This window comes from Bacillus sp. AM1(2019) (genome assembly GCF_009906915.1).
In the GTDB taxonomy this organism is placed as follows: domain Bacteria; phylum Bacillota; class Bacilli; order Bacillales; family Bacillaceae; genus Bacillus; species Bacillus velezensis.
This window is the reverse complement of record NZ_CP047644.1, coordinates 3,628,826-3,744,168: the sequence shown is the minus strand read 5'-3', so window position 1 is coordinate 3,744,168 and position 115,343 is coordinate 3,628,826. Positions and strand designations below refer to the sequence as shown.

Annotated in this window: 111 protein-coding genes and 4 pseudogenes (1 of these 115 cut by a window edge); 80 read left to right on the top strand and 35 right to left on the bottom strand. The window is 44.9% G+C overall.

What is annotated here, in order from left to right; genetic code table 11:
* Positions 1-128 precede the first annotated feature (128 nt).
* Positions 129-554 (top strand): 3-hydroxyacyl-ACP dehydratase FabZ, encoded by a 426-nt coding sequence (gene fabZ, locus GNE05_RS18560; RefSeq protein WP_003151242.1) that lies wholly within the window; start codon positions 129-131, stop codon positions 552-554.
* A gap of 55 nt (positions 555-609) precedes the next feature.
* Positions 610-1,005, top strand: coding sequence for a large conductance mechanosensitive channel protein MscL (mscL, locus tag GNE05_RS18555; protein ID WP_003151243.1), 396 nt, complete (start codon positions 610-612; stop codon positions 1,003-1,005).
* Positions 1,006-1,050: 45 nt separating this feature from the next.
* Here mscL and GNE05_RS18550 read toward each other — a convergent pair whose 3' ends face one another.
* Positions 1,051-1,461: a YwpF-like family protein gene (locus tag GNE05_RS18550; protein ID WP_044802928.1), complete on the bottom strand. Its 411-nt coding sequence runs from the start codon at positions 1,459-1,461 to the stop codon at positions 1,051-1,053.
* Positions 1,462-1,633: 172 nt separating this feature from the next.
* Here GNE05_RS18550 and GNE05_RS18545 point away from each other — a divergent pair, with 172 nt between their 5' ends.
* The 4 genes from GNE05_RS18545 to GNE05_RS18530 all read left to right on the top strand — a co-directional run bounded on the left by GNE05_RS18545 (position 1,634) and on the right by GNE05_RS18530 (position 4,273).
* Positions 1,634-1,987 (top strand): hypothetical protein, encoded by a 354-nt coding sequence (locus GNE05_RS18545; RefSeq protein WP_003151247.1) that lies wholly within the window; start codon positions 1,634-1,636, stop codon positions 1,985-1,987.
* Between the two features lie 97 nt (positions 1,988-2,084).
* Positions 2,085-2,426, top strand: coding sequence for a single-stranded DNA-binding protein (locus GNE05_RS18540; RefSeq protein ID WP_003151249.1), 342 nt, complete (start codon positions 2,085-2,087; stop codon positions 2,424-2,426).
* Between the two features lie 210 nt (positions 2,427-2,636).
* A complete protein-coding gene (locus tag GNE05_RS18535; RefSeq protein WP_003151250.1) occupies positions 2,637-3,419 on the top strand; it encodes a transcriptional regulator GlcR in 783 nt (260 codons plus the stop codon).
* Complete coding sequence (locus GNE05_RS18530; protein WP_014419072.1) at positions 3,416-4,273, top strand: Cof-type HAD-IIB family hydrolase; 858 nt, start codon at positions 3,416-3,418, stop codon at positions 4,271-4,273. Before GNE05_RS18535 ends, GNE05_RS18530 begins: the two co-directional genes overlap by 4 nt.
* 112 nt (positions 4,274-4,385) lie before the next feature.
* Here the strand turns inward: GNE05_RS18530 and GNE05_RS18525 are convergent, their stop codons facing one another.
* Positions 4,386-7,160, bottom strand: a complete 2,775-nt coding sequence (locus GNE05_RS18525; RefSeq protein ID WP_160183077.1) for a DEAD/DEAH box helicase — start codon at positions 7,158-7,160, stop codon at positions 4,386-4,388.
* A complete protein-coding gene (locus GNE05_RS18520) occupies positions 7,147-8,757 on the bottom strand; it encodes an SWIM zinc finger family protein (RefSeq protein WP_015418391.1) in 1,611 nt (536 codons plus the stop codon). The genes GNE05_RS18525 and GNE05_RS18520 overlap by 14 nt, the downstream gene beginning before the upstream one ends.
* Positions 8,758-8,960: 203 nt before the next feature.
* On the opposite strand from GNE05_RS18520, the gene GNE05_RS18515 reads away from it, so the two are divergent.
* From GNE05_RS18515 to GNE05_RS18430, 17 genes and pseudogenes are all read left to right on the top strand, one after another.
* Positions 8,961-9,104, top strand: a complete 144-nt coding sequence (locus GNE05_RS18515; protein WP_003151259.1) for a YwzD family small protein — start codon at positions 8,961-8,963, stop codon at positions 9,102-9,104.
* Positions 9,105-9,318: 214 nt separating this feature from the next.
* Positions 9,319-10,065, top strand: a complete 747-nt coding sequence (locus GNE05_RS18510; RefSeq protein ID WP_151140098.1) for a protein-tyrosine kinase activator TkmA — start codon at positions 9,319-9,321, stop codon at positions 10,063-10,065.
* Positions 10,052-10,741: a CpsD/CapB family tyrosine-protein kinase gene (locus GNE05_RS18505; RefSeq protein ID WP_015418389.1), complete on the top strand. Its 690-nt coding sequence runs from the start codon at positions 10,052-10,054 to the stop codon at positions 10,739-10,741. The genes GNE05_RS18510 and GNE05_RS18505 overlap by 14 nt, the downstream gene beginning before the upstream one ends.
* A gap of 45 nt (positions 10,742-10,786) precedes the next feature.
* Positions 10,787-11,551 (top strand): tyrosine-protein phosphatase, encoded by a 765-nt coding sequence (locus GNE05_RS18500; RefSeq protein ID WP_095060241.1) that lies wholly within the window; start codon positions 10,787-10,789, stop codon positions 11,549-11,551.
* 200 nt (positions 11,552-11,751) lie between these two features.
* Positions 11,752-13,077 carry a UDP-glucose dehydrogenase family protein gene (locus GNE05_RS18495; RefSeq protein WP_022553902.1) on the top strand — a complete coding sequence of 442 codons (1,326 nt, stop codon included), beginning with the start codon at positions 11,752-11,754 and terminating at the stop codon, positions 13,075-13,077.
* A gap of 63 nt (positions 13,078-13,140) precedes the next feature.
* Positions 13,141-13,929, top strand: coding sequence for a YwqG family protein (locus GNE05_RS18490; RefSeq protein WP_160183076.1), 789 nt, complete (start codon positions 13,141-13,143; stop codon positions 13,927-13,929).
* A gap of 280 nt (positions 13,930-14,209) precedes the next feature.
* Positions 14,210-14,644, top strand: a complete 435-nt coding sequence (locus GNE05_RS18485; protein WP_014419065.1) for a coiled-coil domain-containing protein — start codon at positions 14,210-14,212, stop codon at positions 14,642-14,644.
* Positions 14,644-14,904, top strand: a complete 261-nt coding sequence (locus GNE05_RS18480) for a YwqI/YxiC family protein (RefSeq protein ID WP_007614257.1) — start codon at positions 14,644-14,646, stop codon at positions 14,902-14,904. The genes GNE05_RS18485 and GNE05_RS18480 overlap by 1 nt, the downstream gene beginning before the upstream one ends.
* A gap of 19 nt (positions 14,905-14,923) precedes the next feature.
* Positions 14,924-16,672 carry a ribonuclease YeeF family protein gene (locus GNE05_RS18475; RefSeq protein ID WP_160183075.1) on the top strand — a complete coding sequence of 583 codons (1,749 nt, stop codon included), beginning with the start codon at positions 14,924-14,926 and terminating at the stop codon, positions 16,670-16,672.
* Between the two features lie 16 nt (positions 16,673-16,688).
* Positions 16,689-16,994 (top strand): hypothetical protein, encoded by a 306-nt coding sequence (locus GNE05_RS18470; protein ID WP_012118628.1) that lies wholly within the window; start codon positions 16,689-16,691, stop codon positions 16,992-16,994.
* Between the two features lie 160 nt (positions 16,995-17,154).
* Positions 17,155-17,714: pseudogene (locus tag GNE05_RS18465) on the top strand (HNH endonuclease); the annotation flags it as partial.
* A pseudogene (locus GNE05_RS18450) lies at positions 17,668-18,192 on the top strand (T7SS effector LXG polymorphic toxin); the annotation flags it as partial. The pseudogenes GNE05_RS18465 and GNE05_RS18450, both read left to right, overlap by 47 nt.
* Before the next feature lie 20 nt (positions 18,193-18,212).
* A complete protein-coding gene (locus GNE05_RS18445) occupies positions 18,213-18,722 on the top strand; it encodes a hypothetical protein (protein WP_022553899.1) in 510 nt (169 codons plus the stop codon).
* Between the two features lie 663 nt (positions 18,723-19,385).
* The gene (locus tag GNE05_RS18440) at positions 19,386-19,748 is read left to right on the top strand and encodes a hypothetical protein (protein ID WP_022553898.1); all 363 of its coding nucleotides are present in this window, start codon (positions 19,386-19,388) and stop codon (positions 19,746-19,748) included.
* A 35-nt stretch (positions 19,749-19,783) separates the two neighbouring features.
* Positions 19,784-20,317 (top strand): annotated as a pseudogene (locus GNE05_RS21305) (hypothetical protein).
* A 76-nt stretch (positions 20,318-20,393) separates the two neighbouring features.
* Positions 20,394-21,046: pseudogene (locus GNE05_RS18435) on the top strand (hypothetical protein).
* Between the two features lie 92 nt (positions 21,047-21,138).
* Positions 21,139-21,855: an endonuclease V gene (locus GNE05_RS18430; RefSeq protein ID WP_160183074.1), complete on the top strand. Its 717-nt coding sequence runs from the start codon at positions 21,139-21,141 to the stop codon at positions 21,853-21,855.
* A gap of 86 nt (positions 21,856-21,941) precedes the next feature.
* Here GNE05_RS18430 and GNE05_RS18425 read toward each other — a convergent pair whose 3' ends face one another.
* Positions 21,942-22,823 (bottom strand): LysR family transcriptional regulator, encoded by an 882-nt coding sequence (locus GNE05_RS18425; RefSeq protein ID WP_017418769.1) that lies wholly within the window; start codon positions 22,821-22,823, stop codon positions 21,942-21,944.
* A 122-nt stretch (positions 22,824-22,945) separates the two neighbouring features.
* On the opposite strand from GNE05_RS18425, the gene GNE05_RS18420 reads away from it, so the two are divergent.
* Both GNE05_RS18420 and GNE05_RS18415 read left to right on the top strand, forming a co-directional pair.
* Positions 22,946-23,491, top strand: a complete 546-nt coding sequence (locus tag GNE05_RS18420) for a flavodoxin family protein (protein WP_160183073.1) — start codon at positions 22,946-22,948, stop codon at positions 23,489-23,491.
* Positions 23,488-23,706: a hypothetical protein gene (locus GNE05_RS18415; RefSeq protein WP_017418770.1), complete on the top strand. Its 219-nt coding sequence runs from the start codon at positions 23,488-23,490 to the stop codon at positions 23,704-23,706. Before GNE05_RS18420 ends, GNE05_RS18415 begins: the two co-directional genes overlap by 4 nt.
* A gap of 26 nt (positions 23,707-23,732) precedes the next feature.
* Here the strand turns inward: GNE05_RS18415 and chrA are convergent, their stop codons facing one another.
* The 3 genes from chrA to GNE05_RS18400 are packed head-to-tail and all read right to left on the bottom strand — an operon-like array spanning position 23,733 to position 25,346.
* Complete coding sequence (chrA, locus tag GNE05_RS18410; protein WP_160183072.1) at positions 23,733-24,269, bottom strand: chromate resistance efflux protein ChrA; 537 nt, start codon at positions 24,267-24,269, stop codon at positions 23,733-23,735.
* Positions 24,266-24,856 (bottom strand): chromate efflux transporter subunit ChrB, encoded by a 591-nt coding sequence (gene chrB / locus GNE05_RS18405; protein ID WP_053285350.1) that lies wholly within the window; start codon positions 24,854-24,856, stop codon positions 24,266-24,268. The genes chrA and chrB overlap by 4 nt, the downstream gene beginning before the upstream one ends.
* A 13-nt stretch (positions 24,857-24,869) precedes the next feature.
* Entirely contained in the window at positions 24,870-25,346 is a 477-nt protein-coding gene (locus tag GNE05_RS18400) for a chromate efflux transcriptional regulator ChrS (protein WP_007407537.1), read from the bottom strand.
* Between the two features lie 207 nt (positions 25,347-25,553).
* Here GNE05_RS18400 and ggt point away from each other — a divergent pair, with 207 nt between their 5' ends.
* Positions 25,554-27,131, top strand: a complete 1,578-nt coding sequence (gene ggt / locus GNE05_RS18395; protein WP_160183071.1) for a gamma-glutamyltransferase — start codon at positions 25,554-25,556, stop codon at positions 27,129-27,131.
* Positions 27,132-27,138: 7 nt separating this feature from the next.
* On the opposite strand, the gene GNE05_RS18390 is transcribed toward ggt, so the two are convergent.
* The 3 genes from GNE05_RS18390 to cotG all read right to left on the bottom strand — a co-directional run bounded on the left by GNE05_RS18390 (position 27,139) and on the right by cotG (position 28,991).
* Positions 27,139-27,483: a DUF4181 domain-containing protein gene (locus GNE05_RS18390; RefSeq protein ID WP_014419052.1), complete on the bottom strand. Its 345-nt coding sequence runs from the start codon at positions 27,481-27,483 to the stop codon at positions 27,139-27,141.
* A gap of 164 nt (positions 27,484-27,647) precedes the next feature.
* Positions 27,648-28,268, bottom strand: coding sequence for a flavin reductase family protein (locus GNE05_RS18385; RefSeq protein WP_012118614.1), 621 nt, complete (start codon positions 28,266-28,268; stop codon positions 27,648-27,650).
* Between the two features lie 156 nt (positions 28,269-28,424).
* Positions 28,425-28,991 carry a CotG/ExsB N-terminal domain-containing protein gene (cotG, locus tag GNE05_RS18380; RefSeq protein WP_029972849.1) on the bottom strand — a complete coding sequence of 189 codons (567 nt, stop codon included), beginning with the start codon at positions 28,989-28,991 and terminating at the stop codon, positions 28,425-28,427.
* A 140-nt stretch (positions 28,992-29,131) separates the two neighbouring features.
* Here cotG and GNE05_RS18375 point away from each other — a divergent pair, with 140 nt between their 5' ends.
* From GNE05_RS18375 to GNE05_RS18365, 3 genes are all read left to right on the top strand, one after another.
* Complete coding sequence (locus GNE05_RS18375; protein ID WP_014419050.1) at positions 29,132-30,226, top strand: CotH kinase family protein; 1,095 nt, start codon at positions 29,132-29,134, stop codon at positions 30,224-30,226.
* 122 nt (positions 30,227-30,348) lie between these two features.
* The gene (locus GNE05_RS18370; RefSeq protein WP_053574032.1) at positions 30,349-31,242 is read left to right on the top strand and encodes a hypothetical protein; all 894 of its coding nucleotides are present in this window, start codon (positions 30,349-30,351) and stop codon (positions 31,240-31,242) included.
* Between the two features lie 41 nt (positions 31,243-31,283).
* Positions 31,284-31,958, top strand: a complete 675-nt coding sequence (locus GNE05_RS18365; RefSeq protein ID WP_007407530.1) for a hypothetical protein — start codon at positions 31,284-31,286, stop codon at positions 31,956-31,958.
* Positions 31,959-32,007: 49 nt separating this feature from the next.
* Here the strand turns inward: GNE05_RS18365 and GNE05_RS18360 are convergent, their stop codons facing one another.
* Together GNE05_RS18360 and alsR are read right to left on the bottom strand one after the other, a co-directional pair.
* Entirely contained in the window at positions 32,008-33,339 is a 1,332-nt protein-coding gene (locus tag GNE05_RS18360; protein ID WP_012118610.1) for an arsenic transporter, read from the bottom strand.
* Between the two features lie 195 nt (positions 33,340-33,534).
* Complete coding sequence (gene alsR, locus GNE05_RS18355; RefSeq protein ID WP_007407528.1) at positions 33,535-34,443, bottom strand: acetoin biosynthesis transcriptional regulator AlsR; 909 nt, start codon at positions 34,441-34,443, stop codon at positions 33,535-33,537.
* 156 nt (positions 34,444-34,599) lie between these two features.
* On the opposite strand from alsR, the gene alsS reads away from it, so the two are divergent.
* The 3 genes from alsS to GNE05_RS18340 all read left to right on the top strand — a co-directional run bounded on the left by alsS (position 34,600) and on the right by GNE05_RS18340 (position 37,767).
* Positions 34,600-36,312 (top strand): acetolactate synthase AlsS, encoded by a 1,713-nt coding sequence (gene alsS, locus GNE05_RS18350; RefSeq protein ID WP_110124393.1) that lies wholly within the window; start codon positions 34,600-34,602, stop codon positions 36,310-36,312.
* Between the two features lie 60 nt (positions 36,313-36,372).
* Positions 36,373-37,140: an acetolactate decarboxylase gene (gene budA / locus GNE05_RS18345; protein WP_003151318.1), complete on the top strand. Its 768-nt coding sequence runs from the start codon at positions 36,373-36,375 to the stop codon at positions 37,138-37,140.
* 102 nt (positions 37,141-37,242) lie between these two features.
* On the top strand, positions 37,243-37,767 hold the full coding sequence (locus GNE05_RS18340) for an NAD(P)H-dependent oxidoreductase (RefSeq protein WP_014721897.1): 525 nt from the start codon (positions 37,243-37,245) through the stop codon (positions 37,765-37,767).
* Between the two features lie 125 nt (positions 37,768-37,892).
* Here GNE05_RS18340 and GNE05_RS18335 read toward each other — a convergent pair whose 3' ends face one another.
* From GNE05_RS18335 to GNE05_RS18290, 10 genes are all read right to left on the bottom strand, one after another.
* The gene (locus GNE05_RS18335) at positions 37,893-38,426 is read right to left on the bottom strand and encodes an SH3 domain-containing protein (RefSeq protein WP_160183070.1); all 534 of its coding nucleotides are present in this window, start codon (positions 38,424-38,426) and stop codon (positions 37,893-37,895) included.
* A 60-nt stretch (positions 38,427-38,486) separates the two neighbouring features.
* Positions 38,487-39,404, bottom strand: coding sequence for a ribose ABC transporter substrate-binding protein RbsB (gene rbsB / locus GNE05_RS18330; protein WP_053285354.1), 918 nt, complete (start codon positions 39,402-39,404; stop codon positions 38,487-38,489).
* Positions 39,405-39,417: 13 nt separating this feature from the next.
* Complete coding sequence (rbsC, locus tag GNE05_RS18325) at positions 39,418-40,389, bottom strand: ribose ABC transporter permease RbsC (protein WP_012118605.1); 972 nt, start codon at positions 40,387-40,389, stop codon at positions 39,418-39,420.
* A complete protein-coding gene (locus GNE05_RS18320) occupies positions 40,379-41,872 on the bottom strand; it encodes a sugar ABC transporter ATP-binding protein (RefSeq protein WP_160183069.1) in 1,494 nt (497 codons plus the stop codon). The genes rbsC and GNE05_RS18320 overlap by 11 nt, the downstream gene beginning before the upstream one ends.
* A gap of 16 nt (positions 41,873-41,888) precedes the next feature.
* On the bottom strand, positions 41,889-42,284 hold the full coding sequence (gene rbsD, locus GNE05_RS18315; RefSeq protein WP_014419045.1) for a D-ribose pyranase: 396 nt from the start codon (positions 42,282-42,284) through the stop codon (positions 41,889-41,891).
* Complete coding sequence (rbsK, locus tag GNE05_RS18310; protein ID WP_014419044.1) at positions 42,281-43,162, bottom strand: ribokinase; 882 nt, start codon at positions 43,160-43,162, stop codon at positions 42,281-42,283. Before rbsK ends, rbsD begins: the two co-directional genes overlap by 4 nt.
* The gene (locus GNE05_RS18305; protein ID WP_160183068.1) at positions 43,155-44,144 is read right to left on the bottom strand and encodes a LacI family DNA-binding transcriptional regulator; all 990 of its coding nucleotides are present in this window, start codon (positions 44,142-44,144) and stop codon (positions 43,155-43,157) included. Before GNE05_RS18305 ends, rbsK begins: the two co-directional genes overlap by 8 nt.
* A gap of 93 nt (positions 44,145-44,237) precedes the next feature.
* Positions 44,238-45,371, bottom strand: a complete 1,134-nt coding sequence (locus GNE05_RS18300) for a Ger(x)C family spore germination protein (RefSeq protein ID WP_038464326.1) — start codon at positions 45,369-45,371, stop codon at positions 44,238-44,240.
* Positions 45,361-46,452 (bottom strand): GerAB/ArcD/ProY family transporter, encoded by a 1,092-nt coding sequence (locus tag GNE05_RS18295; RefSeq protein ID WP_012118599.1) that lies wholly within the window; start codon positions 46,450-46,452, stop codon positions 45,361-45,363. The genes GNE05_RS18300 and GNE05_RS18295 overlap by 11 nt, the downstream gene beginning before the upstream one ends.
* Positions 46,442-47,911: a spore germination protein gene (locus GNE05_RS18290; protein WP_160183067.1), complete on the bottom strand. Its 1,470-nt coding sequence runs from the start codon at positions 47,909-47,911 to the stop codon at positions 46,442-46,444. Before GNE05_RS18290 ends, GNE05_RS18295 begins: the two co-directional genes overlap by 11 nt.
* Positions 47,912-48,642: 731 nt before the next feature.
* On the opposite strand from GNE05_RS18290, the gene pgsB reads away from it, so the two are divergent.
* The 5 genes from pgsB (at position 48,643) to GNE05_RS18265 (ending at position 53,010) form a co-directional block, all read left to right on the top strand.
* Positions 48,643-49,824, top strand: a complete 1,182-nt coding sequence (gene pgsB / locus GNE05_RS18285; RefSeq protein WP_003151337.1) for a poly-gamma-glutamate synthase PgsB — start codon at positions 48,643-48,645, stop codon at positions 49,822-49,824.
* Positions 49,825-49,838: 14 nt separating this feature from the next.
* Positions 49,839-50,288, top strand: coding sequence for a poly-gamma-glutamate biosynthesis protein PgsC (pgsC, locus tag GNE05_RS18280; RefSeq protein ID WP_003151340.1), 450 nt, complete (start codon positions 49,839-49,841; stop codon positions 50,286-50,288).
* Positions 50,289-50,306: 18 nt separating this feature from the next.
* The gene (locus tag GNE05_RS18275; protein ID WP_007614174.1) at positions 50,307-51,455 is read left to right on the top strand and encodes a CapA family protein; all 1,149 of its coding nucleotides are present in this window, start codon (positions 50,307-50,309) and stop codon (positions 51,453-51,455) included.
* Positions 51,456-51,462: 7 nt separating this feature from the next.
* Positions 51,463-51,624, top strand: coding sequence for an extrachromosomal elements maintenance protein EdmS (locus tag GNE05_RS18270; protein ID WP_003151344.1), 162 nt, complete (start codon positions 51,463-51,465; stop codon positions 51,622-51,624).
* A gap of 150 nt (positions 51,625-51,774) precedes the next feature.
* Positions 51,775-53,010 (top strand): C40 family peptidase, encoded by a 1,236-nt coding sequence (locus GNE05_RS18265; protein WP_060562478.1) that lies wholly within the window; start codon positions 51,775-51,777, stop codon positions 53,008-53,010.
* 38 nt (positions 53,011-53,048) lie between these two features.
* On the opposite strand, the gene GNE05_RS18260 is transcribed toward GNE05_RS18265, so the two are convergent.
* From GNE05_RS18260 to GNE05_RS18250, 3 genes are all read right to left on the bottom strand, one after another.
* Positions 53,049-53,774: a sunset domain-containing protein gene (locus GNE05_RS18260; protein ID WP_160183066.1), complete on the bottom strand. Its 726-nt coding sequence runs from the start codon at positions 53,772-53,774 to the stop codon at positions 53,049-53,051.
* A 120-nt stretch (positions 53,775-53,894) separates the two neighbouring features.
* Positions 53,895-54,752 carry a Cof-type HAD-IIB family hydrolase gene (locus tag GNE05_RS18255; RefSeq protein ID WP_080130598.1) on the bottom strand — a complete coding sequence of 286 codons (858 nt, stop codon included), beginning with the start codon at positions 54,750-54,752 and terminating at the stop codon, positions 53,895-53,897.
* 153 nt (positions 54,753-54,905) lie between these two features.
* Positions 54,906-55,892, bottom strand: coding sequence for an LCP family protein (locus GNE05_RS18250; protein ID WP_014419036.1), 987 nt, complete (start codon positions 55,890-55,892; stop codon positions 54,906-54,908).
* A 304-nt stretch (positions 55,893-56,196) separates the two neighbouring features.
* Between GNE05_RS18250 and GNE05_RS18245 the strand changes: the two genes are divergently transcribed.
* The gene (locus tag GNE05_RS18245; protein WP_007407509.1) at positions 56,197-57,573 is read left to right on the top strand and encodes a sugar porter family MFS transporter; all 1,377 of its coding nucleotides are present in this window, start codon (positions 56,197-56,199) and stop codon (positions 57,571-57,573) included.
* 93 nt (positions 57,574-57,666) lie between these two features.
* On the top strand, positions 57,667-59,079 hold the full coding sequence (locus tag GNE05_RS18240) for a bifunctional glycosyltransferase family 2 protein/class I SAM-dependent methyltransferase (RefSeq protein WP_160183065.1): 1,413 nt from the start codon (positions 57,667-57,669) through the stop codon (positions 59,077-59,079).
* A 3-nt stretch (positions 59,080-59,082) separates the two neighbouring features.
* Here GNE05_RS18240 and GNE05_RS18235 read toward each other — a convergent pair whose 3' ends face one another.
* From GNE05_RS18235 to GNE05_RS18225, 3 genes are read right to left on the bottom strand one after another with little or no spacing between them, the layout of a single operon-like run.
* Positions 59,083-60,213 (bottom strand): Ger(x)C family spore germination protein, encoded by a 1,131-nt coding sequence (locus GNE05_RS18235; protein WP_014419034.1) that lies wholly within the window; start codon positions 60,211-60,213, stop codon positions 59,083-59,085.
* Complete coding sequence (locus tag GNE05_RS18230) at positions 60,210-61,316, bottom strand: spore germination protein (protein WP_160183064.1); 1,107 nt, start codon at positions 61,314-61,316, stop codon at positions 60,210-60,212. Before GNE05_RS18230 ends, GNE05_RS18235 begins: the two co-directional genes overlap by 4 nt.
* Before the next feature lie 5 nt (positions 61,317-61,321).
* Entirely contained in the window at positions 61,322-62,773 is a 1,452-nt protein-coding gene (locus tag GNE05_RS18225; protein ID WP_014419032.1) for a spore germination protein GerBA, read from the bottom strand.
* Positions 62,774-62,990: 217 nt separating this feature from the next.
* On the opposite strand from GNE05_RS18225, the gene manA reads away from it, so the two are divergent.
* Together manA and GNE05_RS18215 are read left to right on the top strand one after the other, a co-directional pair.
* Positions 62,991-63,941 (top strand): mannose-6-phosphate isomerase, class I, encoded by a 951-nt coding sequence (manA, locus tag GNE05_RS18220; protein ID WP_017418793.1) that lies wholly within the window; start codon positions 62,991-62,993, stop codon positions 63,939-63,941.
* 121 nt (positions 63,942-64,062) lie between these two features.
* Complete coding sequence (locus GNE05_RS18215; RefSeq protein ID WP_017418794.1) at positions 64,063-66,702, top strand: N-acetylglucosaminidase; 2,640 nt, start codon at positions 64,063-64,065, stop codon at positions 66,700-66,702.
* Positions 66,703-66,827: 125 nt separating this feature from the next.
* Here GNE05_RS18215 and GNE05_RS18210 read toward each other — a convergent pair whose 3' ends face one another.
* Together GNE05_RS18210 and GNE05_RS18205 are read right to left on the bottom strand one after the other, a co-directional pair.
* Entirely contained in the window at positions 66,828-67,997 is a 1,170-nt protein-coding gene (locus GNE05_RS18210; RefSeq protein WP_121984234.1) for a CDP-glycerol glycerophosphotransferase family protein, read from the bottom strand.
* 32 nt (positions 67,998-68,029) lie between these two features.
* Positions 68,030-68,800 carry a WecB/TagA/CpsF family glycosyltransferase gene (locus tag GNE05_RS18205; protein ID WP_014419028.1) on the bottom strand — a complete coding sequence of 257 codons (771 nt, stop codon included), beginning with the start codon at positions 68,798-68,800 and terminating at the stop codon, positions 68,030-68,032.
* Between the two features lie 355 nt (positions 68,801-69,155).
* Between GNE05_RS18205 and tagD the strand changes: the two genes are divergently transcribed.
* The 3 genes from tagD (at position 69,156) to GNE05_RS18190 (ending at position 73,934) form a co-directional block, all read left to right on the top strand.
* Entirely contained in the window at positions 69,156-69,545 is a 390-nt protein-coding gene (gene tagD, locus GNE05_RS18200) for a glycerol-3-phosphate cytidylyltransferase (RefSeq protein WP_003151361.1), read from the top strand.
* Positions 69,546-69,702: 157 nt separating this feature from the next.
* Entirely contained in the window at positions 69,703-71,721 is a 2,019-nt protein-coding gene (locus GNE05_RS18195; protein ID WP_021494863.1) for an alpha-glucosyltransferase N-terminal domain-containing protein, read from the top strand.
* Between the two features lie 50 nt (positions 71,722-71,771).
* Positions 71,772-73,934 (top strand): teichoic acid poly(glycerol phosphate) polymerase, encoded by a 2,163-nt coding sequence (locus GNE05_RS18190; protein WP_216631501.1) that lies wholly within the window; start codon positions 71,772-71,774, stop codon positions 73,932-73,934.
* Between the two features lie 59 nt (positions 73,935-73,993).
* On the opposite strand, the gene GNE05_RS18185 is transcribed toward GNE05_RS18190, so the two are convergent.
* Positions 73,994-75,144 (bottom strand): IS3 family transposase gene (locus GNE05_RS18185; protein WP_109567251.1). Its coding sequence is split into 2 segments (ribosomal slippage): positions 73,994-74,871 and positions 74,871-75,144, totalling 1,152 coding nucleotides; the frame shifts between segments, so codons are not numbered across the junction.
* A gap of 234 nt (positions 75,145-75,378) precedes the next feature.
* Between GNE05_RS18185 and tagG the strand changes: the two genes are divergently transcribed.
* Both tagG and tagH read left to right on the top strand, forming a co-directional pair.
* A complete protein-coding gene (tagG, locus tag GNE05_RS18180) occupies positions 75,379-76,206 on the top strand; it encodes a teichoic acids export ABC transporter permease subunit TagG (RefSeq protein WP_021494109.1) in 828 nt (275 codons plus the stop codon).
* Positions 76,207-76,225: 19 nt separating this feature from the next.
* Complete coding sequence (gene tagH, locus GNE05_RS18175; RefSeq protein ID WP_103526587.1) at positions 76,226-77,779, top strand: teichoic acids export ABC transporter ATP-binding subunit TagH; 1,554 nt, start codon at positions 76,226-76,228, stop codon at positions 77,777-77,779.
* 34 nt (positions 77,780-77,813) lie between these two features.
* Here tagH and galU read toward each other — a convergent pair whose 3' ends face one another.
* Positions 77,814-78,692 carry a UTP--glucose-1-phosphate uridylyltransferase GalU gene (galU, locus tag GNE05_RS18170; protein ID WP_015240700.1) on the bottom strand — a complete coding sequence of 293 codons (879 nt, stop codon included), beginning with the start codon at positions 78,690-78,692 and terminating at the stop codon, positions 77,814-77,816.
* 277 nt (positions 78,693-78,969) lie between these two features.
* Here galU and wecB point away from each other — a divergent pair, with 277 nt between their 5' ends.
* Positions 78,970-80,109: a non-hydrolyzing UDP-N-acetylglucosamine 2-epimerase gene (wecB, locus tag GNE05_RS18165; protein ID WP_160183062.1), complete on the top strand. Its 1,140-nt coding sequence runs from the start codon at positions 78,970-78,972 to the stop codon at positions 80,107-80,109.
* Positions 80,110-80,160: 51 nt separating this feature from the next.
* Here wecB and tagU read toward each other — a convergent pair whose 3' ends face one another.
* Positions 80,161-81,081: a polyisoprenyl-teichoic acid--peptidoglycan teichoic acid transferase TagU gene (gene tagU / locus GNE05_RS18160; protein ID WP_021494106.1), complete on the bottom strand. Its 921-nt coding sequence runs from the start codon at positions 81,079-81,081 to the stop codon at positions 80,161-80,163.
* A 178-nt stretch (positions 81,082-81,259) separates the two neighbouring features.
* On the opposite strand from tagU, the gene GNE05_RS18155 reads away from it, so the two are divergent.
* From GNE05_RS18155 to GNE05_RS18100, 12 genes are all read left to right on the top strand, one after another.
* Entirely contained in the window at positions 81,260-81,562 is a 303-nt protein-coding gene (locus GNE05_RS18155; RefSeq protein ID WP_017418804.1) for a membrane protein, read from the top strand.
* 22 nt (positions 81,563-81,584) lie between these two features.
* Positions 81,585-83,702 (top strand): SpoIID/LytB domain-containing protein, encoded by a 2,118-nt coding sequence (locus tag GNE05_RS18150; RefSeq protein ID WP_160183061.1) that lies wholly within the window; start codon positions 81,585-81,587, stop codon positions 83,700-83,702.
* A gap of 25 nt (positions 83,703-83,727) precedes the next feature.
* Positions 83,728-85,218, top strand: coding sequence for an N-acetylmuramoyl-L-alanine amidase (locus GNE05_RS18145; protein ID WP_021494104.1), 1,491 nt, complete (start codon positions 83,728-83,730; stop codon positions 85,216-85,218).
* 253 nt (positions 85,219-85,471) lie between these two features.
* Entirely contained in the window at positions 85,472-86,131 is a 660-nt protein-coding gene (locus tag GNE05_RS18140; RefSeq protein WP_003151373.1) for an exopolysaccharide biosynthesis polyprenyl glycosylphosphotransferase, read from the top strand.
* A gap of 36 nt (positions 86,132-86,167) precedes the next feature.
* Positions 86,168-87,616, top strand: coding sequence for a teichuronic acid biosynthesis protein TuaB (tuaB, locus tag GNE05_RS18135; RefSeq protein WP_033575215.1), 1,449 nt, complete (start codon positions 86,168-86,170; stop codon positions 87,614-87,616).
* Positions 87,613-88,809, top strand: coding sequence for a teichuronic acid biosynthesis protein TuaC (tuaC, locus tag GNE05_RS18130; RefSeq protein WP_160183060.1), 1,197 nt, complete (start codon positions 87,613-87,615; stop codon positions 88,807-88,809). The genes tuaB and tuaC overlap by 4 nt, the downstream gene beginning before the upstream one ends.
* Before the next feature lie 4 nt (positions 88,810-88,813).
* Entirely contained in the window at positions 88,814-90,154 is a 1,341-nt protein-coding gene (gene tuaD / locus GNE05_RS18125) for a UDP-glucose 6-dehydrogenase TuaD (protein WP_160183059.1), read from the top strand.
* 67 nt (positions 90,155-90,221) lie between these two features.
* The gene (gene tuaE / locus GNE05_RS18120) at positions 90,222-91,709 is read left to right on the top strand and encodes a teichuronic acid biosynthesis protein TuaE (protein ID WP_032869544.1); all 1,488 of its coding nucleotides are present in this window, start codon (positions 90,222-90,224) and stop codon (positions 91,707-91,709) included.
* Positions 91,706-92,386, top strand: a complete 681-nt coding sequence (tuaF, locus tag GNE05_RS18115; protein WP_160183058.1) for a teichuronic acid biosynthesis protein TuaF — start codon at positions 91,706-91,708, stop codon at positions 92,384-92,386. The genes tuaE and tuaF overlap by 4 nt, the downstream gene beginning before the upstream one ends.
* 23 nt (positions 92,387-92,409) lie before the next feature.
* The gene (tuaG, locus tag GNE05_RS18110) at positions 92,410-93,168 is read left to right on the top strand and encodes a teichuronic acid biosynthesis protein TuaG (protein WP_060673978.1); all 759 of its coding nucleotides are present in this window, start codon (positions 92,410-92,412) and stop codon (positions 93,166-93,168) included.
* 19 nt (positions 93,169-93,187) lie between these two features.
* The gene (tuaH, locus tag GNE05_RS18105; RefSeq protein WP_160183057.1) at positions 93,188-94,384 is read left to right on the top strand and encodes a teichuronic acid biosynthesis protein TuaH; all 1,197 of its coding nucleotides are present in this window, start codon (positions 93,188-93,190) and stop codon (positions 94,382-94,384) included.
* A 132-nt stretch (positions 94,385-94,516) separates the two neighbouring features.
* Positions 94,517-95,593 carry a glycosyltransferase family 4 protein gene (locus GNE05_RS18100; RefSeq protein WP_003151382.1) on the top strand — a complete coding sequence of 359 codons (1,077 nt, stop codon included), beginning with the start codon at positions 94,517-94,519 and terminating at the stop codon, positions 95,591-95,593.
* A 98-nt stretch (positions 95,594-95,691) separates the two neighbouring features.
* Here GNE05_RS18100 and GNE05_RS18095 read toward each other — a convergent pair whose 3' ends face one another.
* Together GNE05_RS18095 and GNE05_RS18090 are read right to left on the bottom strand one after the other, a co-directional pair.
* Positions 95,692-96,879 carry an LCP family protein gene (locus tag GNE05_RS18095; protein ID WP_160183056.1) on the bottom strand — a complete coding sequence of 396 codons (1,188 nt, stop codon included), beginning with the start codon at positions 96,877-96,879 and terminating at the stop codon, positions 95,692-95,694.
* 4 nt (positions 96,880-96,883) lie between these two features.
* Positions 96,884-97,531: a YigZ family protein gene (locus GNE05_RS18090; RefSeq protein WP_007614107.1), complete on the bottom strand. Its 648-nt coding sequence runs from the start codon at positions 97,529-97,531 to the stop codon at positions 96,884-96,886.
* Between the two features lie 222 nt (positions 97,532-97,753).
* On the opposite strand from GNE05_RS18090, the gene degS reads away from it, so the two are divergent.
* From degS to secA, 21 genes are all read left to right on the top strand, one after another.
* On the top strand, positions 97,754-98,917 hold the full coding sequence (gene degS / locus GNE05_RS18085; protein WP_007407484.1) for a two-component sensor histidine kinase DegS: 1,164 nt from the start codon (positions 97,754-97,756) through the stop codon (positions 98,915-98,917).
* 76 nt (positions 98,918-98,993) lie between these two features.
* A complete protein-coding gene (gene degU / locus GNE05_RS18080; protein WP_003219701.1) occupies positions 98,994-99,683 on the top strand; it encodes a two-component system response regulator DegU in 690 nt (229 codons plus the stop codon).
* Positions 99,684-99,780: 97 nt separating this feature from the next.
* Positions 99,781-100,629 (top strand): DegV family protein, encoded by an 849-nt coding sequence (locus GNE05_RS18075; protein WP_072177036.1) that lies wholly within the window; start codon positions 99,781-99,783, stop codon positions 100,627-100,629.
* A gap of 107 nt (positions 100,630-100,736) precedes the next feature.
* The gene (locus tag GNE05_RS18070) at positions 100,737-102,122 is read left to right on the top strand and encodes an ATP-dependent helicase ComFA (RefSeq protein ID WP_160183055.1); all 1,386 of its coding nucleotides are present in this window, start codon (positions 100,737-100,739) and stop codon (positions 102,120-102,122) included.
* A 57-nt stretch (positions 102,123-102,179) separates the two neighbouring features.
* Complete coding sequence (locus GNE05_RS18065) at positions 102,180-102,464, top strand: late competence protein ComFB (protein ID WP_003151389.1); 285 nt, start codon at positions 102,180-102,182, stop codon at positions 102,462-102,464.
* A 5-nt stretch (positions 102,465-102,469) separates the two neighbouring features.
* On the top strand, positions 102,470-103,159 hold the full coding sequence (locus tag GNE05_RS18060) for a phosphoribosyltransferase family protein (protein WP_201741798.1): 690 nt from the start codon (positions 102,470-102,472) through the stop codon (positions 103,157-103,159).
* Between the two features lie 73 nt (positions 103,160-103,232).
* Positions 103,233-103,652, top strand: coding sequence for a TIGR03826 family flagellar region protein (locus GNE05_RS18055; protein ID WP_014419009.1), 420 nt, complete (start codon positions 103,233-103,235; stop codon positions 103,650-103,652).
* A gap of 69 nt (positions 103,653-103,721) precedes the next feature.
* On the top strand, positions 103,722-103,988 hold the full coding sequence (gene flgM / locus GNE05_RS18050) for a flagellar biosynthesis anti-sigma factor FlgM (protein ID WP_003151393.1): 267 nt from the start codon (positions 103,722-103,724) through the stop codon (positions 103,986-103,988).
* 14 nt (positions 103,989-104,002) lie between these two features.
* A complete protein-coding gene (locus GNE05_RS18045) occupies positions 104,003-104,485 on the top strand; it encodes a flagellar protein FlgN (RefSeq protein WP_031379255.1) in 483 nt (160 codons plus the stop codon).
* A 15-nt stretch (positions 104,486-104,500) separates the two neighbouring features.
* Positions 104,501-106,018 (top strand): flagellar hook-associated protein FlgK, encoded by a 1,518-nt coding sequence (gene flgK / locus GNE05_RS18040; protein ID WP_014419008.1) that lies wholly within the window; start codon positions 104,501-104,503, stop codon positions 106,016-106,018.
* Positions 106,019-106,029: 11 nt separating this feature from the next.
* Positions 106,030-106,947: a flagellar hook-associated protein FlgL gene (gene flgL, locus GNE05_RS18035; protein ID WP_014419007.1), complete on the top strand. Its 918-nt coding sequence runs from the start codon at positions 106,030-106,032 to the stop codon at positions 106,945-106,947.
* Between the two features lie 90 nt (positions 106,948-107,037).
* On the top strand, positions 107,038-107,607 hold the full coding sequence (locus tag GNE05_RS18030; RefSeq protein WP_017418818.1) for a DUF6470 family protein: 570 nt from the start codon (positions 107,038-107,040) through the stop codon (positions 107,605-107,607).
* 29 nt (positions 107,608-107,636) lie between these two features.
* Positions 107,637-108,068 carry a flagellar assembly protein FliW gene (fliW, locus tag GNE05_RS18025; protein ID WP_007407475.1) on the top strand — a complete coding sequence of 144 codons (432 nt, stop codon included), beginning with the start codon at positions 107,637-107,639 and terminating at the stop codon, positions 108,066-108,068.
* Positions 108,062-108,286, top strand: coding sequence for a carbon storage regulator CsrA (csrA, locus tag GNE05_RS18020; protein ID WP_003151402.1), 225 nt, complete (start codon positions 108,062-108,064; stop codon positions 108,284-108,286). The genes fliW and csrA overlap by 7 nt, the downstream gene beginning before the upstream one ends.
* 143 nt (positions 108,287-108,429) lie before the next feature.
* On the top strand, positions 108,430-109,425 hold the full coding sequence (locus tag GNE05_RS18015) for a flagellin N-terminal helical domain-containing protein (protein ID WP_022553864.1): 996 nt from the start codon (positions 108,430-108,432) through the stop codon (positions 109,423-109,425).
* 250 nt (positions 109,426-109,675) lie between these two features.
* Positions 109,676-111,196 carry a flagellar hook-associated protein 2 gene (locus tag GNE05_RS18010; RefSeq protein ID WP_160183054.1) on the top strand — a complete coding sequence of 507 codons (1,521 nt, stop codon included), beginning with the start codon at positions 109,676-109,678 and terminating at the stop codon, positions 111,194-111,196.
* A 19-nt stretch (positions 111,197-111,215) separates the two neighbouring features.
* The gene (fliS, locus tag GNE05_RS18005) at positions 111,216-111,617 is read left to right on the top strand and encodes a flagellar export chaperone FliS (protein ID WP_003151407.1); all 402 of its coding nucleotides are present in this window, start codon (positions 111,216-111,218) and stop codon (positions 111,615-111,617) included.
* Positions 111,617-111,961 carry a flagella biosynthesis regulatory protein FliT gene (gene fliT / locus GNE05_RS18000; protein ID WP_014419003.1) on the top strand — a complete coding sequence of 115 codons (345 nt, stop codon included), beginning with the start codon at positions 111,617-111,619 and terminating at the stop codon, positions 111,959-111,961. The genes fliS and fliT overlap by 1 nt, the downstream gene beginning before the upstream one ends.
* A 9-nt stretch (positions 111,962-111,970) precedes the next feature.
* Positions 111,971-112,348 (top strand): DUF8042 domain-containing protein, encoded by a 378-nt coding sequence (locus tag GNE05_RS17995; protein ID WP_014419002.1) that lies wholly within the window; start codon positions 111,971-111,973, stop codon positions 112,346-112,348.
* 194 nt (positions 112,349-112,542) lie between these two features.
* The gene (hpf, locus tag GNE05_RS17990; RefSeq protein ID WP_003151413.1) at positions 112,543-113,109 is read left to right on the top strand and encodes a ribosome hibernation-promoting factor, HPF/YfiA family; all 567 of its coding nucleotides are present in this window, start codon (positions 112,543-112,545) and stop codon (positions 113,107-113,109) included.
* A gap of 166 nt (positions 113,110-113,275) precedes the next feature.
* A protein-coding gene (gene secA / locus GNE05_RS17985; RefSeq protein ID WP_015240681.1) for a preprotein translocase subunit SecA crosses the window boundary here: on the top strand, positions 113,276-115,343 show its 5' portion. 458 nt of this gene lie beyond the right edge of the window; 2,068 of the gene's 2,526 nt are visible here — the first part of the coding sequence; the start codon lies at positions 113,276-113,278; its stop codon lies beyond the right edge, outside the window.

The following is a 115,343-nucleotide window of genomic DNA, read 5'->3' as shown; positions in this document are numbered from 1 at the left end:
GCCAGCTGGTTACAGTTTACAGCGCGGTTGAAAAAGAAATTGATTCATAATATACTTCCAAATGTACAGATTGGTTGCCACATATACCTTCTATACATACTATTGTCGATGAAGGAGATGTCAAGAGAATGCTTGATACTCAGCAAATTAAAGAAATTATTCCCCATCGCTATCCGTTTCTTCTGGTAGACAGAATTACGGAAGTCGAAGAAGGAAAACGGGCGGCGGGATATAAAAATGTGACGGCGAATGAAGATTTTTTCAACGGCCATTTTCCTGAATACCCTGTTATGCCGGGCGTATTAATCGTAGAGGCTTTGGCGCAGGTCGGAGCGGTTGCGATGCTGATTAAAGAAGAAAACCGGGGCAGACTTGCATTTTTTGCGGGGATTGATAACTGCCGTTTCAAAAAGCAGGTAAAACCGGGTGACAAGCTGGAGCTTGAGGTTGATATTACCCGCGCGCGCGGTACGATCGGACGCGGCAAAGGCGTTGCCAAAGTTGACGGCGAGCTCGTGTGTGAAGCTGAATTAACCTTTGCGCTCGGAGAATAAAAGCAAACAAATGGGCTTATAAAAAGCCCATTTTGTATAGAAAGGGGTGAATGTGATGTGGTCAGAATTTAAAAGCTTTGCGATGCGGGGCAATATCATGGATCTGGCTATCGGTGTCGTCATCGGCGGCGCTTTCGGCAAAATCGTGACGTCGCTCGTTGAAGACATCATCATGCCGCTGGTCGGCCTGCTTCTTGGCGGTCTTGACTTTTCAGGGCTGGCCGTGACATTCGGCGATGCTCATATCAAGTACGGAAGCTTCATTCAAACGATTGTGAACTTCTTCATTATTTCATTTTCTATTTTTATCGTGATCCGCACAATAGGCAAGCTGAGACGTAAAAAAGAAGCAGAAGAAGAGGCTGAAGAAGCCGAGGAAACAGATCAGCAGACAGAACTGCTGACTGAAATCAGAGATCTGCTGAAACAGCGGGCTCCTCACAATGACTAGGGCACAAAAAAAGGCTGGATGATTAACGTCCGGCCTTTTTCATGATCATAATTTTTGTTTAAACGCTTCAATCAGCCGGCTGCCCGAGTAGCCTTCTTTCACGAGCGACTCCAGAATGCTTTCTGATCCGGGGTGGTTTCTTGACACCATTTGACCGTAAATTAAAACTTGTATACTTCTTTCCAACTGGACAATATTTTTGATGCTTCCCGTCAGCTGGGCGGGGCGGTTGCTTTTTTTCGTAATCGTTACAAACACCTTCGCTTCTTTCTGGCTTTTCATCAGCATGTCAAAAAAAGACAAGTGTTCGGCCGGGACCAGTGCTTCAATTAACCAATGATTTTCTCCGTCCTCTTTGTTGATAATCAATCCGTCTAAAAGGGGAAACTGCTCAATCGGCTGATCGTCTTTATCTAAACGTTCCACATTCAGATCAACCAGTTTAAAGGTTTTCATCTCTTATTTTCACCCCTGTTGTCCATGTTTTTCGTTCATTTATTATAACACATATCATTTTTCCCGGGAAAATGCTGTAAGACATGCTTCATCATTTTTGTAGGCGGTCAACATTTAATCATTTCTATTTTTTCATTATAATGTAAAAGAATATGGTCATGGAGAGATGCTTATGAATCAATTGCGCCTGAAGGAAATCTATATAGAAGACGGTTCAAGGCGAAAAGACGATCATTCCTACTTGGTATGCAAAAAGGAAGATTGTGAGGTGCATCTTAACAGAAGGGGAAATGTCGTCTTTTTATATGAAACAAAAGACCGCATGGAACAGTATAAAATTCAGCTTTCACTGACTGATAAAAAGCTGAGTTTTTACTGGTTCGCATGGGACGGCGGAAAGTTTGTCCGCATGTTTGAGAAAGACTGGCTCAAAACGAAACTTTTCTCGCGGCTGCTCAAAAATACATATTACATAAGCGGCCAAAAACAAAAGTTTTTTTTATCAGAAAGAAAAACGAAAACATAAGAGCAGCCTGAACGAATAACGGCTTTTTCCGCTTTTTGCTTTCACGAGCCCTTGTACTACAATGAAGCCAGCCTCGAAAAAGAGAGGAGGATACGGCTTGTTTAACCACGTTATGCTTGTCGGCCGGCTGACGAAAGACCCGGAGCTCCGTTTTACATCAGCGGGCATTCCCGTCGCGCATATTACGCTGGCGGTAAACCGCAATTTTAAAAGCGCGTCGGGTGAAACCGGAACCGACTTCGTCAACTGCACCATCTGGAGAAAAAACGCTGAAAACACGGCATTGTACTGCCAAAAAGGGTCAATGGTCGGTGTAAGCGGCAGAATCCAGACGAGAAGCTATGAAAAGACAGACGGCGTAAAAGTTTATGTGACCGAGGTCATGGCTGATACCGTTCGGTTTATGGATCAAAAACGGAAAGAGCCGCTGGCTGAATAGCATGCTTTTTTCCTCGATTTCCCGCCTTTTTCAGCGGGCCCCGCAATACCTCCTTCCCATTTGCCAGTCGAAAGACTGGTTTTTTTGTGCGGGAGCTAAAAAATGGTTAAAAAGAAGTGATTTCGCTTATGAATACTTAAAAACATTGAATATATCGGGATAAAAACTTATAATTACTTACAGATAAGTGACGAAAAAGGGAATGAGGACGTGTATCAAGAAGAAAGACTGATTGCGATAATGGAATATTTGAAACAGCATCGGCGGATCACCGCTGAACAGATATGTTCGCTGCTTCATATTTCAAGAGATACCGCAAGAAGGGACCTTGTAAAGCTGAAAGAGCGCGGGGCCATTATCAGAACACGGGGCGGCGCGATTCTGCCGTCGGTGAATCAGGAAGTTCCGGGCTATTCGGGCCGGCTGAAAACCGTTTCTGAAGAGAAAAACAAAATCGGCAAGCTGGCAGCATCCCTGATCCATAAAGGAGACCGGATCATTCTGGACACCTCGACAACCGTGCAGGCCTGCGCGGAGCATTTAAATGTCACCGGCTGCACTGTTATTACAAATTCGATCAATCAGGCCGATATCCTTTCCGCAAAAGAGGGAATTGATATTCACCTGCTCGGCGGAAAGCTCCAGAAGGAACACCGGTTTTTATACGGGGCTTCCGTCGTAGAAAAACTGGGGGATTATCACGCCGATAAGGTGCTGATCGGCGTTGTCGGCATCTCGGAAAACGGTCTGACGATACCTCACGAAGAAGACGGCATGGTAAAGCGTAAAATGATCCGACAGGCGGAACAGGTGATTGCGCTGAGCGATCACTCCAAGCTTGGCCGTACGAGTTTTTATCAGTATGCAGACCTGCACGAGGTTGACCTGCTGATTACCGATCGGCTGCCTGATCAGGATTTTTGCGATCTGCTCGACCGGCACGGCGTAGAATTGCTTGTAACTGAATCTGAAGAAGAGGATGAGGACATGTGAAACTGATTGCCATAGATCTGGACGGCACACTGCTGAACAGCAGTCATCAAGTAAGCGATGAAAATGAGCGGGCTTTAAGGGAAGCCCGGCAAGCGGGAATTGAAATCGTGGTTTCCACGGGACGCGCGCATTTTGACGTGCATTCCATATTCGAACCGCTCGGCATAAAAACGTGGGTCATCAGCGCAAACGGAGCCGCCATTCATGCTCCTGACGGCAGCCTGTACCACTGTGATGCGATTGAAGAAACAAGAGCCCGCGGCATTTTGTCATGGCTTGAAGAGAATCAATATTACTATGAGGTGTTTACAAACAAAGCCATCTATACGCCTGAAACCGGCAGGCAGCTGCTCGATATCGAAATGGACCGGGTGAAAAGCGCCAATCCGGAAACCGATCTTTCCGTTTTGGAACAGGCGGCTTCAGTGCAATACAGCCAGTCCGGCTTTGCTTACATTCATTCATACCGTGAGCTCTTTGAGAAAGAAGAGCATCTGGATTTTTATAATATTCTCGGATTTTCGTTTGATGAGCGGAAGCTGAAAGCGGGCTGGGACCGATTCAGCGGTCAGAAAGATCTCACCCTTGTCAGCTCTGCCGACCACAACTTCGAACTGGCGTCTCGAAACGCCTCTAAAGGGCAGGCGCTCAAACGGCTGGCGCAAAAGCTCGGCATTCCGATGGCTGAAACCGCCGCGGTCGGTGACAGCTTAAATGACTATTCAATGCTTCAGGCGGCCGGAAAAGGCATAGCGATGGGGAATGCGAGAGAAGATATTAAAGAGATCGCTGATGCCGTTACATTGACAAATGATCAAAACGGCGTTGCGCATATGATCAGGAATTTACTGTGAAAGGTATGGCGATACTGTTCATGACTGGCGTGACGCATTCATGGCAAATGCGGCGTAACAGTAAGGACGACATAAAAGACCGGCTCTTCTGAGAGAGCCGGCCTTTTTGCGTTTAATGTGATTGCGCCGATGCGCTGAGGGTGAATAATTCTTCAAGCTCAGCGGATGACAGCTCGGTAATCCAATTTTCACTTTGGATAATCTGATCGTTCAGCGTTTGTTTCGTTTCGAGCATGGCATCAATTTTTTCTTCAATCGTTCCCGTCGTAATGAGTTTGTGAACATGGACGAACCGTTCCTGGCCGATTCGGTAGGCGCGGTCGGTCGCCTGGTTTTCCACCGCCGGATTCCACCATCTGTCATAGTGAATGACATGATTGGCAGCCGTCAGGTTCAGGCCGGTTCCGCCCGCTTTCAGTGACAAAATCAGCGTCGGGTATTCTTTCTTCTGGAACCGTTCGACGAGAGAATCGCGTTCCTGCTTGGATAGGCTTCCGTTTAAAAACTGAACCGGTTCTCCGAATGCTTTTTCCAGGAGGCGCTTCATCATGTTGCCCATCTGAATGTATTGGGTGAAAATGAGGCAGCTTTCCCCCTGTCCGCGGATCGCCGCCATTAAATCAAGCAGCTTTTCCAGTTTGACGGATCTCCCGTTTAACAGCTCTGTCTGTTCTTCCTTCAAATAGAGCGCAGGATGACCGCATATTTGCTTCAAGCGGCCGAGCATGCTCAGAATCAGCGCTTTCCGCTGCATCCCGGTCAGAGAAGCCATATGTTCAAATGTATCTTTGACAAGCTGTTCATAAAGGGATGCCTGTTCGGCTGAGAGCGGGATAAACTCTTTTTGTTCCAGCTTGTCAGGAAGATTAAGCGCCACTTCTTCATCCCGTTTTGTCCGGCGCAGTAAAAACGGCCGGATTAACTGCTGAAGCTGGTTGATTCTTTTTTCGTCACGGTCTTTTTCAATCGGCAGCACATAGCGTTTATGAAAGCCGGTCAGACTGCCGAGATAGCCTTTGTTCATAAAATCAAAGATCGACCAAAGCTCTGTCAGGCGGTTTTCCATCGGTGTTCCGCTCAGCGCGATATGATGGACGCCTTTCAGCTTTCTGATCGCGCGGGACTGCTTCGTATGCGCGTTTTTAATATTTTGCGCTTCATCAAGGCAGATGGTGCTCCATGTCACGGAAGAAAGCTCTTCCTGATCGGCGTGCGAGAGGCCGTAAGAAGTAAGAACGACGTCCGCGTCCTGATAGGCCGGGACAAATGCTTCCCCCTTCGGCCGGCGGGGGCCGTAATGAAGCACGGCCTTCAGCTGCGGCGCGAAGGTCTGGAGCTCACGCTGCCAGTTGCCGAGCACCGATGTCGGCGCAATGATTAAGGCAGGCGCTTTTTGCCGGCCGCTTTCCTTGACATGGAGAAAATAAGCGATCATCTGAATCGTCTTTCCAAGTCCCATGTCATCTGCGAGACAGGCGCCGAAGCCGTTTTCCCGTAAAAACAGAAGCCAGTTCATGCCGTACATCTGATAAGGGCGGAGCTGGCCCTGAAACGCGGCGCTGACTTCATGTTCCGGCAGATCCCGGGCTTCCGTCAGTTTGCGGATCAGGCTTCTGAGATGCTTTGATAATTCGATCTTGATCCCGGCAAATGCCGATGAGTCAATGATGTCCGTGTCCTCGGCTCCGTTTTCCCCGTGATCCATCAGTTCGCGCGCCAGCACGTCGGACATGTGGAGGCCCTCAGATTCCGCTTTTTCCATCAGTTTTTTCATCTGTTTAATAAATTGCGGATCAATTTTCACCCATTGGCCGCGGATATTGACGAGACGTCTGTTGTTTGCGACAAGCTCATTGAATTCATCCTCTGTCAGCTCAATTCCGTTTGTGGCGAATCTCCAGTTGAAATCAAGCAGAGCGTTCATGCCGACGAAGGACTCGCCCCGCGGGGAGGATGACACTTTCGCCTTGAGCATCATATTGCTGTCCCGGACAATCTGCCACCATGATGGGAGAAGAATCTCCACACCCATATCGACAAGCGTCTCACTCGCTTCCGATAAGAAGATCCAAGCCTCTTCTTCAGAAATCAGCGTCGTTCCTGAATCAAACGAAAGCCAGGGAACCGTTCTGCGGAAGCGGTCCTGTTCGCGCGCGATTTTTCCGCTGTATGCCTGCCACGCTTTTTTCAGTCCCTTCAGTCCGTCAAAAAAGGTGATGGAGCCGGTTTTTTTCTCACGTAAAAACATTTCGATTTTCCAGTCGTCACCGTCGAAATCAGGCTCGTTTAATCGAAGCCCGACGGTAAACGGCGTCACATCGTCATGCCAGCCGATTCCCTCGAGAAAATCATCTTCATCTAAAAAGGAGCCTTTAAACGTATGAACGGCCGGTGAGCGGGTTTCGATCCGCCGCCATTTTTCCAGCAGGTCATCATTGTACTGGATGTAGTCCTGGACCGCGGCTGAGAACCAGTCTGCCGTAAAGCCTTCCAGCAAAAGCTCACGGTCTTTGAAGCGCAGGACGCCATTTTGCCAAGCCTCATAATCCGGAAGAAAATCGCCGTCGGCAATAAATTCGTATATCGTCGAAGCCGCTTCGATTAATGGTTCCGTTTCCTTTGTCAGCTGCACGGTGCTGAATGAATTGAACGAGTTTTTTCCGAGCAGCTCGACGGTCATCCACGGGCTGAGCAGAACGGCCGGAGTGCCTATGAAGCTGACGTCTTCAAGAAACGTTCCGTAAAAGGTGGACTCATGCCATTGGAACAAATGAGTCTTCATCTGACTGAGAGTAAGCGGCTGCTCCTTCTCATCATGGCTTGACAGCGTAAATGTCCAATCTTCCATTTGTTCTACATGAATGAAAATTTCCTTAAGACTCGCCATCAATCAACTTTCCTTTCTGCAATTCTTCTTGAAGGGCGCGCAGCCTCTTGTAACTTGCGCTCAGCCGGCTGATATACCGTTCCCATACCTGCTGTTTTTTTGCCTTTTTATAAAGCGTCCGCAGTTTTTTCAGATGGCGTGCAGCCTCTTTATAGGCGCTGCGGTTTTTTTGATCGATAAAAAAGGCCGCCGCCCGGTGATAGGAGGGGATGAGCGCTTCCGGATCACTGGCGGCAATTTCCTTCAGGATGTCCTTTTCGATTTCCCAGACGGAAAAACCGACGAGGCTGTGAATCTCCACCCACTCCGCGTACCGCCGTTTTTCGTACAGGTACTGGCTGTATTCGGTAAAGGTATAGGGAAGGCAGCCGGAAGCAAACCGTTCAAACAGCTGATCATCCCGTGAGTGCCGCGCATAATCCGCCAATAGCGCAAACAGCTCTCCGATGATGTCGCGCATTTCTTTAAACGGCTTATCAAGCTTCGTATAGTTGACGGCAAGCGGTTCGATCCGGCCATACCATGCTTTCAGCCGTTTCCAGTCTTTTTTCGCGGTGAGTTCACCGAGCCATTGAAAGGTATACGGCAGCGCTTCAGGAGGGAAGCGGGACATATCTTGGAAGACCGCTTCATCATCTTTTTGCAAAAAGGCCAGATGAAGCCGCCCGAACCGCACTTCCGGTGAAAAACGGCGCCCGCTTTCCTGTGCGAGAATCTCCTGTTCGCGCGCGACCCATTTCGGCCGGTTCAAAAGCGCGCTCCACATTTCACCGAATACCCGGAGGCGTTCGTATTGAAAAAGCTCTTCTTTCACAAGCAGTCTGCGCAGCACCGGGGGCGTCCGGTCTAAAAAAGGATCGAGTGAAAAAGACAAGGCGTACGTTTTCAGTCTGTCAATGGAGGAATAAATCGTATCCATCAGCTGTTCCACGTATGGATTGATGCTGTAATAATCTTTTTCGGCATCCAATCTGCCTGACTCAATCAAAGTGAACATGTGAAGCCAGACGGCAAGCGCCGAATGAATCTGATATAAGCTTTTAAGCTCGGGTTTTTTCGGGGCGTGTTTTTTGAGCGCTGACAGATAGCCGTAATAAAGGCCCTGCATCGTCTGGCTTCCGGCCGGCGTCCGCGCCTCCCACAGCGAGAATTCCGAATCAAAAAAAGCGAGCCAGCTTGACAGCGACTCTTCATTCGGCAGCACTTTTTCCTGAAACTGCCGGCGGACAAGCTCCCTGCTTTCCTCAAGCTTTTCTCTTTCCAGCCAATGTTCGGTAAAGGTACCGACCCGCTCGAATTGGGCATATACGTAAAGAAAAACGGCCAGCACGTGGCGGCAGATCGCCTCAGACGGGCATGCGCAGCCGCTTTTCACCATGAAAAATAAGTTCAGCGTGACCCTTACAGGCACAACATCCTGCACATATGCGGAAATCTCTGTCGGGGTTTGAACCTGTATACGATAGACGGAATCCTGCCGATATAAAATGAGTGCTTTCTTCATCAGCTGAACATTGTCTTCATTGTAAGGAAGAAGTTCTTTAAGCTGTTCAGCCGCTGCGAGCACATCTTCTTTAGCAATCATATCCTGAAGCATGATTATCGCTCCTAACGAGTCACAAAATAAAAAGATTCCAATTCCTCTATTATATCGCAACACATGGCCCGGAAAAAGTTTTTCCTAAAAAAGGACATAAAAACCCGAATGTGTCGAATGATGTATTAGAGATTGCAAAACAGCACCCGACAGCATATAATAATCTTGTTTTCAATTTAATGGAAGCCGAAAGGAAACGAATGATGAAGAAAACGAAGTTAGATCAAGAGGAGTTTCTGAAGATTTTAATGCATGCGCACGACATTGGTGAGCAGTCCTCTGAGATGACCACAAAAGAAATGCTTGAGAATTTGATTTCTTATATTAAAAATGGATATGCAACATAAAATCCCGCAGGCTCTTGGCCGCGGGATTTTTTAATCTTCCTGTGACACCAGTATTTAAAGCGCTTACAAAATAAAACAGATTGAAGTGATTGTCTATTTTTGTCGAATTTTGTCATTTGAAAAGGTTAGAAATGACAGTTTAAAGCTGTATAATCGTAATTGGAAAAGATCATTGGAGGGAATGGGAATACGCGGAAAGTGATATGGAGGTTATATGGGAGAATCTGCAAGCATAAAGGAAATATTCGCAATACTGAGAAAGCGTCTGCTGTTTATACTTATTATTACCGCGGCGGCATCTGCCGCAGGCGGACTCATCAGTTTCTTCGCTCTTACGCCGGTCTATGAAAACTCAACTCAAATTTTGGTCAGCCAATCCAAAAACAATCAAAAAGAAGTCCAATTCAATGACGTTCAAACCAACCTCCAATTAATCAACACGTATAATGTCATCATCAAAAGCCCGGTCATCCTCGACGAAGTGATTAAACAGCTGCATCTGTCCATGACTTCGAAAGAGCTGGAATCGAAAATCACGGTGTCCAGCGAGCAGGATTCACAAGTCGTGACGATTGCCGTGAGGGATACGGATGCTAAGCGGGCGGCCGTTATGGCAAATGCGGTTGCAGCCGTTTTTCAGGACAAGATCACCGCCATCATGAACGTGGATAATGTCAGCATCCTTTCAAAGGCCGAAGCGGCGGACAGCCAGTCACCGGCAGAGCCTAACCGTAAGCTGAACATCGCGATTGCGTTTGCCGCCGGACTTTTGGGCGGAATCGGTCTCGCCTTTTTGCTGGAACATCTGGATAATACGATCAAATCGGAAGAACAGCTGGAATCGCTGCTCGGCATCCCGATCCTGGGAACGGTTACTTCAATCAGTACTAAAGACAGCGTTGCCAAAAACTTGAGGATGGCGGAAACCAAACAAGCGGGGGGCGGACATGTTGACGCGTAAAAAAGACAAACCCGGAAAACGAAGCGTGATTGCGATGTCTGAGCCGAAATCCATCAACTCAGAACAATATCGCACGATCCGCACAAACATTGAATTTTCTTCCGTTGATACGGAGGTGAAGTCCCTTTTGATTACATCCGCCGGCCCGGAAGAAGGAAAATCGACAACCGCGGCCAACCTTGCCGTCGTATTTGCACAGCAGGGGAAAAAAGTGCTTTTAATTGATGCGGATCTGCGCAAACCGACGGTTCATTTCACCTTCAAATTGGACAACGGAACCGGATTAACGTCACTGCTGTTAAAACAGATGCCGTTTCAGAAAGCCGTCCTGCCGGCTGATGAAGCAAACCTGGATATTTTAACGAGCGGGCCGATCCCGCCCAATCCGGCGGAGCTTTTATCGACGGGTGCCATGAAAGATCTTCTGTCAGAAGCCGGCGCAGTTTATGATAAAGTGATTTTGGATACGCCTCCCGTTTTGGCCGTAGCCGATACGAAAATATTAGGCAGCTACACTGACGGGGCCATTATGGTGATCTCAAGCGGGAAAACGGACAAGGAAAAAGCGGCCAAGGCGAAAGAAGCGCTCGATTACTGCCCGTGCAAGCTCCTTGGGGCCGTGATGAACGGGAAGAAACAAACGAAACACTCGGACTACGCCTATTACGGACAATAATGTCATAATGGGCGCGGTCCATTCTTTTTAAGGAGGGAATGAAATATGATAGATATCCATTGTCACATCCTTCCTTCCATAGACGACGGCGCGGCGGATGATACAGAAAGTCTGAAGATGGCGAGAGAAGCGGTCAGACAGGGGATTGATACGATCATCGCGACGCCGCATCATGTGAAATACCGCTATGACACGGACCGGCATACGGTCAACGAAGCGGTCAGCCTGTTAAACAAACGTTTGAATAAGGAAGGCATTCCGCTGACTGTTCTGCCCGGCCAGGAAATCAGAACAGACGGAGATCTGCTGACAGGTCTTCAAAGCGGCTCGCTTGTCCCGCTCCATAATACAAAGTATGTGCTGGCGGAATTTCCGGCGGATCATGTCCCGGCCTACGCTGAAAGGCTGTTTTATGAACTGCAGCTGAACGGATATGTCCCCGTCATCGCCCATCCGGAGCGGAACAGGGAAATTCGCGAAAACCCTTCCGTCCTATACAATCTTGTGAAGAAAGGCGCGGCCGCCCAAGTGACGGCCGGCTGCATTGCCGGAGCATTCGGGCGGAAAGCGAAATCCTTTTCGCTGCAGCTGATGGAAGCGAATTTGATCCACTTTCTCGCATCCGACGCCCATAATCTCGGACCGAGAAATTTTTATTATCAGGAGGCGCTCGGCGTTCTGAAAAAAGAAGCAGGGGCTGAGCTGATTTACATGCTCACGGAAAACGCGGCGCTTCTCGCTGAAAACAAAGCCGTTTATAAGGAACCTCCGCTGCCTGTGGCCCGCCGTAAGCGCTGGGGTCTTTTTTAATCGTCGTCTCCATCCCGTTTAAATGAAGCGTAAGCGGCTGTTTTGCAAGATGATTCTTTTATGCTTATGCTTATTATCAGCGGCCGGCGCCGTTTTTTCCTATCATGACCTCAGGCTTCCGGCATTCCGCCGGCGCCGGGATCATATGATAATAACGGTAAGCTGCCCAGCAGCAATTTCTAAACGGTTGGGGGAACACGATGAAAATAACAGTGATCGGAACAGGCTACGTCGGTCTTGTGACAGGAGTGTCTCTTTCAGAAATCGGCCATGACGTAACATGCATAGATATTGACGAACGTAAGGTTGAGCAGATGAGAAAGGGATTGTCCCCTATCTTTGAACCGGGCCTTGAAGATATGATGAAACGAAATATCGGCCGGCATCGGCTGGCATTTGAAACAAGCTACGAAAAAGGGCTTGCGGAAACAGACGTTATTTTTATAGCGGTCGGGACACCGCAAAAAGAAGACGGGCACGCAAACCTTACTTATATTGAAAATGTCGCCGAACGGATTGCCGAACATATTTCTAAAGATGCGATTGTCGTGACAAAAAGCACGGTTCCTGTGGGAACGAATGACAGGATCAGAGAAGTTATTCATTCACGGCTGAAAGCGGACGTGAACATTTCAATCGCCTCGAATCCGGAATTTCTCCGTGAAGGTTCAGCGATTCACGATACCTTTCACGGCGACCGCATCGTGATCGGGGCTGAAGACCGGCAGACGCGGGAAACGCTTGACCGGGTTTTCGCGCCGCTTGCGATTCCGGTATATCATACGGACATCAGAAGCGCTGAGATGATCAAATATGCGTCAAACGCATTTTTAGCGGCAAAAATCAGTTTTATTAATGAAATTTCTCATATATGTGAAAAAGTCGGTGCGGACGTGGAATCAGTCGCACACGGAATGGGATTGGATAAACGGATTGGCAATCAATTCTTAAGAGCCGGCATCGGTTACGGCGGTTCCTGTTTTCCGAAGGATACAAACGCCCTCGTGCAGATTGCGGGACATGTGGAGCATGATTTTGAATTGCTGAAGTCCGTCATTAAAGTCAACAATAACCAGCAGTCCATGCTGGTTGATAAAGTGCTGAACAGGCTCGGCGGAGTGACGGGGAAGACCATCGCGTTATTAGGGCTGTCTTTTAAGCCGAATACAGATGATATGCGGGATGCGCCGTCCATTGTCATTGCGGATCGTCTGGCGGCTCTTGACGCCCGGATGACAGCGTACGATCCGATCGCTTCATTCCGGGCTTCCGGACTGCTTCCGGCTGCGGTTTCCTATCGGGAGTCCATAGAAGAAGCCGTCAGGGGAGCGGATGCCGTCCTGATTCTGACAGATTGGGAACAAATTAAACATTTTCCGCTTGAAGCGTACAAAGAGCTGATGGAAACCCCGGTTATTTTCGACGGGAGAAACTGCCACTCGCTTGAGGAAGCGGAACAGGCGGGCGTGGAATATATTTCAATCGGAAGAAGAGCCGTCGTGCCTCAGACTGATTCTGTCACTTGAAAGGCCGGCGGACCGCGCCGGCCTTTTATCATACAATCATTAGAGACGAAGGGGATATTTATCGTGGAAAAAACATGGAAATTGCCGAAGCAAATGGAATCATCCCGCGGTCTGCTGGAAACGTCAGCACGGCCTTTTATCAAACTGCACGTCAAAAAAGCTGAAACGGGCCGGTATGACAGTAAAATGGCCGGAGACCCCTATTTTCCGAAACATGAACCATATCCTAAAGATGAAAGCGGCAGGCCGATGAAGCTTCTCGCTCAAATCAATTTTGCGGATATGCCCGGACTCCCTGATTTTCCGGACACCGGCATTCTTCAGTTTTACATATCGGTCAGTGATGACGTATACGGTTTGAATTTTGACGACAGGTGCGCGCAAACGGGTTTCTGCGTCAAATATTTTGAACATGTGACAGCAGAAGAAGCGGAGCTCATAAATGATTTTTCTTTCGTTCAGGTTGAAGAGGAGTACGATTTTCCGATTCAATCCGAAGCGCTGATCACCCCTGAGCTGTCTGCTGAATGGGTGCTCCCGTCTGATTTTCAATTCAGGCAGTATGCCGGGATGGATGCCTTTGACTATTTCGAGCAGTTTGACGATGAGGTGTATGACGAATATACGGCGAACGCATTCGGCCATAAAATCGGCGGCTATGCGTCCTTCACCCAGGAAGATCCGCGGTCTTACTCCCATCAAAACCATACGATTCTGCTTTTGCAAATTGATTCAGATGATGACATTGATTCGATGTGGGGAGATGTGGGAATCGCAAATTTCTTTATCAGACCGGAAGATTTGAAGAAAAAAGATTTCTCAAACGTTTTGTACAACTGGGACTGCAGTTAACGACAGTATGATAATCATGATACAAGGCAAAGGAGACGGTTCATCACTGTCTCCTTTTTTTTAGGGAATTTATCATGGATACATAGAGGAGATCAATGAATGGATATGCCGTTTATGTGAGTCTTTTGGCGTTAATGATGAGCATCTCGGCTGCTGAAAATAAGTCATTTAACCTATTTAAGCTGCTTTCTGTCTATTTTAAAATATAATATATGGAAATATAGTATGGAAAAGTCTGTGCTTTTTGTACGACTTTTTGCGTAAGACGAGGTGAAAACAGATGAGCCATTCAAGCACATTAAGCCATATTAACAGCACGATCAGCCATAAACTGGGCGAGGTTGAACACCAAATTGATAAATTAAAAGAAGCGAAAAGAGAGATAGAATCTCTGCAGGAAGAGGGCGTATCTGAAATCAGAGACATCCTCAAGCCGCACCTGGACCATCATTGGACCGGCACTTTTGCTGAAGAATTTGATGACCGGCGCGATCAGGCCCATACAGAAGCATACAGAATCGTCACAGACAAATACGACGGTTATATTTACCGAATCGGCTTAAAGATGACACAGCTTGAAATTGAAAAAGGAGGGCTCCTTGCCGCCAGAAGCATCGCGAGAGAGGCAGAGCACCTGCTGACGCTGGGAGAAGAAGCCCTTGACACGGTCGGAGAAAAAATACAATCAATCAAAAGAAGCTGGAGTTGGTTTTAATGGCAGAAATAAAACTCAAATACGGAGCCGTCATGAAGCAGCTTGAATCCGTCAGCAGCGCTTTGGAGGCCGTTTCGATCGGGAACGCCGGTTCAAACGGAAAAAACAAGCTCGACTATACCTCCAAATACCAATCCCGCGAGGCAAAGCTTGTATCAATGATCAGCGAATACAAGCAGGCCGTTCATAAGAATATCGCGGACGTTAAAGACAACGTAGATTCTTTGAAAGAACAGGACGAGGCGATCGCCGTAAAATAACGAAAGAAAGGACTTGCCGATGAGCAAAGTGTTTGAATCACAATCGTTAACGGACGAAGCAGATAAGAGAAGGAAACAATACGAAGCCCTTGAAGAGCAGCTGCGTGCGCTCAAACAAGCCTTTCAAGGCGTGGCCGATCTGGGTGATGCTTTGAAAGGGAAAGGCGCAGACAATATAAAAGATTTTTTTCAGGGACAAGCGGAAATCGCCGACAGCTGGCTGACGCTTGTCTCTGCTCAAATTGCGTTTTTAAATGGCATTTCAGGTGACATTAAAGATCAAGAACTCAGCGATACATATGTGGAGACTTCATTTTTGGAGCATGAGCTGCCCAATGCGGATTTGAAAGCTTCAGAGATTGTCTCCGCTCATAAAGCAGAAATCGATTCAATTTTGTCAGGCATCAGCGATATTATTCATCTCGACACATATACGCTGGATGATTACGCTGATAAAATGGGCGATGCCCAGAAAACCAGACGCGACACGATCACGGCAGTCGATACGCTTGATGAATCCCTGACCGCTGAATATCAAAACTTAGAATCTCTGGACAACGCAGTGCTCAGCAAATATTCCGTTCTCATGCAGGCCACCAGCAACGGGAAAAGCGCATCCCCTATGTACTATGACAAAAAAGCTTTCCACAGCAATGAAATCTACAAAAGCGTCATGGCGACAGAAAAACAGGGAACGGACTATATTGACGCAAAAGCCCAGCAGGCCGAAGCAAGACGGCTTCAGGAAAAGGCTGAAGAAGAAGCCAATAAACCATGGTACGAAAAAACATGGGACGGCATCTGCAACTTTACCGGCGAAGTCACCGGCTATTATGATTATAAAAGAGCAGCCGAAGGCGTTGATCCGGTGACCGGAGAAAAACTCTCCACCGCAGAACGCGTCACAGCAGGAGCGATGGCCGCCGCCGGATTCATACCGGTCGTCGGCTGGGCGGGCCGCGCTTTCAAAGGCGGAAAAGCCATTTACAAAACCGGGAAAACCGTCATTGCCGCAGAACATGCTTTAGATGCCTATAAAACAGGAAAATCCTTAGACATTCTAAAAATGACAGAAATGGGCGCATACGGCCTTGTCGCCTCAAACGGATTCTCAGAAGCCGTCACAGGCAGAGATATGTTCGGAAACAAAGTGTCTGAGGAGAAGCGGAAGCAAGGGGCGCTGGAAGCTGCGCTGAGTTTGGTTGGAGCCGGTGCATTGGCGAAGCATGTAAACAAAGGCATACCGCTTGCAAAATCGCCACAAGCATCAAAAGTTGAAAAAGGGAAAAAGATTCTAGACCAAGTAAAAGAATTCAAAGTCCCGACGAATGTAAAAATTCGTGTCCATAAGACTGTCACACCGGATGGCGCAACTTTCCCAATCATTCATGCTGATGTGAAAACGACGGCTGTGAAAGATCTTGGGATTGTGAAGATGGCTGGTAGTGGTAAAGGTATTAAGGGTATTGTTAAACCTGTTTCAAATATGAATGAGTTTTTTGATATGGAATTTGGAAAAAAAATAAGTAATTCCTTATCAAAATCAAAAGTAAAGTACGATGGACAATCAATTTATAAGGTGGAAAAGAAAACTGATAACCAATATCTGAAAAAGGGTTATGGAGTTTATCTTGACGCATTACACAAAGACCATTTAGAAGTAATAGATAAGACGGGAAATGTGAAATACGTATTGAATTTAGATGGTACTTTAAACCCTGACAAGACTAAGAAAGCACTTGGACGAGTAGTTAAGGGGTGGAAATAATAGTGGAGGAATTTATATGGATAAAAAGTTAGAAGGAATATTGGACATACTAGATAAACTTAATTCAAGTATTAATATTGTAAATAAAGAAGATTTAGATGAACAGTACGAGAACCTTGAGGATTTTAGGGTGTTAACTAGAGATTTAGATATTATACTAAACAATTTTGGTTCATTGGATAAGAACGATGGTGATGAAATAGAGAAAATGTTATTTGAACTTCATAGAATTCTAACGACGTTTGAATGGCATTTCTCAGAAATCAGTGATTTAAACACAACAATTTTAAAAGTTTATAAAGACAAAATCAATAACCTCTAGTAATGAAAAGCCTTAAAAGATTTTTATTTTCTTTTAAGGCTTTTTTAGTGGGGGTGAGTGCCGAATAAACTGTTTTCTATTTAGAGAGTAGAGGTGATCCTTATAAGCCTTATATGATGTTTTACCAAATTATAGAGTGCGTACAAATAACTTTAAAATGTATGCCCTATCGTATGAATCAAGGATTAATCAAACACCTGCACAGGTCAATCCAAAGATTGAATTTGAAGGAATTAGGGGAGAATCTTTAAGTACGCTTAAACCTCCACCAGACCCTAAATTGAAAAGCATATTAGATGAGGCTGGTATAAAAGGTATTCAATATAAAAATGGAGTTCCTGATTTTTCACCAATAGCAAAAGCACAAGTTGAAATCAACTATATGCTTGGAGGAAAAGGAACTTATGGGGGGAAAGCCAGACGAGCTAATTTTGTTCAATCAGATCAAAAATTAGCTGACCAAATTAATGGCTCACCTGAGTTAGCAAGTCAATTTGGGATGGAATCTGGTAAAATTAATGCAAGAGATATAAAAAAATATCGAGAAAAAATAAATTAACATGGCATGAATTAAATGATGTTAAAACAATGCAACTTGTGCCAACAAAAATAAATAGTGAATTCGGACACCTTGGTGGTGTAGGAGAAATAAACGCAGGAGCTTTTAACCTGAAACAAAGGCATACCGCTTGCAAAATCGCCACAAGCATCAAAAGTTGAAAAAGGGAAAAAGATTCTAGACCAAGTAAAAGAATTCAAAGTACCGACGAATGTAAAGATTCGTGTCCACAAGACTGTCACACCGGATGGCGCAACTTTCCCAATCATTCATGCTGATGTAAAAACGACTGCTGTGAAAGATCTTGGGATTGTGAAGGTGGCTGGTAGTGGTGGCGGGAATAGTAAGAAACTTTTCGGTCAATATGGAACTCAAATTGCAAGTAAGACAACATGGCAAAATGGGAAGACAGAAAGAATAGACATTGAAAACCCAAATCCAGGGCAAAGAGAAGGTCAAATTCACTATCACGAGCCAAGTAATAAAAAATGGTATTTTGATGTGGAAACAAAAAAGTTTTATGACCAAAAAACAGGTGAAGATGCACCTAGCAAAATTCAAAAAGTACTTAAAGACAAGAGTGTTCAGAAAGCTATAAATAAGGGATTGAAATTTTTAGGTGAAGATCCTGTATTTTAGTATAGGAGTGAAGATTATATATGGAATATACAAATAAAAATATGAAAAGACTAAAAGAACGACTTGAAGATCGGAGTAATGCAAATAAAGTTGACCTATCTAAATTAAAGGATATTATTTCACCTAATATAGTTAAAGTAGACGATTGCTATATTCTAGATCTAGAGTATGAGTTAACTGATAATACAACGATAAATTGGAATAGAATTTTGAAAATGTACGGGGATAAAACGGGGTATGAAGCATCGTGTAATGAGCTCCGCATAAACGATTATTTAGACTACAGTGATTTGTCTGATGAAGAGATTTCACTTTATGCGTTTCAGATAGTAGACGGTTGGGAACAACATTTAAAAGAAAAATTTCCTGAGCATAAATTTGTTGTGATTATAAGTATTGATGAAGGTTTTGCGACACTTAGATTTTATAAATATAGAGAAGAGGAAAGCAGTTGGCTAAAGGCCGACATTGAAGAGTACGGAAACGAAGCTATCCTTGTAAAAGAAATTAACTTTGATAATAAAATTTAAGTAAAAAAGCAGGTAGTTATATTGTACCTGCTTTTTTAGTTTTTACCTTTTGAAAGCAAAAAACATTACAAATGATCAAGCTTTTACAGGATTAATGGTAAAACTAATTCAAAACTGTTGATTTATAGAGAAAAAAATTAAAGTTTAAGTTTTGTGAAAAGTGAAATAAAATGATTCGAAAATGTAAAGGAGAGAATGTAATGTCGCAAGAACAGAAGTTAATTATATTGAATGAAATGTTTAAAAAGAAGGCGATGAAGAGGACGTTGAAGGGTTAACAAACAATAATGATTGATGGGGTTATCAAGCATGTTTTTAATAAAATAAAAAATGAAAGAAATTTTAAAAGTAATAATGAAGTTATGAGAGATATTATTTTTGAAGGAATTAATAGTATAGTTGAAAAATCTTGAAGGTTTTAATGCAAAATAGAAACGCCTTCATATCTCTTTTATATTTCACATGGATAGCTACGGAAACTCTGGTTAACGGATGGAAAAAAAGCTGCTGTCCACTCTACAAAATTCCCAAATGAGCATCAAGCTGGTCATGGAATAGGTTCAACAACAAACACCCAATTTAAAGGGAGAAAAAATAATAGGCTAGAATTTACTAAGGTAAACCATGAAAATAGTTTAAAACAAAACTAAAGAGGTTCTGTTAATGGTGAAATATGTTAAGTTAGATGTTCCAAAAGCAAATTTACATCCCCTAAGAATAACACAAGGTTGGAAAGTGAATTATAATCATTTTGTTGAAATAGATCCAAGAACTTTAGAACCGAATGATGATTCCTGGTTTTTGTTCACAGACAGTTTGTTGCAGCTTTATCATGAACAATCCTCAATAACGCTTGATTTAGGCTGGGTTCCTGACATTTCACCTGAAGGTAACTATCTGGTTTTAATAGTCAAAAATAATGATTGGGAAGATCCTATTAAAGAATTTTCATCAGATGATTATAAAAAAGTAATTTTATATATTGAATATTATTTAAAACAAGTAACAACAACTTGGTGGAAGTAGTTAAATAATAATGGCTGGAATAGTTCGAACATGGAATCAGATTTATTAATGAATACCCTGAAATCGGTGAACTGCTTAACCGTCTATTTGTGAATAGGGAATTAGACGAATGGTACAAGAACAAATGTGCAGATAAAATAAAAGTGCCTGATGAATTTAGTCAAATAAAAAGTCTAAAAAAATTGAAGTTAGAGATTTACTCCTTCTGGAGAAATCAATATCCACATGCAAGATCTTTCTGGGGAAAATGGATTTCATCTAGAACAGCAAAACAATATGAAAGTATCTAATCTGGTTCCTGTTTATGTACCAGATTATAGTTATTCCCTTAGACATGAATTAATCGACGGGGCTTATGATATTGTAGGTACCGCTGAATCTTTAGAATTCATTCAGGGAACGAACTATATCAATAAAGTAATGCAAGAGAAAGGGTTTATCGAACTCAGTATTTGTATGATTACTACGATACTGTGTATGAGGGGAGTGAATTGCCCCATATACAGTCTTTCAATAGGAGATTAACATTAGGAGATGCCTTGTTTACTGATGTATTAGAATTGCTATAGTTAAGAGCTTGCCCTGTTGTCATCGGCAAGTTTTTTTATAGATAGTATAACAATGTGGAGTACAAGGAGAAACTGGATGGACAGAAATCAAATTTCTCAATTGCAGCCATTGAAAATCTGTAATGGCTGGTCTGTAGTACAGAACAATTTAAATTCAGAAAAAAGAATGGAAGAAAAATATGAACTGCTAAAACTACAAAATGAAAAACGTAATGCTGTTATTAAGGCAATATTTGAAAATGATCAATATCATGTCAAAGTAGCGGGCTTAAAAGCAGATAAGATTTATAAAGAAGACTCTTTTAATGAAATGGAACAATTATTGGAAGAGTTAGAATATCAAATCTGGACTGTGGGAAGCGGGGTTTTAGAGGGTTTGCAACAGCTAAGCCAATATGTTCCCAATTTCTTAAGGCTTAAGATACCGGCGGGCTGGACTGTTGATTATATTACATTAAAAGAACTGACCCTAAAACTCTAGAGGGAAATGATGATGCTTGGTTATTTGACTTTAATCAAGATCTCCTGCAGATTTCTCATAAAACTAAAAATTTGCTGCTTGATGTAGGGTGGTACCCAGAAGGCGACCCAAACGGCAGTTATGGCATTGAACTGATAAAAAACGAAGATTGGGAAAATCCTTTAGAAGATATTATGTGTACTGAACTTAAAGAATTACTTAAACAATTGGACCTTATTTTTATGAAAGAAATGAAAAATGAATTTTAATAAAAGATATAATTTGTTGAAGGAGTCTTCGTTAGATCGAAACGCAGGACGATTGAGCACGAAGACTATTTTTAGAGAGGAAAACCAATGAAATGAAAATACATCAAATTCACGATTTTGATCTAAAAGATGAATCGGATTTTGTTCAAACACAACAATCCCTTAAACATAAAATTAACCTATCTCATTCCATCACCCCAGACTCCGTCAACACCTGCGCAGGCGTCGACCTCGCTTATTGGGAGCAGGACGGGGAACCGTACGGCGTATGCAGTATCATCGTGATTGACGCTGATACAAAAGAAGTGATTGAAAAAGTGCACAGCATGGGGAAAATCGGCGTGCCGTATGTTTCCGGTTTTCTTGCGTTTCGCGAGCTGCCTTTGATCATCGAGGCGGCGAAAAAGCTGGAGGCGGAGCCGGATGTGTTTTTGTTTGATGGCAACGGGTATCTGCATTACAATCATATGGGCGTTGCCACCCATGCGGCTTTTTTTCTGGGTAAGCCGACGATTGGGATAGCGAAAACCTATCTCAAAATCAAAGGCTGCGATTTCGTGACGCCTGAAAATGAAGTCGGCGCATACACCGATATTATCATTGACGGCGAGGTATATGGACGGGCGCTGCGAACGCGGCGGGATGTGAAGCCTATTTTCTTGTCTTGCGGACATAACATTGATTTAGAAAGCAGCTATCAGATCACAATGAAAATGATCAATCGAGAAAGCAGGCTGCCGATCCCTGTCCGTCTGGCTGACCTTGAAACGCATGTTTTGCGAACGTTTTATCGGAAAAATCCCGTGTGACACTTGGGGCTCTAAGCCACCAAGTGTTTTTTTGTATGCCTGGTGTCTGCTTTATTAAAAACTTTGTCGTCCTTGCAGATAGATTTTTATTTGAATGTTTTTCGCGTCAAATCGATAAAAGCCTTTAATGGCGCAGACATCCACTTGTCCTTATGCCATGCTAATTGAGTAAAAACAGGGCATTCATTCTGCCAGCTGAGTTCTTTCATCCGTCCTTCGGCAATATCGTCTTTTACTGTCATTTCAGGCAATAGTCCAATTCCAAGTCCGGCCATCACGCATTGTTTGATGGCTTCTATGCTGACGAATTCTAATTTGTTAGGGTAGACTCCGGCGTCATGTAAAGTGTTCTCAAAGAGCGTGCGGTATGAACAGCCGTCCTCTGTCAGCAGAAGGGTTTCGTTTTGAAGATCTTTCAATGTTGCTGGTGAGTCTGCTGGAAAAGGATGATCATTGGCGGCTACCATTTTGATTTCATCCTGAATCAAAGATTCAACGTGCAGTGCGTCTTCCGTTCGGTTCACATCCAAAATGAAAGTGATATCAAGCTGGCCCTGTAAGAGCTGTTCTTTCGCTTGTTCGTTGGACACATACGGTTTGAATATGAGCTTTACTTGAGGAAAAGCCTGTTTGAATTCTTTTATGATAGGCGGAAGGCGGTATGTGCACTGGCTTTCCGTCGCGCCGATTTTCAAGGTTCCGGTTGTTTCTCTTACTTGATTTGCGGCCATTTTTGCTTCTTCTGTTAACGCAATGATCTTCTCCGCATAGGATTTGAATGTTTTGCCGGCTTCTGTCAGGATGAGCCGCTTGCCGAGCCGTTCAAATAAAGGAGTCCCGATTTCTTCTTCAAGTGATTTGATCTGAGAGGTAACGCTTGATTGTGCATAGTTAAGCATCTTGGCGGTTAGGGTGAAGTTTACATGTTCTGCCGCCGTAATAAAGGTGATCAGCTGCTTCAATTCCATATGTTCTCGTCCTTTCTAAATCGGTTTTACCGATTGGAATAATCGAAATAATCATCTGTATTGATTGATGAATCCATTATATGATGAAGAAAATCATTCGTAAACAAAGGAGCAGATGCATCATGAAAATTGCGGTTATTCATGGCGGAACGAGGTCTGGCGGAAATACGGATATTCTTGCGGAGAAGGCTGTTCAAGGATTCGATGCGGAGCACATTCATTTGCGGAAATATCGGCTCCAGCCAATTGAAGATCTGCGTCACGCCCAAGGCGGCTTTCGTCCTGTTCAAGATGACTGCGATTCTATCATTGAGCGGATATTGCCGTGCGATATTCTTGTATTCGCCACCCCAATTTATTGGTTTGGCATGTCAGGGACATTAAAGCTGTTTATTGATCGCTGGTCACAGACGCTGAGAGATCCGAGATTTCCTGATTTTAAACAGCAAATGTCAGCGAAGCAGGTATATGTAACAGCAGTGGGAGGAGACAATCCTAAACTAAAAGGGCTGCCGCTGATTCAGCAATTTGAACATATTTTTCATTTTATGGGGATGTCCTTTAAAGGCTATGTGCTGGGAGAAGGCAATCGTCCCGGTGATATTCTTCATGATCATCAGGCGCTGTCCGCGGCGAGCCGTTTATTGAAAAGAAGTGATGCGATATGAAGCTGCTGCTGGTTATCTCTGGTATGTTGATACTCGCACTCTTTTTAGCTTGGAAAGCGCCGACTTCTGTTTGGATACAGGCTGAAACCAATTCGCCTCAGGTTCAGCAATTTGTGAGAATGGCAGGCGCAACGCTGCAAGTCAAGCAAATCATCAAGAGTGATGCAGGCGAAGAAACAGTTGTCATATCAAATGGTATTTCTGGGCCAAAATAAAAAAGCACCTGTCCAGGTGCTTTTCTTTATAAATGAGGAACCACAAGCCCTCCATACAAAAACGCCGCGATAATCAGGAAGGCCGGATGCATCTTGAATTTTGTCAAGGCAAGGAGGGAAATCCCCGCAATCACTATCGCTTGAACCCAGCCGATCGCTTTGATGCCGTCTGCGCCGATTTGCCAGGTAAGAATGAGCATCATGACGGCGATGACAGGCTGGACGGACAGCGTCATACCTTTGATGACGGGGGATTGGCGGAAGCGCTGAATGATGCGCAAGAGGACGATCAATGCGAGCGCCGACGGTACGACAGTGGCGATCAGCGCAATCAGGAACCCGGGCCACCCGCCTGCGCTGTAGCCGACATACGCCGCGATTTTGGTTGCGATCGGGCCCGGCAATGCGTTCGCAAGTGCGAGCATATTTGAGAATTGATCTTTTGAGAGCCAGCTGTATCTGTTGACGACTTCTTCAAACATCAGCGGGATCGACGCCGGTCCGCCTCCATATCCGAGTACGTTTGCGACAAAAAACGCCATAAATATATAAATCATGATCATGAGGCCGACATTCCTTTATCTTTTGAACGTTTATTTGTGATTTTGTCCTTTAATTTAAAATGAAACGCGCCGTACGCCAAGAAAATGATAATGACAAAGCCGGGATTGATCTGTAACGTTTGCAGGCCGATAAAAGCGATGATAAAAAACAGGATGCCCGTGACCCAGCCGAAACCTTTAAGCGCTTTTTGGCCAAACTCGTACGCCATGATGCCGAGCATGACGGCGATCACCGGCGTGACGGCGCCAATCATGCCGGCAACAACCGCTGAGTGGCTTAAGACATTGACAGCGGCAAACAAGCCTGCCATAGCAAGACATGTAGGCAGAATATGGGCGAGGATTGCCAAGATTGCGCCTAACGTGCCTTTCAGCTTGAAGCCCAGATACGCAGCCATTTTTGTGGCAATCGGTCCGGGAAGCGCATTAGCGATGGCTAATATTTCTCCGAATTCATCATCATCTATCCATTTGTATTTATTGACGGCTTCATGGCGGATGAGCGGGATCACCGACGGTCCGCCCCCGAATCCGAGAATGCCCGTTCGGACCATCGCCGCCGTAATGTCCCAATAGGGATGTTTCATGGCTATGTCCTCCTTACAGCTTCATGCCCGTTCTGCTTTTATACCGTTTAATCAGCATTTGGCAGTCGACGCTGACGACGCCTTTTTGCGTATAGAGCCGTTTTGTCAAAAACTCTTCCATCTCCTGATCATTTGCGAAAATGCCGTGCATATGCAGCTTGCTCGGTCCGGTCATGTGATAAAGGCTTGTCACGGCCGGCTCCTTTTCAAGCTTTAATGCGGTTTCCTCCAAATACTGCGGCTCCACCTCCACATTAAAAAACACGGACACGTGACGGCCGATTTTCGCCGGGTTGATGACAGCGGTGAATTTTTCAATCACACCGGCATCCAGTAAATGCTGAATGCGGTGCTGAACCGCCACTCGCGACAGGTTAACCCGCTTTCCTACGTCTGTATAGGAAATCCTCCCTTCCTCGTGCAAAATCGAAAGAATCTGTTTATCCGTTTCATCAAGGACAAGATTCGGAATGCTGTATTCATGTTCCAACCCGCTTCACCTTCCTTCATTTGGTAGACATTATTGTATCATGAAACATTACGTTATGAAGGGAGAATTTTTTTATTGTTTTCGATATGTAACAACTTAGAATCATTTATTATCGTAAAGTAAATAGTGTGTAAGATTTTCTTTCAGGAATGTGGATGGCCGCGAAGCCGCTTTTTATACTTGAGAAAATTTGTAAAGGGGCTTGCCATGAATACTTCAACCATCGGAACGAAACAAATGGTCGTCAGTCCGCATTATCTCGCTTCTCAGGCGGGGGCCGGCATTCTGGAAAAGGGCGGAAACGCGTTTGACGCGGCAGTGGCGGTCAGCGCCTGTCTGGCAGTTGTGTATCCGCATATGACGGGTCTTGGCGGGGATTCATTTTGGCTCACTTACCATAAAGAAACGGGACGAATCAAAGCTTATAACGGGAGCGGCCGTTCAGGGAAGCATGTGACGAGAGACTTGTATCGGGGAAGAGAAGCGATCCCTCTGCGCGGGACAGAAAGCGCCATTACCGTTCCGGGAATGGCGGACAGCTGGGATGCCGTGCTTTCGGCGTACGGGCGTCTTTCGCTCGCTGAGGTGCTGAAGCCTGCTCTTGATTATGCGGCAAACGGATTTCCGGTGTCCGCCGACCAGTGCGCCCACACAGAACGCAATCTCGCTCTTTTAGCCTCAATGCCTTACACCTCGGCCATTTTTACGAGAAACAAAAAAGCGCCCATGCCCGGTGAACGGTTTGTCCAGAAGGATCTGGCGGCCAGCTTGGAGCAGCTTGCCGAGAAAGGCAGAAGCGCTTTTTATGAAGGAGACCTCGCTCAACGCATCACATCCTTTCTGCAAAACAACGGCGGCCGTCTGACACTTGATGACTTTAAAGCCCACCGCGGCGAGTGGACGAACCCGGTATCCTCCGATTACCGCGGGTGCAAAATCTATCAGGCTCCGCCGAATTCACAGGGCTTTACAGGCTTAATGACGCTCAATATATTGGAAAACTATGATTTTTCTCAGATCGAACACGGTTCCTTTGACTATTATCATCTGCTGATCGAGGCGCTGAAGAAGAGTTTTCAGCACCGGAATGAAGTGCTGACTGATCCGGCATTTTCTCATATTCCGCTGGATCGGCTGCTTGATAAACGGTATGCAAAGCAGCTTGCGGAAGAAATCGGTAACGTGGCTGCGCCGGCGGTAAGCCGGCCGATCGGAAGCGACACAGCTTATGCCGCCGTCGCCGATGCGGAAGGAAATGCCGTTTCCTTTATTCAGAGCCTCTATTTCGAGTTCGGATCTGCCGTTACAGCGGGGGAGACGGGCATTCTGCTGCAAAACCGCGGGTCATTTTTTTCGCTGGACGAATCTCATGTCAATACACTTGAACCCGGCAAGCGGACGTTCCACACCCTCATGCCGGCGATGGCCTGTAAAGAAGGAAGGCCGCACATCCTGTACGGAACCCAGGGAGGAGAAGGCCAGCCGCAAACTCAGACAGCGATGATTACGCGCATCATTGATTACAAAATGGACCCCCAGCAGGCGATCAATGAGCCGCGCTGGGTCTGGGGACGGACATGGGGAGAGGAGTATGAAGGGCTGAGGGTTGAAAGCAGAATCAGCCCTGAAACGAGAGAAGCCCTAAGGCAGAGCGGCCACCGCGTCGAGACCGTTGGTGATTTCAACGGGCTTATGGGCCATGCGGCAGCGATCGTCATTGATGAAGAAGGCTTTCTCCAAGGCGGGGCCGACCCGCGCGGCGACGGAGCGGCCGCAGGAGTATAGAGCTGCGCTAACTGATGAAAAAAATAAGCACGCCAAGCGCGGCAGAAAGACCCGCGTAAAACGAATCGTACACATATTGCTTTTCCTCCCGCCGGTGCCGCCATTCCATTAAGCCGCTGCAGCAAAATAGCATGAAAACAACTCCCGCAAATACGTACATTTCATTGAAAAAATTCACCGCTGCGATGCCCGTAATAAGCAGTGTGATTTCGATTAATCGATGTGTGCCGTTTATCGGCTTCTGCTTTTTAACAGGCTTTGGCAAATTGAGAACTTTGACGGCAAATACTTGAAACATAAGGCTGAGCAAAATAAATACGGCTGAAAAAATCAGTAACTGAGTGAAATCCATCGTCTGCCTCCTAAAAATGTGCCACTCGTTTCATACGGGTGAGGACCTTGTAAGTTTCGGCATTCTACAAGACATTAGGCTGAGTTAAATGGTAAAAGACTCAAAAAGACCCCTTTCGAAAGGGGTCTTTTTGACTAGTTTCTTCTATTATAATGGTTCCTGCTTCAGGTCGGGCGGACAAGCGTATATGTCTTCCCGAGTCTGGCGTATTCATTCCCCGCGAGCCTTGCCGCAGGCTTCAGCTCATCTGTCCGTATGTAGCCTTTATCGGCGTCATATACTTGGTCATTCAAATGAAAACAAACGACTCTGCCGATGATGAGGTCTGTCGTCGTTTCTCCGCTGTCATTTTGGAACGGAAGATGGCGTTCGAGTATACATTCAAACCTGACCTTTGCTTCTTTTATACCGGGAACGCTGATGCAAGCGCTGTCTGTCACAGAAAGGTCTGTCATGCCAAGCTCACTGACATCAGGATCAAGCCTTGCCGCCGTTTTGTTAATGTCTTCAATAATGGACTCATCACTGACGTGCACCACGAATTCCCGATGAGCGAGTGCGTTTCTCGCGGTGTCTTTCTGCCGACCGTCCGCGCGGCTGACTGAGATGGCCAGAAGCGGCGGTTCTGCGGAGACAACGTTATAGAAACTGAAGGGCGCCGCGTTTACGGCGCCGTTGATGGATGACCGCGTAGTGACAAATGCGATCGGCCGGGGAACGACTGTGCCCGAAAGCAATTTGTAAGTGTCTTTTGCGTTCAGTTCGTCTGCTCGTAAGATATGCATGATTTCGGCCGCCTTTCTTTATCGTATGACCTGATTATACAGAAAGAAAATTCGGAAACACAACAAAAGAAAACCGGCTGCATATCTTATCACGTGGCATATATCTGATTGAGGAAAAAGGCTTCCGTTTAGCCGGCAGCCTATTTACGAATGGTGTTACTTGTAGTTTTTCTTTACAACCCAGATGTTCCCGTCTTTCCAGTACTCTGTTTTGCTGCAGTAATCGTCTTTTTTGCAAGGGTCTTTTTTATGAGGACGATAAGGTTTTTTCTGCGTGCGTTTTTTCTTGCGGCGGCATGATTTTTTGTGGCTGCGAGATTTTTTGTGAGACCGGCATGATTTTTTACGGCTGCGGGATTTTTTGTGAGAGCGGGATTTTTTATGGCTGCGAGATTTTTTGTGAGACCGGCATGATTTTTTACGGCTGCGGGATTTTTTGTGAGAACGGGATTTTTTATGGCTGCGAGATTTTTTGTGAGAACGGGATTTTTTATGGCTGCGAGATCTTTTGTGAGAGCGGCACGATTTTTTATGACTGCGAGATTTTTTGTGAGAACGGGACTTTTTATGACTGCGAGATTTTTTGTGAGAACGGGATTTTTTATGGCTGCGAGATTTTCTCTTCTTACTGCTTTTTGGTTCTTGGTACAAATAATCTTCCAATCCCTCGGTGCTTGCGGATTTTACTGCTTCTTCGATATCAGAATGGGAATAGTGGCCCATTTTGAAACCTCCTCATGATATATGTTTTAAGGATGCGATCCTTACTACCACATAGTACGCATGAATGAAAAAAGTGTATGTGTGATTCGCTGAGTTTTATATAAAAAGCACAGCCTAAATTAATACAGGGAGGTTTACTGATGAAAGACCAATCAACATTGCCTCTATACCAGCTGTTTATTCACCCGAAAGACTTAATGGAGCTGAAAAAAGACATTTGGGATGATGATCCGGTGCCCGCGGTGCTGAGAGTGAATCAAAAACGGCTTGACATTGATCTGGCGTACCGCGGCTCGCATATAAGAGATTTTAAGAAAAAATCGTATCACATCGCTTTTTATTCGCCGAAAACATTTCGCAGGGCGAAAGAGATACATTTAAACGCTGAATACAAAGATCCGTCGATGATGCGGAATAAGCTGTCTCTCGATTTCTTCGCGGAGCTTGGGACGCTGTCACCAAAGGCGAATTTCGTAACCCTGCAAATCAATGGCAGACATGAGGGGGTGTATCTTGAGCTGGAGTCAGTGGATGAATATTTTCTGGCGAAACGGAATTTGGCGGACGGCGCTGTTTTTTACGCGGTTGATGACGACGCCAATTTCTCCCTCGTCAGTGATCTGGAGCGGGATACGAAAACATCGCTCGAACTTGGTTATGAAAAGAAAACGGGAACGAAAGAAGACGATTTATACTTGCAGGATATGATCTATAAAATTAATACCGTGCCGAAGTCAGAGTTCAAGGGGGAGATCGTCAAACACTTGGACGCCGATAAGTATTTGAGGTGGCTTGCGGGCATCGTGTTTACCTCAAACTACGATGGATTTGTTCATAATTACGCTTTGTACCGGAATCATGAAACGGGACTTTTTGAAGTCATTCCGTGGGATTACGATGCGACGTGGGGAAGAGACATTCACGGTGATCGGATGGAGGCCGATTATGTCAGAATACAAGGGTTTAATACCTTGACTGCAAGGCTTCTGGATGAACCGTATTTCCGCAAAGCGTACAAACGGCTTTTGGAAGAGACGCTTCAGACCCGGTTTACCATTGAATATATGAAGCCGAAGGTCATGTCACTGTATGAGCAGATCAGGCCGCATGTCGCGAAGGATCCATATAAGAAAGAAGAGATTGATTGCTTTGACCGGGAGCCTGAAGTGATTTGCGAATACATTAAGGAGCGGTCAGCCTTCATCAGCAGTGAGTTAGAGCGGTGGAATATCTGATTTGGAAATGAAGAAAGATTTTTTACAAATAGGCTGGTGAATCAGTTCCCGAAAATAATCATGATACGTATATATGCATTATGCTTTTTACATTATGAGAAAAATGACTAGGAGGACAATAGATGAAACGCAATACGAAGCGGCATCGGTCTGATGACAACTTTTTGCATGCAATGGAAGGAAAGGTAATTACTGTCTACCGGGGAGGCCCGGAGTCCAAGACAGGGAGATTAGCAGACATTCAATCGGATTATATCGCTCTTCAGGTTGATAATAAAATCGTTTATTATCAATGGAAACACGTGAAAAGTGTGACGGAAAATACGAGTGAAACCGTATCGCAGTCCGAAGCGGCAGAATGTGAAAAAGCTGATGATTTTCAAGACCTGATCAGCCGGATGACCAATCGCACGGTGCAATTGAATCAGGGAGGTCCGGAATCGAAAAGAGGAAAGCTTCACGAAACAGGGGATGATTTTCTCGTGCTGGAAACGGAAGATGACGGAATTGTATATTTTAACGCCGACCATGTCAAAAGCATCAGCGCGGAACAAGAAGAGGACGGCCAAGAGGAGGAGCGACCGGAATTTGAAATGGCTGATGATTTTCACGGCATATTTAAACGCCTGATCCACAAATGGGTATCCATCAACCGCGGAGGTCCTGAAGCCGTTGAAGGTATACTTGTGGATAATTCCGACGGCCACTACACTCTTGTGAAAGATAAAGAAGTGCTGCGGATCTATCCTTTTCATATCAAGAGCATAAGCGAAGGGGCAAAAGGAGCAGCTAAAAAAGAGGAGAATAAAGACGACGAGAATAAAGGTGAGAAAGAGAGCGCCGAAGAAGAAAAGCCGCATGAAGAAGAATCACGCGAAGAGCAGCGTACTTCCTCTAAAAAGTCGAAAAGATCATCAAGATCCGTTCGATCCTCAAAACGGGAGAAAGAGGTCTCTTATAGCTACGCCACTGTATTAAGGACAATAGATTATCGGTGGAAACGCGGCCGTAAATGATTGGAAAGATTGTCCGTAAACGCGGGAGAGGGGGGAATGAAATGGCTGGATTAAGCAGATTTCTGGATAAACAAGTCGATATTGAGATATCGGGGAATACGACATTTTCAGGAACTCTTTTGGATATCGGTCAGGATATCATTGTGATTCATGACGGCCGGACGTTTCTTTATATTCCGCTTCTGCATCTTCAGCGGATGACATTGACGCTCCCGGACGAAGAGAATAAAGAACCGTACGCTAGAAAAAAAAGTCCGCATCCCGAAAAACAGGAACATTCCTTTTCTTACCGGAATACCCTCCAGCATATAAAAGGCAGATTTACAGAAATATTTGTTACGGGAGACCGTTCCATTCATGGGTATGTGACAAGTGTTTTAAATGATTATTTTGTTTTCTTCTCTCCGGTTTATAAGACTCTTTTCATCTCGATGCATCATTTGAAATGGCTGACACCCTATTCCGATGAGCAGACGCCGTATACATTAAACAGTTCAGAGCTGCCGGTTGTTCCCGCTAATGTGCCCCTTGTCCGGAATTTTGAGGAGCAATTAAAAAGATATATCGGGAAGCTGATTATTCTGGATTTAGGAGATATACCGAATAAAGTGGGGCTGTTGCAGGATGTCTCAGATAATATTCTTGAACTGACCAATGCAGACGGCGATACTGTTTTTTGGAAATTGAATCATTTAAAAACCATGCACCTGCCATAAATGATAAAACTGCCTCTCTTATACAGCAGGCAGTTTTTTTTCATGGGAGCTAAAGGTAAATCCAACTGATCCAAACATATAAAACGGTAATGGTAAACACGACAGTGAGAGGGACAACGATAATGGTGGTTTTGATATATTCTGACCAAGAAACTTTTTCGCCGTGCTGTCTGATGATATGCATCCAGATCAGCGTGGCTAATGTCCCGATCGGCAGAAGCAATGATCCGATATCACTGCCGATAATATTAGCCAGATAAATGATTTTTACGGTTAATGGGTCGATGGACATTTCAGTTAATGTCAAAGTGCTGATCATTAAGGCGGGATGGTTATTGAACAAATTAGAGAGGACGGATGTAGCAATGCCCATAATAGATGCAGCGTGGGCAATGCTTTGTGAGACATAAGGTTCAATAGACTGAACAAGCAGCGCCGTCAGTCCGATATTATGCAGTCCGTAGATGATAATGTACATCGTGAAGGCAAAAATAAAGATATGCCAAGGCGCTTTCCTTAATAAATCTGCCGGTCCGATTTTTAAATAAAACCATCTCCAGCCAAGCAGGATGACTGAACTGATGACAGCCACGAGCGAAACGGATATGCCGTTGTAAGAAGCTGCAAACAGACTGATCCGGACGAACAATACAAATGCCAAAACACAAAACATGATGTTCGTACGGCTGTTTTGGGTCGGGTCTGGCGGAGGCTGAAGCGGATGATATCGTTTGTGTTCCAGCGAGTCAAAATGAACCGGAATATCGGGGAGCTGTTTCGGCAAACGGCGGTAAAAAACGGCAAACAGCAGAAAGGCCATAAACACCAGTCCCAGCGTGCCGGGGATAAACATCATATTGGTGTACAAATAAAGGTCCATGCCTATCATTTTGAGAGAAATTAAATTGACGATATTACTGACGCCGATCGGGGTGCTTGCGGCTGTCGCAATTAATACGCCGCTTATTAAATACGGTGTTTTCTGATGTCTTTTAAGTCCGAGATATTGTAAGACCAATAGTAAAATAGGAGTGGTGATTAAGACGCTGCCGTCATTATTCAGAAAGAGCGTCATTGAAAAACAGAGCAGGTTGGTCAGCCAAAAAAGCCGGATGCCCGATCCCTTGGCGCGGTGAAGCAGTTTGGCCGCCGCCCAGTTAAAAAAACCGAAGCTTTCCAGCGCGATTGCCATAATCATTGTGGAGATAATGGTGATTGATGCTCCGGTGACTTTTGACCCTATATCCCCCAAATCATGAAAGGAAACGGTTCCGCATAACAAAACGAGAATGGCGCCCAGCGACGCCGGAACGGCTTCATTTAATCCCCCGGGTCTCCAAAATATAAAAATAATGGTCACAAAGAAAGAAATCAGGGTCAAAATGACGGTAATATGTGTAATGTGTTCTGCCTCCTTTTAGATGGGTCATTGCCGCCCCGTTATTTTTATCCCTCCTGATCAGTTGTACTGTATGTATACGGGTACAGGTCGTAAGGTGTACTGAGCGTTTCTACCAATTTAGTAAAAATCCATAAAAGCACATAAAAAAGAGGCTGCTTTCGGCGGCCCTCTTTTTTATGCATTTTCCTTATCCGCCTGCAATAAAGCCTGGCGTTTATTCATAATATCCAGAAAATGTTTCAGAATCGGATTTTGATTATCCTTGCGGTAGGCAATGACCCATTCGGCCGTGAGCTGCACCTGATTAATGCCGCGGTAGGCGACTTCGAGATTAAACAGCTTTTTAGCAGAAGAAGGCACGAAGGTTACGCCGATACCGGCACTAACCAATCCGATCACCATTTGATACTCCGTCGCTTCCTGAACGATTTTCGGTTTGAAGCCCGCCTGCTCGCAGTAGTTTACAAACTCCAGGTATAAAGTCGGCCATGTTTCTTTCGACAGTGTGATAATCGGTTCATTTTTTAAATCCTGAATGTCGATTGTCTGTTTAGCGGTAAGCGGGTGCTGCTTCGGCAAAGCCAGAATGCACGGACTGCTCTGCACCTTTTCCATATGTAACGCGGAATGCTGTAAAGGCGGATGAAGGATGCCGATATCAATGTTCCCCTTCAGAAGTTCTTCCTGCTGTCTGAAAGAAGAAATTTCACGCAGATCAAGCTTGACGGAGGGGAATTTTTCGCGGAATTCCCGAATGATCGGCGGCAGAAATTCATATGTGGCCGAGCCGACAAAACCGACGACAAGGCGGCCGAGCTCTCCCCGCGCCGTTCTCTGCGCCATTTCAATCGCTTTGTCTATTTCTTCGATCGCGTTTCTGCTGTGTTTTAAAAAACTTTCTCCGGCAGCTGAAAGCTCTACAACCCGTTTTGTGCGCTTTAATAAGGTCACGCCGACTTCCTTCTCAAGCTGTTTGATCTGCTGGCTGAGAGGCGGCTGTGTCATATTTAACCGAAGCGCAGCTTTGCCGAAATGAAGTTCTTCGGCAACGGCAATAAAGTATTGAAGATGGCGAAGCTCCATCCTTATCCATTCCTTTCTCTTTGTTAATTATTCGTGAAACATATTAATCATACGGCGAATTGATATTGGAGGTCAATTTCCAAAGAGTGTATAGTGAATAATATCACAAATTACTTAAAATTTTATATTTAATATGCATAATAAGGAGTGAGGGTGTTGGCAAAAGCAACAAATGAACTAAAAACCTCTGAAAAAAATCGGGGGGCGGAGCTTGTTGTTGATTGCTTAGTGGAGCAAGGTGTCACACATGTTTTTGGCATTCCGGGTGCAAAAATTGATGCAGTATTTGATGCGTTAAAAGATAAAGGACCTGAACTGGTTTTATGCCGTCACGAACAGAACGCTGCATTTATGGCTGCGGCTGTCGGAAGACTGACTGGAAAACCAGGCGTTTGTCTCGTTACTTCAGGCCCGGGGGCATCCAACTTGGCGACCGGCTTGTTAACGGCTAATACAGAAGGTGATCCGGTAGTGGCGCTGGCGGGTAACGTAATTCGCGCAGACCGGTTAAAACGGACACACCAATCATTGGACAATGCGGCGCTATTTCAGCCGATTACAAAATACAGTGTAGAAGTACAGGAAACAGGGAATATACCAGAAGCGGTAACAAACGCCTTCAGGGCAGCGTCAGCAGGTCAGGCAGGCGCGGCTTTTGTGAGCTTTCCGCAGGATGTTGTGAATGAAATCACAAACGTGAAAAACGTACGCAGCGTGCCGGCGCCGAAACAAGGCCCTGCACCGGAAGAAGCGGTCAGCGCGGCTATCGCGAAAATCCAGACGGCGAAACTTCCCGTTCTGTTAGTCGGCATGAAAGGCGGAAGACCGGAAGCGGTAAAACAAATCCGCAGACTGCTTGCCAAAACAAAACTGCCTTTCGTAGAAACGTACCAAGGGGCCGGCACATTGTCCAGAGAGCTGGAAGACCAATATTTCGGCCGGATCGGACTGTTCCGCAACCAGCCGGGCGATCTTCTGCTTGAACAGGCGGATGTCGTATTAACGATCGGTTATGATCCGATTGAATACGATCCGAAGTTCTGGAACGTAAACGGCGACCGTGCTATTATCCATCTTGACGAAATCCAGGCCGATATCGATCATGCCTATCAGCCGGAATTAGAATTATTAGGCGATATCGCCGCTACGGTTAAACAAATTGAACACGACGCTGTGACATTTGATATGGGCAGCCGTGAACAAGAAGTGCTGAGCGAATTAAAACAGATGCTCACAGACAGCGAGAAGGCGCCAAGCGACCATAAATCCGACAGAGTGCACCCTCTGCAAATCGTCCAAGAACTGCGCAATGCAATTGATGACGACGTAACCGTCACTTGCGATATCGGTTCTCACGCGATCTGGATGTCCCGCTACTTCCGCGCTTATGAGCCGCTGAAACTGTTGATCAGCAACGGCATGCAGACATTGGGCGTAGCGCTTCCTTGGGCGATTGCCGCCACATTGGTGAATCCGGGTGAAAAAGTCGTATCCGTTTCAGGAGACGGAGGATTCCTGTTCTCTGCAATGGAATTGGAAACGGCAGTCCGCTTAAAAGCGCCGATCGTTCACCTTGTATGGAATGACAGCACATATGATATGGTCGCATTCCAGCAAATGAAAAAATATAACCGTACATCATGCGTAGATTTCGGAAACATTGACATCGTAAAATATGCAGAAAGCTTCGGCGCCACCGGCTTGCGCGTTGAGTCACCGGAACAGCTGGCAGACGTGCTGCAAAAAGGCTTGAACACAGAAGGCCCTGTCATCATTGACATTCCTGTCGATTACAGTGACAATGTTCATTTATCAAGCGACATGCTTCCGAAGCAATTCAAAGAAAAAATGAAAGCAAAAGCTCTCTAGCACTCTGCGCACCATGACCTGTTTTCTAAAACAGCCCAATTTAAAAGGAGTGAAGGGAATATGAAAAACGCAAGCGACATCCATATGATGAGCCGCGGAGAAAAAGGCTCACCTGAGGATCAGATCTATCAAGTATCCACAATGACATCTCTGCTGGACGGAGTATATGACGGAGATTTTGATATGGCTGACATTCCGAAGTTCGGTGATTTCGGAATCGGCACGTTCAACAAACTGGACGGCGAATTAATCGGATTTGACGGAGAATTTTACCGTCTGCGCGGCGACGGTACGGCTACGCCTGTTAAAGGCGGAGACCTGTCACCATTCTGCTCATTCACATTTTTCACGCCGGATATGACGCATACGATCGACGGCGAAATGACCCGTGAAGAATTCGAGCAGGAAATCGCCAGCCTTCTGCCTAGTAAAAACTTATTTTATGCGATCCGTTTAGACGGCGTATTTAAAAAGGTGCAGACAAGAACGGTAGAACGCCAGGAGAAACCGTACGTTCCGATGATCGAAGCGGTGAAAACACAGCCTGTGTTCAACTTTGACGACATTCAAGGTACAATCGCCGGCTTCTGGACGCCGGGATACGCAAACGGCATCGCTGTTTCCGGATATCACCTGCACTTCATTGATGAAGGACGCAATTCCGGCGGACACGTGTTTGACTATGTCATTAAAGATTGTAAAGTGACCATTTCTCAAAAAATGAATATGAACCTCAAGCTTCCGAATACGGCGGACTTTTTCAACGCAAATTTAGATAATCCGAATTTTGCGAAGGATATCGAAACAACCGAAGGAAGCCCGGAATAAATTAAAAAAGAAAGCCCCATTTTTCTCAGGGGCTTTCTTTTTATTTGGCTGAACCGGCAAAGATTAGGTAAAATACAGTCAAAAGGGAAAGGTGTGGTAGCTGTGAAAGTATTGGTATTAGCGGTTCATCCTGACATGGACAACTCAGCGGTCAATAAGGCGTGGACAGAAGAATTAAAAAATCATGATGATATCACGGTCCGTGAGCTTTATAAAGAATATCCGGACGGGAAAATAGATGCGGAAAAGGAACGGCAGCTGTGTGAACAGTATGACCGGATCGTATTTCAATTCCCGCTGTACTGGTACAGTGCGCCTCCGCTTTTAAAAACATGGATGGATCATGTGCTGGCGTATGGATGGGCTTACGGCTCCAAAGGAAAGGCGCTGCACGGCAAAGAATTGCTGCTGGCTGTTTCCGTAGGTGCCGGAGAGGATGCATATCAGGCAGGCGGGTCTAACCATTTTTCACTGAGCGAGCTCTTAAGGCCGTTTCAGGCAATGGCTAATTTTACGGGTATGACCTATTTGCCGGCTTTTGCGATGTACGGGGTAAGCAGCGCCGATGCTGCGGCTATCCGTGACAATGCCAAACGCCTGGCGGATTACATAAAGAAGCCATTTTAGAGTCGTATGCATTCATCTTCATCCGACAATATTTCCTGAGAAATATTGCGAACCTTCGACGTTTCTGAATGCTTGAAGACAGAAAAAACGGATTTCGCGCTGAATTTGCGAAATCCGTTTTGATATTATGTCAGTTTTTGCAGATCTTTTGTGCTGATATATCCCGTTGCGCCCCCGTAATCGACAAGCGCCCAGCCGAAATCAATGCCGCCGCCGGATGCCTTTTTCCATCCGAGGAAAGAAACGCTCGTGTTTTTAGCAAGGGAAGCTTTGACCGCTTGTTTGTCTGTATATACTTTTGTTTTTGCCGTCGTTTTTACGGTTGTTGCTTCTTTAACAATATAATGAGTAGATACAAATCCTGTTTTTCCGTTTTTATAATGTACTTTTGCCCAGTCAGCGTTCTGGAATGAAACGATCTTTAAGCTGTCGCCTAAATGAAGGGTATCAGCTCTCGGACTGGCTGCTGATGCTTTTGTTCTGACGTTCAATGCTTCCGCGGAAACGAGATAAGAGTCAAGCGGGTAGCTGTACAGATCGTCAATTTTGACCGCTTCTTGCGCGTGTGTCTCCGGAAGAGGCGTTATTCCGGCAGCTGAAGCCGCTGTTATTCCCGCTGCAAGGGTCAGAATGGATGCCGCTTTGGCTGTTTTCTTCATCTGTATCTCTCCTTTTACTTCATCCTTTCACGTTTTACCGGAAGTCTAAACATCGGCCGGTTATTTTTGTGTTTGAAGTTTCAATGGAGCGGAAATGGTTTTTTTGACTTTTTCTCCTTTGAGCACCTGCTCCGCCGCTTCGGCTGCCAGTTTTCCGATCAGCTCCGGCTGCTGGGCGACCGTGGCTGTCAGCTTTCCGTTTTTAATGGAAGAAATCGCATCTTTATTTCCGTCGAAACCGACGACCAAAATGTGTTTGCCCGAGCTGTTAATCGCTTCGAGCGCCCCGAGTGCCATTTCATCATTATGGGCGAACACGGCTTTAATATCCGGATGTCCCTGCAGCAGGTTTTCCATGACGGTCAATCCTTTTGTACGGTCAAAATCCGCCGCTTGCTTTGTTACGACATCCAGCTTTTTGTCGGCAATATGATGAAAGCCCGTTCCGCGTTCCCGTGTCGCGGATGCGCCCGGCACCCCTTGCAATTCAGCCACTTTGGCGCCTTTTCCGAGCTGATCGGCGAGGTAGTCAGCCGCCATTTCTCCTCCTTTGACATTGTCAGAGGCGACAAGCGTTTCGACTTTGCCGTGTTCGGCTGAACGATCAAGCGCAATGACGGGAATGCCGAGGGAATTTGCCGATTCAACGGCTGTTGAAATCGCTGATGAATCGGTCGGATTGATCAGCAGCGTATCGACTCCCTGCTGGATCAAATCTTCTACGTCATTTGACTGTTTAGATGAATCATTTTGGGCATCGACAATAATGACCTTCATGCCCCGTTTTTTGGCTTCCTTTACAACGCCTTCTTTTAATGAAACGAAGAACGGATTGTTCAATGTAGAGACGGAGAGCCCGATAGTGAATTCTTTTTTATGTTTTGTGTTTGACGGTTTTGCCCATTGTGGCGGTTCAAGTGAACAGGCGGACAGCAAAAACAGTGATAATGCCGCGATCGTGATGATGGCTTTCTTCATAATGGTCCTCCTACTATGCCGATTTTTTGCGGTCCAGCAGCACCGCGATTAAAATGACGATTCCTTTGACGACGAGCTGATAAAAAGATGATACGCCGAGAAGGTTCAAGCCGTTGTTCAGCGTTCCGATAATCAAAACCCCGATCAGCGTACCGATGATGCGCCCTCGGCCGCCGGATAGGCTCGTTCCGCCGAGAACGACCGCTGCGATGGCGTCCAGCTCGTATGATTCCCCGGCCGTCGGCTGTGCGGAATTTAAGCGTGATGTCAGAATCGCTCCTGCCAGCGCCGATAATAAACCTGTCAGAGAATAGATCATGATCTTGATGCGGGGCACTTTGATTCCCGATATCAGCGCCGCTTTCTCATTGCCGCCGATGGCGTATGTCCGGCGGCCGAACGGTGTTTTGTGCAGAAGAACCCACAGGGCCGCAAATGCAATCAGCATCGTAATGGCAGGTACGGGAATGCCGAGAAAATAACCGCGCCCGAATAATTGAAATGCGTAATTTGAACCGAGCCCCGTAATCGGATTTCCGTCCGTATAGACGAGGGTCAGTCCGCGAAAGACGGTCATTGTCGCCAAAGTGGCGATGAACGGCGCCATTTTTCCTTTTGTGATTAATAATCCGTTTATCATGCCGAGTACGGCGCCGATCACGCAGCCGATGATGACGGCTAAGATCGGATCGATGCCTGAGACCATCATACCTGCGACCAATGCGCTCGATAAGGCGAGGATGGCTCCGACAGAGAGATCAATGCCTCCCGTTAAAATGACAAACGTCATTCCGAATGCAATCAGAGCGTTAATCGCAACCTGCCGAAGAAGGTTGAGAATATTGAGGGGTTCAAGAAAACTCGGGTTTAAAACGGAAACGATCAGCACAAGAATCAGTAAGCCGAGAAACGGACCGAGTTTTTGCGTGAAGGTGTGAATGGAAAATCGCTTTTGTTCAGTTGATGTCATTGGTTCAGTTTTCATACTGCTGCCCTCCCGTGGCAAGTGTCATGATGTGTTCTTGTGTTGCGCCGGCCGCATTGATTTCTCCGCTGATGCGCCCTTCGTGGACGACGATGATTCTGTCACTCATGCCGAGAATTTCCGGCAGCTCGGAAGACACCATGATGATGGCGACTCCGCGATCGGTCAGTTCATTCATTAATGAATAGATTTCCCTTTTCGCGCCTACGTCGACGCCTCTTGTCGGTTCATCAAGGATGAGAACTTTCGGGCCGATTCCGATCCATTTGGCGATGACGACTTTTTGCTGATTTCCTCCTGATAAATGCCGGGCGGCGGTTTCCGGAGATGCGGTCTTAATGGTCAGACGCTTGATGAGCAGCTCAACGAACTCCGCCTCGCGTTTTCGGTCAATGATGCCTTTCGGAGAGAAGCTGGTCAGGTTCGGCAATGAGATATTTTCACGAATGGACGTATCCAGCAGCAGCCCTTCATCTTTGCGGTTCTCCGTAATCAGGCCGAGGCCCTTGCGGATGGCATCGTACGGACCCCGAATGCCGGTTTTTCGGCCGGAAATCCAGATCTCTCCGGAATCGAGCCTGTCAATTCCGAACAGCGCTCTCATGATTTCTGTCCGTCCGGCACCCATTAAGCCGGAAACGCCGAGGATTTCTCCGGCGCTCACATGGAAACTGATCTGTGAAAAGCTTCCTTTTTTTGAGGCGTTTTTCACTTCGAGCACCTTATCGCCGAGTGACGGCGTGCGAGTCGGATACCGATCGGTCAGCTCCCGCCCGACCATTTTTTTGACCACTTCATCAAAATTAGTGTCTTTAATATGTGCCGTATCGACAGTGAGGCCGTCCCTCATAATGGTGATCCGGTCGCAAATCGAAAATATCTCTTCCATTCGGTGCGAAATATAGACGATGGATACGCCGTCCCGCTTTAACGCCGTCATTACGTCAAACAGTTTGCTGATTTCCCGTTCGGTCAGCGCCGCGGTCGGTTCGTCCATAATAATGACTTCGGCGTTTGTCATCAGCGCTTTGGCAATCTCAATCATCTGCTGCTGGCCGACGGAACATTGTCCGGCTTCCCGGTCGAGAGGAAGAGAGACTCCCAGTTTTTCAAGCTGTGATTTTGCTAGCGCTTTCATTTTCTTCGTTTCCAAAACGCCGAACGCCGTCGTCAGCTCTTTGCCGATAAAAAGGTTTTCAAGCACAGTCATGTCCGGCCATATATTCAGTTCCTGATGGATAAAGGCGATTCCGTGCTTTTCGGCTTCCTTTGGATTGGAGAAGCTCATATTTGTTCCGTTTATCGTAATGTTTCCCTTGTCGAGCCGGTGGAGCCCGGTGAGCAGATTCATTAACGTCGATTTGCCCGCTCCGTTTTCTCCCATTAAAGCGTGGATTTCTCCCGGCAGAAGCTCAAATGAGACGCCGGAGAGCACTTGGTTTTTGCCGAATGCTTTATGAATGTCTGTCATGCCGATGTGCATGCTGGATCCCTTCTTTCTAGAAAATCACACCCGCCTGCAGGATGCAGTTGGCGTATGGTGTCATTTCACCCGTTCGGATGACGGCTTTTGCTTTCTGTGTGAGCCGTTTGAATTCCTCGTGGGACATGTACTCGATCGTCTGCACTGAGAAATGGCTTTCTATGAAACTTGCATTCTCAGGATTTGCGTCTTTGATCTCGGAAGCGGCTATCACCTTTTCGACTGCCATCTCCCCGGCTACCAGGCCGGTCACGTCCCGAAAGGCGGGAACGCCCGCCGTTAAGGACAAATCAATTTTAGGAACGCCGTCAGGGACGGGGAGACCCGCATCGGCGATCGCGATGAGGTCTGTATGCCCGAGATCAGCTAATACTTTGGCAATGTGGCTGTTTAACATTCCGTGTTTTTTCATGACAGCAGCTCCTCAACTTCTTTTCTGGCCGGCATCCCGCCTTGGGCGCCGAAGTGCTGCACGGACAGGGAGGCGGCGCGGTTGGCAAACAGGAGCGCTTGCTCGATGTCCCGTCCTTCCGCGAGTGCGACGGCAAGTGCCGCATTAAAGGTATCGCCGGCTCCCGTCGTGTCGACCGCTTCTGCAGGGAAGGCGGGAACAAGCCGTTCCGCGGTGCCGTCTGAGTAGCGCACGCCTTGTTTTCCTTCGGTAATGAACAGTTTGCCGGGATAGCCGGCGAGCGCTTCTTCTTTCGTCCGGTCAGGAAATAAAATGGATGCTTCATGTTCGTTCGGCGTAAGATATGCGGCATCCTCAATCGTCGATTGTTTCAGCGGCCGGGCCGGCGCGGGATTCAGGATAACCGGAATTTGCTGCGCGCGGCAGTAGCTGCACACTTCTTCAACGGTTTCTTCAGGAATCTCCTGCTGGATCAGCACGATATCAATGCCGGGAAGTTTTGCCAGCGCACTTTTGGCATAATCGGGGGAGATGTCATCGTTTGCGCCTTTTACGACGACGATGCTGTTGTCTCCTTCTGCGAGCACAATATGAGCCGTTCCGCTTTTTTTATGTGTAACCGTTTCCATATAGTCCGTATTGACACCGTTTGCCTTCAGGTTTTCAATAATCGCTTTTCCGTAGCCGTCATTGCCTGCTTTTCCTACCATATATACGTTTGCGCCCAGACGGGAAGCGGCTACGGCCTGGTTTGCGCCTTTTCCTCCGGGCACAGTTTGAAAGTCTGTGCCCAGTACGGTTTCTCCGGCTTTCGGACGCCGATCGGATGTGACGACCAGGTCCATAGAACAGCTTCCGATAACACAAATTTCACTCATGGTGATCATCCTTTCTCGTCGTTTGTCTTCTTATGTAAGTCACGGGCAGTTGAATGGCCGTCTCTTTCGGCGGCTCTTTCTTTATCAATTGCAGCAGCAGGTTTGCCGCTTTTTTTCCCATCTCATATGCAGGCTGGCGGATGGTTGAAAGAGGCGGAAACAAAAGCCTGCTCTGCGGAATATCGTCGTATCCGATGATCTGAATCTCCTCCGGAACTTTTTTGCCGAGCCGCAGCGCCTCATGGAGGACGGCAGCCGCCGCAATATCGTTGCTGGCAATGACTCCGTCGGTTTCCGGGTATACTGCAAACAATTCTTCTGCTAAAACGGCAGCATCCTTGATGGAAAATGAAGCGGCGGAGATGACATTGAACTGAACGCCCGCTTTTTGCAGCACGTTAAGTGCGCCGTTAAAACGTTCCTGAGCGGTCGGAAGGTGGGCTGGGCCTTTGACAAGCGTGATGCTTGTGCTTTTGCCGCGAAGCATTTCCTCAGCCGCCCGTTTTCCGCCTGCCCGCCCGTCACTGAATACGGATGGGGCGCCTTCTTTTGTCCGGTCCAGAAATACGACCGGGTAAAGGCTGCCGCTGTATTCGGGAAGGTCGGGGTAATGGGTGGCCGCCAAAATACCGGCAACTTGATTTTGTTTAAATGTTTGCAGGTAGTCGAGTTCTTTTTCCAATTCTTCATCGCTGTTGCCGATGATCAGCCGGTATCCTTCCCGCTGCAACTCGTCTTCAGCGCCGCGGGCAAGCTGAGGGAAAAAGGGATTCGTAATATCCGGAAGCAAGAGCCCGACCAGTCTGGATTCTCTTTTATAAAGAGAGCGGGCAACTTCATTCGGATAATAATTCAGCTTCTCCATGGCAAGCATGACCTTCGTTCGTGTATCTTCATGCACGTAGCCGTTGTCATTGAGGACACGTGAAACCGTGGCAACAGAGACGCCGGCAGCGCCTGCGACATCTTTAATCGTTGCCAACAAACACTCCTCCTTCAACTATGTAACCGTTTACATAAAAAGAGTAACACGAATCATTTCGGTTGGCAACAAAAAAAGAGACCGGGGTCTCTTTTAGTTCACGATGCCGATTTGTGAGATATTCACTTTGATATCAGGGACGATCTCGATGGAAGGATAGACCTCACGCCAATTGAGCCGCTTGCCCCGCTCATAATAATGGGTTTGATATTTCCGGCCGATGCCGAGGATATCCGAGTTGTGCTCCTGAATATGGCTGATCACCGATCTGGCCTGGCTGTTCAAATTTGCTGAGGCTTGTTTGTTCATTTGGTCGATTGCCGTATAAGAATTCAGCTTGTCCTTTGGATATTCCAAGACGCGTGCATTCAGTTTTAAACGGATTTTCACTTTTATATGCTGCGGATCTGTATCTATAAATACAATCTTTCGCGTGGCATCCGTGATGCCGAGAGAAAGATAATTTTCAATATCCATTTTGTATTTGTCCCACAGCTTCAGATTAATATTAGCCGATTTATTAAATTGCCCGCTTAAAAGGGTCAGGAGGGTCGAATCCTGACCGAGCACCTCAGTCACTTTCCGCTGGCCGCTGAACAGGGCAGAACCCTCTACCTTTATCGTCTGTCCGTTAATCGATAAATAAGGAAGGGCGAAATCCTTATCAGCCGTCAGCATGCTTGAACGGATGGATTGCAAATTTTCCATGCTGATATTTGATTCCGCATTAGCGCTTGTTAATAAATTCGTTAAATACTTGCTGACGATCAATTTCTGCCGGACGATCAGCTTCAGCACTTCAATCGCCTCGCCGTCTTTTACAACCGCCGGATGAGCGAGAAGCGGACTTTTCGGATCTCTGTAAAAGACATCGAGATAAGGAAAAAGCGGTTTTTCCGCCATTTTCTCACCGATTAATAAGACTCTTTGCTTGGACGTGTCAATGCGCTGATCGACAAGCTTATCCAATTGAAACCGCGCTTCACGGATGGTGTGCCCGGAAGCGCTGAGCACCGTCGTAATGAATGAGCCGCCCGTTTCCTGTTCCGCCTGGGACGACTGAACCTTCCGATAGGTGATGCCGATTTTATTTTTACCGTCATGATCAACATCAAGGCTTGCGGTCAGCACGAGAGAAATATCTTTCAGCAAATTTTGATCCCAGCAGCCCGCAAGTGTCAGGCTTGCGCACATGAGACTGATAAGAACCGCTTTTTTAATGCGCATGGCGGACACCCTTTTTGCGTACAAGGACAATCAATACCATAAATAACGGAAACAAATACACAAACACAATATCGGAAATGCGGAAAAACTGATCCAGCTGCTGTATCGTTTTATCCGTGCTTGTGGCCCAAATAGACAGAAGGAAGACGAGCAGGGCCAGCGGATAAACAAACCGGCTGTGGTCTTTTTGATTGAACAGCTTGGCGATGCCGGTGCTTGCCAAGTAAAACACGTTGGCCAGTGTTGAAAAGACGGTCACGAACCAAAACGTCAAAAAGAGCAGATCCGTCCGTTCGATAATTCTGAATGAAACGGTTTTTAACAGGTACAGCACAGGCTCCGGGATCATTTTTATTTCTTCGGGGCTGATTGTGACAAAGCAAGTAAGGGTGATATACAGGTAATAAAGGATAATCAAGATGTTTGAAATCGTCAGTATTTTGTAGCGCTGGCTGACGGTGCAGTTGATTAGGGGCCCGATCACGAGCGCCGCCTGAAAGCCGGTAATGCTGACAAGTGTTTGCTGCACCCCGGTAAGCATGTCTTTTGCGGTTCCGTGAAAAATCGGCATAATGTATGTGATATCGGCTTTTCCCAGCGTGTATAAAATCGGCAGAGAGATCAGCAGCAAAAACGGTGTTAAGATAAAGCTGAACCTGGCGATCGCATTCAGCGGGGCCTGGGCGATATAGACAGAACCGAGGATCAGCATTAAGCTGACCACCCAATTCGGAGTCTGCGGGAGCACCCAGATATCCAATATCCGTGTAAATACAGAAAGAATGAGCGTGCAGAGAAACGCGAAATATAAAATATACAGCACCTGCACCCCTTTGCCGGCAAGTGTTCCGAACACCTCCTCCAGCATTTCGTACAGGTTCAGCTTCGGAAACCGGTGAAATAATATCATATACAGGCTGAATGTAAGCTGGACGAGCAATCCGGTAAGCAGAATGGAAATCCATCCGCTGCTTCCCGATTTCATCATCAGTAAATGGGGCAGCGCCAAAATGCCGATGCTGATCTGCGTCTGATTAATGAAAAACACGCCTTGAAGCGGGCTGATTTTTTTAGGCTTCATCTTTTCTCCACCCCCGAACATGTTTCATCTGCTTTGAGTCTTGCGGTCTCAAATAAAAAGGCCTTCTTTTAATAAACCAAGCCGGCAGCCGGATAAATGCATCCTTCAAGTCGCTGAAATGAAACGGCGTCAGAGATGATAAATAAGGAACGCCGAGTGATTCAAGCTTGCACAGGTTCATCAGAATAAGCCCGAAGCCGAGTGCGATGCCGATAAAACCGAACGAGGATGCCAGAAACATAAGCGGAAATCTGAGCGTTCGGATGGACGTGCTCATTTCATATGAAGGAAGCACAAAAGAAGAAACGGCCGTAACGGCTACGACGATAATCATCATATTAGAAATGAGTCCCGCCTGAACGACTGCGTCACCGATTACGAGACCGCCGACAATGCCGATCGTCTGACTGATCGGTCTCGGCAGCCTGATACCGGCTTCGCGGATCAGTTCAATCGTAATTTCCATAATCATGGCTTCTATCAGCGGGGGAAAGGGAATATCAACAATCGAATTTTTCATGGTGATAATCAGATCGTTGGGAATGACTTCAAAATGAAACGCAATCAGCGCGATATAAAAAGCGGGCAGCGTAATCGCGATCATAAAGGCGAAAAATCTCAGCACTCTTAATAAACTGGCAGAAATCCACCTCGTGCTGTAGTCATCCGGAGATTGAAAAAAAGAAAAGAATGTGATCGGCGCAATCAAAGCCGACGGACTCCCGTCCATCATGATCAGTACACAGCCTTCCATCACGCATGCTTTTGCTTTATCCGGCCGTTCCGTATGAATGATCTGCGGAAAAATGGAAAACGAATTATCTTCTATTGATTCCTCGATAATCCCGGGCGCAAGCACGCTGTCTATACGCAGGTATGACAGGCGCCGCTTCACTTCCTCCACAATCTCCGGATTGGCGATATTCTCAACAAAGATAACCGCAACCTTTGATTTGGCTCTTTCCCCGATATCCATATAATGAACGGAGAGATGGCGGTCCTGTATGTGAAACCGCAGCTGATGAATGTTCGTTTCCAAACTTTCCACAAACCCGTCATGGGCGCCGCGGACGATACTTTCAGATTCGGGTTCCATAATGGAACGCAGCGGATTCTGGCCGACGGAAAACAGCTTCGCTTTCCTCGATGCATCGCTGAGAAAAACAACCTGTCCTGCCAAAATCCCGTCAATGAGTTTTCTGGTTTCATCTGTTTCCGCACTGCTGACGGCATTCATCGTTTCCTCAAGCGGGCCGTTCTGCAGGGTGTCGCTTAACAGAAACTCATTCAGCTTCTGTTCTTCTATCATTTGTTCAATATAAAAGAAAGCGGTATGACGGTCCTGCAGTTTGATCCTTCGTATTTTAAAATCACCGCAAACACACATCAGCTCCTGCATTTCCCGTACAGCCGATTCAAAATCGCCGGGAATCCGTTTGTTTTGTTTATCCGCAGACATCAGACCGCCTCCTTTCCTGGTTATTTGTAGTTTTCAGCGGGTATTCCTTTTTTATGCATTTTATAAAATAGAGGAGTTCCTCGATGTTTTACCAAGAACTTCACAATTATGGATGAATATTTCTTGAACGAATATAAAGATTTATTAAAATTATTTCAAAAGAGTGATAAACGTCCTGTAAATGGTTTAAAAGGAGAAAGGCTTTCCGCATATAAAATGTGTATTTCTTGTAAACACTCCGGACCCGTCTTATTCTGTCATGTACCAGTCATTCCGCTAGTTATTTTGGAATGGGACTGCAAGCAGGATACGGGGGAAAAATGAATGACTTTAAGACCTTATCCTTAAAAAAACAGGCAGTCTGCACACAGCGGACAGAGAGTCCCGAAACGTATGCGCAGTGCGAAAAACGCTGATACAAACGGGCTGGAAAAGATGGATTATCATTACATCTTTTTCTTCCGGAACGCGAATAGTTCCATTGGTCCAAATGAATTTCTGTGCGAAAATGTAAACGCATTCATTTTTCTTTTGAAAAATTGAAGTAAGGTTGAAGTCCTGCCTATTCCCAAAAAAAGCAATTCGATAATAGGAAGAATAGCGTCACTAATAGAGAAGTTTGGCTCAGTGAAAGCGGGAACATTATGTTACATAATGCCGATTGAGAATTCATAGTGAAGCTATATACTGATGAATGAATTTATCAATACAGAAGGAGATGTCAAAAATCAATGTGGTTACTCATTATAGCCTGTGCTGCCGTACTAATCATCGGAATCATTGAAAAAAGGCGGCATCAGAAGAATATCGATGCTCTGCCAGTACGCGTCAATATTAATGGTATCCGCGGAAAGTCAACCGTAACGAGGCTGACGACCGGAATACTGATGGAGGCGGGCTACAAAACAGTCGGAAAAACGACGGGAACAGATGCAAGGATGATCTATTGGGATACACCTGAGGAGAAACCGATCAAACGGAAACCGCAGGGCCCGAATATCGGCGAGCAAAAAGAAGTAATGAAGGAAACCGTAGAACGGGGCGCCAATGCCATTGTCAGTGAATGTATGGCGGTAAACCCGGATTATCAGATTATCTTTCAGGAAGAACTCCTTCAAGCCAACATCGGCGTCATCGTGAATGTGCTTGAAGACCATATGGACGTCATGGGGCCGACGCTTGATGAAATCGCTGAAGCATTTACCGCGACGATACCGTATAACGGTCACCTTGTCATTACAGACAGTGAATACACAGACTTCTTTAAAGAAAAAGCCGCAGAGCGGAATACCGAGGTCATTATTGCGGATAACTCTAAAATTACAGATGAATACCTTCGTAAATTTGAATATATGGTCTTTCCTGATAACGCTTCCCTTGCGCTCGGCGTTGCCCAGGCTCTTGGGATAGATGAAGAAACGGCGTTTAAAGGAATGCTGAATGCGCCGCCTGATCCTGGCGCCATGAGAATCCTGCCGCTGCTCAGCACGAAGGAGCCCGGTCATTTCGTAAACGGCTTTGCCGCAAATGATGCATCTTCTACTTTAAATATATGGAAACGTGTAAAGGAAATCGGCTACCCGACAGATGAACCGATCGTTATCATGAACTGCCGCGCCGACCGTGTGGACAGAACGATTCAGTTCGCAAACGACGTGCTTCCGTACATTAAAACGAAGGAACTCATACTCATCGGCGAGACGACTGAACCGATCGTCAGAGCTTATGAAGAAGGCAAGATTCCTGCCGATACATTGCACGATCTGGAATATAAATCAACAGACGAAATCATGGACGTGCTGAAAACAAGAATGCAAAACCGTGTCATATATGGCGTCGGCAATATCCACGGTTCAGCGGAACCATTAATTGAAAAAATTCAAGAGTATAAGGTGAAACAGCTCGTTAGCTAGGAGGAAAAGGATAAATGTTCGGATCAGATTTATACATCTCACTTATTTTAGGCGTGTTAATCAGTTTAATTTTCGCGGAAAAAACAGGTATCGTACCTGCCGGTTTAGTCGTGCCGGGTTATTTAGGGCTCGTTTTTAACCAGCCGGTCTTTATTTTACTCGTATTGTTAGTGAGTCTTCTTACATACGTGATCGTCAAATACGGTTTATCCAGATTTATGATTTTGTACGGACGCAGAAAATTCGCAGCCATGCTGATAACGGGAATCTGCTTAAAAATCGCCCTTGATTTCCTTTACCCGATCGTACCGTTTGAGATATCAGAATTCCGAGGAATCGGTATCATCGTACCGGGTCTGATCGCCAATACCATTCAGAAACAGGGATTAACGATTACATTTGCCAGCACGCTGTTCTTAAGCGGCGCAACTTTTGCCATTATGTTTGCTTACTACTTAATCTAATGTAAGGTGTGTCAAACGATGAAAAAACAATTAAGCTTTCAAGAAAAACTGCTGAAGCTGACCAAACAGCAGAAAAAGAAGACCAATCTTCACGTTTTTATCGCGCTGCCGATCGTCTTTTGCCTGATGTTCGTCTGCATCCTGACAGGGAAGGCGGAAACGCCGAGTGTGAAAAGAAATGCCGATGACCTTGTATCAGCCTCATTCGTCGGAGATATTATGATGGGCCGGAATGTCGAGAAAGTGACAAAGCATAAAGGCACGGAGAGTGTCTTCCGTTACGCAAAGCCATTCTTCGAAGCATCCGACTATGTGTCAGGGAACTTTGAAAACCCGGTTACATATAAAAAGAACTACAAAGAAGCAGAAAAAAATATCCACCTTCAGTCAAACAAAGATGCCGTAAAAGTATTGAAGGACATGAATTTCACCGTTCTCACGGCAGCCAACAACCATGCGATGGATTACGGCCCTCAGGGAATGCGGGATACGGTTGAAGAGTTTTCAAAGCAAAATCTTGAACTTGTCGGCGCGGGCCTCACGCTGAAGGAAGCCGAGCAGAACATTTCTTATCAAGATGTAAACGGAATCAAAATCGCAACACTGGGTTTCACTGATGTTTCCGGAAAAGGCTTTGCAGCTAAACGAAATGCGCCGGGTGTGCTTCCGGCCGATCCAGAGCTGTTTATTCCGATGATTTCTAAAGCTAAAAAGAAAGCCGATCTTGTCATTGTTCAAACACACTGGGGACAGGAATACGATAATGATCCGAATGACAGACAGCGCCAATTGGCAAGAGCAATGTCAGATGCCGGAGCGGATATTATCGTCGGACACCATCCGCACGTGCTGGAACCGATCGAAATGTACCACGGCACTGTTATTTTCTACAGCCTGGGCAACTTCGTATTCGACCAGGGGTGGACAAGAACGAGAGACACGGCGCTTGTTCAATATCATCTGCAGAAAAACGGCACGGGACGCTTTGAAGTCACGCCGATGAATATTCATGAAGCAACGCCTGCACCGGTTAAAAAAGGCAGCATCAATCATAAAACGATCGTACGTGAACTGACGAAAGAATCGAATTTCGATTGGAGCGTCAAGGATGGAAAATTAACGTTTGATGTGGATCACAGCGATATCTTAAAAAAGAAAGCGGAGTGAAAAACAAATGAAAATCATTAAAGCGGGATGGCCGTTTGCCGCGATCATTATGGTATTTATGTTTATGTCAGCGTTTAAATACAATGATCAGCTCACAGATCAGGAAAAACAAAAAATTGACACGGAAATGCAAAAGATTCAGCAAGAGGACACAGCGGGCGCAAAATAAGCGCATGATTCCGCTTGCCGGCATATTGTTTGTTCCGAATCCAGTAAAGAATGCCCATATCGGGCATTCTTTTTTTGTGTGCTCTCCTAAACATTTGTTAAAAGTTACCGATGTAAAAACTACTAAAAATGAGGAGAGTGAATAGAAAACATGCTCACAAGCTGGAGGAAGTACATCCTTGCCGGCCTTATGATTTGTCTTGTGGCACCCGCAGTAACGAGAACGGAAATTGCTGAAGCGGATTCTCAAGTTTCTGTCCTGATGGTTTCAGACGCGCAAAAACTTGTCGGAAATAAATATGTTTACGGAGGCGAAGAGCCTGAGGACGGTTTTGATCCGTCCGGATTGATGCATTATCTTTTCAGCAGGCAGAACATCCATCTGCCGAGAACGGTAAGTGATCAATGGAAGATTGGAACCGCCGTCAAAGAAAATGACCTTTTACCGGGAGATCTTGTGTTTTTCAAAAAGTCGGATTCAACACAAAACGCACCCGTCCATGACGGTCTTTATATCGGAAACGGAGAGATGATACACAGTTCTCCGTCAGAAGGCGTAACCGTCACACGGTTTCAAAAAAGCAGTTATTGGATGAATTTATATCTTGGCGCAAAGCGGATTACAAAAGATCCGGAACTGGCTGATGACCCGATCGTTCAGGAGGCAGCCCGTTACCTCGACATTCCGTATGTATTCGGCGGAAGCACGCCCGAGGAGGGATTCGACTGTTCGGGGCTGGTCCAATATGTTTTTGAAAACAAGCTTCACATTTACCTGCCGAGATCAGCGGAACAGCAGTGGCTGGTCGGTGAGAAAATCAAACTGAGCGGCATAAAGCCCGGGGACGTGATTTATTTCAGCGACACGTATAAAAAAGGAATTTCCCATGCGGGCATTTATGCGGGAGAGGGAAGGTTCATCCAAGCAAGCCGCTCCGAAAAAGTCACCATTTCTTACTTGTCGGAAGATTACTGGAAAAAACATTTTACGGGGGTGCGCCGATTCAGCAATTTAGCCATTTCTAAAGAAAATCCCGTTGTGTCCACAGCGGCCGATCATATCGGAATTTCTTATCTGAAAGGCGGCGTTTCACCGGAAACCGGCTTTGATACGGCGGGATTTGTTCAATACATCTATCAAAAAGCGAAAGGAATCAGCCTGCCGCGTTATGCGGACAAGCAGATGCAGGCGGGCGTTCCGGTCGATAAACAAGATCTGAAGCCCGGCGATCTGGTTTTCTTTAAAGCGGAAAGCCTGAATCCGGCCATTTATATCGGGAACGGACAAGTGATTCATGTCACCGTGTCCGCAGGCGTTACCATAACAAATATGAACACAAGCGCTTATTGGAAGGACAAATATGCGGGCGGCATCCGGCTTCCGTAAAAAAAGACGTCAGAGAGTGTCTCTGACGTCTTTTTCTTTTACCGTTTCGGCGCTCTGTATCCGGCCGCTACCGCATCCTCTACGGAACAGAACATTTCCGCGGGATCTGTCGTCCGGTCGTAGTATGTACTTCCCGGCGTGTGATAAATGCCGTTCCGGCTGCCTTTAATGTCGCATCCCTGTGAGGTGCCGCCTGCTTTCGTTTCGGCATGTCCGCCGGAGGAAGGGGCGTTGTTTTGCGCCGTTTCCGCGTTTTCGGATGTTTTTGTTTCTGCTTTCTGCCGCTTTAAAGTTTTATTTTCTGACTGAAGCGTTTCAGCGGTCTTTTCGAGCTTCTTTTGTGAATTTTTTAATGTCTCATTGTCTTGTTTGAGTGATTTGTTTGTTTTTTTCAGCTCGCTTATCTCTTGGCTGAGTTTGCTGAGTTTTTCTTCATTGCCGGCTTCGGCTTCGGATTTCTCCTTTTCGGCCGCGGCACTGATGCTTTCATATTTTTTCTCAAGCGCCTGGTGTTCCTTCGTCAATTTTTGATAAGCGGTATCAAGGGTGCTGTATTTCTCCTCTGCCTTCACGGCCGAGGCGTCCGGCTCTGCGAGGGAGGCGTCGGTCAGAAGCAGGATAAATCCGCCGATGAGAAGGGGCCAAAACAGCTTTTTTGAAAAACGTTTTTCTTTTTTGGCAGCTTTGCATATGAGGTGGAATATTCCGTATCCGACTGCGCAGAGAAAAGCTAAACATCCTATAATAGCGATTGCATTCGACATCATGAAACTCCTTTTTTCTTTATCTTACAATTTATTTTCATTTTTGGGAATTTCATTTTTGGGAATTTCTTTTTTGGGAAACGTGAAAAGCCAGGCCGTGAAAGACCTGGCTTTTTCCTTTTATTGATCGTTGTCGAGAAGCCGGTTGATGAAATATGCGACGCCGTTTTCATCGTTGCTTTTTGTAATATACGTGCTTTTTTCCTTCAGTTCATCAATCGCATTGCCCATGGCGATGCGGTTTCCCGCCGCTTCAAACATGGAGAAATCATTCGGGCTGTCGCCGATGGCGTAAATATCCTGTTTTTCAATACCGTACAGTGAAGCAAGCTCCGTCAGAGCACGTCCCTTTCCGGAACCGGCAGGGAGGATTTCGATAATGTGTTTTCCGGAAGATGTCTGGGATAATTTCGGATGATGTGTAATTTCTTCTTTGGCGTTTCTCAGTTTTTCCATATCAAAAGAGAAACAAAGAAGCTTGTAAACATGTTCGTCTCCGTTAAAAATCGCCTGTATATCCTGTACGGGTTTAATGCCGAATTGTTTGAACTGCGTCTTTGCGCCCTCCCATAATGTCTGAATATCTTCCTTGGGATTGGCGCTTTTCAGAATATCCAGTTCTGCCTGCAGTTTGGACTCGCCGTCAAATGGGGACAGCAGATGATCATCTGTATAGACCTCAAAGTAAATGTCGTTGTCCGTTAAATAAGCGGCGATATCCTTCCCGGCCTGCTGATCCATTAAGAGCCGGCTGACGAGGCGGTATCCTTTGTCATGGACTGTCCCGCCGTTTGCCGCAATGATCGGAATATCCAAATCTTTTAAGAGCGCTTTTACATCAAACGTGGCTCTGCCCGTGCAGATGGCCACGAGAATGCCCGCCTCATCCGCTCTTTGTAAAGCCGCTCTGTTTTCCGGAGAAATCACACTGTCCGAGTTCAGTAATGTGCCGTCTAAGTCAATGGCTATCAATTTCATATGTATGGATGCCCTCCTTAAAAATAAAGCTGCTTCATGTAGTATGTTCAGCTTTGTGCGAAATCAGCAGAAAGCCGTCAGTTAAAGGCTATACCTTCATGTCCTTTTTTTCAACAGAAAAACGGCGGGATTTGCTAATCCCGCCGTGACGTCTTACGCGTTTAAATCATTTTTTAATTTTGTTTTTACTTCTTGAAGGTTTTCCTCATTCAGCTTGAAGTAATAAATATTTTTGCCGTACTGAGGAGTGTAAATATAGCTGTCTGAACCTGTCAGCTGCAAAGAATCCACCGATTTCAGCGATGTGATAAACGGGAACAGACCGATGGCGTCATTAAGAGATAAGTTCATTTTTAAGTTTTTCCCTAAGCTGTCGACGATATCGTCATAAGAAGGGATCGAGCTTAACGATTTAGATTTTTTAATAATGGCGCTCAGCACTTCCATCTGTCTTTGTCCGCGCATCAGATCGGTGTCCGCTTTGCGTGTTCTTACATAAGCCAGTGCCTGCTCACCGTCAAGCGTCTGGACGCCCGGCTTCAGCACGACTTTTCCTTTTGTATCGACTTTAATACGATCGGCAATTTTCTGGCTTTTCACATTTACCGTAACGCCGTTCAACTCATTGACGACATCGCGGAACGCGTCGAAGTTGCTCTCAACCACATAATCTACCGGAATATCAAGCATGTTTTCTACTGTTTTATAAGTTAAATTATAACCGCCGTAAGCATGTGCGTGCGCGAATTTGTCATAGCCGTGTCCCGGGATGTTGACATATGAATCCCGCGGAATGCTGAGCATCGTCGCTGTTTTCTTTTTCCGGTTGAAGGTGACGAGCACGTTGGCGTCACTTCTTGCGTCATCTACTGATTCGCCCTTACTGTCACGGGCGTCTATTCCTAAAAGCAATACGGTGAAAGAATCCTTCTTCGGGTCAAATTCTTTGATCCGTTTTACGGACTGGTCGCCGCGGTCAAGGCTGACGTGCGCTTCTTTGGTCGCATTATTCAATTTCACAAATGCGTAGGTGCCGACGGAACCGGCGATCACCAATAAGAAAGCGGCGAATACCAGTACAAATTTCACCCATTTTCTGAGGCGTCTTTTCTTTTTTCTGCGTTGAGATCGTTCTTCCATATCATTACCTCTCGTTTCTATTCTTTGTGAAGCGTACCATAATTGTTGACTTGGAGCAACTCTTCAAATGAGAAAATTCCAAATCTTTCTCTCTATTTCGACAACATCTACTGTTATTTTTGCATCAGGTTCACATTATATTGGACGGCAGGAAGCGGGAAATGTTTCGTCGCTTTGTAAAAAATAATTAGTAAAATAATGGATGTTAACGGTGCGGAAGGTTTGAAACGGACGGAAACAGGCAAAAGAAGCAGTAGAACAATTCCGCGCGGATACAGCGTTGGATGAAGGGAGTCTACATAACATGAAAAGCATACACTCGAATAAATGGCTCTATTTTTTCGGCGCACTCGGCGGCGCGTTATACGGATATGATACCGGAGTCATTTCCGGAGCTATTTTATTTATGAAAAAAGAACTGGGACTGAACGCCTTTACAGAAGGCCTCGTCGTCAGTTCGTTATTGGCGGGGGCGATTCTCGGGTCGGGATTCGCCGGCAAACTGACCGACCGGTTCGGAAGGCGGAAGGCCATCATGGGAGCGGCGCTGCTGTTTTGTATAGGCGGTTTAGGAGTCGCTTTTGCCCCGAATACAGAGGTGATGGTTCTTTTCCGGATCATTCTCGGACTGGCTGTCGGAACATCTACAACGATCGTTCCGCTCTATTTATCGGAGCTGGCTCCGAAACATAAACGGGGGGCGCTTTCTTCGCTGAATCAGCTGATGATTACGGTCGGAATCCTCGTTTCTTATATCGTGAACTATATATTTGCCGATGCAGGCGCTTGGCGCTGGATGCTTGGACTTGCGGTTGTGCCGTCAGTCATTCTGCTGATCGGAATCTTATTTATGCCGGAAAGCCCGCGCTGGCTGTTTACGATCGGCAAAGAAGAGAAAGCAAGAGAAATCCTTTCATCATTGCGGGGAACGAAGAATATTGATGATGAGATTGATCAGATGAAAGAAGCGGAAAAGGAAAACGAAGGCGGCTTGAAAGAATTGTTTGAGCCGTGGGTGAGACCCGCGCTGATTGCCGGCCTCGGACTTGCCTTTTTGCAGCAATTCATCGGGACAAATACAATTATTTATTACGCCCCGAAAACATTTACCAGTGTCGGGTTCGGCAATTCCGCGTCTATATTGGGAACGGTCGGAATCGGCGCCGTCAATGTCATCATGACGCTTGCGGCTATTAAAGTCATTGATAAGATCGGCCGGAAGCCGCTGCTGCTGGCCGGAAATGCGGGCATGGTCATCAGTCTGCTCGTATTGGCCGCGGTCAATCTCTTCTTTGAACATTCAGCAGCCGCATCATGGACAACGGTGATTTGTTTAGGCCTGTTTATCATTGTGTTTGCGGTCAGCTGGGGGCCTGCCGTGTGGGTCATGCTTCCTGAATTATTCCCGCTGCATGTCCGGGGTATCGGGACGGGTGTCTCCACTTTGATGCTGCATGCCGGAACATTGATTGTCTCATTAACCTATCCGATGTTAATGGAAGCAGTCGGCATCAGCTATTTATTTCTCATTTATGCCGCGATCGGGATACTGGCATTCCTGTTCGTCCGGTTTAAAGTGACCGAGACGAAGGGGAAAAGCCTTGAAGAAATTGAGCAGGATCTGAAAAGCCGTAACGGTGGCTCGGGATCAGAATCAAATCGGCGGACAGTTCATCCGTAATATTCAGTTTTAGGGGGGCGGTTATTCACCGGCCCCTCAAAACGGATGCCGAGCGGGCGCCCGGTCACATAAATGACGGGGATATGTCATACGTTGTATAAAGTTACGATAAAGGCGGGGATGCCGGTGAAAACGAGTATTATTATCCTTACATATAATGAACTTGAGCTGACGAAAAAATGTCTGGCCAGCATTGAACGATACACCGACAAAGATAAGATTGAACTGATTATAGTTGACAACGGTTCCTCAGACGGAACGAGAGAATACATATCAAATCTGCCTGACGTCAAAGTCATCCTAAATGAAAAAAACCTCGGGTTCGCCAAAGGGTGCAACCAGGGTATCGAAGCGGCAGGGGGAGAAAATCTGCTGTTTCTGAACAACGATACGATGGTCACGAAAAATTGGCTCACCTCCATGCTGAGGGTGCTGTATCATTCTGAAAAAGCCGGTATGGTCGGGCCCGTCAGCAACTATGTCAGCGGCGCGCAAATGATCCATGACGCATATCAATCGCTTGATGAGCTGGAATCATTCGCGGAGGCGTATTGCGCACGGGAAAAGCATCATACAAAGCGGGTGCTGCGCCTTGTCGGCTTCTGTCTTCTGGTGAAAAGAAGCGTCATTGAAGACATCGGCCCGTTCGATGAGCAATTCGGATACGGTTCTTTTGAAGATGATGACCTATGTCTGCGAGCCCTGCAAAAAGGCTACAGCCTGCACATCGCCCTCGATGCCTTTGTGCATCACCACGGGCACGCGACGTTTACGGCTAATCAGGATATCAATATCAATCAGTTATATTCGGAGAACCGCCAGCGTTTTACGGAAAAATGGGGCACTGATTTTACGTACTTTACTCATCCGAGACCGGAAATTGCGGAGCTCGTGCCCCGGGAGGCGAAACGGATACTTGATGTCGGCTGCGGCGCGGGGGCTACGGGGCTGGAACTTCAAAACAGACAGCCTTGCGAACTGTACGGAATAGAACTGCACCCGCTGGCGGCGCAAGCGGCAAAAGGACACTATGAAGCGGTGCTGCAGGAAGATGTCGAAGAAGTGAAGCTCCCTTATCCGGAAGACTTTTTTGATTGCATCATTTTCGCCGACATCCTTGAGCACTTAAAAGACCCGTGGCGCGTCATTGAAACGTACTCATCCTATTTGTCGCCTGCCGGATCAATCGTTTGCAGCATTCCGAATATTTCCCACGCCGAAGCGCTGTTCCCGCTTCTGCTCGGTGACTGGACATACAGAGACGCCGGCATTCTCGACCGCACCCACTTGCGGTTTTTTACGCCGCAGACGGTGCGCACGCTCTTTCCGGAAAAGACATTTGCTGTGAAAAAGCAGTCCTATACGTATGTTCACGTGGATGAGCGGGTGCAGCTGTTTTTACAGGAAATCACACGAATGGCGCAATCGATGCAATTTCCGGTGACACAGCTGCCCGAACAAAGCCGGATTTATCAAATTCTCCTCCGTGTCGAAAAAACAGGCTGAAGGCTACCGTCCCATCGTTCCGAAGTTGGTAATCTGAATGGAAACATCATAGTCAAAAGCCGCTTCGGAGAAGGTCTCATCCCAATGATGCTTTACTTTCTTCCAATAGTCGGGATATTGAATGCGGACTCTGTCAGAAAAGAAGACAGGGTCCGTTTCATATTGATTCTGCAGCTTATCGATGACTTCTTTCACATCGCTTTTCAGTTTTTTTTCGAAAATCTTTTCCAGCCCGTTTAAATAGTGCTGATCGAATGAATCTTCTCCGGCATATTGATCCTCTGACAAAAGTCCTTTTGTTTTTACCGCTACATGAAATGACAGCTTCCCGTTTTTCAGCCTGGGAGTGATGGCGGATGTTGATTTTTTGATCTCGAAGGTAATCGGGTGCCCCCCTTTATCCAAAGCGGGCAGCACGCCGCCCCGTATCGTCCCCATGAGCCAATTCAGGCTCTGTATTTCGTATGGTGACAGAAAGCCCGCCAATCTGTTTTGTTTTGCGTTTTTGATAATGGCCGCTCCGTCATACACCGTTTTTCCTTTTTGATTGCTGACGGCCTGAATGAGAAAACTGCGTTTATTATGGCAGTAAATTGAAGCCCTCCCGATTCGGAGCGGTTGTAAAATCTTCCCGTTGTAGTTTCCGTTGTTCGTAAGGTCGATCAGCTTTTCCGCGGGCATGGGCTGCTGCTGATTCGGCGTCGGCTCCGTCAGAATATCGGACGCTTTTCCTCTTACCGCGAAGAGATAGCTGCTCCGCCTTAATTCATCATCGCGGATAAAATGATTCATCATCTGCAGTATATTTTGGTCGGCCAGCAATTTGTCGCTGAATATCAGCACTTTTAAGTGATCGCTGTAAACAGGCGGATCTTTTAAAGCGACTTCACTGACGGCTTCAAGAATGGTATCCCCCCGCGTCGTCACATTGACAAACACGGGCCGGCCGGAAGCCTGGCTGTTTTCACTTTGGGGCAGCAGGTTTTGATAGGTTAATTTATATCGGCGGTCACTCGTCTCGTCTATCGCCAGTCCCCGGGCGAAAGATAGCTTTTCGACTTCCTTCGCGTCCCAGCATCCTGAAAGCGTCATCAGTATGAAAAGCGCCGCCGCCCATTTTATGAAAAGTGTCATGACGTCTGTTTCCTCCCGGCTATTTTTTTCATCCGGCTGACAAACCAGATGAGAAAAGGAATCATAATGACGGCAAAAAACGTATACCCGAGAATATTCGCGAATGCAAACACGCTGTTGATATCATCGGGGTACATCGAAAGGCCGAATGTCACTGCCAATAAGCTCCCCATCAGCCAGGCATTGTTTTTATTTTTCAGTCTGAAAATGGTGTTTAATCCGAGATGCGCCCCTTTAAAAGAGCCGAGCATACAGGTAAACTGCTGGCATGTCCACGTGATTAAAAGAAAGATATCAAACCGCTCAATGAAAATACCCCGGATTTCCAAGGCGTGAATCAGGGAAATGGTCGGATACGTCACCGTTTTGGCTTCAGCGACCGACATACAGCCGATGACGACAAGCAGCGTAATGCTGTAAAATAAGCCTGCGCCGGCGATGCCGAAGACAGCAGCCTTTTTCGCCTGCTTCGGATTTTTCATAAACGGCACCAGATACAGAATCACCTCAAGCCCTGAAAAATACAAAAGGGTCCGCGGAAACATCTCAAAAAAGCTTTTGTAGCCTCCTTCCATGACCGGGCGTACGAAATCCAGATTAAACAGTCTCAGGCTGAATATAAGCAGCATAATCAGAATGACGATCGTAACCGGGAACAGATAGGCATAAAGCTTTGAAATGGGATAGACCCCGCCGGTCACATGGTAGATGCCGACCGCCAGAAAGATGAATATGACGACACCCATCGGCGTATTTTTCAGTAAAAAGTAATTGATGACTTCACCTAGAAAACGGGCTTGAAAACAGACGGTGACGACAAAATAACAGCTGATGAATAAATTCAGAAGAGAACCGATGGCGCGTCCCATGATGCTTTGATTCAGCTCATATATGGTTTCCCCGCTGTTTTTCTGCAAAAACGGCATAAAGAGCAGGACGATGCCGATAAACACGACACCCTGCACAAGAATAATGATCCATCCGCTCGGACTGTCCGCTGTTGCGGCGGAGCGAGGCAGTGTTAACACGCCCGCTCCGATCATTGTTCCGCTTACCATGAGAAGTGTCTGCATAAACGACAGCTTGTCTTCCGGTTTTTTCATGGGGATCACCTTTGCTTGATTTTATCTTTCGTCTCTTTTCTGGTCGGCCGTTTTTTCAAAAGAGGCGTCGGCAGTCTGACGATCGTATCTTTTAAGTCTTGGCCAGGCTGCGCCATGATCGGAATAAGATAGTCCTGACCGAAGCTTTTCAGACGCATCAGATGGCCGACGACAAGCAGATAACACATGATCAGTCCGTATAAACCTAATATCGCCGACAAAATCATCGAAAAAATACGGATGAGCCTCAGCGGAAAATTGAACGCATAGGAGGGCGCCGTAAAAGAAGCCAATGCCGTAACGGATACGACAATGACCATCATCGCGCTGACAATATTCGCCTGAACAGCGGCCTGCCCGATCACCACGCCCCCGATCAGGCCGATCGTCTGTCCGATCGGCTTCGGCAGCCTGAGTCCGGCTTCTCTGATCATCTCAATCGTAAAAATCATGATGAACGCTTCAACAAAAGGAGGGAACGGGACATTCAATCTGCTCCCGGCAATCGTAACCGCCATTCTCGTCGGCAAAAGCCCCGTGTGAAACGTAACGAGCGATATGTAAAGGCCGGGTAAATAAATCGTGATTAAAATGCATGTATACCGAAGCAGCCTGAGAAAGGTAACCGGAACCCACCGCTGATTATAATCGTCAGGTGAGTGGATAAATTCATCAATGGTAGCCGGCACCAAAAGGGTAAAAGGCGTTCCGTCTACAAGAATGGAAACCCTTCCTTCCAAAAGAGCGCCCATAACCCGGTCTGGCCGTTCGGTCGTCAAGACGGTCGGGAAAATGGAATACGTGTTATCTTCAATAAGCTGTTCGATTGCTCCTGATTCCGGAATGTCATCAATGGTGATCGAATCCAGTCTTTTCATCACTTCTTTTACAACATCATCAGGCGCGATATCCCGAATGTAGGCAACGGCGATCCGCTTTTTTGTCCGTTCGCCGAGTGTGATCTCTTTGATCTGGAGGTTGGGATCACCGGACTGCTCGCGCAACAGCGCCGTGTTCGTTCGGAGCTTTTCGACAAAACCTATCCTCGGCCCCCGTTCAAGCACTTCTGAAGCCGGTTCTTCAATATCACGCATTTTAAATGTTTCCGTCTCAAACGAAAGGGCTTCCTCCCATCCCTCCGCCAGCAAAACCGATTTGCCGGAGAAAATGTCTGCCTCCGCGTCCTTAAGTGAAGAAAGCCGGGTGTGACGATAGCCGAAAGAGATGGATGACGGCGTTGTTTCAGCCGGTTCCTCTTGATGCCGGGCGGCCGCCTGCACGGGCGAAATAATATATTCCGCAAGCAATTGATTGTCGGTCAGTCCGTCTATATATATAAGACAGGCGTCACATTTGCCGTTTCCGTACGTAAACGAATAAAACATCATGTCATCGCTTTGGCCGAACCGTTTTTTCAGCGCTTCAAGGTTTTTGCCGAGCTCCGCATGTATCGTCATAATGTTCCCCCCTTTCCATCAGTTATTTTAATTTGCGACAAACAAGGCATTTTATTCTGGAATAGGAAATGACTGAGCATTCCGCCCCATCCGAATGGTATAATGAGCAGGTCAGCCATTTTATACATATTGTTTTTAACCGCGGCTCCCTCCGTGTTTTAAAAAAGACACAGGGGGAATGGGATATGAGCCGCTTTTTAAGGGGAGGGGAACGAACATGACGCAAGAGCCGATTTTTTTACAGCCTGTATGTAAAGAAAAAATATGGGGCGGCACGTTATTACGCGAACGATTCGGATACGACATACCTTCAGAAACAACCGGCGAATGCTGGGCGATATCAGCCCATCCGCACGGAATGAGCACGGTCAAAAGCGGTCCGTATCAAGGGAAAACCTTGATGGAACTGTGGGATCAGCATAGAGAATTATTCGGCGGAACGGAAGGGGACCGGTTTCCGCTGCTGACGAAAATACTGGACGTCAAACACCATCAGTCTGTTAAAGTCCATCCTGACGATTATGACGCCGAGGAGCATGGACAGGGTGAAATGGGGAAGTCTGAGTGCTGGTACATTATTGACTGTAAAGAAAACGCGGAAATCATATACGGTCACACGGCCCGTTCGAAAGCGGAACTTGTCACCATGATTAACAGCGGTGACTGGGAAGGCCTGCTGCGCCGCGTGAAGATCAAACCCGGCGATTTTTATTATGTGCCGAGCGGAACCATCCATGCCATTTGCGCGGGGGCGCTCGTGCTTGAAACACAGCAGAATTCAGAGGCCGCCTACCGGATATATGATTACGGGCGTACAGATCAGAACGGCGGGACGCGTGATCTGCATATCCGCGATGCCGTCAACGCCGCGACCGTTCCTCATGTGGACGGATTTTTAGATGAATCAACTGAAACGAGAAAAGGCGTCACCATCAAAACCTTTGTGCAGGGAGAATATTTTTCTGTATACAAATGGGATATCAGCGGGACGGCGGAAATGACCCAGGATGCTCCGTTTATGCTGTGCAGCGTCACAGAAGGAAGCGGCTCCATCATCTGTGGAGGCAAGTCCGCCGAGCTTAAAAAAGGCGCGCATTTCATACTGCCGGATCAGATGCCTGACTTTACGATAAACGGAGATTGCACGCTCATCGTTTCTCATATATAAAAAAACTTAATCCCAGCTCTGGGATTAAGTTTTTTTATATATATATTTCACTTTAAAAATTAAAGCACTTTCCGATAAAAATAATAGTGTGATAGATAAATATAGAGAAGGAGGAGAAGTAATGAAAAAAAGTTTGGCTGCCGCAATGTTATTGTCAGCGGTTACTCTTGAATTTTTCACGATAACAGACTCAGTAAAGGCAGCTTATATTGACAATTCCATTTATCAGTTAGAAACAACACAAAAGTTTGCTTCTGAAAGTGAGGCTTCTCAGGCAGTTACAAAATTGAAAAAAGATACCGGATGGAAAGCAGACTATCAAAAGAGCGGAACGTCTAAGAACTATCAAATATCTGCTTCAGGTCTGACAAGCGAAACGAATGCTAAAAGCGTACTAAGCGATTTTACGAAGCAGACAGGCATTAAAGGAACATCAAGTCCGACGGGCAGTAAGCAGCCCTATTATACTGCAGTTTCCGGAACTATTTCAGGTGAACAGCAGGCTAATAACTTGCTTGATAAAATGAAAAAGGAAACAGGATTAACCGGTACTGTTAAACCGAATGGTGTGAAGCAGCCTTATATAAGCATTGTTACATCTGAGCTGACAAGTGAGGCCGGTGCAAAGTCTGCTATTCAAGAGTTAAAGAAGCAGACTGGAGTCAATGCTAATTATCAAAAACTTGAACAGGAACCGGAGATCATTCAAATTCAATCCGGAAAAATTCAAGGAGAGAAAACAGCATCCCAAGTGAAAAGCAGTTTTCAAAAAGATTCTGGGCTGAATGCCACGTTAAACATGACTGATAAAGGCCAGTCTTACTACATTGTTACAACGAATTCTTTGATCAATAAAGCAGATGAGGCGAAAAGTCTTATCAAACAGCTTGAACAAAGCACAGGCGTCAAAAGCAGTTACAAAACCATCAATAATAAAAAAACTATCACATCGTATAATATAGAAACGGGTTATTTTAACGGGCTGAGCATGGTTAAAAATTCGATCAGCCAAATAATAAATAACACAGGAGTTAAAGGGTCCTACCAAAAAGTTGGTGCTACAAGTAATTATGTTGTGAAAATGAAGGATGTCAGCCCGGAAAAACTAAAAAGTCTTCAAGCTTTTTTTAAGAAGAAAAGATGGCATATGACTTATACAGCTGTAAAGAAAACTTCAACCCAAACAACTTATCAAGTGATAACAAATGCTGTAACAAACGCACAGGCGGATAAAGCAGTAAATTTTCTTAGCAGAAAAAAATTAAAATCATCAAAATCAAATTCAGGAAAAACAGCTGCTAATCAATATCAACTGTTATCACAACAGACTGCTGACAAAACAAAAGTAACAAAAGGTTTAAACTCTTTAAAGAAAATCGGTATTAATGCAACTGCCAAATCTATAAAACAACCAAAAGGAATAACTTATAAAATTAAGACAGAAGCCTTGCTGGACACAGCTAAGATTAATCAAGTCAAATCTTTCTTCAAGACAAAAAAATTAACGGCAGTAAGTGAAAAAACCGGTAAATCCGCTTATACGCAATATCAAGTCACTGTTAGTGACTTATTAAATCAAAAAGATATAGATCGTGTGTTAACTTTTTTTAAAACAAATAATGCGAAAGGCAATGCCAAACAAAATGGCAAAAGCACATACACGCAATATAAATTAGTTACAGATCAAATCAGCACATCGTCGGCTTTAAACAAAGGACTGAGTTTCTTTAAGGCAAAGAACTTATCAGCAAGCTACACTACTAAAAACAATCCAATATACAGTATAGTGATTACTGAACAATTTACAGGAAAAAGCAATGCTGATAAGGCTGCAAGCAAAGTGAAGCAGCTTTATGGGTGGGCAGTTTCAAGTGTTGAGGTGAAAAGCGGTCCTCAAATAATGGAAACAAATTATAATATTACGATGAGTGAAATGGTCGCGAAGCAGTTAAAAGCGAACCCGCAGACGGATTCAAGTGCCTACGTATCTCTATCTTATATTAATAGTGCAAATTCTACCGTAACCGCAGATTTTCTTAATGTCAGGTCTACTCCAGAGGTAAAGAGCAATAATATTATAGGAACAGTGACAAAAGGTTATAAGGTTAATATCATTAGTGTAGAGAATAACTGGGCAAAAATTAAAATGGGTTGGCGGAAAGCAAGCGAGGAAGAAGTTTCCTACTATGTAAACCCCGCAAACTTTTCTGTGTCAGATAAAAGTTATTTTCAGTTTTTGAAGTTATCGAAATATGCAGGACTGACAGCATCAGAAGTCAATACAAAGATTTTAAAAGGGAAAGGAATTCTTGAAGGAAAAGGTGAAGCTTTTATTAAGGCAGCTGAATCTAACAGTATTAATGAGCTCTACCTGATTTCTCACGCTTTATTAGAGACCGGAAACGGTACCTCAGAGCTGGCAAACGGTGTGACCTATAATGGGAAAAAGGTATATAACATGTATGGCATAGGTGCATATGACGGAGACGCTGTGAACAAGGGTGCCCAATATGCATATAACCAAGGATGGTTCAGTCCTGAAGCAGCGATTACTGGAGGGGCCAAATTTATCGGACAGAGTTATATACACAATGCCGTATACAACCAAGATACCTTGTATAAAATGAGATGGGAGCCTTCTGTAAGCCACCAATATGCATCTGATATTGGTTGGGCGTATAAGCAGGTAAATAGAATGTACAGTCTCTATAGTCTGTTAGATAACTATCAGCTTTACTATGATATTCCTGTCTATAAATAAACGTGTTAAAGAGCTCGGAGTCATACTTCCGAGCTTTTTTCAATATTAAATTGGACAGATGTTTTTTTGTTTGTACGATTATTTTTAAGCACTATGGAGGCAATATAAATATATAAAACACCTGTTCAATTGTGTGAACAGGTGTTTTTGTATGTTATTTGTTCTTCTGCAAATTGGAGCAGTTTGCTGCTCGAATTTCCATCTGAATACATATTCCATTTGTCCGAGAACCGCTTCATTTCTTCTGCACGAAATGGCTTTTTCGTCATTTCCTCCAGAAGGGCTTCGCTGTCATGACAAGCCTTTCCGGGAATGACGGACGTATAATTGTCGATTAAACCGCGTTTTCGATCATATTCCTCCAGATCATACGTGAAAAAGAAAATCGGTTTATTTAAGAGCGCGAATTCAAAAGGCACGGAAGAGTAATCCGTAATTAAAATATCAGCCGCTTTCAAGAGATCATGAAGACGCATGTCAGACACGTTCTTGATCAGTTCGCTTTCAAACGAAGCCGAAATATGATGCAAAACGGCAGGATGAAGCTTTACAAGCAGCATATACTCTCCGTTTAACGCGTTTGTGAGCTGTTCTTCGGTGAATGGCAGCCGAAAGGATTGCATATCATAATCCCTGAATGTCGGTGCGTACAGGATGATTTTTTTCGGCCATTTGTGCTTCAGTTCGGGCTTGTGTTCTTCATAATAGACGTCAGTCAGGGGGACACCCGTTTTTAACAGCTGGCCGTCCCGTATGCCGAACGACTTTTTAAAAACGTCAGCCATCGCGTCTGAACCGACGGTAACAAAGTCAAACGAGCGGTACACTTTTTTAAAACGGCTGATATCTGATGCCGGACGATTTTGATTCGTCACATCCTCAAGGCCGAACTTTTTCAAAGAGCCGTTCGCATGCCACACCTGAATGCATGTCGTTTGCGGCCGGCGGTTTAAGACGCTTGTCATGAGGAAATAGTTATCCGTTATCACCACTTTGCTTTTAAAAAGGAACAAAACAGCCTTCAAAAGATGCAGCGGATGTTTTTCGTTCAGATAAAAAGAGCCGACACCTTCCAGCTCTTTTTTCAGACTGACGGCGTGTCTCGTATACAAAACCGTCATTTCATAAGAAAGCGATTCAGCGTGCGCTTTGTAAGAACGGATGAGAGCCTGCGCATTCTCTTCAAAAGATACCAGCAGGGTCAGATGGTTCTTGGGCTTTACAGGCTTGAACAAAACGCCGAGAACAGACAGATATATAGAATAAAAAGCGGCGAATAAAGATCGCAAGTTCATAGATTACCAATCTCTTTTGCTGTTTTATTTGTTTAAAGCTGTTTCGTTTGATCTTCTGCCTGCTTGGAATACAGGCTTTTATTTGATTTATTATTTCTCAAAACGGTAAAAGCATACTTCGGAATGTTCAGCATCCTTTTCCATCTCCACGGATTCGTCACCAGTCTGTACAGCCATTCCAGATTCGTTTTGATCATCCATTCAGGGGCGCGTTTCACCGTTCCGCTGAACACATCAAAGCTTCCGCCCAAACCGATCGATACAGCCTGAGGGAAAAGATGTTTGTGTTCATAAATAAATTGTTCCTGATGGGGATATCCTAAGGCGACAAATACGAGATCGGGTTTCGCCCGGGAAATCTGTTTGGCGACGAAGCGTTTATCCGCTTCATAACCGTTGCTGGCTCCGACAACCTCAATATTCGGATACTCTTTGCTGATCCGGTTCAAAACGGCGTCAAGCACGTCTTGTTTAGCTCCGTATAAAAATATTTTTTTAGACTGCCGGTTTGCGAGGCCGAGCAGCGCAAGAAACACATCGAATCCCGCAATTCTTGATTTCAGCGGGTGCTGCATCAAACGTGACATTAACACGACACCGATACCATCCGGCAGGACGAAATCCGCGGAAGAAATGACTTGATGATAACCTTTGTCTTTCGCCGCAGCGTATCCGATCTCAGGATTGACCGTCGCAATGACGGCTCCTTGCTTCTGTGCGATATAATAAGTGTCTAAATATGAAATAAACTCCTGTAAATTTCCATTAACGTAAGAAAGGTTGTGCACCATTTCAGTCTGCATCTGCCGTCCTCCTTTTTGTACGGGATTTTCTTTCACTTTTTCGTGACTTAGGCTAAGCTTTATTTTAACATAATACCTTCAGATAAACTTAACAATAGTTTTACAAAAATATAAATAAGATAACAATTTCTTTAATCATACGCGCAAAAACCCTGCTAAACTCCTATTGTAATAACATTTGTTAATAAGTGGAATTTAACTTCGTTTTACATTGGCTTAACCTTTTCAGGGCTATGTGATATAATGAGGTTCCATGAGTACGAAATTGGCACTTTAGTGATTAAGGATACAGCTGCGCAGCATTTCAGAGCAGTTGCTTGTTATACGTATGATGATAGAAAGGAGCTTTTGTTTCATGAAGAAGGTCATTACTTACGGAACGTTTGATTTACTGCATTGGGGTCATATTAAACTGCTTGAGCGCGCAAAGCAGCTTGGAGATTACCTTGTTGTTGCCATCTCAACAGACGAGTTCAACCTGCAAAAACAAAAAAAGGCCTACCACAGCTATGAACACAGAAAGCTGATTCTGGAAACGATCCGTTATGTCGACGAAGTCATTCCGGAAAACAGCTGGGATCAAAAAGTACGTGACGTAGCGGATCACAACATCGACGTGTTCGTAATGGGAGACGATTGGGAAGGCAAATTCGATTTCCTTAAAGATCAATGCGAAGTCATCTACCTCCCTAGAACCGAAGGCATTTCCACCACACAGATTAAAAAAGAAATTGCCGGGGTGTAATACGGAATTATTGAATGCATGAACTGTTCAAAGTACTTCTTATTTGCTGATAAGGAGTACTTTTTGATGCTTAAATAGGTTTGTTATAATAATCTGAGGGAATAGTATTATTTTGCAGTGTTTTACTAAATTCCATATGGTGAAAGGGAGAAAAAATTTGTCCAATCAGCCTATTAACGATAATAATGAGCTTCCCGATATGATGTATTATTTTATCTCAGGAGGCCTCCCGGATGATTACGGAGGTCTGACCAAATCACTATTATTGCGTTCTAAACTATTCGGAGAAGAGAGTCAAAAGAATACCGCCTTTCTTACTTTTAAATTTGATTTGGAATTTCGGAGAAAAAAAAACGAACTCTTTGAAAGAAAGAAAACCGACCCTCAATATACACAAGTTATCAACATGTATGATGACTTTTTAAGTAAAAGAACAAAAGGCAAGCGGATTTATTCGGAGAAAATTGAGCTGAATCAAATAAAAAAACATGTCAGCAAGGGGAAAGTAAGCAAAACTATCTCAAAAATGTTCGGAAAATCATCAAACGATTATAATCTTTCCTATTATTCAGGCAGTGATGACGTGCGTTACGTAGATTACCTGAATGATGAAAAACAAGTAATCAAAAGGGAAGAATACAATAAAGAAGGAAAACCCGTCATTGTCTCTCATTTTGATACAAAGACGAATCAAATCTTCCTTCAGGAGTTTATCAACAGCGAAAATGTCGTTTATCTGGAAAAGCACTTCATGTGGGATGACCAAAATGAAGCAGTCAAATTCACACATTTTACTTGGTACTCAGAAGAAAACCCTTTAACATTTAAAGATGAATTTGAGTTGCGCAGGCATTGGATTGATATTCTCCAAAAAGAAAACGATCGGCCTAAACTATTTCTGGTCGACAGCAGACTACAGGATAAACATGTCTTCAGAGTGAAAAAAGCGCCGTCATCTTATTATGCTGCGATTATTCACAATAAACATTATGGTGATAATAAGTTCCAGATCAAAGGACGCTATAAAGAACTTTTCGGCCAAATAAATAACCTTGATGCCGTATTTTTTATCACTGAGGAGCAGATTGCAGATTTCAGTTTGATTTCAGGGGAAAAAGAGACATTCTTTTTTACACCGCATACGATTAATAAACCGCTCGATGAAGAGGTTTTGAAAGTTCCGAGCGAACGAAATAAAGCGGTTATTATCTCTCGGATTGTACCAATGAAAAACCTGACGCATGCCGTTAAAGCGTTCAAACTTGTTGTAAATGAAATCCCGGATGCGAAACTGGAAATATTCGGTTCTGGAGGAGAAAGAGAGAAAATCAAAAAGGAAATAAAAGCTCAAAACCTCAAGAATAATGTATTGCTGAAAGGCTACACGAACAACCCTGATTACGAGTTTCAAAAAGCGTGGCTGACAATTTCAACTTCTCACTTTGAAGGCTTCGGTCTGTCCAATATGGAAGCATTGAGCAATGGATGCCCGGTCGTAACTTACGATTACGATTACGGTGCCAGAAGCTTGGTAGAAGATGGAGTAAACGGCTATGTAATTGAACAATATAATATAGAAAAGCTGGCTGAGGCCATTATCTCTTTAATGAGAGATGACAGCACTCACAAACAATTTTCACGTCTAGCCTTTAAAATGGCGGAGAAATACTCTAAACCAAACTATATTAAAAATTGGTCATATGCTCTTTTCAAAATGGTTGAAGTGAGAAAAGAAAAGGAACGGCTTGCTGAAAAAGTCGGTTCTAAAGAACACCCGATCACATCTTTTGAAAAAAATGCCAACGGATTAGCGATCAGCGTTTCAGTGTCTGACCAGAATGATGCATTTGAAAAAGTCCGAATGGTTGGGATTGATCGGAAAAACAAATCTGAAATCATATCCGTATCCGCTGATCAACCGGCTCAGCCATTTTATATAGATCTTGAAAAGGACATCCAAAAAGAAAAAATTGACGCAAATCATACTTCGGTTCTTGACTTTTACATTCAATATATAACAGCTGACCATATCCGTATTCTAAGAAGGGTATCCAGCCGTGAAGTCAATTTCGGCGAAAAAGATCGGTTTATGAATAACGGATATACTTTCGAACCTTATACGACTGTGAAAGGGAATTTCTCTATTAAATTAAACAAAAAGGATCACATCGATTAAGTGAAATCGGTTAAGTGAAGAGCTTTAATTCAGAGGAGCAGAAAATAAGTATGGATGAAAATACCGTGAGCAAATGTATTTTGAAAAGCTTAAAAAATAATGTGGGAGACCTGGCACTCTCTATTTCACTTGAAAGCGAAGAACCGTTAGCTGAGGAAGTGAAATGTTATTTAAAATTAAAAGAACGGCGTTCCGGAGCCGAGGATGTTGTTATTTTAGAGAAAGAGAGCCCGGCTCAATACAGTGCATCAATTAATATTCACTCGTTTCCTGAACCTTTAGAAATGGGACAGACTTATGATTTTTATGTGGTACTGGGGGAACCGGCAGCGGAAGAAGAACAGCCGAAGCAGGTGCGTTTAACCGTGGAAGCTGAAGCGATTGAGCGTGCCTACCACCTTGATCATACGACTGAGCTGTTAATTTTACCTTATACAACCGATAAGGGCAATTTCTCTTTAAAGGTAAAAAGAGAAGCGAAAATTGTGAAGTTTGATGAGATTCAGCTGAAGGCAGAAGAGATTATGATTTCAGGGTATGCAGGATATCTAAGTTCGGAGAATCAGCTTTCAGTTAAAAACCTGCAATTTGTCATTAAAAAAGGGGGAGAAGATCCCGTAGAGAAACATTTCCCTATTAAAATGACGAAAAAAACGGAGAATATTGAACAGTTTCGGGAAGATGCATTCACCCCTGAAATTTTTGATTTCCAAATAAAAATTCCATTAAAAGATATTCCTTATTCTCTGGAAAAACGATTTGTCTACCGTATGTTTATGGAGTTTCATTGTGAAAACGACGAAGCTGAACCTATTGTTCTCAGCAGCACTCCGCTTGTGCTCGGAGACAGAAAAAATAAACTGAAAGGCCTCATAAGCGTTGTGAATAAAGACAGCGGACCGGTCAGGTATGAGGTATATAAAAAGAAGAAAAAGCAGACTGTCTGTATCCGTGTGAACGACTACAGCCTGAAAACAAGGATGAGATACTTCATAAAAGGGAAGAAAAAACGTTTCATTTCCAAAATGAAAAAACTGAAAAAACGCAGAAATTCCCTTATTACGAAAGGTTATAAAGTTGTTTTCAGAATGGCGAGCAAAATGCCTGTTAAAAGCAAGACCATTATTTTTGAAAGCTTTAACGGCAAACAATACAGCTGTAATCCGAGAGCCATTTATGAATACATGCAAATCAATCATCCTGAATATAAAATGTATTGGAGCGTAAATAAACAGTATGCAGCGCCTTTTAAAGAGAAGGGCATTCAATACATTAACAGGCTTTCTATCAAGTGGCTGTTTGCTATGGCGCGGGCAGAATATTGGGTCGTCAACAGCCGTCTGCCTTTATGGATTCCAAAGCCGGAACATACAACCTATCTTCAAACATGGCACGGCACGCCTTTAAAAAGACTTGCAATGGATATGGAAGAAGTTCATATGCCGGGTACTAATACGAAAAAATATAAAAAGAATTTTATTAAAGAGGCATCCAATTGGGATTATTTAATTTCTCCTAATGCCTACTCGTCTGAGATATTTGCGCGCGCCTTCCAATTCGATAAAACTATGATTGAATCAGGTTATCCGAGAAATGATTTTCTTCATAATGATAATAATAATGAGACAATCACAGCGATAAAAAGAAGGTTAAACCTGCCTGAGGATAAGAAAATCATTCTTTATGCGCCGACATGGAGAGATGACCAGTTTTATGCTAAAGGCCGTTATAAATTTGACCTTGATTTAGACCTGCATAAATTAAGGGAAGAGCTCGGAGATGAATATCTCGTTATTCTGAGAATGCATTATCTTGTGGCCGAAAATTTTGACCTCGGTCCGTTTGAAGGGTTTGCTTACGACTTTTCTGCACACGAAGATATTCGGGAATTGTATATGATTTCAGATCTGTTAATTACCGATTACTCTTCTGTATTTTTCGATTTTGCAAATCTGAAACGCCCGATGCTGTTTTTTGTTCCCGATATTGAAACATACCGGGATAAACTCAGAGGGTTTTATTTCGATTTTGAGAAAGATGCTCCTGGTCCGTTAGTGAAAACGACAGAGGAAACGATCGAGGCAATCAAACATATTTCATCACCGGATTATCAGCACCCGGTTTCATTCAAACCTTTTTATGACAAATTCTGTTATCTTGAGTCAGGACATTCTTCTGAGAAAGTCGTGAAAATTGTGTTTGAATCTGAATAATAGAAAAACCCCTTTGTATGGGACTGACCCCCGTTTTTGAGACAGGGATCAAAACACCTTCATACAGCCAATTGCCGATATTGTATCGGCGATTGGCTGTTTAGTTTCGTTTGAATACGAATATTGTTATAATAATGAATGTATTCTATGGCAGTGCGTTCTACGATGGTCGTCGTAGTTCGATCAATGCTGTTAAGATAGAACGTTTCAGACTTTAGTGAGGAATGAAACGATTCGATGGAGGCATTATCAGCGGGCGTCCCTTTGCGGGACATGCTCAGGGTAATGCCTTTTGTTTTAACAGCTTTCTGATACTCATAAGATGTATAAACAGAACCTTGGTCACTATGTAACACGCAGTTCTCTGGCAGTGCGGGCAGCTGATCAAGTGTGTGTAAGACAAAGTCTGTGTCCTGTCTATCGCCAATTGTAAAAGCAATCACTTCTCCATTGTATAAATCCAATATACTGGAAAGATACAATTGTTTCTGCCCATAAGGCAAATATGTGATATCCGTTACTAGCTTTTCCAGAGGGCGATCAGACTGAAAGTTTCGATCCAATATATTCTCGGCCACGGCATATGGCTGCCCATCTTTCTTGCGCTTTTTCACCTTAACCCGGCATTGCCACTGATTCTTCTGCATAATGCGCTGAACCGTTTTATGATTCACACGCATTCCCTTTTTTAATATGGCTGTGATTTTCCGATAGCCATATCGAAACTTGTGTTCTCGGCACAACGTGCCGATTTGTTTTTCTAAATGGTATTTAGGATTATCTTTCATCAGATTCTTCTTCCAACGATAATAAGATGCTCGTGAGATACCTAAATGAATACAGATATCCTGTATGGTCATTGTGCCGCGCAATGCTTCTACAAGCTCGACTGGCGTTTCGCTATCAGCTTCCTTTCCAATTCGTTGTACTTTTTTAAAACTTCATTCTGTTGTCTCAGATAACGATTTTCTGCCTGCAGTTTCTCTAATTCGGAAGAATACTCCGGGCCTTTTCCGTAAGTGTATTGCTTTCCGACAGGCTGTTCGAATCGATGTGTATCCCCAGTCTTATGCCATCTAACCCATGTCTGAACCTGTGTCTTATTCTTAATATTCAATTCCTGCATGATCTCTTTCATAGGCACGCCTGCCAATCTCATTTCTACAGCCTTCTGTTTCACTTCAACCGGATAACTCACTCTTGTCCCCATAGAAAAAACACCTCCAAGTCTAATTTCGGCTAACAATCATCCGTTTTCAAACTTGAAGGTGTTTTTTGTTTGTCTCATCTTATGGGGTCAGTCCCGTATCAAGGGGTTTTTCTATTATGCTTTACAAACCTTTTAGCAGCATTTGCATGCGGCTTGAAAGTGAAAAAAAATTTGATTTCTGGTACAATTATCAGCGATGCTTTATAAAATCAAATCAACCTAAGGAAGATTAAAATGAATGCTGTAGTGAAAATACTAAAAGAGCAAGTAACATCATTTCCTTTAATCATGCGTTTAGCAGCCTACGAAACAAAGTCTAAATATCAAATGAATTATTTAGGCGTTTTATGGCAGTTTTTAAATCCTCTTATTCAAATGCTTGCTTATTGGTTTGTTTTTGGATTGGGGATCAGAAAAGGGGGGCCGATGGTTACAGGTGCCGGAGAAGTGCCTTTTATTTTGTGGATGCTTGCAGGTCTGATACCGTGGTTTTTTATAAGTCCGACAATATTAGACGGATCAAATAGTGTATTTAAAAGAATTAAAATGGTGGCTAAAATGAATTTTCCAATCAGTTCTTTGCCGTCTGTCGCCATCGCTTCTAATTTGTTCAGTTATGCAATTATGATGGTGATCTATATCATTGCATTGCTCGCCAGCGGAATCTATCCGAGCCTTCATTGGCTTCAATATATTTATTATTTTGTTTGTCTGATGGCTTTCTTATTTTCGTTCAGCTTGTTTAATTCGACAATCAGCGTGCTGATCCGAGACTATCAGTTTCTTCTGCAGGCAGTGACAAGACTTTTGTTTTTCCTCCTGCCGGTTTTTTGGGATATTAACTCAAAGCTGGGGGCAGCTCACCCGGAATTGGTTCCTGTCTTGAAGCTGAATCCGCTTTTTTATATAATTGACGGTTTCAGGAACAGCTTATTAGATGGTCAGTGGTTCTTTCAAGATGTGAAATATACACTGTATTTCTGGCTGTTCACCTTATTTTTGTTAACAGTCGGTTCTGTTTTACACATGAAATTCAGAGATAAGTTTATTGACTTTCTTTAATACGTAAGGAGATTGTACGATGAAACTAAAGGTTTCGTTTCGAAATGTTTCAAAGCAGTATCATCTTTATGAAAAACAGTCGGATAAAATAAAAGGTTTGTTTTTCCCTGCTAAAGATAACGGTTTTTTCGCTGTGCGAAATGTCTCCTTTGATGTATATGAAGGGGAGACAATCGGCTTTGTGGGAATTAACGGATCGGGTAAATCGACGATGTCCAATCTGCTTGCAAAAGTGATACCGCCGACAAGCGGTGAAATTGAAATGAACGGCCAGCCGTCGCTGATTGCGATTGCAGCCGGTTTAAATAATGCTTTGACGGGCCGGGATAACATAAGGCTTAAATGTTTAATGATGGGGCTGACAAATAAAGAAATCGATGAGATGTATGAAAGCATAGTTGAGTTTGCTGAGATCGGTGATTTTATTAATCAGCCGGTGAAAAACTATTCAAGCGGTATGAAGTCCCGCCTTGGTTTTGCTATTTCCGTGCATATAGATCCGGATATTTTAATCATTGATGAAGCCCTCTCCGTAGGAGACCAGACATTTTATCAGAAGTGTGTTGACCGGATCCAGGAATTTAAAGAACAAGGAAAAACCATTTTCTTTGTGAGTCATTCCATTGGTCAGATTGAAAAAATGTGTGACCGTGTGGCTTGGATGCACTATGGTGAATTAAGAATGTTCGACGACACTGAAACCGTCGTCAAAGAGTACAAAGCATTTATCGATTGGTTTAATAAACTCTCCAAAAAAGACAAAGAGAAATATAAGAAAGATCAGGTTGCTGAACGTAAAAAAGAATCGCCTGAGCAGCAGGCAATTGTGAAGGAACAAAAGAAAAATAGTAAATCCGGATCAGCAGTCAATGCTATTCAAATTGCTATTTTATCAATACTGCTTGTGTTTATGGCAGGAACCATGTTTTTCAGCGCCCCGCTTCGTACTATCGCTTCCTTCGGTAAGATCGGATATCAAGATGATGTTAACAAGGGGAAAGACCAGATATTGGTGAACAAAAAAGGTTTCGTATTAAAAGACCAGACGCAGGCCTATAAAGATACAGAGCTGAAAAAAAAGGCGGACTTCCTTATTCCGTTCGGTGCTCAGGTGAAAGTGGTAACTGAAGACAGGCAATCAGCAAAGATTGAGGTCAATAATAAAACGTACTATATCCCGGAAAATGCAGCGGTCTATAACGAAAAAAGTTCAAATGTGAAAGCATCCGCTTTTTCTCCGTATGTAAAGCAGGGTGATATTGATCAACTTGTGTCACATCTCGGTGAGCGCGTTAATGATATTCAGCAAGAAATGAAAGAGCTGCAGAAAGAAGTAGTGAACGGCCGGGAGATGCTATATCTTAAAAATGGCGAGGTCAGTTATGTAGTGAATAATGGCAAGGCCGAGCAGCTTGTTTTCAGAGGAATATCAGCTATTACTCCGGCAGATCTATCCCTGAATAATAAAGATGTTATAAAGGGCAGCAGTGATCGGCAATTTATTGCGGCAAATGATAAATACGCTTTTATTATCAATAACGATAATCAAACTTTAACCTGCATTATAAAATAAAAAGCTGTTGGAATAAATCCAACAGCTTTTTTTCTTATAATTCATCTTTTCTTAACAGGTCTTCCATGAAAGGAATAAGGTGATCACGCAGTTCACGATCCTGCATCGCAAATTCTAATGTAGTGGTAATAAAACCTAGTTTTTCACCAACATCATATCTTTTGCCCTCAAAATCGTAAGCAAAAACCCGCTGGATTTCATTCAGCTTTTGAATAGCGTCTGTAAGCTGAATTTCCCCTCCGGCACCAATTTGCTGTTCTTCAAGATACATGAAGATTTCAGGAGTGAAGACATAACGTCCCAGTATTGCCAGATTGGACGGAGCAGTCCCTTGAGCCGGCTTCTCAACAAAGTTCTTCACCTGATATCTGCGGCCTTCACTTGTCAGCGGATCAATAATTCCGTAACGATGGGTTTCTTCTTCAGGCACTTGCTGAACCCCTATAATAGAAGAAAGTGTTTTTTCATATTCATCCATCAGCTGGCGAAGCCCTGGTTTTTCAGCTTGAACGATATCATCTCCGAGAAGGACGGCAAATGGCTCGTCACCGATAAAATTACGTGCGCACCAAACGGCATGTCCAAGACCTTTTGGCTCCTTTTGCCGGATATAATGAATGTCAGCAAGATTAGAGGCTTTTCGGACTTTTTCTAAGAGTTCGACTTTCCCTTTTTCTTCTAGGTTTCTTTCCAGCTCTGGTGAGTAATCAAAATGGTCTTCAATGGCTCTCTTGCTTTTTCCCGTAACAATAATAATGTCTTCAATACCCGCTTCAACCGCTTCTTCAATTATGTATTGAATCGTTGGTTTGTCTACAATCGGAAGCATCTCTTTCGGCATGGCTTTTGTTGCCGGCAGAAAGCGTGTCCCTAAACCTGCAGCGGGAATTATGGCTTTGCGTACTTTTTTCACTTTAAAGCACCTTCCTTAGCGTCACTTAAATATAAGTTAAGATATCTATACAGACTCAGGCTTGCTGATATTTTCTGTATACCCGATATTTCATTTTTAACACTTTTAATGATATAAGATAAACCATTATTAAACAAGTTTTATCCGTAAAGCCTTAATGATATATCCTTTTTCATTTATGGGAAAAATAATACAAGATATTTAACTGGCGGATCATATCGTGTAAAATGGGTTGATAATGAAAAATGATCACAAACTTGATACAGGAGAAAGAGATATGAAAAAACTTAAAGTCATGACGGTATTCGGTACAAGGCCTGAAGCGATAAAAATGGCGCCCCTTGTGCTCGAATTAAAAAAACGCCCTGAAATAGAATCATATGTCACTGTGACTGCCCAGCATAGACAAATGCTGGATCAAGTTCTTCACGCATTTCAAATTAAGCCTGACTTTGATTTGAATATTATGAAAGAACGGCAGACGCTGGCTGAAATTACTTCAAACGCCCTGGTAAAACTGGACGGCCTGTTTAAGGAAATCAAACCTGATATTGTTCTTGTTCATGGTGACACGACAACAACCTTTGCCGGAAGCCTTGCAGCTTTCTATCACCAGATTGCAGTCGGACATGTGGAGGCCGGATTGCGCACGGGCAACAAATATTCACCTTTTCCGGAAGAATTGAATCGCCAAATGACTGGCTCGCTTGCTGATATCCACTTTGCTCCGACTCAGCAAGCGAAGCAAAATTTGTTGAATGAGAATAAAAAAGAAAGCTCCATTTTTGTTACCGGAAATACAGCGATTGATGCTTTGCATACAACGGTTCACTCTGAATACTCCCATAATATTATTGAAAAAATCGGCAATGACAGAATGATTTTACTGACGGCGCATCGCCGGGAAAATTTAGGTCAGCCGATGGAACTTATGTTTAAAGCCATCCGCCGGATCGCAGATGAATTCAGCGATGTGCAAGTCGTTTATCCGGTACACCTGAATCCCGCTGTACGTGAAGCTGCTGATAAGCACTTTGGTGATTCGGAGCGCGTCCATTTAATTGAACCTCTTGAAGTGATTGATTTCCACAATTTTGCGTCAAGGTCGTATTTTATTTTAACTGATTCAGGAGGCGTTCAGGAGGAAGCTCCTTCCTTAGGAAAGCCGGTTCTCGTATTGCGCGATACGACTGAACGGCCCGAAGGAGTGGAGGCGGGCACTCTGAAATTAGCCGGTACTGATGAAGAAACGATTTATCAGATGGCAAAACAGCTGCTGACAGACAAGCAGGAATATGAAAAAATGTCGCGGGCATCTAATCCCTATGGAGATGGCATGGCGTCAAGAAGGATTGCTGAGGAGCTGCTCTATCAATTCGGACTGCGTTCAGAGCGTCCTGATTCTTTCGAGGTGTAACAAAAAAGCAGCTCCGCATAATGTATGCGAAGCTGCTTTTTCTGCATTAGTTTAAAGGTTGAGGCTACTTCTCAATTCTTTAGTAATGGAAGCAAGACCGTTTTCATCTGCTTTATAATAGTAAATTCCGTTGATTTTAGTGCCGTCACCCTTCAGCTCATGCTGAATCACTTTCTTGCGGGCATCTTTATAGCCGGATTGAATATCCCACATATCATCAAAGGTTAAATTCGTTTTTACATTGTTCTCTACTACTTTAAACATATCTCCGAATTTCGTGACAGAAGAGATACTTGCCCCTTTATTGATAATACCCTCTATAATCTGCCGCTGTCTGTCTTGGCGCCCGAAATCCCCTTTAGGATCTTCTTTTCTCATTCGTGAGTAAGCGAGGGCTTCATCACCGTTTAATGAAATATTGCCTTTGCTGAAGTAATAACCGTCATAGTTGAAAGCGAATGTACTGTTGACAGTGATGCCTCCTAAAGTGTCAACGACATCTTTAAAGCTTTCCATATTTACTTTAATGAAATAATCTACAGGAAGGTTCAAGAAATTCTCCACAGTATCTACTGCCATTTGCGTACCGCCAAATGCATATGAATGATTGATTTTATCCATCGTGCCTTTGCCGATAATTTTTGTATAAGTGTCACGCGGAATACTGACCATTTCCGTTGTTTTTGTCTTTGGATTGACAGTAAGGTAAATGAGCGAGTCGGCTCTTCCTTTATCATTTTTACGTTCGTCCACTCCCATGATCAAGACAGAGAACGGTTCTTGTTTATTTATTTTCACCTCAGTGCTGCGTTTATTCGATTTGTTAATGTCTTCGTGAATACTGGCGACGGTTGATGCCGCTTTATGCCATAGATAGTATGTAAAGCCGCCGGAAACTAAAATAAAAATGCCGATGATTGTCAGAAAGACCAGTAACAAAGTCTTTTTCTTTTTTCTTCGTTTACTTCTCATCTCAATACACCCCATCTGTTTTAAATTGGAAATCGAACTCCTAGTAAATTCAATATTTTATAATAGAATACAATAAATCCTAATATAGTCGAATGTTATCGAAAAAAGTTTCAATGTTTCTTAATTTTTCTTTAAAATAGATAATATATTGTCGATAATCCATAATGAGGTGAAAAAAATGAAAAAAATTTTTGGATGTTTGTTCTTTATACTGCTTCTCGCCGGGTGCGGAGTTAATAATGAAAAATCTCAGGGCGAGGATGCGGGTGAAAAGCTGGTAACGAAAGAGGGCACTTATGTAGGACTGGCGGATACTCATACAATAGAAGTCACTGTGGATCATGAACCGGTAAGTTTTGATATCACTGAAGAATCAGCCGACGATGTTAAGAATTTGGATAATGGCGACAAAGTGACAGTAAAATATCAAAAAAATAGCAAGGGACAGCTTATGCTGAAGGATATCGAACCGGCAAATTAATGAATAGGGGGACGCTGTAATCTTGAAAACTTGCAAACATTTAATAGGACTGACTCTAGCTGTTGTTATATTGCTTATACCGGCGGTTTCCTTTGCGGCAGATTCAAATATATCTGTTAAGCTGACAAATTACATAGGAAATCAATCAAGCATTTCTTTATCTCCAACCGGTTTTTATCAGGTTACCGGTGATCATGTGTCTGTAACCAACCGCTTTTCGGGGGCATCCCGATATGAGACGGCGGCTCTTGCATCTGACTCCCAATGGACGAATCCTAAAACCGTTATTCTCATCAATCGTGATGTTTTTATCGATGCATTACCAGTAATTCCTCTGGCAAAAAAATTGGATGCGCCGGTGTTATTTACACAGCCGGACACTTTAACAAAAACAACAGAAAAACAGATTGCTAAGTTCAATCCCGATAATATTCTGGTCATCGGCGGGGCTAAAAGTATTTCAAAGGACGTTGAAAATAAGCTTAAGTCTTATGGAGCTGTGAAAAGAATCAGCGGGAAAAACCGTTATGTTCTGTCTGAAAACATTGCAAAACAAATGGGAAATTACGATAAAGCAATTGTTGTAACAGGTAATGTTTTTCAAGACGCTTTAGCCATTGCTCCGTATGCCGCTGCAAACGGCTATCCCATTCTACTGACTGAAAAGGATAAATTGCCGGATTATGATCTTCCGAAGCAAGTCTTAATTATCGGGAGTTCGTTCAGCGTGAGTGATGCTGTAGAAAATCAAATTAAAAAAACTTCAACTGTGCAGCGAATACCCGGATCAACACGGTATGAATTGACTGCTAATATCATTAATCAGCTAAAGTTGAAGGCTGATAAAGTCGTCATGACTAATGGAACGAAATATGCTGATGTCCTGGTTGGCGCTTCTTTAGCCGCCAAAAAAAACAGCCAAATATTATATATCAAACAAGATGATGTTCCTTCAGCAGCTAAATCAGTGACAAAAGAGAAGGCGTCGTATGCATACGACTTTATCGGAAGTACAAGCTCCATTTCCGCCGGGGTTGAAAATGAGCTTTCAAACCATTTTTACTTAGCCGGCGGAAGCACATACAACTTACAAATCAATAATGGAAAGTTAAATCTTAATCATATTAAAACATATGGGAATTCATTGAGAATAAAACCGGAAACGTACAATGAATCCAACCGGATCAGTTTGAATGGAAAAGAATACTTGGGGACGGTTAATTTTTCAATAGAGTCAGGCAAATATATCAGACCTGTAAATGAAAACATTCCTTTTGAAGATTATTTAAAAGGTGTCGTACCGAATGAAATGCCTGCAAGCTGGTCTCTTGAAGCGCTGAAGGCGCAAACGGTTGCGGCAAGAACATACTCAATTACGAAGACCGGGAGCACTGTTGCTGATACTACTGCTTTTCAAGTATATGGCGGGTACAGCTGGAATGCCAATACAACGAAAGCGGTGCAGCAGACAAAAAATAAGGTGCTGACTTACAAAGGGAATTTAATTACGGCGGCTTATTCATCGAGTAATGGCGGTTATACAGAATCAAGCGACGAAGTATGGGGTTCAAGCGTTCCTTATTTAACTGCGAAAAAAGACACAAAAGATCCTCAAACTGCCTGGAGTCTGACGCTTTCTAAGCAGCAAATCAATCCGGATTCAATTGATGTAAATAAGCCGGCCTCTTGGTTTGCTTCAAAGAATGAGACAAATGCAGCTCAACTGAGCGGTATTAAAAATTGGATTCTGAAAAATAAGGAAACAGGCGCTTCCGCCATTAAAATTTTAAAAATAGAAGATCTTACATTCAGCGGAACAACTAAAGGACAGCGGGCTAAAACAGCAACTTTGAAAGTGAATTACGCTGTCAAACAAAACAATGGAAATTACGAGGCAAATAAAACATCTGCAATGACTGTGCCGGTGACTGAATTGAGAACGATGATCGGAGCCTCCGTGTTTAAAAGCACTTATGTGACCGTCAGTCAAAACAGTTCTGCTTTTACAATCAGCGGAAAGGGATATGGACACGGCATCGGCATGAGCCAATACGGCGCTAAGGCAAGAGCGGATTCAGGAGATTCATATAGTTCAATTTTAAAATTTTATTATCCGGGCACTACATTGACTGACTATTAAATAAACAAGAGCAGGAGGAAGGCAATTGCGTTCTTATCTTAAAGTCCTGATCATTTCTATGCTGGGACTCATCTTATTTATCCCGTCAGCCTTAGCTGACAACGCGGTTAAAAGAGTAGGGGGAAGCAACAGGTACGGTACGGCTGCTGCGCTTTCCAAGCAGGTGTATTCAACAGCGAGTACAGCTGTTGTCGTCGGCGGAGGTTCGTATGCAGATGCTATATCCGCTGCCCCGATGGCATATCAGAAAAATGCGCCGCTGCTTTACACAAACAAAGATAATTTGTCATCAGAGACGAAAACCCGTCTGAAAGAATTAAAAACAAAAACGGTCATTATCGTCGGCGGAACGCCTGCTGTGTCAGCAAATACAGCAAATCAAATCAAAGCGCTCGGCATCAGTGTTAAGAGAATTTCAGGAAGCAACCGATATGATACGGCAGCTAAAGTAGCAAAGGAAATGCCTGCCGCCTCAAAAGCCGTTATTGCAAACGGATTTTTATATGCTGACGCAATAGCTGCAATTCCATATGCCGCAAAGAACGGATATCCAATTTTGTTTACGAATAAAACAGCTATCAACAGTGCCACAGCAGGAGCTATAAAAAGCAAGGGGATCAAAAGCTCTATTGTAGCAGGGGGAACCGGGAGCATAAATGCCTCTGTCTTTAAGAAACTCCCTTCTCCAAAAAGAATCAGCGGAAGCAATCGATACGAACTTGCGGCCAATCTAGTTCAGCAATTAAATCTTCCGACAGGCAATGTATTCGTCAGCAATGGTTTCGGGTATGCAGACTCCATAGCGGGTGCTGCTCTTGCTGCAAAGAAAAAACAATCTATCATTCTGACAAACGGCAGCAATCTTTCAAAAGAAACAAGAGTCTTTATCGGGAGAAAAAAATTAAGCAGCTTTACCATTATTGGGAATACCCCGGCTGTCAGCTCAAATGTTGCAAACCAGCTGAAAAATCCGGCAGCGGGAAAAACAATTTTAATTGATCCGGGTCATGGAGGGAAAGATTCCGGTTCTATAGGTAACGGCATTTTAGAAAAAGACGTCAATCTTGATATCGCTAAAAGGCTGAATACAAAATTAAATGCTTCAGGTGCTCTGCCGGTCATGACGAGGTCTAATGATACATTTTATTCCTTGCAGGAAAGGGTAAATAAAGGTGCAACCGCAGGAGCGGATTTATTCATCAGCGTTCACGGCAATGCAAATGATGCAACTTCTGCAAACGGAACTGAGACCTACTATGATGAGACATATCAAGCCGCTGCAAGCAAACGCCTGGCAGGACAAATTCAGCCTAAGGTTGTTAATGCATTAAAAACAAGAGACAGAGCGGTTAAAACAGCGCCATTCTATGTCATTAAGTATTCCAAAATGCCTAGTGTATTAGTAGAGACGGCTTTTATTACGAATCCGTCTGATGCAAGTAAATTAAAGCAAGCATCCTATAAGGAAAAGGCAGCTGCAGCCATCAATGATGGAATCGTGTCTTATTATAAGTAAAACTTTTATATATTTGTGTACGAGCCTGCTGGTCAAAATTGATCGGCAGGCTTTTTCGTTGTTTTCCGCTCATAATGATCCTTTTCAATTATAGTAGCGGCCGTTTATGGATATGAATAGATTTACAATAAAAAAACAATAATCGAAACATTCTAATAAACATTAACGCTTCCTTTACTTCCAATTAACATCCATCTGCTAAACTCACGGCATAGGTCATCAAACATCCCAACAAATCGTGAGGTGTGTGTCAGTGGGAGCAGAGAAAAGCATGAATGTAAATAATAACTATGCAGTGCGGCAGGGGACTTCCGCTGCCGTTACGGAAAGAACGGCCCGTTATTTGGCTTTTAAGCGATTCATGGACATTGTGTTTGCGCTTGCGGGGCTCTTGGCGGCGCTCCCGGTGATGGGCCTGTTCTCCATACTGATTCGTTTGGAGTCGCCCGGCCCGGCTTTTTATAAGCAGGAGCGGGTAGGCAAAGACGGGAAGCCGTTTTATTTGTATAAGCTCCGCTCTATGAAAATAGATGCTGAAAAATCGGGGGCGGTCTGGGCGCTGAAAAAGGATCCCCGCGTGACAAAGGTCGGCGCTTTTATCAGAAGGACCCGTATTGATGAGCTGCCGCAGCTGGTAAATGTGCTTCGGGGAGAAATGAGCCTGATCGGCCCGCGTCCCGAGCGGCCCGTGTTTACGGAACAGTTTCAGGCTGAGATTCCGGGGTTTACGGAGCGGCTGGCCGTTAAGCCGGGATTAAGCGGCTGGGCGCAGGTCAACGGGGGATATGACATGACACCGAGGGAAAAACTAATGTTTGACTTATATTATATCCGCAACCTGACCTTTTCATTGGAACTGAAGATTATGCTCAAAACGTGCAAAGTGATCTGGACCGGTGACGGGGCGCGATAAAAATTCTGGTCAGCAGACAAAAAAGTAGGGAAAACGATGCCTAGTATTACAAATCAAATCTTGAGCGGCGCCAAATGGACAAGTATTTCGACAGCGTGTATTACGGTCATTCAAATCATCCAATTCGCCCTGCTCGGGCGGGTCATGTCACTGGCTGAATTCGGCCTTGTCGGCATGATCACAACGGTAGTGGTGTTTGCCCAAATTGCGCTTGATATGGGTTTTGGCGCCGCGCTCATTCAAAAAGATCATGTGACTGATAAACAGATGTCTTCCTTGTACTGGCTGAATATCGTAACGGGACTTGCGCTGTTTGCGCTGCTGTTTTTCAGCAGTCCGCTCATCGCCGATTTTTATCGGCGGGAGGAGCTTGTCTATTTAATCCGCGTGCTGGCCGTCATGTTTTTAATCGCGCCCATCGGTCAGCAATACCAGTATATGCTGCAAAAAGCGCTGGCATTTAACACGTTAAGCAAGATTGAAATCTTTTCAAATGTGCTGTCCTTCGTGTATTTGGCGGCCGCGGTTTTTTATACGGACCCGATTCTCGCCTATGTGATTTCCCAGGTGCTGCTGCAATCGTCGAAAGGGATTCTGTACTGGATGGCCTGCAGAAAAACATGGAGACCGGCGTTGGTTTTTGATCTGAAAGGAATGAAAGGCTTCTTTTCTTTCGGGGCCTTTCAGCTGTCTTCCCGGCTTGTGAACCGGCTCGGAGCGAATATTGATATGATTCTGATCGGCAGTTTTATCGGCGCTGAGGCGCTCGGCATTTACAATCTGGCCTACCAGATTGTCACGCTTCCGGTATTAAAAATTAATCCGATCATTACGAGAGTCGCGTTTCCCGTCTTTGCGAAAAACAAGCATGAAAACAGCGTTATCAGAGAAGGATTTCTCAATATGACCAAAATACTCGCGCTGATATCCTTTCCGCTTTTGCTCGGTTTGGTTTCAGTGTCGGATGCATTCGTGGCTTCGGTATTCGGAGAAAAATGGCTGGCGGCTGTCCCGGTTTTAAACGTTCTCGCCATCGTCGGGATATTAAGGGTTCTGATGAATCCGAACGGATCTGTGCTGCTCGCAAAAGGGCGGGCCGATCTGGCGTTTTATTGGGACGCCGGGGTGATGCTGCTGTATGGTGCATCTTTGTACGCCGCCGTGCTGTCCGGAAATCTCTTGACGGTAGCCTGGACGTACGCTTTCATCAGCATCCTGAATTTCCTGATCGGGCGCTGGCTGTTGGCATATGTCATTAAGCTGCGGCTGTCGGCTTACTTCAAAGCCGTGGCCAAACCGTTTCTGCTTACGGCGGCAATGGGTGTCATCGCTTTTACAGCCAGCTTCGGCACGGAGCGGATCAGCCTTGATGTCAAGCTGCGGCTGGCGATCTCCGTAGCCTGCGGCGCGTTGTGTTATTTATTCCTGTTAGGAAAAGCTTATCCGCATATGAAAAGTAAATTAAGAAAAGGACGTTTGCTATGAAGGTATTGTGGATGACAAGTGTCTATCCGAGCAGTGAGAAGCCGGGAGAAGGCGTTTTTCATGAGACGCAGGCCCAAGAACTGAGAAAGCTTGGCGCGGAGATGACCGTCATTTGTCCGCGGCCGAAACTCCCCGCGCCATTCCGGGTGCTGAAAAAGACGTATCGGCAAAAGGATATCAGGCCGGCGCATGAATGGCGGAAAGGCGTGTCCGTCCACCGGCCGTTTTATCAGGCGGTTCCCGGGCAGCTGAAATGGGCGCAGCCGCATAAAAGAATGGCGTCATCGGTTCTTTCCGCGATTAAAAATCATGGCCTGAAGCCCGATCTGATTCACGCGCATTTCGCCATGCCGTCAGGCGGAGCGGCCGCCATTGTGTCAAAGGCTTTAGGCATTCCGTATGTGCTGACCTTGCATGGCAGTGATGTCAATGTCTATCCGCATTACAGCAAAAGCGCTCATCGCGCATTTACATTTGCGGTGCGGGAAGCAGCCGATATTTACGCTGTGAGCGGCAGTCTGCGGGAACAAATGAAAAAGCTCATCGAAGCGGAGTGCAGCGTGCTTCCGATCGGCATCACGCTTGACGCCTTCCGAGAAAGGAACGAGACGAAAGAAGCCGTCAGAAAACGGCTCGGCCTTCCTCCGGATAAAAAACTGATCGTGTTCATCGGCAGGCTTGTCAAAGAGAAAGGTGTTTTCGACTTATCAAAAGCCGTTCAGTCATTGGATGAAAATTATGAAGCTGTCTTTGTCGGTGACGGTCCCGCCGCATCTTCATTGCGGGAAGCCGCTCATATCGTCACGGGGCAAGTGCCGAACGACAAGGTACAGGACTATCTGCTGGCCTCGGATGTAATGGCGCTGCCGTCCTACAGCGAAGGCATGCCGACTGTGGTCATTGAGGCGCTCGCTCTGAAGGTGCCGGTAATCTGCACCGATGTCGGAGGATTGGCTTCTTTATTCGGGAAACACCGAGGGTTGCTGATCAAGCCGGGTTCACCTGAGACGCTGGCAGAATCGATTCTGCAATATGACGGAGGAGAGGCTTGGACGCCGCAAACAGCCGAGGAACTTTATCAAACCGTCCGCACGTATTTTGACGCAACCCAAAACGCGAAAGCACTGAAAGAGAAATACCGATCCGTAATGAACCGGGCCGGGCAAGAGGAGAACCTTTCGAAAGAGGGATGAAGCTGTGAAAAAAATCGCTGTATTAGGAACAGGGTATGTAGGTCTTGTATCTGGAACTTGTTTTGCGGAAATCGGCCATCATGTGACTTGCTGTGACATCAATGAAGCGAAAATCAGAAGCTTGCAAAACGGAGTCATCCCGATATATGAACCGGGGCTTGAGGAATTAGCCGAAAAAAATGTCAGTGCCGGGCGCTTATCCTTTACGGCCGGCATTGAGCCGGCTGTGAAAGCCGCTGATATCATCTATATCGCCGTCGGTACGCCGATGTCAAAGACGGGTGAAGCCGATCTGACCTACATTAAGGCAGCGGCGCAAACAATCGGAGAACAGCTGAACGGATACAAAATCATTGTCACCAAAAGCACTGTTCCGGTCGGGACGGGAAAGCTCGTTTACCAAATCGTCAGCGAAGCGTCAAAGGGAAAATATCCATTTGATGTCGCGTCAAATCCTGAATTCCTCCGCGAAGGTTCGGCGGTGCAGGATACGATGCAGATGGAGCGGGCGGTTATCGGCGCCACAAGCGAACATGCCGCTTCGGTCATTGAAGAGCTTCATAAGCCGTTCCGTACGAAGATCGTAAAGACCAATCTTGAAAGCGCGGAAATGATTAAGTATGCCGCAAATGCTTTTTTAGCCGCCAAAATATCTTTTATTAACGATATCGCCAATATTTGCGAACGTGTCGGGGCGGACATTTCCCACGTGTCAGAAGGCGTCGGTCTTGACAGCCGGATCGGGAATAAATTTCTGCAGGCGGGCATCGGATTCGGCGGATCCTGCTTTCCGAAGGATACAACGGCTTTATTGCATATCGCAAACACCGCCGGCTATCCGTTTCAAATGATGGAAGCCGTCATTGAAACCAATCAGAAGCAGCGGGTCCGTATTACGGAAAAATTGAACCGCGCCATCGGTCCCTTAAAAGGGAAAACCGCGGCCGTACTGGGGCTGGCCTTTAAACCGCACACAAATGACGTCCGCTCCGCCCCGGCTCTTGATATCATCACAAGTCTTAAAGAGCAGGGCGCTCACGTGAAAGCGTATGATCCGATCGCGATTCCCGAAGCGTCAGCGATATTAGGAGACGGCGGCATTGAATATCACACAGAGCTGTACAGTGCCATCAAAAACGCGGACGCATGCCTGATTACAACAGATTGGCCGGAAGTCAAGGAGATGGATCTTCAGAGAGTGAAGCAGCTGCTCAAACAGCCGGTCATCATTGACGGCAGAAATATGTTTCCGCTGGAATATATGAGGGTTTCAGGATTCACTTATCATTCCGTCGGACGTCCGGCGGTTCATGCCGATCGGCAAATAAAAGAACTGGCAAGATAGAAAAAGATTTGTCTTCAGGCTCTCGGCAGCCCGGCTCGGCTGCCGGTTTTGGAAAGGGGTTTGCCATGTGAGTATCAAACGTTCAGCGGCACATGTTCTTGTGCTGCTTGCCGCTCTCATTACAGGAGGATTCATCATGCTGGAGGCGGTCAGGGCGGATGCCGGATTCGGAAAAATCACCGTGCTGCTGTTTGCCGCCATGATCGGCTTTGCCGGACTTGCTTTGCTATCCGCCTTTACAACAAACGGTCAGATGTTTATGGGGCTCATTTATATCCTGATCGCGTGTACATTTTTAAACCAGGCCTTCTTTGCGGTCCATCTCGGATTTTTCAGCTTATTTATATACCGGCTGTTATTAATCGGAGCGGGCGCCCTTCACGTCGCCGGCATCCTGACAAACCGTCATCATATTGACAGATGGAATCGGGTGAATGTAAAAGGGGTTCTGATGTTTTTCGCCTTATGGTTTACATACGGTCTCCTATCGTTATTGTGGGCAAAATCCGTGACGTACGGGATTAAATATTTAGCTTTAATGGGAATGGGCATGTTTTTGATTTATCTTATTGTCATGTTCATTCAGCGCTTTGATCAGCTGATGGTTTTTTACGGCATATGGCTTGTGATGACCATTTTTGTGATGGCGATCGGCTTTTACAACCATTTTACACACCACCATCTGCCGAGCTCCACGCTTTATAACGGCCCGCAGTACAAACAGCATTATCCGACGTCCGTTTTCTTTAATCAAAATGATTTCGCGACGTTTTTGTGCATCAGTTTCTTTCTGTATGCGGCGGCGGTGAAAAATATGAAAAACGGCTATGTGAAGGCCGTCAGCCTGCTCTTTGCAATCTGCGCTTTGTATTTAATCATTTTGACCGGTTCGCGCGCGAGTCTGCTGGGCATATGTGCGGGGGCGGCTGTATACGTCTTCATCCTGCTGCCTTCCCTGTTGAAAAAACTCGCGCTGTACGCAGCGGGAGCGGGTGCGGCGCTGTTTGCGGTTTTATTTGCGGGCCGTATCACCAACGCCGTCTTGAATCTGTTTTCAGCTCCGCAGGCGATGCCGGGACAGCAACCGCTTCCTTCCAACCTTGCGAGGGCGAATCTTTTAAAAAACGCCTTTCACTATGTGATTGATTCCTGGGGGTTCGGAGTGGGTGCCGGAAACGTCTCTTACTATTTAAAAGCGGAGCCCGTTTATGATACGGGCGGCGTAGTTGAGGTGCACAACTGGCTCGTCGAGATTATGGCGAACTTCGGCGTGCTTACGATGCTCGGTTACCTGACAGTCTATTTGTTCCTTTTTTGGACACTTTATAAATGTCATGAAAGAAAATCGGAAAATCAGTCAAGACTGATCACAGAAGGACTTATCACGGCGATGGCCGGTTTTTTGGTAAGCAGCATCAGCCCAAGCTCCGTATCAAATTTATTTTTCCACTGGGTATTTCTCTCGCTCGTGATCGCGGCGGTCAATATATTGAGGCGGTTACAAAAGGAGCCTGCCGTCACGGCGTACTATGAAAAACAGGGAGATGCGAGATGAAGGATATGTTGACAAGAATAACCCGGCGTATCAAAAAGAATATTATTTGGATCATTGCGCTGCCCGTTGTGTTAGGGGCGGCGGGATATGTAGTGCCGTCAAAAATCAGCGGGAGCAGCAGTTTTACATCAGAAGCCGCGATCGCCGCGGGAAATTATGATCATCCGCTTTATAACAATACAAAAGAAATCCCGCTCCTTTTGATGAGCGATGCCTTTTTAAAGCAGGCTCTGCCTGATAAAACAGACGAAGAAAGAGCGGCCGTGAAAAGTAAACTGACTGTCGAAACACAATCAGATTCATTGATCACGGTCAGCTACAGCGGCCAAAACAAACAGGATACTGAATCGGTGTTTCAAGCCGTCATAACAACTTTTCTGAAGAATGATCAGGACCTGTTTGAAAAACGGGCAAAAGTAGTGCGGCAGAGTATTGCTGCGCTTGAAGGAGAAACCGTCAGCGCGGACGCCAAAGTGGATAAGGAACGATTTTTATACGAATTGAAAAATACGCAGCTGAACCTGAAAGCGGCCGGCATCATCAATTCAGAGCCGATGAATGAAACGGCGGGAGAAGGCATGCCGCCGAAAAGGAAAGCGGTTCTGGGCGTTTTAATCGGCATTGCAGTTGCATTTATGTTCATTGTCATTCCTGAGTTTTTTAGAGAGTCCTTGTAAAAATCTGCGATGGAGATGTGACCATGACAAACTGGAAACCTTTCGTATCTGTCATTACACCGTCTTATAACGCAAGTGAATATATCGAAGACACGATTCAGTCTGTTTTACATCAAAGCCACCCGCATTGGGAAATGATTATTGCGGATGATTGTTCAACGGACGGAACGAGAGATATTTTACAGCACTATGAACAAAAGGATGAGCGGATCCGCGTCGTTTATTTAGAGAAAAACGGGGGAGCCGCGGCTGCCAGAAATACAGCCCTTAAACATGCCAAGGGCCGTTATGTCGCATTTCTGGACAGCGATGACAGATGGAAAAAGGAAAAGCTTCAAAAACAGCTTGCGTTTATGGCAGAGCGGTCCTGCGCTTTTTCATTTACGGGCTACAGCGTCATGGAGCAGGACGGAACGCCGACGGACAAAACGATTCAAGCCCCTGAAAGCCTGTCATATGATGAAGCTTTAAAAAACACGATTATCGGATGTTTAACGGTCATGATTGACAGAGAGCAGACGGGGCAGATTCAAATGCCTGATATCAGAACGCGGCAGGATTTAGCGACATGGCTTTCCTTGCTGAAAAGGGGATTTACGGCTTACGGCCTGAATGAGTGCCTTTCAGAATACAGGCTTGTGCAGAATTCGATTTCAAGCAACAAGTGGAAAGCCGCAAAAAAAACGTGGTTTGTTTATAGAGAAATTGAGCGCCTGCATTTTATCAAGGCTTCGTGGTGTTTTATGCAATATGCGAAAAACGCGGTCTTGAAAAGACTGTAGGCGTCAGAGGAGCTGGGTGATGAAGGTGGAACCGATTATTCACGTAATCGTCGGAGCGGCGGAATGGGGGCATGACCGGCTGAGATACAGACGGCACCGGCTGGCTGAATTTCTCGCCCGGCAAAAAGAAACGAAAAGCGTCATTTGGGTATGCCCGTCTCCGCGAGCCAATGATGGTCAGATGGCCGGGATCGCCGAGGGAATCCGGCAGTTCACTGTAAAGGATCTCATGCAGCAAAAAGCTTTCCGCTTCGGCAGGTATACAGACATGTGCTACAGGCATAAGCTTTCACCATTGGTGAACGTGCTGAAGGAAGAAGGGGAAGGGGCCCGCTGCTGCTTATGGTACACCTTCCCCGGTTTTCCGCTGCTGGCAGATCTGTTTCCTTGGGATGAAGTGATTTACGATTGCAGTGATCTGTGGGCCGCTCCGATCAGCGGCCGGTCCGGAGTGCTGTCAAATGTTAGAAGCAACATCATTAAACAGGCGGAAATGAGAATCATTCAGCGTGCCGATTCCATTACATGTACATCTGACTGTCTGCACCAGGAGGTCGGAAAAAAGCTGGAGAATCCGCACCAGAAAGTGTTCACCATTGAAAACGGTGTGGAATATGACCTGTTTTCACGGGAAAATAAACAGCCGGATGAAGACATTTTACGGGGACGGGACGGAACGGTTCTCGGTTTTATCGGCGGAATCAAACCGAAGCTCGATTTTGCGCTTCTGGCGAAAACGGCAGATGTGAGGCCTGACTGGACGATTTTATTGGTAGGCCCGAACACGGCTCAGGACGATTCGGATTTCAAGTCGCTTCTGGAGCGTCCGAATGTCATCTGGACGGGACCTGCCGCCCCGAATGAAGTGCCGTCCTATATGCAGCTTGTCGACATCGGCATCATGCCGTATAAAAATTCCCCTTATAATGATGCGGTATTTCCGCTTAAGCTTTTTGAATTTTTAGCCGCCGGGAAACCGGTTGTCGGCTGCAACCTTTCTTCTACGTCAAAAATCAAAAGGCCTTTCGTCTATGAATACGTTGAAGGCAGTGACCCCGCAGATTTCATCGCGGCCTGCGACGCGCTTCTGGCAGCGGACCGCAGCGGATCATATGAGGCTTTGCGCCGTGAATTGGCCCGGAGACGGGATTGGAATGTTTTATTCGGCCGAATGCTCGAATGCACGGGTATATTGAAAAATGCGCAATCCCATTAAAAGGGAAAGCGCATTTTTTGATTTGCGTGTTTCTTTTTGATGATGCTTGTTATAATAACTAGTAAGAATTATAATGGAAGGAACGGTTCAATATCAGAAAAGACTTCATATAATTCCAAAGGAGACTTCTTTATGCTTGACGAACGCATGTTTCGCATAGTTGTTGCGTTTTTTGTCTCTCTGCTAACGGTTTTAATCCTAACTCCTATCGTAAAAAAAATTGCGATCAAAATAGGTGCAGTTGACCAGCCCAGCAACCGAAAAGTACATGATAAAATAATGCCCCGTATGGGCGGCTTGGCCATCTTTATCGGCGTAGCGGCGGGTGTGCTCGCGGCCGGCATATATAATGAAACGAAAATGACCGCCATCACAGTGGGTGCGTTTATTATTGTTATTTTAGGAATCCTTGATGATAAATACCAATTAAGCGCAAAGGTAAAGTTTTTCGTCCAGCTGGCCGTGGCCATTATGATTGTGAGCACGGGACTGAAAATGGACTTTTTCTCCGTACCGTTTTTAACGGAACGTTTAGAATTGGGATGGGTCGCTTACCCGCTGACTGTGTTATGGATCGTCGGTATTACGAACGCGATGAACCTGATTGACGGTTTGGACGGACTCGCTGCCGGCCTGTCGGTCATCGGACTCTCCACTATCGCCGTTATGGCGTTGTCCGGAGGGAAAATCCTTATTCTGTCACTTTCACTTGTCGTGATAGGAAGCACACTCGGATTTTTATTTTATAATTTTCACCCGGCAAAGATATTTATGGGAGATACCGGATCGCTCTTTCTCGGATACGTCATCTCAGTACTCTCATTATTAGGTCTTTATAAAAGTGTTACTTTATTCAGTATCATCATTCCGATCATCATTTTGGGCGTGCCGATTTTTGATACGACATTCGCCGTCATCAGGCGGATTTTAAACAAACAGCCGATCTCAGCGCCTGATAAGTCACATATACACCACCGGCTGATGGCCTTCGGGCTGTCACACCGCACGGCTGTCATTATCATTTATTTAATCGGCTTTATTTTCAGCGTCAGTGCCATCCTGCTGAAAAGCGCGACCATATGGCTTTCGCTGTTTATTATTTTTGTATTGATTGTATTTATGCAAATCATAGCAGAGGTCACAGGGTTAGTAAATGAACAATTTAAACCATTTACCAAGTTTTACAAAAGATTGGTAAAGAAAAATTAAAAAGAGCAGATCATGCGAATGGTCTGCTTTTTTGTGGATTCTGCTATTCTCTTATTATATAAAAAAACCCGATCCTGCTCAAAGGATCGGGTTTACTCTTAATAGCCTGTTGTGCCGCCGGACTGTGTGCTGTCCGTACCGTTTGCGCCAGCAGTGCCGTTGGTTGAATCGGTTGTGCCGCTTGTTCCTGTGCTGCCGGAAGTCGAATCAGTCGTACTGTCCGTTCCGGTGCTGCTGGAAGTCGAATCAGTCGTGCCGTCTGTTCCCGTGCTGCTTCCGGATGGGTAATCCAGATGTTTCTGCAATTCCTGCCGTATTTTTTCGAGATTGGTCGGATCCGGTTGGAAATAATATGTTCCGCGCGTAGTTGCAGTTCCGCCTAAATATAAATCTGATCCTGTTATGGTCAGTGTATCAATCTTCTTGCTGGTAAAGCCGCTGTAAATCTGCTGAAGAGCGAGTCCTTCAGTGATTCGGATATTCGTTTGGACGTTGTTGCTCGCTGTTTCAGCGATTTTATCGATTTTAGCAATATTTCCAGCTCTGGACATTTGGTCGATCAGTGCATTTAGGATTTGCTTTTGGCGGTCATTCCGGCCGAAGTCTCCGCGCTTATCCTGTTTTCTCATCCGCGCATAAGCCAAAGCCTGCTCACCGTTCAAATGCATGTTTCCTTTCTTGAAATAGATCCGTTTCTTTTTACTGACGTCACTCATCTCGTCGAAGTCAAAAGGCACTTTTACATCGACCCCGCCTACCTCATCAATAACATCCTTAAAGCCATTGAAGTCGACAGTGACATATTTATCAATCGGTATGTCTAATAAATCTTCTACGGTTGACACGGTTTCATCCGCTCCGCCCTTAGCAAAAGCCGCATTGATTTTTGATTTTTTACCGGTTGTGTCGCCGGCAAGCGTCACCCGCGTATCACGCGGAATACTCAGCATTTTCATTGTTTTATTTCTCGGATCAAGGGTAACGACAATAAGGGAATCTGATCGTCCGCCTTTTCCGCTGGTGGCATAATTTTCGATCCCCATAAACAAAATGGAGAACGGTTTTTTCTTCATATTGATGACTTTATCCCGCAATTTTGATTTGTCTCCGCGGGAAAGGGCATCATATGCATTATCTGCCGCATTGATCGTTTTGTATACTTTGTATCCGCCAAACCCGGCAGCGACTAACAAAACGAGGGTAAGCAGCAGCAAAATCCGTTTGAATATGATCTTTCGTTTGCTTTTCTTTTTCTTTCGAACACGCACTCTTACACGTTCAGCCATTACATTAGTCTCCTTTAGGGCTGACGTCTGTTTCTAAATACGTCAGTTCTCCCTCTGTATTCTTACTCTTGCCGTTCGTCAGTTCTGTCATCCATTTGATAAACTCGTCTTTGTCTTTTTCTTCAACGTACGTTTCAAATTCGACATGATCCGCATAATGGATATCTTTCAGTAAAAAAACTGATTCTCTCAGTTCGTTCTCTATCTTGCCGAGCCACGTATAATCCGCTGATGTATGCATAATCCGCATCAGCTTCCGCTCCGTAACTCCTATATGATTTAAGCCTTCAGACACTGACTTCCCATATGCACGAATCAATCCGCCTGCACCGAGCTTTATTCCGCCGAAATACCGGGTAACCACCGCGCAGGTATCTTTCAGACCGCGTTTTTTCAGCACTTCCAGCATGGGGACGCCGGCTGTGCCGCTTGGTTCTCCGTCATCATTCGCCTTTTGTATATGGTCGGTTTCGCCGATCAGATAAGCAGAGCAGTTATGAGTCGCATTCCAGTGCTGTTTTTTTATCTTTTGTATAAATTCCTGCGCTTCCTCTTCAGAAGCAGCACGGCTCAGGTGACAGATAAAACGCGATTTTTCAATCACAATCTCATGTTCACCCGTTTCTTTAACTGTTAAATAGCTGTGCAGCATGATTGCTGGACCCTCCTGACAAGCATTAAAAGACTTGTTTCTACAAATTCGAACAGACTTTAGAATTTTTGCGCATATTTTGGTATCATGAAAGAGTAAGATACTATATAAAAATGTTTTTTTCTAGAATATACGCATTCTTTCATTATAATTCGACATAAATTGCAGTTCAATTACATTTATAATAAAAATACATAACAACACCGTTACGGAGGGAGACAGATGAATAAATCGAAGATGGACTCCAAAGTTTTGGATTCTATACTTATGAAAATGCTGAAAACCGTGGACGGGAGTAAGGACGAGGTTTTTCAAATCGGAGAGCAGTCGCGCCAGCAATATGAGCAGCTGGTTGAAGAACTCAAACAGATCAAACAGCAGGTCTACGAAGTCATTGAGCTGGGCGACAAACTTGAAGTTCATACGCGGCACGCACGAAACCGCTTGTCTGAAGTAAGCAGAAATTTCCATAAATTCAGCGAAGAAGAAATTCGCAACGCCTATGAAAAGGCGCACAAACTTCAAGTGGAACTGACGATGATCCAACAGCGTGAAAAGCAGCTGCGGGAGCGCAGAGATGATTTAGAACGCCGGCTTTTAGGTCTTCAGGAAATCATTGAACGGTCAGAATCGTTGGTCAGCCAAATAACCGTCGTTCTGAATTACCTGAATCAAGACCTTCGCCAAGTAGGGCTTCTTCTTGCCGATGCGCAGGCTAAACAAGATTTCGGTTTAAGAATCATTGAAGCCCAAGAGGAAGAAAGAAAAAGAGTTTCCAGAGAAATTCATGACGGTCCCGCGCAAATGCTGGCAAATGTCATGATGAGATCTGAATTAATTGAACGGATCTTCCGCGACCGCGGCACGGAGGACGGATTTCAGGAAATCAGAAATCTGCGGCAGAATGTGCGGAATGCCCTTTACGAAGTCAGAAGGATTATATATGATTTAAGACCGATGGCATTGGACGATCTCGGGCTGATTCCGACACTGAGAAAATATCTTTATACAACTGAAGAATACAACGGAAAGGTGAAAATACATTTTCAGTGCATCGGAGACACGGAGAACCAAAGGCTTGCCCCGCAATTTGAAGTGGCGCTTTTCCGTCTCGCTCAGGAAGCCGTCACAAATGCACTCAAGCATTCAGAATCAGAGGAAATTACAGTAAAAGTGGAAGTAACCGCTGATTTTGTCGTTCTCATCATTAAGGACAATGGAAAAGGCTTTGATATTAAGGATGCTAAACAAAAGAAAAACAAGTCATTCGGCTTGCTGGGAATGAAAGAAAGAGTAGATCTGCTTGAAGGAACGATAACGATAGACTCTAAAATAGGTCTTGGGACATTTATCATGATTAAGGTTCCGTTATCTCTCGGCCTATAATTTGTTAAATAGAGCCAAAAGACATATTGACCGAACAGCGGCGTATATAGAACAATAGGATAAGGAGGCGTAGCGTGTGACTAAAGTAAATATTGTTATTATCGACGACCATCAACTATTCCGTGAGGGTGTAAAAAGAATATTGGATTTTGAACCTACCTTTGAAGTGGTAGCAGAAGGTGACGATGGAGATGAGGCGGCTCGAATCGTCGAGCATTATCATCCCGATGTTGTCATAATGGACATCAATATGCCGAATGTAAATGGAGTAGAGGCTACTAAACAGCTTGTTGAGCTGTACCCTGAATCTAAGGTGATTATCCTCTCCATCCATGATGATGAAAACTATGTGACTCATGCTTTAAAAACAGGTGCAAGAGGCTATCTCCTGAAAGAGATGGACGCAGATACTTTAATCGAAGCAGTGAAAGTGGTAGCCGAGGGAGGTTCTTACCTTCACCCGAAAGTAACCCACAATCTTGTCAACGAATTCCGCCGTCTTGCGACAAGCGGAGTTTCTGCTCATCCTCAGCATGAGGTTTACCCGGAAATCCGGAGACCATTACATATATTAACGAGACGGGAATGTGAAGTGCTGCAAATGCTTGCAGACGGAAAAAGCAACCGCGGAATCGGTGAATCGTTGTTTATCAGTGAGAAAACAGTGAAAAATCACGTGAGTAATATTTTGCAGAAAATGAACGTTAATGACCGGACACAAGCCGTTGTCGTGGCCATTAAAAACGGCTGGGTAGAGATGCGTTAGTCATGTGTGAGAAGACTTGCCTGTTATGGCAAGTCTTTTTTTACAGCTGCATATCTATTAAAATACTTATTAAGTACTTAATAAGGCAGGTAAAGTGATGAAGATTGCAGTTGTAACAGACAGTACAGCATATATTCCGAAAGAGATGAGAGAAGAACATCATATTCATATGATTCCTCTCCAAGTGGTTTTCGGTGAAAAAACATTCCGCGAAGAAACAGAACTCGACTGGAGAAGTTTTTATAAAGAAGTAAAAAATCATGATGAGCTGCCGACTACGTCCCAGCCTTCTTTCGGTGAATTAATCGCATTGTACGAAGAACTGGGCAAAACATATGACGCAGTCATAAGCATACATTTGTCCAGCGGAATCAGCGGAACTTATAACAGCGCCGCCTCGGCAAACACTATGGTTGATCATATTAAAGTTTATCCCTTTGATTCAGAGATCAGCTGTTTGGCACAAGGTTTTTATGCATTAAAGGCAGCACAGCTCATTAAAGACGGTGTTGACTCACCGGAAGAGATTATAAAAGAGCTGGAAGAAATGAAAAAAACAGTCCGTGCGTATTTTATGGTGGACGATTTATCACACCTCCAGCGGGGCGGGCGTCTAAGCAGTGCTCAGGCTTTTATCGGCGGTCTGTTAAAGGTAAAGCCTATTCTTTATTTTGACAATAAGGTAATTGTTCCTTTTGAGAAGATTCGGACACGCAAAAAAGCGATTTCGAGAATTTTTGAGCTGTTTGGGGAGGATGCAAGTAAAGGAATCCCGATGCGGGCCGCTGTCATCCATGCAAACAGGGAAGAAGAAGCGGCGGATATTATACAGGAGTTAAGCGGTAAATATCCTCATGTCGAATTCTATAACAGCTATTTCGGTGCCGTGATCGGAACCCATTTGGGCGAAGGCGCCATCGGAATCGGCTGGTGCTTTAAAAACTAAGTGAAAATCTCCGTTTTCAAGGGCGGAGATTTTTTTATTATTAAGTTTTCGTGATTCGACAAAAAAATTCCCGGCAGGCATACTTTGAGCAGAAAGGAGGCAGGGAGATGTCCGAAGGTGCTTCAGAATTTTCAGAGGTGCGGGATTTCTTTTACGGCCGGCATTTATTGAGATCTGAGATACCGTTTTCAGATCATCGCATCAAGCGTTTTACAGAAAAAGAATATATAACGGCCGAGCCGTCAATCATCCGCCGGAAAAACCGTTACGTCTGCCAACGATGCGGTCAGTCTGATCAAGCCAGCTTTGCGGCATTTTGGGCGCCCTCTGCCAAAAGGCAGATTACCTATTGCCGTGCCTGTGTCATGATGGGAAGGGCTGATGAACTGACATCATTATATTCTTGGAATCAAACCCCTGAAAACAGCTGGGAGCCTGTAAAGCTTTCTTGGGAAGGAACACTGACAGACGGACAGAAGCGGGCGGCCGCCGCGCTTACAGATGCGATAAAAGAGAGACAAGAGCTGTTAGTATGGGCGGTTTGCGGATCAGGGAAAACAGAGATGCTGTTTCCGGGTATCGAGTTTGCGCTGAATCACGGTTTGCGCGTTTGTGTCGCGACTCCGCGTACAGATGTCGTACTTGAACTGCTGCCGAGACTGAAAAAAGCATTTGAGAAAGTCGAAGTCTCTGCTTTGTACGGCGGCAGCGAAGACAAAGGCCACCTGACTCCGCTGATGATTTCAACCGCTCACCAGCTGATGCGCTACCGAGACATTTTTGATGTCATGATAATAGATGAAGTAGATGCGTTTCCTTTTTCAGCCGATGAGACATTAAGATTCGCTGTTGATAAAGCGAGGAAGAAAAACAGCGCCCTTGTTTATGTAACGGCGACTCCTTCAGACACATTAAAAAAGAAGGCTGAAGCCGGTTTGCTGAAAAGCGTCCGCATACCGGCCAGATATCATCGGAAACCCCTCCCGGAGCCGCGTTTTTTGTGGTGCGGCAATTGGAAGAAGAAGCTTCAGAAAGGAAAACTGCCGCGCTCTGTAACGGATTGGGTCCGCCAAAAACTTCAATTACAGCTGCCGGTTTTCTTGTTCGTCCCGTCTGTACATGTATTGAAAAAGACAACGGATTATTTTCAGAAATTAAATGTAAGGGCAGAAGGCGTTCATGCGGAAGACACATTCAGAAAGGATAAAGTGAAACGATTCAGAGACGGCCGGCTTGACCTGCTGGTAACGACTACGATTTTAGAAAGAGGGGTTACCGTGCCCAAAGTTCAGACATGTGTCCTCGGCGCAGAAGCACCTATCTTTACTGAGAGCGCGCTCGTACAGATCGCGGGCAGAACGGGAAGGCATTATAAACATTTCAGCGGTGATGTCGTCATGTTTCATTTCGGAATTACAAACGGAATGAAAAAAGCAAAAAAACATATAGAGCATATGAACAAATTGGCACAAAAAAGTAAATTGTTGGACTAGTTAATTTCAGAAAACGTGATACAGTATACTCATACTTTCCTATGAGGAGCTGTCAGCATGCTTGTCAATTCTAAAGAAATCATATTAAAGGAACTTCTCGACCGCCATATGCCTAAGCTTCATATGAAATGCACATGCCGGGTATGCAAAAATGATGTACTGGCACTTTCACTAAACCGGGCTGAACCGGCATATGTTACAGATAAAAAGAAAGTTGCTTATGCAAAAGCAGAGATAGTTGATAAACAGAAAAATACGGCGCTGCTTGTCATTCTGGCTGAATCAGCGGCGATTGTTTCGGTTAATCCAAGCGAGTTCTGTGAAACTCGGGAAGGAGCGTAATATCTCTGAATTGTTTATTGTGTGACTCACCAATTTCAAGTTCATTGACTTGGAGATCTCTGTTTTCTCTGGCGCCCGAGCAAGAGATATGCAGCATATGCAGCAGCCAATTCGAAAAAATTGAAGGTCCCGTATGCAGTATATGCGGGAGGCCTCAGGAGTCAAATGAAAAATGCGCTGATTGTGCGGCCCGGGAATCAAAAACGGAAAAGCGCTTTTTGCTGCGGCAAAACCGTTCGGTATATTTGTATAATGATGCGATGAAGGACTCATTGGCCCGGTTTAAATTCAGGGGTGATGCGAAAATCATTCAAGCATTTGAACGTGACTTTGCTGCCGGCTTTAAAGCGGCATATCCATCAAATACACATACTCTCATCCCTATTCCGCTGAGCGGCGAACGGCTGGCGGAACGCGGATTCAATCAATCCGAGCTGCTGGCCTCTCTGCTCGGAATGCCCGTCATTTCCCCCCTCATCCGACTGAACAATGAAAAACAATCCAAAAAGAGCAAAACAGAAAGGCTGTCCGCAGAAAAAAAGTTTTCAGCAGCCGAAAACTCCGCCGAAGGTATGAACGTCATCTTAATAGACGATATTTATACGACGGGCGCCACACTGCATCAAGCCGCCGAAGTCCTGCTGACAGCGGGTAAAGCGTCATCGGTCTCCTCTTTTACTTTAATCAGGAGCTAAATCATTCTTTTTTTCTGCCGATATAATTGATAGAAATATAAGGCAGATTAAAGAAGGAATAGGAGTTAATACGATGGGTGAATTGGCGAATTGTCCAAAATGCAATGCTTTATTTTTTAAAACGAACCTGCAGACCGTGTGTCAGGCATGTATTAAAGAAGAAGAAAAAGCATTTGAAACCGTCTATAAATTTTTGAGAAAGCAGATCAACAGACAGTCGACAATGCAGCAGATCACTGAGGAAACAGGTGTGGATGAAGAGCTGATCCTCAAGTTTATCAAACAAAAAAGGATTCAGATCAGCCAGCTTCCAAATTTGGCATATCCTTGCGAAAGATGCGGAAATCCAATCAGGACGGGGAAATTTTGCAAGTCCTGTCAGACAGATATTGAGTCGCAATTAGACCATATGAACCAAAAAACAGCCGCTGAATTCGATGAAAAAAACAGTACAAAAGACACATACTATGCCTATAATACCAAAAACACCTGATTCCCTAAACTAACTGATAACGCAGTCGATAAAAGAATTAGACTGCGAACAGAAAGCGAGAGGAATCCTATGAAAATCAATCAGTACGGAACACAATCCGTTAATCCATACCAAAAAAATTACGAAAAGCAAGCCGTACAAAAAGAGGCTGCAAAGCCGAAGGACAAAGTGGAAATTTCTTCTCATGCAAAAGAGCTTCAAAATGCGTCAGATGCGGTCACTAAAACACGTCAGGAAAAAATCGCTCAGCTTAAAGCGGATATAGAGAGCGGAACATATAAAATAGATTCAAACAGCATCGCTGAAAACATAGTGAATTTCTATAAAAAGCAATAAAAAGGAGAAAGCCAATGTCAGCAAAGCCAATTATTGATCAACTGAAGCGACTTTGCGCACTGCATGAACATCTGCTCACGCTGTCTGAGGAGAAAACGGAAGCGCTGAAAGCAGGTAAAACAAAAGAGCTCTCCAACATATTGACCAAAGAGCAAAAGTATATTCAGGCAATCGGGCAGACTGAGGAAGAACGAATCAGGTTGACTTCTCAGTTTCTCAGCCGCGGTGAGGACAATACAATTGCTGCATGCATCTCCAGAACTTCAGGCAGTGAAAAACAGGAGCTTGAACGGTTATTTCACTCTTTGTCTGCGCTTCTTGACCGTCTGAAAGAAGTGAATGAGATGAACAAACAGCTCACGATTCAGGCTTTACAATTCATCTCCGGGGCATTCGATATGATCATGCCGGGTGAAAAAGAGAATATGAATTATAAAGAGCCGCAAGCGGCGCGCAAGCCTGTCAGCCGTTTGACATTATTCGATTCAAAAGCTTAGAACGGAGGATTTTCAATGCCATCGACTTTTATGGGGCTCGAAACAGCAAGGCGTGCATTGAGTGCGCAGCAGACTGCATTAAGCACAGTTTCAAATAACGTTGCAAATGCAAATACAGAAGGATATACGAGGCAGCGCGTCACATTACAATCGACGAGCCCTTATCCCGCAGTATCAAAAAATAGTGATCTGACGGCCGGCCAAATCGGAACAGGAGTAAAAGCCGGTTCAGTTGAGCGCGTCAGAGACAGTTTTTTAGACTATCAGTACAGAACTGAAAATACAAAATTAGGGTACTATACAGCCCGTTCCAATTCATTGTCGCAAATGGAAGGCGTCATGAAAGAGCTTGACGATAACGGATTAAACGGATCGCTCAGTTCGTTTTGGAATGCCCTTCAGGATCTGGCGACGAATCCGGAAAATACGGGAGCGCGCTCAGTTTTGCAGGAGCAGGGGAAATCTCTTGCCGAAAGTTTTAACTATATATCTACCTCTTTGACTAACATTCAGGGTGATATTAAAAAGAATCTGGATAACACAGCGGATCAGGTCAATTCCATTCTCAATCAGCTGAATGACCTTAACAATCAAATAGCGGCAGTTGAGCCGAGCGGTATGCTCCCTAATGATTTGTATGACCAAAGAGACAGATTAATTGATCAATTATCTTCTATGGCAAATATAAAAGTTTCATATAATAAGTCGGGCGGACATGCCTTGGCGACTGCTGAGGGCACGGTTAACGTCGAATTGCTGAACGGGAACAACAATTCTCTCGGTACGCTGCTCGACGGTAACACAAAAACAGTTTCAGAAATGAAAATCAACTACGACAAGGACAGCGGCCTCGTGTCGAGTGTGTCAGTCGGCAGCAGTACGGTCAATGCGGATGCATTTACCGGTAAAGGCTCACTTTTAGGTCTTATTGAATCATACGGCTATATGTCAAATGGAGAAGAAAAAGGTCTTTATCCTGAAATGCTGACGGCTCTTGACAATATGGCGCTATCCTTTGCTGACGCGTTTAATGCAGTTCATGAAAAAGGGAAGACCTATACAGGCGAACAGGGTGCAGCATTTTTTGATTTCAGCGGTGATGAAGCGGTGCCGGCAAAAGGTGCGGCAGCGAAAATAAAAGTCAGTGACAAAATCCTTGCGTCTACTGATAATATCGCAGCGTCGTTAAACGGAGAAAAAAGTGACGGCACCAACGCGACAAATCTTGCAGCCGTACAGAACAGCAAGCTGACTATTAACGGTGAAACCACTACAATTAATGACTTTTATGAATCCCTTATCGGAAAGCTGGGCGTTAATTCACAAAAAGCTGCCAATCTTATGAACAACTCTGAAAGCAACACCCTTTCAGCCGATGAACGGAGACAATCAGTCAGTGCAGTGTCTTTAGATGAAGAAATGACAAATATGATTCAGTTTCAGCACGCTTATAATGCGGCTGCGCGGATTATAACGATGCAGGATGAAATATTCGATAAAATTATTAACGGTATGGGCACCGGAGGAAGATAGGAGATAAGTAAATGAGAGTAACTCAAGGGATGATCGCAAAAAATTCTCTTCGATTTATCGGCTCAAGTTTTGACAAGCTCGATCGGCTTCAGCAGCAAGTGTCTACGGGGAAAAAAATCACGAAAGCTTCTGATGATCCGGTCGTTGCAATGAAGGGAATGCAGTACCGTACTCAGCTTGCGCAGGTAAACCAGTATCAGCGGAATGTTTCGCAAGGCTTTACATGGCTGGAAAACTCGGAATCAAGCGTAAACTCGGAAACGGATATTATGGGGAAAATCCGGGACTTGATGGTTCAGGCGAAAAGTGATTCGAACGGTGAAACAGAATTGAAAGCAATCGGTACAGAAATCGGCCAGCTGAAAAAGCAGCTCGTTTCTGTCGCGAATACTCAGGTAAACGGACGTTATCTGTTTAACGGAACAAATTCTGACGTCCCGCCGATCACTGAAAATGCCGACGGCACATATACGTACAACTATGAGAATTATACCGGTGCTTCGGATGTTAACATCAACATCTCAAACGGAGCAGTGCTTAAAGTGAATTCTGATCCAAACTCAGCTTTCGGAGGCGTCGCACAAAATGGAGATAATGTATTTGAATTTCTCAACTCCTTAGAAGCTTCTTTAAGCAAAGGCACGCTGTCCGAAGCAGATTCAGATCAAATTCTGTCAGATATTGACGGTTTTACTGATAAAATGAATGCTGAAAAATCCAATATCGGCGCACGCACAAACCGATTGGAACTCATTCAGACAAGATTGGAATCACAAGCGGCAACCGCTGAAAAAGTATTGTCCGATAATGAAGATGTAGAAATGGAAGATGTAATTGTTGATTATTTATCTCAACAGACGGTTCATAGAGCAGCGCTGTCAGTGAATGCGAATATCATTCAGCCGTCACTGATTGACTTTCTGAAATAATATAACTGACCGTCTTCAATATATAAAAAAGCGACTCACACCAGGGAGATCGCTTTTTTTACTAAAATACTATAAACAGGGGGGATCTCTGTGCAGATACCGAGATTGATTATTGACAGTGTGCCTGCTAAAATCGGTATAACCTTTCAAAAGGAAGAAATCGAGATGGAACAGCCGCCCGCTGACTTGGAAATCGAGCAGCCGCCGGCAGAGCTGAACATTGAAAGCACGCCGGCCAAACTGACGATTGACCAGACGAGGGCGTGGGAGAACTTGAATCTCAAATCATTTGAAAAGCTAAACGCTGAAGCCGCCCAAAAAGGTGCGGAAGCCTGCAGCGAGTTTATTGCCAAAACAGTCAGGGAAGGGAAGGAAATGGCGGCTATCGAAAAGAAAACGGGCAATGTGATGGCCCGGCAGGCAGCAGATGTCAGTCCGCCCGATCCATTCGGCGAATTCAGCGACTTTCTGCCTGCGCAGTTTCTCGTCGACATTGACTGCATTCCTTCAAAGCTTACGATTGATATTGAAGCCCGCAAACCTTCAATTGAAGCAGCCGTCAATAAACCTGTATGGAATTATACGCCGGGGAAAGTTCAGATTGATATGATGCAAGACCCTAAGGTGACGATTTCGGTTGACGATGGCAACGCAGAATAAAAGATGAAAGTGGTAAAGGATTGTGAAGCATGATAATTAAAACAAAATATCACGGAGAAATCAGAATAGACGAAGGGCAGATTATCTCATTTGAAAACGGCCTGCCGGGATTTAATGACGAGACTCAATTTGTTGTTCTTCCTTTGTCGGAAGATTCACCGTTTTTGGCGCTGCAGTCTGTGAAACAGGAGCATATCGCCTTTATTGTCGCCAGTCCGTTTATTTTCTTTAAAGGATACGAATTTGACATTGACCATGCGACGCTTGAGCTTTTGCACATTGAAGATATAGAGGACGTCGAAGTGATGGCGATTTTAACGCTGGAAGAGCCTTTTGAAAACACGACCGCCAATTTAAAAGCGCCGATTATCGTCAATAAAAAGGAAATGAAGGCGAAACAAATCATTTTACATGATGCTTCCTATGAAACAAAACATCTGATAGGAGGAGGATCATGCTAGTTCTCTCAAGAAAAGTGAATGAGTCCATTCAGATCGGGCCGGATATTGAAATAAAGGTGATCGCCATCGAAGGAGAGCAAGTGAAGCTGGGAATTGAAGCGCCTCAGCATGTAGATATTCACCGGAAAGAAATCTACTTGTCGATCCTGGAAGAGAACAACAGAGCCGTATCTTTTAATACTGATTTATTACTTAACCTATCCTCACAAAAAAAGTGAGGATTTTTTTATTTTCAATATAAACAATAGAAACGGCCATCCGATATATATAGTGTAGCCAATGAGAGGAAAAATTTTCTTCAGAATGACGCTGCGCAAATGCACAAGGACGTGCGAAAAACAATTCAGGGAGGAAATACAAAATGAGAATCAACCACAATATCGCGGCTCTTAACACTAGCCGTCAGCTGAATGCAGGTTCAAACTCTGCTGCAAAAAACATGGAAAAATTATCTTCAGGTCTTCGCATCAACCGCGCTGGTGATGACGCTGCGGGTCTTGCGATCTCTGAAAAAATGCGTTCTCAAATCCGCGGTTTAGACATGGCGTCTAAAAACGCTCAAGACGGAATCTCTCTTATCCAAACATCTGAGGGTGCATTGAACGAAACTCACAGCATTCTTCAGCGTATGAGCGAGCTTGCTACACAAGCGGCAAACGATACAAACACAGATTCTGACCGTTCTGAGCTTCAAAAAGAGATGGACCAATTATCATCTGAAGTAACAAGAATCTCTACTGACACTGAGTTCAACACGAAGAAACTTCTTGACGGAACTGCAAAAGATCTTACGTTCCAAATCGGAGCTAACGAAGGTCAAACCATGACTTTGTCTATCAATAAAATGGACTCTGAAAGCCTGAAAGTTGGTACGACTTATACAGCTCAAGCTGATGGAACACTTAAATCAGGTGATGGAAATAGCACTGCTACTTGGGCAGATGAAGAAGTAACAGACGGTAAAGTTACAAAAGAAGCTGGTTATTATGATGATAAAGGTGCTCTAGTAGGAAGTGAAAAACTAGAAGAAGGCGAAAAGTTATCTAAAGGTATCGACATCTCTTCTTCAGCTAAAGCTGCGTCTTCAGCTCTTACAACAATCAAAACAGCTATCGACACAGTATCTAGCGAGCGCGCTAAACTTGGTGCGGTTCAAAACCGTTTAGAGCACACAATCAACAACCTTGGTACTTCTTCTGAGAACCTGACTTCTGCTGAATCACGTATCCGTGACGTAGACATGGCTTCTGAGATGATGGAGTACACGAAAAACAACATCCTTACTCAGGCTTCTCAAGCTATGCTTGCGCAAGCTAACCAACAGCCTCAGCAAGTTCTTCAATTGCTGAAAGGTTAATGACGGAAAGATCCTGGTTCTCCAGGGTCTTTTTTTTATTTCTTCAGCTATCTCCCCCTTCAGCAAGCCAAAGAACCCTATTGACAAAATGAAACATTATATTTTGCAGTTAAATTATTGAAAACCTTTTAATATGACCGATATAAGAATAAGATCATACATTTATGGAGCTGTGATATGATAAACAGTCGGAAACTCACTGTTGTCATAGAGCCGTCTACGACTAAACGCCGAAAAGGAGAGGGTACATATGGTCACAAGAATCACAGGCCTTAATTCCGGTCTTGATGTAGATTCTCTGGTGAAAAAACTAATGGATGCCGAAAAGCAGCCGCTTAATAAATTAAATCAGCAAAAACAGACGCTTGAATGGAAGCGCGATGCTTATCGGGAAATGAATACCCAGATTGCCGACATGTATTCTACTACATTTAATAATATGCTGATGTCCACAAACTGGAATAAAAAAACAGTAACAAGTTCGGATTCCAGTGTCAGCGCGGCGGCCGTCAGTGCTGAGCAAAATATTTCAACGAGTATGTCTGTACAGCAGCTGGCCACGTCGACGACATATAAATCATCGGGCGCCATCAATTTCACTTCAGGTCAGAGCCAAACATTGAAATTCAATGTCACAAATCCGGGTGAAACGAAGCCGACTGAGGTAAACGTCACGATCGCCGCAACCGATACGATTGACGATGTCATTTCTAAACTGAACAGCTCAGGCCTTGGGGTGACGGCTTTAAAAGAGAAAATCTCTAATGGCACGGATTATGTGGATACGATTGCGTTCACTTCCAATAAAACGGGGGAAGGATTTACCCTTTCAGCAGGTGATGACGCAACCAAAAGCTTTCTGAAAGATCAGCTCGGTTTTGCCGTTGATGATGCGACAAATGAACTGACGGCCAATGCGGAAGGGAAAAATGCGAAGTTTACGTTCAACGGGCTTGAAATGACAAAAACGTCCAATAACTTTACGATCAACGGCATCAAATACACGCTGAACAGCGTGACGGACAGCAATAAAACGGTTACGATTAACAGCACGACTGATACGGACGGGATTTTTGACAACATTAAAGATTTCGTTGATAAATACAATACGTTAATTAAAAGCGCAAACGCGAAGGTGACAGAATCAAAATACCGCGATTATAAGCCGCTAACCGATGAACAAAGAGAAGCGATGACCGATAAGCAGATTGAGCAGTGGGAGGCAAAAGCCAAAAGCGGTTTATTACGGAGCGACAGCACGCTGCAGAACGGTTTGGCGGAGATGCGGCTTGATTTGTACTCAACGGTTACGATTGACGGGAAAAAATATCAGCTTGCCGATTTCGGAATTGAGACGTCTGATAGTTATACGGATCAAGGAAAACTTGTTATTAAAGACGAAGCGAAACTGAAACAGAAAATTACCGAGAATCCTGCTCTCGTGGCTAAACTGTTTAATGCAGACAGCCCTGATACAGCGAAAACCAAAAACCCGGAGGAACAGGGAATTGCCCGGAGATTAAAAGACACATTAAACAAAATGCAGACTCAAATTTCAAAACAGGCGGGTACGGAAAGCTCGGTATCAACCAGCTTTGCCATCGGAAAAAGCCTGAATGAAATAGAAACAAATATTTCCAATATGAAAACGAAGCTGGATGATATCGAAACGAGATATTATAAAAAGTTCAGCGCACTGGATACGGCATTGGAGAAATTGAACAGCCAATCTTCATATCTCACGTCAATGTTAGGATCTTCAACATCATAACCTTGGAGGTTTTATAAAAATGGCAATAAATAATCCTTTTGCTGCTTATCAGCAGACATCCGTCTTTACAGCCGCTCCGGAAGAGCTGACCCTTATGCTTTATAACGGCTGCCTGCGATTCATTAAGCTGGCAAGGCAGGCGATGAAGCAAAACAACCTTGAAGCCAAAAATGAAAATATCGTAAAGGCGCAAAACATCATTCAAGAGCTCAGCATCACGTTAAACCGGGAGATTGAGATTTCTGAACAGATGTCATCCATTTATGATTACATCCGCCGCCGGCTGATCGACGCGAACGTGCAGAATAACGGAGAGTTTTTAGATGAAGCGGAAAAACTCGTTACTGAATTTCGCGACACGTGGAAGCAGGCCATGCAGAGTGAACGGAAAAACAGCCATGGCGCGGGCGGCCTTGCCTGATGAACAGCAATGTCTTTGCTTTGTATAACGAAACGAAGAACATGTACGCCGCGCTGAAGGACGCCCCGGAAAGCGACAGTCTTATCAGCAGCGTTACGGCATTTACGGAGAAAAGGGAGGAGATGCTTGCGGGCATAAAGCCGCCTTTTTCCGAAGAAGAAAAAACGCTGCTTCAGCAGGTGGCCGCGATGGACCGCCTGATTACCGGCGAAGTGAAGCGGATTCAGGATGGTATCCGAAATGAAATAAAAACGCTTAAGAAAAAACGAATCTACCATAATACGTATTTCAATCCGTATCATCAAACGACAAGTGACGGCCGTTATTACGACAAACGCAAATAGGTGAGTGTTTTGAGAAGTTTGAACGATTACCATTTGGTGTCAGCCTATTACCAGCTTCTTTTTACGATTGATGAGGGGCTTTGCTACCTGTTGGACACGCAGGATGATTTTTTTAAGACGGAGGGCGAGCGGATTTACAACGATTTGATTCAGGCTTTTTTTCATCTCGATTCCTCTCATGCGCTTCTGCTGTCTATCATTGAGTGCCGATGCGTGGAGACGGCGATCCGCTCTTTTGACGAGATCTTTCAGGATTTCAGCATGTTAAATGATTATGATTTCCCGTCCGCCCCTTTTCAGGAGTTTTTAAAAACCATCTTTCTGCCGCATTATAAGCTATGGATGGAGCAGACGCACGCCTGCATCAAACCGTATGTTCTTCACTAGACCTGCTGCAAGCGGCAGGTCTTTTGCCTGCGTCTTCTGCATATACTTATAATCCTGCCGGAAGCTGCCGGATAATACCGACACCATTCGTCATCGTTCACCGAATTTACACATTATTTTAACGTTTCAGCAGGGATCAGAAGGGGTAAAAGAGAAATAGTTACATATCCTTAGATAAAGGGAGGCGTTCTTTGATGAACTACAATATCAGAGGAGAAAACATTGAGGTTACACCTGCGTTAAAGGATCATGTGGAGAGAAAAATCGGCAAGCTGGAGCGATATTTCGAGCAGAGCGTCAATGCCGATGTGAACGTCAACTTAAAATTCTATAATGATAAGGAATCCAAAGTTGAAGTCACCATTCCGATGACTGATCTGGCGCTTCGTTCCGAAGTGCATAACGAGGATATGTACAATGCAATTGATCTCGCAACAAACAAGCTGGAACGTCAAATCCGAAAGCACAAAACAAAAGTCAACCGAAAATTCCGCGAGCAGGGTCTTCCGAAACATTATTTCGAAAACGGCAGCGCTGCTGATACGGGCGTAGCGGTTCAGGACGAAATTGAAGATGACAGCCCGGAAATTGTCCGTCAAAAGCGTTTTAATTTAAAACCGATGGATAATGAAGAAGCGATTCTCCAAATGAATATGCTCGGACATAATTTCTTCGTATTCACCAACGCGGAGACGAATCTCACAAATGTCGTTTACCGCAGAAATGACGGCAAATACGGATTAATTGAACCGACTGAATAAACCCACCCAGCCTTCCGTGAACGCGCGGAAGGTTTTTCTCTATCTTTATCTGCAAATTCTTTGGAAATAGCAAAAGGTATGTTATGATAATGAGAGGTATACATGGACAGAAAATTATCATTTATTCCATGCAAAATCTGCATGTGAACATAGAGGAGCGTTATAGATGCTTGGGATTTTAAATAAAATGTTTGATCCGACCAAACGTGCGCTGAACAAATACGAAAAAATAGCAAATGACATTGATGCCGTAAGAGGAGATTATGAAAATCTCTCTGACGAGGCGCTTAAACATAAAACGGCAGAATTTAAAGAGCGGCTTGAAAAAGGAGAAACAACGGATGATCTTCTTGTCGAAGCGTTTGCCGTCGTTCGTGAAGCTTCCCGCCGCGTAACCGGCATGTTTCCGTTTAAAGTGCAGCTGATGGGGGGCATCGCCCTTCATGAGGGGAACATCTCCGAAATGAAAACAGGGGAAGGGAAAACGCTGACGTCCACGCTTCCCGTGTATTTAAATGCCTTGACGGGAAAAGGCGTTCACGTCGTTACGGTCAACGAATATCTGGCGAGCCGTGATGCCCAGCAAATGGGAGAAATTTTTGCGTTTCTCGGGCTTACAGTCGGCCTGAACCTGAATTCGATGTCAAAAGACGAAAAACGCGAAGCTTACGCAGCCGATATCACGTATTCAACGAACAATGAACTCGGCTTTGATTATTTGCGTGACAACATGGTGCTCTATAAAGAACAAATGGTGCAGCGCCCGCTTCATTTTGCCGTTATTGATGAAGTCGATTCAATTTTAGTCGATGAAGCGAGAACGCCATTGATTATTTCCGGACAAGCTCAGAAGTCCACAAAACTGTACGTGCAGGCAAATGCGTTTGTCCGCACACTCAAGAAAGATCAGGATTATACGTATGACGTCAAAACGAAGGGCGTTCAGCTGACGGAAGAAGGAATGACGAAGGCTGAAAAAACGTTCGGCATCGACAACCTGTTTGATGTCAAAAACGTGGCCTTGAACCACCATATCAACCAGGCTTTAAAAGCCCATGCGGCGATGCAGAAAGACGTGGATTATGTTGTTGAGGACGGCCAGGTCGTCATCGTTGATTCCTTCACCGGCCGTCTGATGAAAGGACGCCGCTACAGCGAAGGTCTTCACCAGGCAATTGAGGCGAAAGAAGGCCTGGAGATTCAAAATGAAAGCATGACATTGGCGACGATTACGTTCCAAAACTATTTCCGTATGTACGAAAAGCTGGCCGGTATGACCGGTACCGCAAAAACGGAAGAGGAAGAATTCCGCAATATTTATAACATGCAGGTTGTATCCATCCCGACCAACCAGCCGGTCATCCGTGATGACCGTCCGGACTTGATCTACCGCTCAATGGAAGGGAAATTCAAGGCGGTGGCGGAGGATGTCGCCCAGCGCTACATGACCGGACAGCCGGTTCTTGTCGGTACGGTTGCCGTTGAAACGTCTGAATTGATTTCTAAACTTCTGAAAAACAAAGGGATTCCGCATCAGGTGCTGAATGCCAAAAACCATGAGCGTGAAGCTCAGATTATTGAAGAAGCGGGACAAAAAGGCGCTGTCACGATTGCGACCAACATGGCGGGACGCGGAACCGACATTAAACTCGGCGAAGGCGTAAAAGAGCTTGGCGGCCTTGCAGTCGTCGGTACGGAACGCCACGAATCCCGCCGGATTGACAATCAGCTCCGCGGACGTTCAGGACGTCAGGGAGACCCGGGCATCACACAATTTTATCTTTCAATGGAAGATGAATTGATGCGCCGTTTCGGAGCTGAACGGACGATGGCGATGCTTGACCGGTTCGGTATGGATGACTCCACGCCGATTCAGAGCAAAATGGTGTCACGCGCCGTGGAATCATCTCAAAAACGTGTCGAAGGAAACAACTTTGATTCACGTAAACAGCTTCTTCAATATGACGACGTGCTCCGTCAGCAGCGCGAAGTCATTTACAAGCAGCGTTTTGAAGTCATTGACTCTGAAAACCTGCGTGACATTGTGGAAGGCATGATCAAGTCTTCTCTGGAGCGTGCGATTGCCGCTTATACGCCGAAAGAGGAGCTTCCGGAAGAATGGAATCTCGACGGCCTCGTGGAGCTGGTGAATTCAACGTATCTTGATGAAGGCGCACTTGAAAAGAGCGATATCTTCGGAAAAGAACCGGATGAAATGCATGAGATGATCATGG

Coding starts and splice junctions, on each gene's coding strand:
- GNE05_RS18215 (WP_017418794.1), top strand. CDS start 64,063: ATGAAAAAAAGTTTGGCTGCCGCAATGTTATTGTCAGCGGTTACTCTT.
- GNE05_RS18445 (WP_022553899.1), top strand. CDS start 18,213: ATGGAATATACAAATAAAAATATGAAAAGACTAAAAGAACGACTTGAA.
- pgsC (WP_003151340.1), top strand. CDS start 49,839: ATGTTCGGATCAGATTTATACATCTCACTTATTTTAGGCGTGTTAATC.
- rbsK (WP_014419044.1), bottom strand. CDS start 43,162: ATGAGTGAAATTTGTGTTATCGGAAGCTGTTCTATGGACCTGGTCGTC.
- GNE05_RS18480 (WP_007614257.1), top strand. CDS start 14,644: ATGGCAGAAATAAAACTCAAATACGGAGCCGTCATGAAGCAGCTTGAA.
- alsR (WP_007407528.1), bottom strand. CDS start 34,443: ATGGAGCTTCGCCATCTTCAATACTTTATTGCCGTTGCCGAAGAACTT.
- mscL (WP_003151243.1), top strand. CDS start 610: ATGTGGTCAGAATTTAAAAGCTTTGCGATGCGGGGCAATATCATGGAT.
- GNE05_RS18470 (WP_012118628.1), top strand. CDS start 16,689: ATGGATAAAAAGTTAGAAGGAATATTGGACATACTAGATAAACTTAAT.
- tuaB (WP_033575215.1), top strand. CDS start 86,168: ATGCCTAGTATTACAAATCAAATCTTGAGCGGCGCCAAATGGACAAGT.
- GNE05_RS18275 (WP_007614174.1), top strand. CDS start 50,307: ATGAAAAAACAATTAAGCTTTCAAGAAAAACTGCTGAAGCTGACCAAA.
- GNE05_RS18370 (WP_053574032.1), top strand. CDS start 30,349: ATGAAACGCAATACGAAGCGGCATCGGTCTGATGACAACTTTTTGCAT.
- tagG (WP_021494109.1), top strand. CDS start 75,379: ATGAATGCTGTAGTGAAAATACTAAAAGAGCAAGTAACATCATTTCCT.
- GNE05_RS18100 (WP_003151382.1), top strand. CDS start 94,517: ATGCTTGACGAACGCATGTTTCGCATAGTTGTTGCGTTTTTTGTCTCT.
- tuaG (WP_060673978.1), top strand. CDS start 92,410: ATGACAAACTGGAAACCTTTCGTATCTGTCATTACACCGTCTTATAAC.
- ggt (WP_160183071.1), top strand. CDS start 25,554: ATGAATACTTCAACCATCGGAACGAAACAAATGGTCGTCAGTCCGCAT.
- GNE05_RS18425 (WP_017418769.1), bottom strand. CDS start 22,823: ATGGAATTGAAGCAGCTGATCACCTTTATTACGGCGGCAGAACATGTA.
- manA (WP_017418793.1), top strand. CDS start 62,991: ATGACGCAAGAGCCGATTTTTTTACAGCCTGTATGTAAAGAAAAAATA.
- flgL (WP_014419007.1), top strand. CDS start 106,030: ATGAGAGTAACTCAAGGGATGATCGCAAAAAATTCTCTTCGATTTATC.
- GNE05_RS18290 (WP_160183067.1), bottom strand. CDS start 47,911: ATGTCTGCGGATAAACAAAACAAACGGATTCCCGGCGATTTTGAATCG.
- GNE05_RS18205 (WP_014419028.1), bottom strand. CDS start 68,800: ATGCAGACTGAAATGGTGCACAACCTTTCTTACGTTAATGGAAATTTA.
- hpf (WP_003151413.1), top strand. CDS start 112,543: ATGAACTACAATATCAGAGGAGAAAACATTGAGGTTACACCTGCGTTA.
- degS (WP_007407484.1), top strand. CDS start 97,754: ATGAATAAATCGAAGATGGACTCCAAAGTTTTGGATTCTATACTTATG.
- chrB (WP_053285350.1), bottom strand. CDS start 24,856: ATGAAACATCCCTATTGGGACATTACGGCGGCGATGGTCCGAACGGGC.
- tagH (WP_103526587.1), top strand. CDS start 76,226: ATGAAACTAAAGGTTTCGTTTCGAAATGTTTCAAAGCAGTATCATCTT.
- GNE05_RS18515 (WP_003151259.1), top strand. CDS start 8,961: ATGAAGAAAACGAAGTTAGATCAAGAGGAGTTTCTGAAGATTTTAATG.
- GNE05_RS18385 (WP_012118614.1), bottom strand. CDS start 28,268: ATGCATATCTTACGAGCAGACGAACTGAACGCAAAAGACACTTACAAA.
- GNE05_RS18225 (WP_014419032.1), bottom strand. CDS start 62,773: ATGACGATACATGCGGAGCTCGGCAAAAACCTTGAAGCGCTGAAAAAA.
- rbsC (WP_012118605.1), bottom strand. CDS start 40,389: ATGAAAACTGAACCAATGACATCAACTGAACAAAAGCGATTTTCCATT.
- GNE05_RS18065 (WP_003151389.1), top strand. CDS start 102,180: ATGCTTGTCAATTCTAAAGAAATCATATTAAAGGAACTTCTCGACCGC.
- GNE05_RS18365 (WP_007407530.1), top strand. CDS start 31,284: ATGGCTGGATTAAGCAGATTTCTGGATAAACAAGTCGATATTGAGATA.
- GNE05_RS18250 (WP_014419036.1), bottom strand. CDS start 55,892: ATGGAAGAACGATCTCAACGCAGAAAAAAGAAAAGACGCCTCAGAAAA.
- GNE05_RS18375 (WP_014419050.1), top strand. CDS start 29,132: ATGAAAGACCAATCAACATTGCCTCTATACCAGCTGTTTATTCACCCG.
- GNE05_RS18015 (WP_022553864.1), top strand. CDS start 108,430: ATGAGAATCAACCACAATATCGCGGCTCTTAACACTAGCCGTCAGCTG.
- fliW (WP_007407475.1), top strand. CDS start 107,637: ATGATAATTAAAACAAAATATCACGGAGAAATCAGAATAGACGAAGGG.
- flgK (WP_014419008.1), top strand. CDS start 104,501: ATGCCATCGACTTTTATGGGGCTCGAAACAGCAAGGCGTGCATTGAGT.
- GNE05_RS18390 (WP_014419052.1), bottom strand. CDS start 27,483: ATGGATTTCACTCAGTTACTGATTTTTTCAGCCGTATTTATTTTGCTC.
- GNE05_RS18045 (WP_031379255.1), top strand. CDS start 104,003: ATGTCAGCAAAGCCAATTATTGATCAACTGAAGCGACTTTGCGCACTG.
- GNE05_RS18335 (WP_160183070.1), bottom strand. CDS start 38,426: ATGAAGAAAACAGCCAAAGCGGCATCCATTCTGACCCTTGCAGCGGGA.
- tuaC (WP_160183060.1), top strand. CDS start 87,613: ATGAAGGTATTGTGGATGACAAGTGTCTATCCGAGCAGTGAGAAGCCG.
- tagD (WP_003151361.1), top strand. CDS start 69,156: ATGAAGAAGGTCATTACTTACGGAACGTTTGATTTACTGCATTGGGGT.
- GNE05_RS18245 (WP_007407509.1), top strand. CDS start 56,197: ATGAAAAGCATACACTCGAATAAATGGCTCTATTTTTTCGGCGCACTC.
- GNE05_RS18545 (WP_003151247.1), top strand. CDS start 1,634: ATGAATCAATTGCGCCTGAAGGAAATCTATATAGAAGACGGTTCAAGG.
- GNE05_RS18510 (WP_151140098.1), top strand. CDS start 9,319: ATGGGAGAATCTGCAAGCATAAAGGAAATATTCGCAATACTGAGAAAG.
- GNE05_RS18520 (WP_015418391.1), bottom strand. CDS start 8,757: ATGCTTCAGGATATGATTGCTAAAGAAGATGTGCTCGCAGCGGCTGAA.
- flgM (WP_003151393.1), top strand. CDS start 103,722: ATGAAAATCAATCAGTACGGAACACAATCCGTTAATCCATACCAAAAA.
- GNE05_RS18210 (WP_121984234.1), bottom strand. CDS start 67,997: ATGAACTTGCGATCTTTATTCGCCGCTTTTTATTCTATATATCTGTCT.
- pgsB (WP_003151337.1), top strand. CDS start 48,643: ATGTGGTTACTCATTATAGCCTGTGCTGCCGTACTAATCATCGGAATC.
- chrA (WP_160183072.1), bottom strand. CDS start 24,269: ATGATCATGATTTATATATTTATGGCGTTTTTTGTCGCAAACGTACTC.
- GNE05_RS18300 (WP_038464326.1), bottom strand. CDS start 45,371: ATGCGCATTAAAAAAGCGGTTCTTATCAGTCTCATGTGCGCAAGCCTG.
- fabZ (WP_003151242.1), top strand. CDS start 129: ATGCTTGATACTCAGCAAATTAAAGAAATTATTCCCCATCGCTATCCG.
- tagU (WP_021494106.1), bottom strand. CDS start 81,081: ATGAGAAGTAAACGAAGAAAAAAGAAAAAGACTTTGTTACTGGTCTTT.
- GNE05_RS18505 (WP_015418389.1), top strand. CDS start 10,052: ATGTTGACGCGTAAAAAAGACAAACCCGGAAAACGAAGCGTGATTGCG.
- GNE05_RS18295 (WP_012118599.1), bottom strand. CDS start 46,452: ATGAAGCCTAAAAAAATCAGCCCGCTTCAAGGCGTGTTTTTCATTAAT.
- GNE05_RS18255 (WP_080130598.1), bottom strand. CDS start 54,752: ATGAAATTGATAGCCATTGACTTAGACGGCACATTACTGAACTCGGAC.
- GNE05_RS18420 (WP_160183073.1), top strand. CDS start 22,946: ATGAAAATTGCGGTTATTCATGGCGGAACGAGGTCTGGCGGAAATACG.
- fliT (WP_014419003.1), top strand. CDS start 111,617: ATGAACAGCAATGTCTTTGCTTTGTATAACGAAACGAAGAACATGTAC.
- cotG (WP_029972849.1), bottom strand. CDS start 28,991: ATGGGCCACTATTCCCATTCTGATATCGAAGAAGCAGTAAAATCCGCA.
- GNE05_RS18265 (WP_060562478.1), top strand. CDS start 51,775: ATGCTCACAAGCTGGAGGAAGTACATCCTTGCCGGCCTTATGATTTGT.
- GNE05_RS18270 (WP_003151344.1), top strand. CDS start 51,463: ATGAAAATCATTAAAGCGGGATGGCCGTTTGCCGCGATCATTATGGTA.
- rbsD (WP_014419045.1), bottom strand. CDS start 42,284: ATGAAAAAACACGGAATGTTAAACAGCCACATTGCCAAAGTATTAGCT.
- GNE05_RS18230 (WP_160183064.1), bottom strand. CDS start 61,316: ATGAAAAAACCGGAAGACAAGCTGTCGTTTATGCAGACACTTCTCATG.
- GNE05_RS18055 (WP_014419009.1), top strand. CDS start 103,233: ATGGGTGAATTGGCGAATTGTCCAAAATGCAATGCTTTATTTTTTAAA.
- GNE05_RS18095 (WP_160183056.1), bottom strand. CDS start 96,879: ATGGCTGAACGTGTAAGAGTGCGTGTTCGAAAGAAAAAGAAAAGCAAA.
- GNE05_RS18075 (WP_072177036.1), top strand. CDS start 99,781: ATGAAGATTGCAGTTGTAACAGACAGTACAGCATATATTCCGAAAGAG.
- csrA (WP_003151402.1), top strand. CDS start 108,062: ATGCTAGTTCTCTCAAGAAAAGTGAATGAGTCCATTCAGATCGGGCCG.
- GNE05_RS18235 (WP_014419034.1), bottom strand. CDS start 60,213: ATGACACTTTTCATAAAATGGGCGGCGGCGCTTTTCATACTGATGACG.
- GNE05_RS18070 (WP_160183055.1), top strand. CDS start 100,737: ATGTCCGAAGGTGCTTCAGAATTTTCAGAGGTGCGGGATTTCTTTTAC.
- rbsB (WP_053285354.1), bottom strand. CDS start 39,404: ATGAAGAAAGCCATCATCACGATCGCGGCATTATCACTGTTTTTGCTG.
- tuaH (WP_160183057.1), top strand. CDS start 93,188: ATGAAGGTGGAACCGATTATTCACGTAATCGTCGGAGCGGCGGAATGG.
- GNE05_RS18415 (WP_017418770.1), top strand. CDS start 23,488: ATGAAGCTGCTGCTGGTTATCTCTGGTATGTTGATACTCGCACTCTTT.
- fliS (WP_003151407.1), top strand. CDS start 111,216: ATGGCAATAAATAATCCTTTTGCTGCTTATCAGCAGACATCCGTCTTT.
- GNE05_RS18475 (WP_160183075.1), top strand. CDS start 14,924: ATGAGCAAAGTGTTTGAATCACAATCGTTAACGGACGAAGCAGATAAG.
- GNE05_RS18260 (WP_160183066.1), bottom strand. CDS start 53,774: ATGTCGAATGCAATCGCTATTATAGGATGTTTAGCTTTTCTCTGCGCA.
- GNE05_RS18155 (WP_017418804.1), top strand. CDS start 81,260: ATGAAAAAAATTTTTGGATGTTTGTTCTTTATACTGCTTCTCGCCGGG.
- wecB (WP_160183062.1), top strand. CDS start 78,970: ATGAAAAAACTTAAAGTCATGACGGTATTCGGTACAAGGCCTGAAGCG.
- GNE05_RS18010 (WP_160183054.1), top strand. CDS start 109,676: ATGGTCACAAGAATCACAGGCCTTAATTCCGGTCTTGATGTAGATTCT.
- GNE05_RS18525 (WP_160183077.1), bottom strand. CDS start 7,160: ATGGCGAGTCTTAAGGAAATTTTCATTCATGTAGAACAAATGGAAGAT.
- GNE05_RS18190 (WP_216631501.1), top strand. CDS start 71,772: ATGGATGAAAATACCGTGAGCAAATGTATTTTGAAAAGCTTAAAAAAT.
- GNE05_RS18440 (WP_022553898.1), top strand. CDS start 19,386: ATGGTGAAATATGTTAAGTTAGATGTTCCAAAAGCAAATTTACATCCC.
- GNE05_RS18500 (WP_095060241.1), top strand. CDS start 10,787: ATGATAGATATCCATTGTCACATCCTTCCTTCCATAGACGACGGCGCG.
- GNE05_RS18090 (WP_007614107.1), bottom strand. CDS start 97,531: ATGCTGCACAGCTATTTAACAGTTAAAGAAACGGGTGAACATGAGATT.
- budA (WP_003151318.1), top strand. CDS start 36,373: ATGAAAAACGCAAGCGACATCCATATGATGAGCCGCGGAGAAAAAGGC.
- GNE05_RS18485 (WP_014419065.1), top strand. CDS start 14,210: ATGAGCCATTCAAGCACATTAAGCCATATTAACAGCACGATCAGCCAT.
- GNE05_RS18495 (WP_022553902.1), top strand. CDS start 11,752: ATGAAAATAACAGTGATCGGAACAGGCTACGTCGGTCTTGTGACAGGA.
- tuaF (WP_160183058.1), top strand. CDS start 91,706: ATGAAGGATATGTTGACAAGAATAACCCGGCGTATCAAAAAGAATATT.
- GNE05_RS18320 (WP_160183069.1), bottom strand. CDS start 41,872: ATGCACATCGGCATGACAGACATTCATAAAGCATTCGGCAAAAACCAA.
- GNE05_RS18430 (WP_160183074.1), top strand. CDS start 21,139: ATGAAAATACATCAAATTCACGATTTTGATCTAAAAGATGAATCGGAT.
- GNE05_RS18550 (WP_044802928.1), bottom strand. CDS start 1,461: ATGAAAACCTTTAAACTGGTTGATCTGAATGTGGAACGTTTAGATAAA.